Below are 115,343 nucleotides of genomic sequence, written 5' to 3'. Positions count from 1 at the left end.
GGGTACCGCGCTGTGGCTTATGTGCGCAAGGGCAAGGTACAGCTGCTGTCGCGCAATAACCTGTCGTTTACAGAGAAATTCGCGCCTGTTACTGCATCCCTCAAATCTTTTCCCGGCGACGTAGTGCTGGATGGTGAAATTGTAGCAGTGAACAATACCGGTAATCCTGATTTCCAGGCTTTGCAGGGCTACCTGAAACATGGTGCAAAGGCGCATTTGCTGTACCAGGTGTTTGATGTGCTTTGGTACAACGGCAGGGATTATACACAGCTGCCTTTGCTCGAACGAAAGGAAATATTGCGATCCCTGTTGCCGGAAGAAGATGCGGTAATTCGTTTCAGCGATCATATAACGGGTGAGGGTAAAGCCTTTTTTAAAGCAGCATTGGAGAAAGGACTGGAAGGTGTGATGGCCAAAGATGGCAATAGTACTTATGATATCGGTGCGCGCAGCAGTAGCTGGCTGAAGGTAAAGAATGAACAATTTACAGAAGCCATCATTTGCGGGTTTACCAAACCCCGCAATAGCCGCAAACATTTTGGTGCAGTGGTGCTGGGAAAATATGCAGGCAACAAGCTGGTGTACATAGGTCACAGCGGATCGGGTATCAATGATAAAGACCTTGCTTACCTGTACCAGTTGTTTCAGCCATTGATTACAAACAAACCTCCTTTAGCAAAGGTACCTAAAACCAATATGCCGGTTACCTGGCTTAAGCCCAAACTGGTATGCGAAGTAAAATACACGGAGTGGACAGCTGATAAAAGTCTGCGCCACCCCATTTTTATGGGCCTGCGTGAAGACAAGACTGCCCGCACTGAAAAAAACGAAAAACTATTACATGTGAAAACAAAGAAAACCACCAACGCTGCTGCACCAACGGCAGCAGCGAAGAAGTCTGCCTCTGTTAAAAGCAGCAGCACCAAAGCAGCGCCTGTAACACGTACTGCATCCCGAAAGGCGGCTGCTATGCCGCAGATGATTGCAGCCAGCAACAAGGAAACAGTGCTGAAAGTAAACAAACATGAGCTGGCAGTAAAACACCTGGATAAATTGTACTGGCCGAAAGATGGCATTACCAAGCGGGACATGCTGAACTACTATGGCGCTGTGATGCCTTATATGCTGCCTTACATGAAAAACAGGCCGCAATCGCTGAACCGTACACCGGATGGCATTGAAGGCCCCAGCTTTTACCAGAAAGATGTAACGGGCAAGGTGCCTGACTGGATTACTACATTCCCTTATGTGAGTGAATCGGATGGCCTGGAAAAACAGTTCCTGGTATGTACCGATGAAGCCAGCCTGTTGTACATTGCCACCCTGGGCTGTATTGAAATGAATCCATGGCACAGCCGTGTGCAAAAGCCGGATAACCCCGACTGGTGCGTGATTGACCTTGACCCGGATGACAACAATACGTATGACCAGGTGGTTGCTGCGGCACTGGCGGTAAAGGCGGTGCTGGATGATTTTAATATCACGGCTTATCCCAAAACATCCGGTGCATCGGGTATGCATATTTATATTCCGCTGGGTGCAAGGTATAGTTATGATCAATCCAGGATGCTGGCACAATTGATTGTTACACTAACGCATGACCGCATACCGGATTTTACGAGCCTCGAAAGAAGTCCGGCCAAACGCAAGGGCAAACTCTATCTCGATTACCTGCAGAACCGCACCATTCAAACTATTGCAGCGCCTTACTCCCTGCGGCCCAAACCGGGCGCTACGGTGAGTACACCGCTTGACTGGCTGGAAGTGAAGAAGGGACTACTGCCTTCAAAATTTACGATACGCAATACGCTTGCGCGCATTAATAGTGTAGGCGATTTGTTTAAACCTGTGCTGGGCAAAGGCATACAACTGGCGAAGTTGCTGCAGCAGATGAAAGCGGCATCGTGAGCCGTGAGTGGGAAAACATCGGCAATCGAGACATCGACACGTTGCGATGAACGCTTAGCAAGTATTTAAGTGGGATCACCGGAGCGAAGATGAGGTGAGGATGCTTTTGTTCTTATACGGTTATATCTAAAGTCGCATCTGCTGTTTCATTTGCAACCGATTGCAGAGTTTCTTTTCTGAAAGGTGCGTGACCGCTGGCTCCTTTAAATAGTAAGTAAGCGCCGCACAATAACTCTGCATAGCCACGCTGATTGTCTTTGCGCAGGTTACGAACGCCCGCTGCAATTAAGATAAAGCCCGCCATTGCTGCAATCAACTGTTCGGTCTTTGACAGGCGGGGATGCGCTTGTTCATTGATGATATTGGTAAAGTTGCCCATGTTTTTTTACAATAACCAACACAAGAAGTATGCAAGCTGATCATTTGAGCTACCTGTGTAACGCCCGCCTGGCTATTGGGGAAAAACTTACTGTGAACTGGTGAAAAGAAGCACATAAAATCCTTTGCTGTATTGGTTTTCGGTAGTTGCAGAAAGCCCAGGCAAAAGCCGGACAAAAAGCCTGTTGAGGGGCTGCAACCGGAAGATTTACCGGATAGTTCCAATGAAAATGAAGGGAAAACGGGAAGTGGTCTGCGGCAGGATTCCAACTAAAAATAAAAAATGTTGAAGAGGCTGAAATGCCCGCCACACGCGGCTTTTACGAAGTAATGTGTAAAAGCCGCCTTGTTTGGTAGGGTATTAACAAACACTTGTTTGTTTATTTCTTTTTCAGTCATATTTTGCCTTGGGCATCATGAGGTGTGAAACCTGAAATCCTTTGCCAGCAAGGGCTCTGCATTTCTTTAACAGGTTTGGAATAATAAAATCCATCAAAACTTGTCTTGTACTGCCTGTTGCAGCGGTGTACTTTTGTGTCATGATGATTGATTAACGGATCACTTCACACGAATCAGTCACAAAGATTGCCACTCCATCTGAAATATATTTTTCGACAACATTGTATCATCAGGCATTTAAAAAATATATCAAGATATGAAATCAATTCGTACAGCAGCAGCAAAAATCATGGGTATCGCTTTCGCAACAGTAGTACTGGTATGTGGCGCAACAGCAAGCAAAGCGAACGGTAAAGAGAAAAAAGTGGAAGAAGCACGCAGCGAAAACCAGGTTTCTATTGAATACGCTAACAGCGTTGACAACAGCGTAACTTTCCGCGTAGCTTTCGAAAACCCTACAGCGCAGAAATTCACTTTGATCGTAAAAGACGACGCAGGTGACATTATCTACAAAGGTCAATTCGCAGACGCTCATTTCAACAAAACAGTGAAACTGATGAAAGAAGACAGCGAAATTCACCCACGCTTTATCATCCGTACAGGTAACCAGGAAATCGAAAAAGCTTTCGTTGTTAACAGCAACACTAAAGTGGTAGAAGACGTAGTGGTAACCAAATTATAATAATTTTTTAGGTTAAACGATTTGAGTTAAAAAGACCATGGCTTTTGTCATGGTCTTTTTTTTGTGGCTATATATCAGCTGAAGCAACAGCGGCTGCAGATTGTTTTTCAATATGCCCGGCATCGGCAGCATGCCGCTGTTGTGCTTTGGCAAGCAGGGATGAGATAGGGCAGTTGCCCGATAATGCCCGGTAAAGCAGGTAACCGCCTGCCAGCAACGTAAGCTTGGGCGTGTGTTTGTACACCACGCTTAGCAAAAAGGTGCCGGCAATGCCGGAAATTATCCGCGAAGGATTGCTCACATTCAGCTGGCTCAATGTTTCGTACAACCGGTTTGAACCGGGTTGCGGTGCTGTGAAGATATTTTCAGCCATAGGTCATCATTTTATCTTAGATGGTTCAAAAAGCCTGCAATAATTCATTACGGCAGAAAATATCCCAGGACTTTCTGCATTCTGCCTTCCGGGCTAAAAAATGTCTACAAACGGGGAAAGGGCAGTGGTATTCATTCTACACAACTGCTGCAAAAATGGTCATTAAGCAAACGTTAACGATTGCAGGGCATATGGTGCTGTATTTGAATGGTGTACTAATATTTACCTCATTTAAAACGCTAGCCTATGCAAAGCAAGGCCAATATAAAGGGGCATCCGCTGCATCCCATACTCATTGTGTTCCCGGTCGCTTTTTTCACCGGTACTTTGTTTTTCGATTGCTGGGGCGCGTTCAGTGATCACGCGCCTTATTTTGATACCGCCTATCATTTGCAGGTATTGGGCATATTCACTGCGCTGGTAGCTGCAGTGCCCGGTTTTATTGATTACCTGCGCGTGGTACCGCCGGAGAGTTCTGCCAAAAAAAGGGCTACCAGTCATGGTTTGCTGAATATTGGTATGACGATAATGTTTTCCATTGCCTGTATCTACCGCCAATCACTCAATGCCCATATCACTGTTTTGCTGCTGCTTGAAACAGCAGGCTTTGCATGCATGGCCATTGCCGGCTGGATGGGCGGCACCCTGGTATACCGCAACCAGATTGCTGTACATAACCTGTATGCAGAAGCCGGGAAATGGAAAGAGGAATTGATTGATACACCCGGCAAAAGCTTTGTGGTAGCGGCTTCGGGCGAGTTAAAGGTGAACCAGCTGAAACTGGTAATCATTAACGGCAAACGCATTGCCATTGGTAAAACTGCAGAAGGATATGTTGCTTTTGATGATCATTGCTCACACAAAGGCGGCTCACTGGCAGATGGTGCAATGATATGCGGTACGGTACAATGTCCATGGCATGGCTCACAGTTCAGTGTTACAACAGGTGCCGTGAAAGCCGGCCCGGCAAAAGAAGCAATACCGGTATATCCTGTATCAGAGCACGATGGAAAAGTATATGTGACACTGGAGTAACGATTACGACGTTACTATTGCTTGTTCTTTTTAGCAATAGGTTCGGCTTCCAGGTGTTCTTTTTTAAACCGTTTCATTTTAGACTGCGTGTTTAATGCGGCATCTTCAATAGTATGGCTGCAATTGAGATTGACTTCTTTTTTGGCCATTTTAGTGAGTTGCACGTAAAATGTTTTCAGCATATTCAATTCTTCTTCCGTAAGGTCTTCCACATCAATCAAACGGTTGCTGGCAGCGGCATTGGCTGCTATCAGCTCGTTTAATTTCAGATGGATGGCAAGGGTGTCTTTGTTCTGTGTTTGCTGGATAACAAATACCATCAAAAAAGTAATGATGGTAGTGCCTGTATTGATCACCAGTTGCCAGGTATCTGAAAAATGAAAGATGGGGCCTGTTATAACCCATACTACGATCATTAAACAGGCTACAATAAAGGCGGTGGAACTGCCTGTAACCTTCGTGGCTTTGCCGGAGAATTTGTCGAATAATTTTTTGGAGCGCATATGGATTTGTCATTATAGGTTTACGGTGCAATGGTTGCCGCTGTTGAAGCAAACTGTTGCACTGCTAAAATAAATTCAAACATCATTCCGCTAAATGCAGTGCGCATAAAATGATTTGCGGAGGTATTTCTGCCACGGAGAAAAATGCAGGGACGGGCACCGGTAATGGCTGGTAATTAATTAAAAGACTGTTTACTATGTTAACTGTTGAAATTAAACCGGATACAGGTGATTGAACAGGCAGTGCGCGAAATAGCGCAAAATTTCGTAAATTCATTTGAAAACCCTATTGTTCATTAATTATTAGCCGGATATAACATGAAAAACTTCACTGTACAAGTTGAATACGATGGACATAACTATGAATGTTATGTGCAGAAGCTGAAAGATAAAGAAGACAATGTTTACATCGTTAACTTTTTTGCCAATACATTAATCAAACAATATCAAAGCAAACGCATTGTATTGTGTGCACAACGCCTCAACCTGGGCAATGCTGTAGAGCATCCCGTAGCCGCTGCCAACAACCTGCCTGCGTTTGAAGCCAATTTGTGGCGCGCTATCTGGTTAAATGATAAATAAACTTTAGTTGGTGTGGTGATGTGTGGCCTGGTTATGCTGCTCTATCAGCCCGCCAACTTCCTGTATCTTGCATTCATAAGCCGCTAAATAACTCAGGTACTCAGACAATTGGGCATCTGTGATATGGAAGCGGCTTTCTTTTTTCTCGAGGTTTACCACCGAGTGGTCGGGGAAGGTAATGCGGTAATTACCGGCGCCCCCGGGCATTACTGATAACAGGAATCCTCTGAAGTCGATTGTGAAAGACTGGGTGTCTTCTTGCTGGGATGCATGCATGCTGACGCGTTTTTCAGGTGAAAAATGATTCATTTTTTAAGGAGGGAGCATTGCAGCTGATGGAGTTAGTTCGTAGGGCCGGAGTGGTGTTTCATCTTAGCAGGTAACAGCGGGATTAACATGATTAAAGCTAGTACAATTGCGCCAAAATACCAATTAAATCTACCGCTGTTTGCGGCCATTCTACCGTGTACAACCCAGTTAATATCACAGGTGCCCGGTCTGCCTCTTATTTGAAATGCTGTCACCCGCTTAAGGGTAGATGCGTGTTGCTCCCAATCTGCTGCAGGTAACTGTTACCGTTGGTACTGTGTTGCATCTGGCACAGTTTTTTTCCGGTTTATATAAAATGAGAACACCCGATGCACATTAACCTGGAAAAATTGTACGACCGCGCCTACGACTGGATGATTACTGTTGGTCCGCGTATTATTATTGCCGTTTTGATATTTGCGCTGGGACAGTGGCTGATACGACTGCTCAAACGCAAATCGGGCAATTACATGCACCGCAGAAACATTGATGCCTCATTGCAAATGTTCTTCCGCAGCCTGTTTTACGTAACCCTGCAGGTATTGCTTATTCTGTTGGTGATGCAGATTATGGGCCTGCAGCTCACCATATTCGCCTCTATCATTGCTGCTTTTGGTGTGGCAGCCGGACTGGCCCTTTCAGGCACGCTGCAGAACTTCACCAGCGGGGTATTGATATTGCTGCTGAAGCCTTACCGTGTAGGCGACAACATTATTGCGCAGGGGCAGGAGGGCACCATTACCGCTATTGAAATTTTTTATACCGTGATGACGGCCTACGACAACCGCATTATCATTATACCCAACAGCAAACTCTCCAACGAACTCATCATTAACCTCAGCGAAGAAGGCAAACGCCGCATGGATATCGAAATAAAACTGCCGTTCCCGAGCGATTACAGCACAGCAGAAAAAATTATCCGCGAAACGGCAGCCAACAGCAAGGCAGTAATGAAAGAATCGGAAGTGCGGGTAGGTGTATCGCTGATAGAGCCTGATGGCTACCGGGTTATTGTAAATGCATGGGCCAGGGCACACGGTTTTATGGATGACAAACTGTTGTTTCAGCAGCAATTGGTAGATGATTTAAAAAACGGCGGGGTAAAACTGCCGGGAATGTAAAGCGAGCGTTATGAAAAATATATTTACCAAACAGGCATTTGGCAAGGGATGGAAGCTGCTCACGGCCTCCTTTTCGGGCTTTTCAAAAGACAATGGGTTTAAACTGAGCGCATCCCTGGCGTATTCTACCATATTTTCCCTGGGGCCGCTATTGTTGCTCATGATGTCGCTGGCGAGTATTTTCTTTGGCCAGGATGCCATTGAGGGCCGGGTATTCCAGCAATTGAACGACCTGATTGGTGCAGGAGCAGCCAAACAGGTGCAGGATATCATCCGCAACATACAATTTTCAGGTAAAACCCATATGGCACTGATAACCAGCATTATAATATTGATAGTGGGTGCTACCAGCCTGTTTATAGAAATACAGGATTCACTCAACATCATCTGGCGGGTGCGCGCCAAACCCAAGAAAGGCTGGCTTAAGTTCCTGCAAAACCGGTTGTTATCATCGTCAATGATTATTTCCCTGGGCTTCCTGCTTGTTGCATCTTTAATTGTAAATGGATTGGTGGATGCATTGAGTGCCATACTATCCCGCTATATTTCGGATGTGGCTGTGGTACTTATGAGCATCATTAATATGCTGATCACCTTTATCGTGATAGCCTTGCTGTTTGGCATTATGTTTAAATTTTTACCTGATGTAAAAATCAAATGGCGCGATGTGCGTACCGGCGCCCTGGTTACAGCCGTTTTCTTTATGCTGGGCCGTTACCTGATTGGCCTGTACATTTCTACCACAGGTACCGGCTCTACCTACGGCGCAGCCGGATCGATCATCATTCTGCTGGTATGGATTTATTATACCGCCGTTATTTTTTACCTCGGCGCCGAATTTACGCAGGTATACAGCGAAACATACGGCACCCGTATTCAGCCGGCAGACTATGCTGTGCATGTAGAACAACACGAAATTGAGCACGATGTAAATACCCTGCCGTTACAGCACCCGGAGCTGAAGGAACAGAAATAATGGAGTTTAACAAATTGATTGTTAATTTGTTGTGTGGTTTAATTGCTTTTCAGCGACCGGTACGACCGGTTTATTTTTGTAGCAGTGCAGGAGGGCAGTAAAAGCTGCTGTTACCTGTAATAAACTGCGGGGCAGCCAAAATATGTGCGCATTTAAAAGATTTACTTCATCATATATGCTGTAACCTGTAATTTTACCGCCCAACAGTTTTAAACGTATTATGCCGCAGTATCCAAACCGACAGTTTTTAGACTTTGAGCAGCCGATCAAAACTTTGTACGAAGAAATTGATAAACTTAAGCAGACGGCAGAGAAAAGCAAGATCGACATGTCTGACAGTATACGCAAACTGGAAGACGCGATTGATGATAAAAGAAAGGATATTACCAGCCATCTTACGCCCTGGCAGCGTGTACAGTTAAGCCGTCACCCCGACAGGCCTTATACCCTGAAGTATATTGAGAAAATGACCACCGCTTTTATGGAGCTGTATGGCGACCGTAATGTAAAAGACGACAAAGCGATGGTGGGTGGTTTTGCACAGCTGGATGGCGAAACCGTGATGTTTATCGGGCAGCAGAAAGGATCGAACACCAAGATGCGCCAGCTGCGCAATTTTGGTATGCCTAACCCCGAAGGTTACCGCAAAGCGCTTCGCCTGATGAAACTGGCGGAGAAATTCAATAAGCCGATTGTTACTTTAATAGATACACCCGGTGCGTTCCCTGGCCTGGAAGCCGAAGAGCGCGGACAGGGTGAAGCCATTGCACGCAATATTTACGAGATGATGCGCCTGAAAGTGCCTGTTATCTGCGTAATTATCGGTGAAGGTGCCAGTGGCGGTGCCTTGGGTATTGGTGTGGGCGACAAAATCCTGATGATGGAAAACGCCTGGTACACGGTGATTTCTCCTGAAAACTGCAGCACCATTCTGTGGCGCAGCTGGGAGAAAAAAGAAGTGGCAGCCGAACAGCTGAAACTCACTGCCACCAATATGAAAAATTTCGGATTGGTTGATGAAATTGTTCCTGAACCAGCCGGCGGTGCACACTGGGATTATGCAGGTGCAGCTGAATTAATGAAGATATCCATTCTCAGGGCTTTGGCCGAAGTCAAGCAGGTGGCGCCTGATACGCGCATCAGCAACAGGATTAACAAATTCTGTAAAATGGGCTTCTGGGATGAACTGTAAACCGTATCAAAGTTCAATAGTTCAAAAGTTCAAGACGTTCAAAAGCTCAATTGTTCAATCTGAACAGATGGGTCTGTCTGAAACCATTAACCTATGGAGCAATTGAACCCCGGTGAATGCCGGGATTAATTCATTAACATAGCTGCCGGCAACACAGTTGCCTTGTCAACTGAAACCGGCTTCTGCATTATAACCAAAATATGTCTTTGCGTCAACAACTGAAAGGTACCGGTGTGGCACTGGTGACACCTTTTACCAACGATTTCCAGGTAGATTATGATGCGCTGGGAAAAGTAATTGATCATGTAATTGATGGCGGTGTGGAATACGTAGTTACACTGGGCACTACCGGTGAAACACCAACGCTGAACAAAGAAGAAAAAATAAAGATCGTTCTCTATACCTACGATAAAGTAAACAACCGCGTTCCTGTGGTGGTAGGCATAGGCGGCAACAATACTGCTGAAATTATCAGCGACCTGCAAACCTATCCGCTTGATAAGGCCATCGCTGTATTAAGCGCTGCCCCATATTACAGCAAACCTTCGCAGGAGGGTATTTACCAGCATTACAAAGCACTGGCAGCTGTATCGCCCAAGCCTGTATTGCTGTACAATGTACCGGGCCGTACAGGCCGTAATATGACTGCGGATACTACTGTTCGCCTCGCTAAAGATGTGCCCAATATTGCCGGTATTAAAGAAGCAAGCGGCGATATGATGCAGGCTATGCAGATACTGCGCGATGCACCGGAAGACTTCCTGGTGGTAAGCGGTGACGATTCACTCGGTGTACCCCAGATTGCCTGCGGTATGGATGGTGTAATCAGCGTAATTGCCAACACACTGCCCAAACAGTATTCAGAACTCGTACGCCTGAGCCTGAAAAATGATTTCAATGCTGCCAATGCCATCAACAAAAAACTCTTAAACGTATACGACCTGTTGTTTGCAGAAAACAATCCCGCCGGTGTTAAAGCCTATATGGCACACCAGGGCCTGCTGCAAAACAAGCTTCGTTTGCCCGTAACGCCGGTAAGCGATGCGCTCTACGACAAAATAGGCAAGAGCCTGGAGAAGTTGTAAGAGAAATCGTCAGTCGTGGGTGATCTTAGCGAGTATCAATTCCGAGAATCGAGACATCGACAGTCGAGACTATCTTAGCGAGTGCCAGATCGAGAATCGAGATATCGACACGTCGAGACTATCTTAGCGAATTTTAATAGTGCTACTTCCGCCGCAGGAGGTAGCGCTAAACAAACTAGTAGCTATCAGCTTGAAGCTTGCAGCTGAAAAAAAGAGCGTGATGCTCTTTTTTTATTTATGGCAGCTAACTGCTAATTGCTAACAGCTAAAGGCTGCATCCTTAGCGAGTACGAATTTCGAGAATCGAGACATCGACAGTCGAGACTATCTTAGCGAGTGCCAGATCGAGAATCGAGACATCGACACGTCGAGACTATCTTAGCGAATTTTAATAGTGCTACTTCTGCCGCAGGAGGTAGCGCTAAACAAACTAGTAGCTATCAGCTTGAAGCTTGCAGCTGAAAAAAGAGCGTGATGCTCTTTTTTTATTTATGGCAGCTAACTGCTAATTGCTAACAGCTAAAGGCTGCATCTCTATACATGCCGCGAAGCGGCTCACTTCCATACATAACATTCACATAATATGCGTGCCGCTTCATTTATCAAACAATTACTGCAATTTAGTGCCGTTAACAAAAGAGTACATCCTGTTAACCGGCAACACAGTCTATCCAAGATTATTTATACAACCCTAACGCTCCTGGACAAGTAACACGGAAAAATAAAGGCGGCCGCAAGGCCGCCTGCCGTATTTTAATAATTTGCAGTATGATTAAACAAACACTCTTTGCTTTTTCACTGGTATGCAGCACGGCTGCCATGGCACAACCCGCACTTGATGTACAGGGGCATCGCGGCGGGCGCGGACTAATGCCTGAAAACACCATCCCTGCCATGTTACACGCTGTTGACCTGGGTGTGCGCACGCTGGAACTGGATTGCGGTATCAGTGCCGATAACCAGGTAGTGGTATCACACGATCCGTACATGAATGGTGTTATTATGCTGAAACCCGATGGTTCGCATATTGAAAAAACAGAAGAAAAACAATACGCGCTGTACAAAATGCCGTACGACAGTATCCGCCGTTTTACAGAAGGTACTTTGTTTTACCCGCAGTTTCCGCAGCAGCAAAAACTGGCTACCTATAAACCTACGCTGGCCGCGCTGATCGATTCAGTAGAAGCCTATGTGCGCCTGCATCATTTGAAGCCGGTGTATTATAACATTGAAACCAAAAGCCAGCCCGCAGGTGATGGTGTTTATCATCCTGCACCCGATGTGTTTGTACAGCTGCTGATGCAGGTGATCAAACAAAAAGGCATTACACCAAGGGTAACCATACAATCGTTCGACCCCAGAACATTGCAGGTGCTGCATAAGACCGATCCCGGTGTGGTTACTGCATTGCTGGTAGAAAACAAGGATGGTTTTGAAGCCAATATTACCCGGCTGGGTTTTACACCGGTGATTTATAGTCCGGCCTATAAACTGGTAGATGCAACACTGGTAAAACAGGCACACGACAGCAAGGTAAAGGTATTGCCCTGGACAGTGAATGAAGAAGCCGATATGAAAGCCATGAGCGCGTTGGGTGTGGATGGTATTATATCTGACTATCCCGACAGGCTGGTAAAGCTGTTTGGCAGCTACCAGTAGCCTGGCGCTGATACCATGCAATATGATTTGTGAACCATACTCCATACAGGGTATGGTTTTTTTGACCTATTTTCAATCCATGAAAAAGATACTTGCAGTCTTGTTCTTATGCAGTGCCTGTGCACCTGTTTGGGCACAGTTTTCCATTCGCTTTGTGGTGAACTCCATCGCCACCAAAAAACAGGATGATATTTATGTTACCGGCAGTTTCAACAACTGGACACCCGATGATACCAAGTATAAACTGAAGCCCTTTGGTCCTACGAGACGCGTAATTGTGCTGAAAGACATGCAGCCCGGCAAGTATGAATTTAAATTCACCCGCGGCGGACTGGATAAAGTAGAAACCACGGCAAAAGGAGAAGACATCGACAACCGCGTGGTGGAAGTGGCCGGTGCTGATGTATCGGTTGATGTGCAGATACCCGGCTGGAAAGATGATTATCCCGATAAGCCCAAACCCTTTACCGCAACCGCACAGGTGCATTGGCTTGATTCTGCATTTGCCATACCGCAACTGAACCGTACCAGGCGTATATGGGTGTACCTGCCCAAATCATATAATGTAACCAAAGGCAAATCATACCCCGTATTGTACATGCAGGATGGTGAAAACCTGTTTAATGAACAAACCGCTGCAAACGGCGAATGGGGGGTAGATGAGTGCCTGGATTCGTTGCAGAAAATAACCGGCAAAGAATGTATTGTGGTAGGCATAGCCGGTGGTGCTGAAAAACGCATCAACGAATACAACCCTTACGACAATGCGCAATATGGCAAAGGTGAAGGCAAACAATATGCAGAGTTTTTGGCCAGAACCCTGAAACCCTTTGTAGACATGCATTACCGCACCGTAAAAGATCCTGCACATACCTGGGTGGCCGGCAGCAGCATGGGCGGTGTAATCAGTCTGTATGCAGTAATGAAATACCCTGATGTGTTTGGTGTGGCCGGTATATTGTCGCCGGCATTGGATACTGCCGTTGGCCTGGGTGCAGATGCACAGCAAACCAACTGGACATCTATGCCGCGTTTTTATTTCTACACCGGCGGTAAGGAAGGCAATGCCTCTGTATCTGCCATGGACAGGCTGATGGATGTTATTCAAAAGAAAAACCGCTACGACACACGACGCAGCTTTTACCCGCTGGGTGAACACAATGAAGCGGCATGGCGCAAAGAGTTTCCTGCATTCTATCGCTGGCTGGTACAGTAAAATGATGGCGGTACAAATCCCATACACAATGTTTAGAAAGTTCCTGCTTTTACTTTTGCCTGCTGCCTGTTGCTGCAAACCGGTGCTGTCACAAACAGACAGTGCTTTTGCGCGCAGCGTAGTTGATACGCTCACCGGCACCTATTTCTGGGGGCGCGGTTATACCAATAATGGTATGCAGAAAGCAGCCGCTTACCTGGAGCAGCAATTCCGCAACATGCAATTGCAGCCATTAAACGGCAAAGCATTTACGCAGCCCTTCAGCTACCCGGTAAACACTTTTCCCGGCGCTATGGAGGTAAGCATCAATGGCAAAAAACTGCAGCCCGGTGTGGATTATATTGTAGCGCCGCAAAGCAGGGGCGTAAAGGGCAATGGCAGCCTGGTGCCTGCAGATACCAACCAGTTTGTAAACCCTGCACACCGCATTATGGTGATGAAAGAAGACAAACTCACCTGGAGTGCAGAACAGGAGCAGGCCGATTTTACCCTTATCCAGCTGGATAAAAAAAGGTTCCCCGAAACACCGCAGACCATTACCGCTGATATTGACAACAAAATGGTGCATTCCTTTGCTACAGCTAACATAGCCGGTGTAGTAAAGGGTACCCTGTATCCCGATTCCGTTATTTTTATTACCGCCCATTACGATCATCTCGGCGGTATGGGTAAGGATACCTATTTCCCGGGTGCCAATGATAACGCCAGCGGCATCTCCCTGCTGCTTACGCTGGCGCGTTATTATGCGCAGCATCCGCAACACTGCAGCATCGGGTTTATTTGTTTCGCAGGGGAGGAGGCAGGTTTGGTAGGCTCCAAATACTTCAGTGAACACCCGCTGGTGCCCTTAAAACAAATCCGTTTCCTGCTCAACCTCGACCTGGAGGGAACAGGCACAGAAGGCATTACAGTGGTGAATGCAACCGAATACCCGGCTGCGTTTGCACAGCTGCAGGCCATCAACAATAAAGCCGGTTACCTGCCCGGTATAAAAGCAAGGGGCAAGGCTGCGAATAGTGATCATTACTGGTTTTCAGAACAGGGCGTGCCTGCCTTTTTCCTGTATACGATGGGAGGCATCAAAGCTTATCATGATGTGTTTGATCGCGGCGCTACCTTGCCACTGGATCATATCAATGGTCTTTCAGGATTGCTGAAGGAGTTTGTAAAGCGCCTGGCACAGTGAATGATGAATCTTAGCAAGTCCGATCGTCAGTCGTGAGTGAAAAAGGCATCGAGAATCGACAGTCGACAGTCGGGATGATCGTAGCGAAATTTTCAAACCACAGAACAATAAAACCATCAAGCCATCGAACCATCCTACAAGATCCGGTAACTCACCCCTTCAAGGGCCAGCTGGGTATTGGGAAAGATGCTTTGGGCCTCGGTAAGGAAAGGTTCCAGGGCTTCGTATTTGCTGCTGAAATGGCCAATGAGCAGTTGTTTGATGCCGGCCAGCCGGGCAATGGTGGCAGCTTGTTTGGATGTAGAATGAAAGCGGTTGGCTGCCCGTTCAATAAGGTTGTCGAGATAGGTGGCTTCATGATAAGCCATGGTAACGCCTTTTATTTTCGCAGCTACTTCGGGATTGAAAATCGTATCTGCACAATAGGCATAACTGCGGCCCGGTGTATTCGGGATGGTTACCCATTCGTTTTTTACCGTTTCACCATTGCGGGGTTCATAATCATCGCCGTTCTTCAGGCGTTCATAAAAATAACCGGGGATATTGTAGGCAAGGGCCTGTTCCTTATTGATCTTGCGTGGTTTCCTGTTCTCGCGGATAATAAAGCCCCAGCATTCAATGCGATGGTAAACAGCAAAACATTCAATCGAAAATTTATCTTCTGCCACCAGCACGCCTTCCTGCTGCAGGGCGTGAAAGTGCAGCGGAAAGGGCAGCACAATAGCTGCCACATCAAGCTGTGCCTGCAGTATACCCTGAAGTGGTGCAGGCGCATAAATATGCAGCGGATGTTCGCGGCCTAAAAGCCCCATGCTGGTAATTAAACCAATCAACCCGAAATAATGATCGCCATGCAGGTGCGAAATAAGAATGTAATTAATGCGGCTTCTGCGCACCTTGTACCGGCTTAACTGCATTTGTGTGGCCTCGCCGCAGTCCAGCAAAAACAACTGCTCGTTCAGGGTAACAACCTGTGCCGTGGGGTGCCGGTCGTAAGCCGGTATCGCCGAATTATTTCCCAGTATGGTTACGCCAAACAGCATGCTGAACAATTGAAATAAATGTAAGAATAATAACGGCAGGGCCCTTGCCATACCTGCTGCAAACACCTGCCCGCCGTTTGTAATTACAGCAATATTAAATGAAAAATTGATGCCGATAGTTTTACTACACAAGCAATACTAAATTTGTTGGATTTCCCGTTATATTTGCCTGTTATCGCAACACATGGCAAATAAACTAAAAACGAAAACGCCGCCTCCCCCTAATCCCGATGAACTGAAACCGGAAAAAGAGGTGGAGGTGACGGTGAAAGAGATTGTGAAAGACGAACGCACCTACAAAATTGCAGGTGCCGTTAGTTTGCTTTTTGCTGTATTTCTTTTTATCGCATTCAGCTCGTACCTGTTTACCTGGCAGGAAGACCAGGATAAGGTGTTTCAATTCGGTGCAAAAATCTTCAGCACTTCCGATATCAGGGTAAGCAACTTGCTGGGGGTGCTGGGTGCTTATACGGCACATATTTTTATTTACAAGGGATTTGGTTTGTCTTCCTTCCTGTTCTGTACTTTCTTTTTTGTGCTGGGCGTAAACCTGCTCTTCGGACGTAAGGTATTCAGTCTGGCCAAAAACCTCAAATATCTGCTGGTTGGTTTGCTGGTGCTCAGTGTAGCATTGGCATTTTTTACCAGTGGCAATGCTTTTCCCTGGGGCGGTGCCATGGGCGAACTGCTGGATGCATGGGTAGAGAAATGGATCGGTAAAACCGGTACCGGCTTCCTGCTTATCTTCTCTGTGTTTGCTTATGTCATCTGGCGCTTCAATCCAACCTTCCGTTTGCCTGAGCGCAAACCCAAACCGGTGAAGCAGGCAACAGAACCTGCAGGGCCAGTAATTGCACCGCTGGGTGTTGTACCCGCAGAAGCAGGGGAACCAACGGAAACAAACACAGCCATTGCAGCAGAGAACAAACCTGCTGTTCCCAATAAACTGAAGAAAGATGGAAAGAACGTGGTAGTAATACCGCCTTCACAACCGGTAGCTGCGCAAGACCCGTTAACGCAGTTTGATGTGGTGGAAAGAGAACTGCCTGCTGAACCTGTTGAACATCTTACCCTGCAGATCAATAACGAAGCAGAAGCCGAAGAAGCGGAATACGAAGAAGAGGCGTATGATGAACCCGTAGACGAAGAGGCAATTGAAGAAGAAGCATACGATGAAGAAGCCGGAGAGGAATATGAAGAGGAAGAAGCCGAAGAACCGGAGCCTGAGCCGGAACCCAAACCGCGTTCTAAAAAGCCCACACCCGAAGAAATTGCAGCAGCAACAGAACTGGTAATAAAAGAGGTGCCTGAAGAAGAACCCGAAGAGGAAGCACCTGTTGCAGTGAAACCCATGGCCAACTATGAGCCTACGCTTGACCTGCGGGATTACAAACATCCATCACTGGATTTGCTGGAAACACATGGCAGCGATAAAATTGTACACGACCCTGCAGAGCTGGAGGCCAATAAAAACCAGATCATCTCTACGCTCAAGAACTACGATATCGCCATCCAGCGCATCAGCGCAACAGTTGGTCCTACGGTTACCCTGTACGAGATTGTGCCTGCACCCGGTGTGCGCATCAGCCGTATCAAAAACCTGGAAGATGATATTGCATTAAGCCTTGCAGCACTTGGCATTCGTATCATTGCGCCGATACCCGGTAAAGGTACCATCGGTATTGAAGTACCGAATGTGCGCAAAAGCGTGGTAAGCATGAAAACCCTGCTGGCGTCTGACAAGTTCCAAAACACGGCGTTTTCATTACCGGTGGCTATTGGCAAACGCATCGATAACGAAAACTTTATTGTTGACCTTGCCAGCATGCCGCACTTGCTCATGGCGGGTGCTACCGGCCAGGGTAAATCAGTTGGTATTAATACACTGCTGGTATCATTACTGTACAAAAAACATCCTTCACAGCTGAAGTTTGTACTGGTAGATCCCAAGAAAGTAGAGTTAAGCCTGTACCGTGTAATTGAAAAACACTTCCTCGCCAAATTGCCCGGTGAAGAAGAATCCATCATTACCGATACCAAGAAAGTTATCTATACGCTCAATGCACTTTGTATTGAAATGGACAACCGTTACGATCTGCTGAAAGAAGCCGGTTGCCGCAATATCAAAGAGTACAATGAGAAATTCATTAAACGCAAACTCAACCCGCAAAAAGGGCATCAATACCTGCCGTTTATTGTACTGGTGGTAGATGAGTTTGCCGATTTGATTATGACCGCAGGCAAAGAAGTGGAAATGCCGATTGCGCGCCTCGCGCAGCTGGCGCGTGCGGTAGGTATTCACCTGATTATTGCTACACAGCGTCCATCGGTGAACATTATTACCGGTACCATCAAAGCCAACTTCCCTGCGCGTATTGCGTTTAAGGTATCCTCTAAAATAGACAGCCGCACCATTCTCGATGCAGGTGGTGCAGAGCAGCTCATTGGCAAGGGTGATATGCTTATCAGCTACAATGGTGAAATTACGCGCCTGCAATGTGCTTTTGTTGATACCCCCGAAGTGGAAAGCGTGGTGGAATTTATCGGCGACCAGCGCGGTTACCCGCAAGCCTTCCTGCTGCCGGAGTATGTGGATGAAAAGGAAATGGACCGCGGCGATTTTGATGCCAGCGACCGCGACCCGCTGTTTGAGGATGCTGCACGCTTGATTGTACAGAACCAGATGGGCAGTACCTCGTTAATACAACGCAGGATGAAGCTGGGCTATAACCGTGCAGGCCGTTTGATGGATCAGCTGGAAGCAGCCGGTATTGTAGGGCCTAACCAGGGCAGCAAGGCACGCGAAGTGATGGTTAAAACCGACAGCGACCTGGAAGAAATACTCGCAACATTGTTGTAACAACATAAACACGCCTGCCGTGCAATGCTGCAGGTAAGTTAATTGTATCACATTTACCGCCGGAGAACCCGTTTCTACCGGCGGTGTTTTTTTGCTGCAAACACCGGAAATGCTTGCAGGGAAAGGGTTTTGGCCATTGTTGATATAAAGTAATGCATTGCCAATGAACGGGATAAATGTTAAAAGCTTTAACTGTTATTTCGGGTTGGCATGCGCTTTGACTATCTTTGCGCATCAGAAAAACAATACAGATGAAAAAGTTGTACGTTTTATTGTTATTGGTAGCAGGCTCAGTAGGATTGGTACAGGCGCAGAACGACCCCAATGCAAAAAAAATTCTGGATGGTGTAAGTGCCAAACTCAAAACCTTTAAAGGTGTAACAGCCAATTTTACCTACATCACCAAAGACAAAAAGAACGCGAAGAAAAATGCAGTAAACGGTAACATCAGCATTAAAGGACAGAAATATTACATCAAACAGGGTGCGACAGAAATTTTCTGCAACGGCGCCCAGACCTGGAACTTTAATGGTGAAAATGAAGTAACCGTTACGCCAGTTGATAATGATTCAAAATCATTAAGTCCTAACAAAATACTGTCCGATGCCTTTTACGATAAAGATTACAGCTACAAACTGGTTTCTGCTGCAGGCACCTATAATGAAATCCTGCTGACACCGGTGGATAAACGTAAAAATTTCAAACAGGTAACCGTATACGTTGACAAAGTCAAAAGCATGATCACCAAAGCGGCGGTACTAGACAAAAGCGACAATACCATCGAATTTGTACTGTCTAATGTAAACACCAATGCAGCGCTGGCAGACAACAAGTTTGAATTTGACCCTAAAAAGCACCCTGGTGTTGAAGTGATCCAGTAGTATTGAATAGTAAATAATATTAATATGAACCGGGCGGCATAACCGCCCGGTTTTTTATTTCCTGTAACTGCCGTTGGGCCACTGTGAAATTTTCGCAATTCGTGCTTTCTGCCCTGCGCACATTGGATATTTTGGTGCATTTTTGCAATGGATGAAGAAGATTATTATCACGATCGATGGCTTTTCGTCATGCGGCAAAAGCACACTGGCCCGTCAGCTGGCGCAGAAACTGAACTATGTGTTTATTGACAGTGGTGCCATGTACCGTGCCGTTACCCTGTACTTTTTGCGCAACCACATTAACTGGGAAAAAAAGAAAGACGTAGAAAAGGCATTGAGTGAAATTAATCTCAGCTTCCAGTACAACGACCAAACCGGCAGAAGCGATATTTACCTGAACGATGAAAACGTGGAATTGCTGGTACGTGATATGCTGGTGAGTGAAAATGTAAGTGCTGTATCCACCATCCGCGAAGTGCGCGAATTTGCCGTAGCGCAGCAGCAGCAGATGGGTAAAAAGAAAGGTATTGTAATGGATGGCCGCGATATTGGCACCACCGTATTCCCGAAGGCTGAACTCAAAATATTTGTAACCGCCGACCCGGCAGTACGGGTAGAGCGCAGGTTTAAAGAGCTCTTCGAAAAGAATCCCCAGATCACCATTGAGGAAGTAAAGAACAACCTGGAAATGCGTGATTATATCGATAGCAACCGCGAGGTTAGTCCCCTGCGCCAGGCAGCCGATGCAATTGTACTCGACAACAGCAACCTTACCCGCGATGAGCAGCTGCACAAAGCCCTGCACTGGGCAAAAGAAAAGCTGCAGCAGGTGCAGCATGTGTAGGGATCAGCGTAAGTCATGATTGATCTTAGCGAGTACTAATTCCGAGAGTCGACACATCGACACTATCTTAGCGAGTATTATACTTTTTTGCCGGAGGCGATTTACACTAAACAAGCTTGCAGCTATGCGCTTGCAGCTAAAAGCTACTATCAGCTACCAACAACAAGGCCGCAAAGGGTAACTTCATTGTCCCTTGCGGCCTTTGTATTTTTTGCGTTTAGTACGGTTTTACTCTCCTGTTTTTAAACTCCTGGCAGGGTTGGCCAGGGCAGCTTTTACCGACTGGAATCCGATAGTAGCAATGGCGATAAACACCGCAATAGCACCTGATATAAGAAACACCACCCAGCTGATATTGGTTTGGTAAGCAAAGTGGTGCAGCCAGTTGTGCATAATGTACCAGGCCACCGGCGTGGCAATAACAATGGCCAGTAACACCAGTTGTATAAAGTCTTTCACCAGCAACTGCACAATCATGGTTACTGTTGCGCCCAGTACTTTTCTCACGCCTATTTCGCGTGTGCGTACCTGGGCAGTGTAGGCTGCCAGGCCAAACAATCCCAAACAGGAAATTAGAATGGCAATGCCTGCAAAAACCTGGAACAGCGAGCCTGTACGTTGTTCGTTGCTGTATAACTTATTGAACGTTTCGTCAAGAAACGCATATTGAAACGGGTATTTCGCATTGTATTGTTTCCATTGCTGTTCCACCGCGGCAATGGCTGCCGTAGCGCCGGTACCATTGGTTTTAACATACAGGAAGGAAGCGGATGAGGGCGAATAGAAAAAGATGGAAGGTTCAATCTTCTCTTTCAGCGAAGCGAAATGAAAGTCCTTCACCACACCAATGATTGTACCCTCGGTTTTCCATAGCCTGAACCGCTTGCCGATAGGGCTTTTGATGCCCGCATTGCGTACAGCCGTTTCATTCAGGATAAAATGGGTAGAATCTCCCGGAGTGCCGCTGAAATTTTTACCTTCCAGCAGCTGCATATTAAAGAACGGGATAAAGTTATGATCTATCGCCAGCGGGTACATCATCATGGTTTCTGTGGGGCCTTTACCATCCCAGGCATTGTCGCCGGTTTGATTATTCAGATCCACCACATTGTCCATGGCGCGCGTAACATCCAGTACGCCGGGTTGTTTCAGTAAATCGGCTTTAACCGCATCATAATGCTGGTTCATGCCGCGCATATAAAGGGCAAACACATTGGTCTTGTCAAAACCAAGCTGTTTGTTGTGAATATAAGCCAGCTGCTTGCTGATGATAAAAGTACCTGTAATCAATATCACCGAAACGGCAAACTGTGTTACCACCAGTATTTTGCGGAACAATACATCGCCGATGCGGGCAGATATTTTTCCTTTCAATGCCTTCAGCGGTTCAAAGGAAGAGAGCAGTATGGCAGGGTAAATGCTGGATGCCGCAACAGTGCCGCAAACAGTGCAGCCTATTACCAGCCACATATGGTAGTTGTTGAAATGCATGGCCAGTGTTTGCCCGCTGATATAGTTAAAGCCCGGCAGCAGCAGGTACATCAGTACAACGGCAAACACGGTGGCAAACAAAAACAGCAGCGTAGTTTCTGCCACAAACTGGATAAACAGTTGCATACGTGCAGCGCCTACAATTTTACGCATGCTTACTTCACGCGCACGCAGCATAGAGCGCGCGGTAGACAGGTTTACGTAATTGATGCAGGCAATAACCAGTATCAGCAAGGCAATAATGCCGAACAGGCGCACGGTGTCAATACCACCGTCTGAGCCGTCTGCACGGTACAGGTGCAGTTTGGAGATCGGGTTCAGCAGGTATTCTATGTCGGTATCGTCTGCCTTGTTGCGCAGGTGAATATTGCGCAGCTGGGTAGATAGCTTACCGAGGTTCACGTTATCGCGCAGCAACAGGAATGTGGTATAGTTAAACTGGATAAAGTCGTTGTAAATGGTTCTGCCTTCTTTGTTGTTGGCATAACCCAGCTGCGCGCGTAACGACATAGGCAGCAGCAGATCATTCTTGATGGTGGAATTTTCCGGGTAATCCATCATCACACCGGTTACGGTAAAAGGGGTTTGGTTCGGGTCGTCTGCCTTAATTACCTTGCCAATAGGGTCTTCATCCCCGAAATATTTCTTCGCCGTACCGGCGCTCATCACTATTGAATGCGGATCTGCAAACACAGTTGACTGCTGTCCCTTCAGCAGTTTAAAATCAAATACGGTAAAGTAGGAGGGATCGGTAAACGAGCAATTGGTTGCCTGGAAAACTTTGTCTTTATACGTAAACTGCGAATACCAGCCATTACCGGTAAGGCGAACCATATCTTTCACCTCGGGCAATTCCTTTTTGGCCATCTCTGCAATAGGTGCGGTTGTAACGGTCCATATCTGCCTGCTGGTACCGGTGCCCACCATGTTCTGCAGACTGTATATATTGGATGCCTTTGCATGAAAACGATCATAGCTCATTTCGTTTTGCACCCACAGCAGTATCAGCATGCCTACGGCCAGCCCCACCGTTAAACCGGAAATATTGAGTAACGAGTAAAACCTGTTTTTAAGCAGGCTGCGCCAGGCTGTTTTGAGATAGTTTCTGAACATAAGCTTAGTTTTAACCCATAGGGGTCGTGAAAACCAGGGCCAATGTTGTACCGATCTTTCAAGTTGCTGAAAATGAATGCATAATGAGGTGATGGCCAGTCTCCGCTTGTACGCTTTTGATACAGCGACTGTCCTCTTTTTCTAGTTGCCATAGGCGGTAATCAGCGCATCAACCTGGTTTTCGGTGTTATAGTACCCCGCCAGCTTGCGGATTACTTCTTCCACCAGGGCATCAGGGCAACTGGCACCGCTGGTAATCAGTATCCTTGCCGGGTCGGTTGCAGGCAAAAAGTTAGATTGCAATGAGGTTTCCTTGGTGCGCCAGTTACAATTGCGTATTTCGTTGCGGCTGATGATTTTATCTGCACTGTCAATAAAATACGTAGGCAGTTGCTGTTCGCACAGCTCTACCAGGTGCGAAGTGTTGGATGAGTTGTAGCCACCTACCACAATGGCAATATCTGCGGGTGTCTGCAGCATGCCGGTTACGGCTGTCTGGTTATCGTTGGTGGCATAACACAGCGTGTCGCGGGTGTCGGCAAAGCGCTCGCCGATATTTTGATCGTTCAGTTGAAACTGCTGCTGCATTACCTGTTTCAGGTATTCGGCAATAGCCTGGGTATCGGTAGCCAGCTGGGTGGTTTGGTTTACCACGCCAATACGCTGCAGGTCGCGCGTAATGTCGAATCCTTCGCTGTAATGGCCTTTGAACTCATTGTAAAAGTCTGCCGCGGGTTTTTCGCCGGTAATGTACTGTGCAAGCGAAATGGTTTCTGCCATATCATTCACCACCACCGTAGGCGTGTGGGAAGAGGCGTGTGAAAAAGTAGCGCGTGTTTCTTCGTGCTTGGGCTTACCATGCACCACAATACTGTAACCCTTTTGCGCAATCTGTTCACTGCGGTTCCATACTTTTTCTACAAAGGGACAGGTGGTATTGTAGCGCTCTGTATGAATGCCTTTATCGTTCAATAATTTTTCTATCTGGAGGGTAGTACCAAAGGCCGGGATAATCACCACATCCTCAGCCGTGAGCGATTCAAACGGGATGAGCTGTTTGCCGTAGGTATCCTGTAAAAACTGTACGCCGCGTTGTTCCAGGTCGGCGTTTACCTGTGGGTTGTGGATCATTTCACTCAACAGGAAAATCCGTTTGCCGGGATTCTCTTCAATGGTACGGAAAGCGATTTCAATGGCGTTTTCCACGCCATAACAGAAACCGAAATGGCGGGCGAGATAAATATGCAGGTGGCCAAAATCGAGCAGGGTGGGAGTGAAATCCTTTTTCAGCTTGTCATCCAGCTTGCGTTTTTGTTTAATGGCACTGATTAAGCCGCTGCGGTATATATTCGGAACATTGAACTGCTTCATAAAACGATTCTCCGGGTCTTAAGAAAGTGCAAAGGTAGGAATTAGCTGCAAGCTTCGAGCTACGAGCTGCAAGCTTTAAAACAGCTGCAAGCTTTAAAACAGCTGCAAGCTACAAGCTGCTAGCTGATAGCCTGTTCAGACGCTAGCCTGAGGCAGTACCATTTCCACCGGTCGCTTCGCTAAGATAGTCTCGACTGGAAAGCAGCTGCAAGCTTCAGGCTACGAGCTGCAAGCTTGTTTGTGCTAAATCGCCTCCGGCGATAAGTATACTGGTTATTTTAATACTCGCCAAGATAGTCTCGACTGTCGATTCTCGATTCTTGACGGCTTTCCTCACTTCCCCGGCCCCGTACACCAGTACACCACACCATCCGTCGTCTCGTACACTACCTCTGTATGTTTGCTTTGCCTGATGTATTGCTCGCTCAGCAGGTCCTGGTCATCTACATTGCGAAACCATACCACGTAATGTTCAGGGTTCGTAACGTAATCATTGATATCGCCGGGCGAATTGGTGTGCGGCAGGGAAATGCCTGTTACACCGGTTACAAAATACAGGGCGTCGCTGGCATTGGAGAAGATGGAATAATTGGGCTTAAACAATTCATGGTGCTGTTTCAGGTATTGGCAAAACGGACTTAACCGCCAGCTGTCATCAGTGTAACCGGCAATGCCGAAGTCCCGCACTTCATTGTACATGTAACGGGAAAAAGCATATTCCCCTGCCCAGAAAAACAAACCTCCTGCGGTTAAGGCAACACCCAGCCGCACGCGTACCGTACGGTTCAGGCGCTTAAACACAACCGGTACCCAGCTGGTGAAGGTCCACAGCAGCGGGATATACAGGGGAGATAATAACCGGCTGTTAATGGTTTCGTAGCGGGAAATAGTGGCAGAGAGCAGCATAAAAGCCGCATAGCCGAAAAAGAAAACAGTGGCAATGTTTTCGTAACTGCGCACATTTTTATTGCGCAGCCACCGGTAGCCGATCAAACAGGCGCTGCCTGCTACCAGTGCGCCGCCGATAAGACTGGCAATGCCGTAATGATTGCGCATAAAAGGGAGCCAGTCGCACATAACCGTGCTGAAATAATGCAGGTTGGCGCTGAAAGGCGTAATGCCTTTTTCACGCGGTCCGGTTAATGTATGCGAATAGCCAAAATTGACGTACAGGTTAATCACCAGCAGCGAAATTGCCGTAAAGCCGAACAGGATAATATGCGCTGCTTTTTTCTTCCAGGGCAGGGTATTGTCCATCAGCAGTATGAGGCCGCCGGTGCCGATGAGCGTAACCCCTGCGTAACGGGTAATACAGGCAGTGCTGGCGCAGAAGCCAACGGCCAGCAGGGAGGGGATGCTGTGCGTGTTGCAATACCGGCGCAGCAGTGCCATAAAAACGATGCTGAGAAAAATAAACAGGGTTTCACTCCATAGCATATAATATACTTCCAGCAGTGCGGGGCTGATGGTAATGCAGCCGAGAATGAAAATCTTGTACCAGCGGTTGTTGTACTTCCAGCGTTGCATCATGCAGCCGCAGAGGTAAATAAGCATACCGAACAGGGCGCCGTTAATATAAGGGCCTGCAGGCAGCGGGTCAACGCCGGTAATGCGGTAAACGGTACCCAGGAACAGCGGGTATAGAACGGGAAAATCAATCAGCGGCATGTGATTGTAATCGCGGATGCCGGTATGCGCGTAAATGCTGCGGGCTGTACTGGTGTACACAACCGAATCGGGCGAAATGCCAATGCCGCCATAGTGTGCAAACAGCTGAACCAGCATAAACCCCGCCAGTGCAAAAAAAAGCGCGTCATAATTAAGGCGCGGTGAAATAAAGGAAAGGTGTGTTCTCATGCAGTTGCAGGGTTGTTCATGCTGCGAAAATAAGGATGCGTTAAATATGTCGGTTTAAAATCTTACTTTCATGCCTTGCTAATCCAAAACTTTCGTTGCTGCCATACCTGCTGAAAAAATCAGCTCGTAGTGATTTGCCCTATGGCAAGCAGGCAGTTCCGGGTGCGGTTTAGCGGCATAAACGCGATAAACACTACGTTATATGGGGGATTTCCAAATCAAAAAACAATCCAAAAAGTATGATGCCATTATTGTTGGCTCAGGTGCCGGCGGCGGCATGGCAGCATACACACTAGCAAACGCAGGACTGAAAGTTTGCCTGATTGAGGCAGGACCAATGTTCGACCCGCAAAAAAATGTTACCCAGCTCAAAAACCCGTGGGATTCACCCAGGCGCGGTGCCAGCACCAGGTTCAGGCCATTTGGTGATTTTGACGCCTGTTACTGGGGTTGGGAAGTAGACGGTGAACCGTATACCCATGCACCCGGAACAGAATGGGATTGGTTTCGCGCCCGTATGATAGGCGGCCGTACCAACCACTGGGGTCGTATTTCATTGCGTTTTGGACCGCGTGACTTCAAAAGAAGAAGTATTGACGGTTTGGGCGATGACTGGCCGATTGGTTACGAAGATGTAAAACCTTATTACGACAAGGTTGACCAGCTGATTGGTGTGTTTGGCACCAACGAGGGATTGGAAAACGATCCTGACGGTCATTTTCTTCCTCCGCCAAAACCCCGCCTGCACGAACTGATGATCAAGAAGGCAGGCACGGCTTCAGGCATCCCGGTTATTCCTTCCCGCTTATCTATTCTTACCAAGAAAATCAACAACGAACGCGGCCAGTGTTTCTTCTGCTCACAATGCGGACGCAGCTGCCAGGTGTACGCTGACTTTTCTTCTTCTTCCGTCCTGGTAAAACCCGCTATTGCTACAGGTAATGTAGACGTGGTGGTGAATGCCATGGCACGTGAAGTATTAACCAATAATGATGGCCTGGCTACCGGTGTATCGTATGTAGATAAAACCGACATGAACGAGTACCAGGTGTACGGCCGCACGGTAATACTGGCTGCCAGCGCCTGCGAAAGCGCACGTTTGCTGCTCAACTCCAAATCACAGCGCTTCCCCAACGGTTTGGCCAACTCAAGCAACGTGGTAGGTAAATACCTGCACGATAGCACAGGCGCCGATATGGGTGGTGTAATTCCCGCACTGTTCGACCGCAAACGCTACAACGAAGATGGCGTTGGTGGTATGCACGTGTATACGCCATGGTGGCTGGATAACAAAAAGCTCGATTTTCCGCGTGGTTACCATATTGAATACGGCGGTGGTTTTGGTATGCCGCTGTACGGCTTTAGCTGGGGCATTGAAAACCTCAATGGCAAGCATGCAGTAAAAGGGCAGGCAAAACCTGCCGGTGGTTACGGTAAATCACTGAAAGAAGACTACCGTTATTTCTACGGCGCACACGTAGGTATGGCGGGCAGGGGCGAAGCCATTGCGTTTGAAAGCAACTATTGCGAAATTGATCCGGATGTGGTTGACCAGTTTGGTATCCCTGTTCTGCGTTTTAACGTAAAATGGAGCGACCATGAAATTAAACAGGCCAAACACATGAAAGAAACCTTTGCGGAAATACTGCACAACATGGGCGCTATTTCTGTATGGGGCAACGACGATGGTCCTGAAAACAACTATGGTTTGCACACGCCTGGTAAAATCATCCATGAAGCCGGTACGGTACGTATGGGTAGTGATCCTAAAAAATCAGCACTCAACAAATTCAGCCAGGCACATGATGTGAAGAACCTGTTTTGTGTAGATGGCGGACAGTTTGTATCGCAGGCCGATAAGAACATTACCTGGACTATCCTGGCATTGTCTATGCGCGCGAGCGAATACATCATTGATGAAATGAAGAAACAAAACCTTTAATTTTCTTACGCTGCTAAATCGTTTATACAATGGACAGAAGAAAATCCCTCAAAGCATTGATGGTAGGCACCGTGTCTGCCGGCGCGCTGCTGGAGGCTTGTAAAACCAGCGATAAAAAAGGTGCGGAAGCCAAAGCCGCGGCCGACCTTAGTGCAGGCAACCTCGACCGCATGAAGGAAGAAGTAGCACATTACAAGCAAATCACAGCGAATAAATTTTTCACCGAGCATGAGATGGCCACCATCACCATACTGGGTGACATCATTATCCCGCGCGATGAAATCAGCGGCTCTGCCTCTGACGCCAAAGTGCCCGACTTTATCGAGTTTATCGTAAAGGAAAAAGAAGAGCACCAGGTACCCATGCGTGGTGGCCTGCGCTGGCTTGACCTGCAATGCCTGAACCGGTATGAAAAAACATTCCGCGAATGCAGCCAGCAGCAGCAGATTGCCATGGTAGATGAAATCGCTTATCCCGAAAAAGCCAAACCCGAGCTCAAAGCCGGTGTTGCTTTTTTCAGCTTGATGCGCAACCTCACTGCCTCGGGTTTTTACACTTCAGAAATCGGCGTAAAAGACATCGGCTACATGGGTAACAAACCCAACCAGTGGAACGGTGTTCCCGACGATGTGCTGAAGCAATACAACCTGGCTTATACCGAAAAGGAACTGAAGGAGTGTATCAGCTTTACTGCATAAAAAAGGCCCGGTTAACCGGGCCTTTTTTATGCAGTAGGTTCAATTGTTCAATGGTTTGATAGTTCAATTGTTCAATCTGTTCTTTGTGCTCGCTACGATCATCTCGACTGTCGATTCTCGATTCTCGAATTTGGTACTCGCTAAGATAGTCTCGACGTGTCGATTCTCGATTCTCGATTTTCGATGGCTCTCACGGCATCAGCACATTAGGTATTACATGCACCACGCCGTTTGTGCAAAGAATGTTGCCGGGGTTAATATAATTGTATCCCTTGTTGGCAATTCCTTTTACGTAACCCACAGGGAATGCAGCCACGGTATTGATGTGGTTGCTGGGGGCAGCGGCAAGGGTGGTATGTTCGTCAAAGAAACCAAGATCGCTGCCAAAGAAGCGGCTGCCCAGCACATGGTATTTCAGAATGTTGGTGAGCGTGGCCACCTGGTTGGCATCGGTAATGGCGTTGATATTGGCAGCAGAGTTATAGGGCGCGGGCATTTTGGCAAATGCCGTGTTGGTGGGTGCAAATACGGTATAATCACCATTGCCTGTAAATACACCCGCCAGGTTGGTTTTAACCAGTGCTGCGACCAGGGTGCTGAGATTGGGATTGCTGATTGCAGCCTCCGCAATATTGGTTACCGGGAAGGCCAGCACACTGCTGATAACGTGTATCACCCCGTTTTTTGCATACACATCGGGCACCAGCACCAGGCTTTTACCGTTGATGCCGATTAAACCCAGGTCTTTTGAAAAGTACACCGTGTTGTCGTTAGATGCACCTTTGGGTTTGAGTGTTGCTGCCTGGCTTCTTCCGGGTGTGATATCTTTATATCCCACTTCTGTTCCCAACACATGATACAACAACAGGGCTTTTAAAACAGCCAGCTGGTTGGCATCGGTAATTTTAGAGATGGAACTGGCCTTGTTAAACGGCGCAGGCAGTAAAGCAAAAGCAAGATCGGTAGGGGCAAACACCGTTAAAGTGGCTTTGCCATTATCAATCGCAGTATTTAAACCGGTAACATTTAAAGCGGCCGTCAATGCGCTGAACAAAGAAATATGACTGGCAATGTAGTAGATAGTGGCGCTGCTGCGGGCGTTCTTGCTGATATCGGCAGACTGTGCAAGCTGCTCATTAATAGATATGGCCTGGGACTGGGCGTTGGCGGGCAGTTGATTCTGGTACGTTAATCCTTCGCTGCGAACCTGGGCTTCGAGTACTTCATCATTTGCAACCGGTACCACGGGTGTTTGGTCGGCTGCTTCCTTACGACAGGATGTTACGGCGAATACTATACCTGCACACAATAGTATTACAACCATATATCCCTGGTGCAATAACTTTTTCATACAACAATCGTATTGTTAACTATTTGGTAAAACTGGCAGTATTTGTTTTTGTTTACAGGGTGCATAAGTTTTTTCAACAGAACAAATGCACGTTTCAAACAGGCACATTATTTTAAGCAAAAGCGAACCCTGCCGGCGTTTTCCGGTTATTATGCTGGTGCATTTACCGCTAATGAACAATGCAATCATTGCAGGTATTACAGGCACCGGTATTATACAAAGCGAAACAGGTTGCAGCATTTGTTGTTCATATCGTAACGGTTACGCCTGTTACTTGCTGACTGGTAATATATTTGATCATAATTTGTAATAAATCGCAGTATGGAACAAAGAACGCTTGGTAAATCGGGCATCAGCATTGCCCCACTGGTGTTTGGCGGAAATGTATTTGGCTGGACAGCGGATGAAAACACTTCTTTTCACCTGCTCGATCACTTTACAGGTGCAGGTTTCAATTTTATTGATACAGCAGACGTATACGCACGCTGGGTACCGGGTAACAAGGGCGGGGAATCCGAAACTGTTATCGGCAAATGGCTTAAACAGTCTGGTAAACGCAACCAGGTAATTATCGCTACCAAGGTAGGCAAGGGCGCACCGGATGGTAAAACATTGTTGTCGCGCAAGTATATACTGCAAACCGTGGAAGAATCACTGCAGCGTTTGCAAACGGACTATATTGATGTGTATTTTTCGCACGATGATGATACGGTTACACCACTCGAAGAAACCCTCGGCGCTTACGATGAATTGATTAAAGCAGGTAAGGTAAGAAGCATCGGTGCTTCCAACTATTCAGCTGCGCGCCTGCAGCAGGCGCTGAACATCAGCGCAGCAAACAACCTGCCGCGTTACGAAACATTACAGCCGCTGTATAACCTGTACGAACGGGAAGTATTTGAAAAAGACCTGGAAGCAGTGTGCCTGAAGGAACAGGTGGGTGTGGTGAGCTTTTTTTCACTGGCCAGCGGCTTTTTAACCGGTAAGTACCGTTCTGAGGCTGACCTGGGTAAAAGTGCGCGCGGAGGTGGTATTAAAAAGTACCTGAATGCACGCGGACTGGGTATTCTTGAGGCACTGGATGAAGTGGCTGCCGATTACAGGGAAACACCTACACAAGTGGCCCTGGCCTGGTTAATGGCCCGCAAAAGCGTAACAGCACCTATTGCAAGTGCTACCAGTGTTACCCAGCTGGAAGACCTGGTAAAAGCCGCTTCACTGAAGCTGAGTGATGCAGCCATTGAAACACTGAACCAGGCAAGTGCCTGGCAATAATGTGAAAAGGATACATATAAATATCTTCTAAACTTTAGTACTTTAGCTAACCCAATCAAACACATGGGTTGCTCTTTATTGAGGAACATAAAACTACACTATGCGTAAATCTCATTTTATACCAGCTGCATTGCTGGTTATGCTCACCGCCTGTAATTCAGGTGCAGACAACAAAACTGCGGGCGATTCAACTGCAACTGACACATCGATGAAGATGTCTGATTCAAGCATGCACCACATGGATTCTTCATCTGCTGTTGCACCGGTTCCTGCTATCCCTGCAGGCGCCAAAGTGTTCTTTAAAAACCTGAAAGATGGCCAGTCAGTAACCTCTCCCGTTAAAGTGGAGTTTGGTGTTGACGGTATCAAACTTGATTCTGCCGGCAAACTGAAAGATGGCAGCGGTCACCACCACCTGCTGATTGATGCGGGCGATTCACTGGCACTGGGCACCGTGGTTCCAAAAGATTCTACCCACCTGCATTTCGGTAATGCACAAACACAAACCGAAGTGAAACTGGCCCCGGGTAAACACAAACTTACCCTGCAGTATGCTGACGGCATCCACCGTTCTTATGGCGGACAGCTGGCTAAAAGCATCACGGTTGACGTGAAAAAATAAGTACAGCCCAACGCTGAAAAATACAGGAGAAGACCGGTTATGTGCCGGTCTTTTTTTGTAATATCGGTCTGCAGAAAAATAATCATCACTTATCCCTTTCGCAGTACAAAACCTTCATATGATACCAGCCGCCTATACTGATTTTTACCGTCGCGTAGTGGGCAAGTTTGTTTCCCTTACCGATGAGGAGTGGGCAGTGTTTACCGGTTTTCTTACCCTGAAAGAACTGGGTAAAAAAGAGCTGTTCACCGCAGAAGGCAAGGTGTGTACGGAAGTGGCTTTTATTGTATCGGGTTCATTCCGCCTGTACTTTATAAAAGACGGCATTGAATACTCCAATTATTTCTGTTTTGAAGGTGACTTGATCAGTTCCTTTAAAAGTTATCTTACGCAAACACCCGGTCACTTTACCATCGATGCCATGGAGCCTTCGGTATTGCTGTGTTATACCTACCAGGGCATGCAGCAGATGCTGGCGCACCCGCTGATTGGTTATAAAATGGAACGTTACGGCAGGCTGGTGAGCGAGTACCTCAACTGCTGTTATGAAGACCGGCTGGAAGGTTTTGTAACCCAAACACCGGAAGAGCGCTATTGCAGCCTGCTGCAATCCGGTTACGATATTATGCAGCGTATTCCCCAGCATTATGTGGCCAATTTTCTTGGCATTACACCCGTTTCACTTTCCCGCATCCGCAAAAGACTGATGGAAAGCCGCAGTGCTTTATAAAAATGGCGGCATGCCGGTTTCTTATCTTTTGTTAACGGTTTGAGCGGGCAGGCACTGCTAGCTTTGTGTTACAAAATCAAAACAACATGCATACTATTTTAGGCGCAGGCGGGGCAGTAAGCAACGTATTACAACAACAACTGGAAGCAAACCATTTGCCCGTACGTTTAATCAGCCGTAAACCCATTACCAGTACCGGCAATACCACCTGGGTAAAAGCCGATCTGTTACAATACCATGAACTGGCAGCCGCTGCCGAAGGTTCAACCGTTATTTACCTGTGCGCAGGCTTACAATACAACATCAAGGTGTGGCGCGAGCAATGGCCGGTGATTATGCGCAATGTGATTAACCTGGCCAAAGCCAATAAAGCCAGGCTTATTTTCTTTGACAATGTTTACATGTACGGACTGGTAAACGGTGTTATGACAGAAGAAACACCTTATCACCCCGTAAGCGCCAAAGGCGAAGTGCGTGCAGGCATTGCCGACATGCTGATGCGCGAAGTAAAAAACGGTGAACTCAATGCCAGCATATTGCGCGGCGCAGATTTTTACGGTGCAGGTGATAAAAGCTTTTTCGACCTGATGGTGCTCAGGAAATATGCTGCAGGCAAATCAGCACAATGGCTGGGTAAAACCAATGTGAAACACAACTTCACTTATATACCCGATGCAGGCAGGGCAATGTACCTGCTGGGACAAACACCCGCCACAGACAACCAGGTATGGCATGCGCCTACGGCTGCACCTTTAACCGGTAAGGAGTTGATGGAAATGGCTGCGAAAACCTATGGTGTTAAGCCGGGCTATTCTACTATTCCCAAGTTTATGCTGCGTATTCTTGGATTGTTTAACAGCGATATCAAAGAAATGCCCGAGATGCAGTACCAGTATGTATACGATTACCAGTTTGGCTCTAAGAAATTTGAAGACTATTTCCAGATTAAGCCCACATCATACGAAGCAGGTATGGCAGAACTGAAGAAGACAATGTTTAAACCAAGGTGATCAATCGTACGTTGAAATACATCGACAATCGACAGTCGAGACGATCTGGGCGAGTTCCGTTTAACCATCAAGCCATCAATCCATTCAACCATCCAAAAAGTTAACTTTCGGAACGGAATATAAATCGCAACTTTGCGGCCTGAAAAAATCTGGTACCCAATGGATGGCAGTAACGGCTTTACGATTTTATTTTCATTCAACGACGAACGGAAAGAATTTCCTTTTATTAACGGCAGCGACCGTTTTCAGGCGTATGTTACCAGGAAAGACATGGATGTGCCGGTGTATTTTGTTACGAGGCTGCATCGTTACGACGTGTACGAAGTAACGGCGCTGATTGCGAGTTACCAGCTTACCCGCGCAGAGACTAAACCGGGCGTGCATAACTGGATGGAAATCCGCACGCGGCAGAGCAATGCATTTATGGAAGCCATTGGGCAGGCCATTGACGCTCAGGAGAAGGCAGGCGTTAAAATGGTGTATTAAAGGCAAACCCCGGTCACACAGGTCAACGTGCGGCCGGGGTTTTGTATGTTTAGTAACCCAGGGTAAAACGTTTGCGGATGAATTGTTTTTTCTCCAGTTCGTCTGCCAGCGCTACGGCCAGGTCTTCTACCGAAATTTCACTTTTGCCGGCTGCATCAAATACCGGTTCATCGGTGCCCAGGCGAAACTGCGCGGTGCGCGTGCCGGGATGCAGCATAATAGCCGGGCTAAGGAACGTCCAGTCCAACCCGTTTTCTTTTTTCAATTCTTCATAATAATCACGTGCTGCGGCAGCGCCGGTTTTCCATTGTGCGGGAAACTCAGGTGTATCCACCAATTGCACACCGGGTTTAATGTACAGGCTGCCTGCGCCGCCAATGACCAGCAAACGGGGCACACCGGCATCTTTTGCCGCCTGCTGAATACTGCGCGAGCCTGCCAAAAAATCGTTGTACAGGTTCTCATCTGTAATGCCTGCGCTAAAAGCACTTAATACGGCATCATGGCCGCTCAGCAGGGGCGTAAGCGCACCGGTATTGTTTACGTCGGCTGCTATTACTTTTAAATTCGGGTTTTCTGTGGTTATTTTAGCGGGGTTGCGTACAATCGCCGTTACCTGGTGACCGCGGTTCAGCAATTCTGACAAAAGTGGTGTGCCTGTGAAACCTGAGGCGCCGATCAATGCAATTTTCATATTCGATGGTTTTATTTGTAATAAAGTTTGTTACAGTTATAGGTAAAAAATTAGTCAAACCGATCTGCAAACTGCTGCAAGGTGGTTTGGCCCAGCTGTTTTTCCAGCGCCCGCTCAGCCTCTTCGTATAAATTATCCAGGTGCTGGCTTACCTGCCTGCCCACTGCACAATCGGGGTTCGGTGTGTTTTTAGCATTACCCAGCAGCGCGTTGTTTTGTTTAACAGCCTGGTATACCTGCGATAATAAAATGGTTTTTGCGGGTTTAGCCAGCCTGCTGCCGCCGTTTTTCCCTTCCTTGCTTTCTATTAACCCAAACTCCCGCAGGTTCAACAACTCTTTGCGTACCAGCACAGGGTTAATATTGATGCTGCCTGCCAGGAATTCTGATGAAATCCATTCCTCGTGCAGCTTCGACAGCAATACCAGTATGTGCATAGAGATCGCAAACCGGCCGTTGTTCATTCTGTAATTTTATTTGTTACAGTACAAAGGTAATAAAAATGGTTTGATGGAAGCATTGTTTGATTGTTTTGAGACATTTTTTAATTTAAACAGGCAGGATCCGTGCAATAGCCGCCTGCCTGGTAGTGGCTTGTATAAATTGGTAAAATGAACGGGCGGCGGGGATATTTTCAGCATGGTTATGGCTGGATAGCTTTTGTTGAACGCAGGGCTTTTATTTTACCTGGAATGCTAATCAACTTGGGAATTAATGCTATTTTATTTAGTATTTTTATGCTAAATGAAAAGCCTGTGAGTGACCGGATAATGGAAAAGCTCAGCATACTGTCTGATGCTGCCAAATACGATGTTTCGTGCGCTTCGAGCGGGAGCAAGAGAGAAAACCACAATAAAGGATTGGGTAATGCCAGCAATGGTATTTGTCATGCCTACACAGAAGATGGCCGTTGCGTATCGCTGCTGAAAATACTGTTGACCAATTTCTGCATTTACAACTGCGCCTATTGCGTAAGCCGCAGCAGCAATGATATTCAGCGTGCGGCGTTTACCGTGCAGGAAGTGGTTGACCTCACCATTAATTTTTACCGCCGCAATTATATTGAAGGATTGTTTTTAAGCTCCGGCATTTTTAAAAATGCAGACTATACCATGGAGCGGCTGGTGCTGGTGGCGCGCAAGCTGCGTACGGAACACAAGTTCAACGGCTATATCCATCTTAAAGCCATTCCCGGCGCCAGTGAAGCCCTGCTGCAGGAAGCGGGTTTGTATGCAGACAGGCTGAGTATAAACGTGGAAATGCCTACGGAGCAAAGTTTACAATTGCTGGCGCCTGATAAAAAACGCAACGATATGCTGCAGCCCATGCAGTACCTGCAGCAGCAGATCAACGGTTATGCGACAGAGAAAAAACGCATCGCCAAAACGCCTTTGTTTGCGCCTGCCGGTCAAAGCACGCAAATGGTGATTGGCGCTACACCTGAAAACGACTGGCAAATACTGGGCATGGCGCATTTGTTTTACCGTAAGCTGCAGCTGAAACGCGTGTACTATTCCGGTTACGTTCCTGTCAGCCATGATAACCGGTTGCCGGCCATTGGTACGCCTGTGCCTATGGTCAGGGAAAACCGGCTGTACCAGGCTGACTGGCTGATGCGGTATTACGGATTTGACGTGCGCGAAATTGTGAATGAAACCTACCCGCACCTGGATATGGAGATAGACCCTAAACTCAGCTGGGCGCTGCGCAACCTGGAGCAGTTCCCGGTAGATGTAAACAAGGCCGATGTATCACTGATTATGCGGGTGCCGGGTATCGGGATACAATCTGCCCAACGTATTGCAGCAGCCAGGCAACACAGCCGCGTGAATGCAGATTTGCTGCAAAAGCTGGGCATTGCTTACAACAAGGCCAAATACTTTCTTGCATTGCCATCGGGCCATATGCCGCGGCATGATTACACGGCTGCGCAGTTGCGGGAACAGCTTGTACGCATGCAGCAAAGTAAGTATCAAGCCAATTTTTCACCACAACTACAATTGTTTTAACATGGTAATGGTATTATACGATGGCAGTTTTGAAGGGTGGCTTACTGCTGTATTTGAAATATATGAATACAAGCTGGCGGATGTGCAGTTTGCACAGGAGCATGCCTGCAATCTATCTATGTTTCACAGCAGGCATACAGTGCAAACCAATGCAGCAAAGGCACGCAGGGTATGGCAGTCGCTGGTGCAGCGCAATTCCATTGATGCAGCCAATGCGGTGTATCATACTTTCCTGAGCGAGCAGCAGGGGATAGATGCGGTGTTGCTGCGGTATATGCAGCATGCGTTTAAACAGCAGAAACCGGTAGAAACGGATTACAGTCACCCTTCGGTGATCACGGTGATTCAAACAGACCGCAAGGTGCGCCGTGAAAAGCACCGCATGGAGGCGTTCATCCGTTTTCAGCTCACCGGCGATGGTTTGTATTATGCCATTGCTGAGCCCGACTACAATGTGCTGCCATTGATCAGCCGGCATTTTGAGCAGCGTTATGCCGATCAGCGCTGGGTGATTTATGACGGCAGGAGAAAGTATGGCATTTACTACGATCTTAAACAGGTAAGCACAGTGCAGATGCAGTTCTCACAACAGGTTCAGGCATCTGCAATACAACAGGCTTATGATGAAAATGAACAATTGTACCAGCAGTTGTGGCAGCGTTATTTCAGCAGTGTTAATATCAAGGCGCGTAAGAATACGCGTTTACACCTGCAGCACATGCCGCGGCGGTACTGGCGTTATTTGCCGGAGAAAATGCCAGAGGGCCGGTGAATGGTGAGGGGATCACTTGTGAATAGTGTCCATAGGACCTCCTTTGGAGAATAGGCAATTAGTGAATGCGGGCTTTATGCATCCGTCGGGAATGAACATTAAACTTGAAACCTTAAACCTTAAACCGGCTTTCATTTGCATTTCAGCATCCAGGTTTCGCGTATTTTTTGCGGGGCACCTTCTTCCTGGGTGGGATAGGCGTGCGTGTGCAGGAGGTGCAGGGAGCTGAGTTTTTCGGGAGCAGCGGAGAGCCGTTTGGCGATGGAGAAACCACATTCGTTGAAGAAGACTTCTGCTGCTTCGAAACTGTCGAACTTCTTTTCTTCTACTTTGTGGGCGGCAAGAAATTGTGCGGTAGCATCATCAGGTTCAGGTGCGCCGCCTTTCTTTTTGATATAAATATCGCCTGTTATCCAGTAACCGCCGCGTTCCATCAGTGCATTGTGCACAATTACACACAGCTTGCGTTTTTCCAGTTCGTTAAGGTATACCAGCAAACCCTCGTTGAGTATAACAACCGGGCCTTCGGGCAGCAAGGCCAGTTGCTGCAGCATGGCATTGGCATCGAGGGCATTGATGGCAGCCACTACCAGGTTATCGCGCGAAAGATCGCGGGTGGCCTTGATTTCGTCAACAATGCGCCGCTTGGAATAAATGATTTCGGGCAGGTCTGAATCGATGTAAAATACAGACGGGTCTTCCGTCATAGCCAACCCGCGGAAGGAGTAACCGGCGCCTATTTCAAAAATGTTTTTGATACCCGATTCCATGAGCAGCTGGTCTACTGTCCAGTAACGGTTTTCAAAATGCACCAGTCGTTTCAGGAATATGGGTGTAGCTGCTTTCTGTGCCATCTGTTCATAACCCAGTTTGCCCCATATAAGCTCGGCAGCTTCACGGGCATAAGGTATATGCGTTAAACCTTTGGCCAGTAACAGGCCGGTGGCGCTTGGGCTGATAGTGCTGTAATCGCGGATGGAGGAGCGCATGGTAACCAGATTGATGGGGCAAACAATGGCAATGCTTTAACATATGCGTATATGAAACTACAAAATTAAACCCTGAAAACACAGTCTTTTGTGGAAATGATTGCGCAGCGAACAGTGTTTCTACTGAACAGAATGCGCATTACAAACGGTAAAACAGGGATGGCATAGTTTTTTTGAAGGATAGGGTAATTAAATCCATTTGTATGAGAAGCATATTATATCTGTTAGCCGTAATACTGATTATAGGATGGTTGCTGGGCTTTTTCGTATACAGCGCAACCGGTTTAATACACATTCTGCTGGTGCTTGCCGTTATATCCCTGTTACTGGGCTTAATACGCGGCGGAACCAATGTGTAGCCTTCAACCGGAGGCATGGCAGCAGTCATACATAACCATACATCAGTTAAGGCCCTGCAGTAAACATTGAACACACAACATATTCACCATTCTGGTGCCCAGGCGTACCCGGATGGTGAATATTTTTTTATACGGGATACTGTTTTTTGCAGCAGGGAAATAAAAAGATAGTTTTGCCGCTTCTAATAAGCGTGTATGAAAGGGAATTACAGCCAGCTGAGGGCCATGTTAGCTATTACGAAAGGCAGTGTCAGGTCTATTTTTCGCAGTCCTTCAGCGGTTTTCTTCAGTCTGGGTTTTCCGCTGGTATTTATACTGGTATTCGGTTTTCTCGGTAAAGGCGGGGGCGTTTCGCTGGATATTGCATTTGCCAGGCAAACCGACACCACCAACGAAATATACCAGAAAATCAAGTACCAGTCGGGTTTCAGGGTAAAGGAGGCATCCGGGGAAATTATCCGGGAAGATCTTGAAAAAGGCCGTTTAACTGCTGTGCTTAACATCCAGAAGGGCGGTGCAGCCCATGCCGCTTACACGGTACATCTGACTACTTCAGAGGCCGTGAACCCCAGGAACATACAGATACTGCAGTCTATCCTCAAGGGTATTGTGGAAGAACTGGATCAACAGCGCTTTCCCGATGCACCTACAGTTGCGCAAATTGATGCCCATGTGCAACAGATCCCCGGCCGCGTATACCGCTCCATTGATTTTATTTTACCCGGACAGCTGGGCTTTTCGTTGCTCAGTGCGTCTATATTCGGCGTGGCGTTCCTGTTTTTCAACCTGCGCCAGCAACTGGTGCTGAAACGCTTTTTTGCAACGCCCATTACACGCCCGTACATTATCATGGGGGAAGCGTTGAGCAGGGTATTGTTCCAACTGCTTACTGCGGTGATTATCGTGGGCATCGGCACTTTGTTTTTTCATTTCACCCTGGTGAATGGTTTTATCACTTTTATTGAAATCATGCTGCTGAGTTTTATTGCACTCATCGTATTTATGGGCGGCGGTTTTATTGTAAGCAGTGTAGCCAAAAATGAAAGTGTGATACCCCTGTTTGCCAACATACTTACGCTGCCGCAGTTTTTGCTGGCAGGCACTTTTTTCCCGATAGAAAGTTTTCCCGGCTGGCTGCAGCCTTTGTGCAGGGCATTGCCGTTAACGCATTTCAATATTGCTATGCGCAACATTGCTTTTGAAGGCGCAAGCCTGGTCAGCTGCTGGCAGAATATCGGGGTGTTGCTGATTTGGGGAGTGGTGGTATATGGGGTGGCGATTAAGGTGTTTAAGTGGGAGTAGTGGGTGGAGGAACTGGTGAATGAACTTAGTGTTTTTCCGTGAGACGTCAGTCGTGAGTGATTTAGCGAATAGCAAATTCGGAATCGAGACATCACAGTAGAGGCTATAAACTTCAAACGTCAAACTTCAAACATTAAACTTCAAACGTCAAACCCTTAAACTATTAAACTATCGAACAATTGAACTATTTGATTAAACATATACAAGCTTACAGCTTGAGCTAAAAACTTTTTCTTATGCGTTTTGTAAAATTGGCGCTTATCAGCCTGGTGGTTTTGTTTGTGTTGACAACCTGTATAGGGCTGCTGTTTTCTTCCAAGGTGGTGGTGACAAGGTTAATTACCCTGAAGCAACCGCCGGCCAAAGTAATGGCTGCAGCGGGGGATATTAGCCAGTGGGGTAACTGGATGGAAGGGGTGAAGGAGAATGGTCTTACCGTAACAAAGGGGGATGGAAAAACGGTGCAGTCTGTTGCTGCAATTGGTACAACTACCATCACGGTTACTGCGGCAGATGCACAGCAGTTTTTAACTACCTGGAGAAGCGCACGCGGTTACGAACAACACAGTGGCTTTGTGCTGTCGCCCGATGCAGCAGGCACTTCTACTACGGTTACCTGGTTTTTTGAACAGGATTTGAAATGGTATCCATGGGAGCGGTTTGGCTCTATGATGAATGATAAGATATTGGGTCCAACGATGGAGAAAGGATTGGAGGGGTTGAAGAAATTCGTCTCTAACTAAAAAGTCCCGCCCAGGCGGGATTTTTTAATTAGAGAATCTGAGAATTTGAAAATGTGCAATTTGCCGGAAGCAGCATTTTTTATGGTTGGATGGTTTTATGGCCGGAGTTTTTTCAAGGCATTCTATAACGCCTTTTTTGATTGATATTGCCTGGTTTTCACTTCTTAATAAAAGCTTAAAGTACAATAAAGTAGGCCGGGCGTTGCTGAATAATTAACTGATTATTAATATTATATTATTTTTATTCACTATATTTTGTGTAATACAGCCACTTAAGCGGGGTACAAAATGTCAGGTATTTTGGCATAACCGCGGGTAATTCATCAAACGTTTCTTATATTGAATTATGAACATTCTGGTAACGGGCGCAAATGGGTTTTTAGGCCAGCATCTGACGTTATTTCTGGCGGCGAAAGGGCTCCGGGTTTGGGCTACAGGCCGTAACGAATGCCGCATTCCGGGCAAACAGGTTTTTGAATATATCTCCGCTGATTTAACGGGCAGGGATGCGGTTAATGAGCTGATAAAAACCGTGCGTCCGCAGTGTGTAATTCATACGGCTGCCATGAGCAAACCCGATGAATGCCTGCTGCGTCCGGAAACCTGTTTGCAGCACAATGTAGAGGCAACGCATTACCTGCTGGAAGCATCTGTGGAGTTATCGAAGAACGTTCACTTTATCTATGTATCGACCGACTTTATTTTTGGTGAAGGTGGTCCGCATACAGAAGATACCCGCCCTGAACCGCTGAATTTTTACGGCCGCACCAAGTGGATGGCTGAGCAGCTGGTAGAACAGAGCGGTTTGCCTTTCTGCATTGTTCGCCCGGCGTTTATTTACGGCGAATTGTGGGAGGGCATGCGCCCCAGTTTTATTCAATGGGTGCAGCAGAGTTTGGCAAAAGGCCAGTCCATTAAAGTAGTGGGCGACCAATACCGCACACCCACGTACGTGCTTGATTTGTGTGCCGGTATTTACGCCATTGCCACGCAGTTGAAGACAGGTCCTTTTCACCTGGCAGGCGACGAAGTAGTAACGCCTTACCAACTGGCTGTTACCACTGCCGAAGTGCTGGGACTTGACAAGGCACTGATTGAGGAAGTGAGCGCGCAGACCTTCAAAGAACCGGTACAGCGCGCAAAAAGTTCCGGGTTAAAAATCGACAAAGCCCGGCAGGAGCTGGGTTATAGCCCGGTTACCTGCAAAGAAGGCATCGCACGCAGCTTTAACTATTTCTGATATGGAGCAGCAAACACCTTTACAGAAGTATTTTGCGCAACGGGTTAAAAACGTGTTCAACCACCTGCACGATTTTGACCTGAATGGTGATGATACGTCGCTGCACGACTTCAGGGTGGAGATGAAAAAGCTGCGGGCCGTAGTAAAATTCCTGCAACAGGTATATCCCAAACAAAAACTCAAACGCCCGGCTCATTTGCTTCGCGCAGTATTCCAGGAGGCCGGTGAAATACGCGAGTACCAGCTATTACAGCAATGGCTCGAAAAACATCGTTTAAAGGCCATACAGGAGCATTATTTTCCTGCCCTGCGGCTGGAACAGATGATGATGGCATTCCGGCTGCGGAGTGATCATTACCAGGCCGATTTCAAGGAAATTATTGAACACAGTGCACCGTTTGTAGCCAGTACAAATGAAATTCTGGCAGAACAATATTTTGTAGACCTGAACGCACACCTGCAGGAAATGACCAACGGCGACCTGCCTGCCACTGAATGGCATGAACTGCGCAAGCGCATTAAACAATGGCTGTATGCCATTAACTGGATACGTCCGGAAGAAGCAGCTGAAAAAGAACCTTCCCTTTCGTACTACAACAAACTGCAGGAGCAGATAGGCCAGTGGCACGATCTTGAAATGATACGCGACAGTTTTGCACAAAAACAGATTTATTTGTCGCAGGATATTGATGTGCAGAAAGATTTCAATATTGCCGCCGAAAAACTCAACCACTCCATGCGCTACCGCGAGCGCCAGATAGAAGAAATGCTCTCCCGCCAGGCGGCGTGAAGCCGTGAATCAATTCGGGAATCGACAGTCGACACAGCGAGATCATCTTAGCGGGTATTCAATAACTTCTACTTATTGCCGAGGCGATTTACTGCAAGCAAGTTTGCAGCTGTTCCCTGTCGTGCATGATCGTAGCGTATTAAAACTGTTTGCCTTTGCGGCCTTGCTCCCTTGCGATCTTTGCGTGAAATGTGGTATACACTCAACGTCGTTGACGGTTTAACTAAACAAGTTATCAGCTTAAAGCTTATTACTGGCTTTGAATAAAATAAACGTCCCGATTGCGAAAAAAGCCGTAATTTTTATTGGCTAAAAACTAACTATATTATGAGGAAACTTTTACCAAAACTGTTGGCTCCTCTCACCTTAACTTTTGGCCTGTGTGCTTCTGTGGCCAATGCACAAACCGTGGCTTACGCGGTAACTTCAGACAGTCTTATCGGTTTAAACTGGAACGTGTTCCGTGCTGTTGACCTGGGCAGTGGTGCAGGCGGCGATGCATTGGGCCGTGCGCCGGTAACCGACAAGGTGATGAATACAACCGGGGTAAGCAAAGTGGCTGCCTGTGCGTATGACCGCACATCGGGCAAGCTGTATTTTGTGGTGCTGCCCATGAATGATTTATACGTGGTAACGCCCAATGGCCGTAATATCCCCGAGAAAATAGGTACGTTGCCACTGCCTGCGCCTGCCACACCGGGCTCTGAAGAAAACAATATTACGCGCATGGCAATAGGTGTGGATGGCCGTGGCTATGCCCTGAGCAATAACGGCAACCACCTGTTTGCGTTTACGGCAGGCAAGCATCCGGTGATTACTGAACTGGGGGCTTTGAAAGACGCTGCTTCCAACGGTGCACAGTCTGTGCACACGCCGCTGAACAGCTGGGGCGGCGATATGGTGGCTGATGTGAATGGTTTCCTGTACCTCATTGATATGTACAACAAGCTGTTTAAGATAGATGTAAACAAACTGGAAGCTACGCTGCAGGGCACTATACAAGGTTTGCCGCAGGGCTTTTACACCAATGGTGCTGCCGTTGATGATAACGATAAACTGGTACTAAGCTCGGTTACTTACGATAAGGGCTACTACCTGCTGGATATGTCTTCGCTGAAAGCCACGCCTGCTGCAGGTTCTAAAGGGGTGTACGGCGCATCTGACTTAACGAGCAGCAACCTGCTGTATGAAAACCGGAATAAAGACGTGGCCGTAAAAACCATACAACCGGCGCAGGACGTCAATCCCAATATCAGCGTATGGCCTAATCCCGTTACCAACGGGCAGTTCAGCGTGATCTTTAAGAATGTACCCAAAGGCGCCTATACGGTGCAGCTGATGGATATCAAGGGTAACCTGTTCAGTTCTTATGTAACAAAAGTAGATGTAGCCGGACAGAATATTGTATACCGTTATGGCAGCGATGTGTTAAACGGTATGTACTTCGTGAAGATTATCAGTGCCGATGGTAAAACGCACAGCACACACAAGATCATTGTTGCGGCACAATAATAAATAGCAAACCTGCCCGTTAGCTGTAATCCATACCTGTCCATAAATAAAGCTATCCGCTAAAAGCTAACCGCTATCCGCTCTGCTCTATCTTTGTAGAAAAGAAGGTTTATGGAAACATTGCCTGTTGATATTATTTCCAGGAAAGACGAGATTACGGCTGCGTTTTTCGAGCTGGTGGAAACGCATCTGGCTGAACTGAAGCAGCGCAAGGTGATACGCCGTTTTGCTGCGCATGATTTTGCTGCACAATTGTTTATACACCCCAGGCATTTAAGCAATACTATTAAGCTAACCACCGGTCAGTCACCCTGCACCATTATGGAAGAACGGGTTACTTCTGAAGCGCAGCAAATGCTGGCAGATACGAGCTTGTCTGTCGCGGAAGTGGGCGAGCGGTTCGGGTACGTGGAATCGTCCAGTTTTATCAAGTTTTTTAAGGGCATGACCGGTACTACGCCCTTGCAATACCGCAAAAAAATAAAAGAGCCTTCCTGAGAATCTGAAGCTTGAACTATTTTCCCTGCACCGGTGCGCAGTAGTTTTGTGTGATAAAACAAGAAAAATCATATATAAGATGACACAAACCAGGAAAATAGCCCTTATCACCGGCGGTAGCCGCGGACTGGGTAAAAACATGGCGCTCAGTATTGCCAAGCGTGGTACCGATGTGCTGTTCACCTACAACAGCAAAAAAGACGAAGCCGATGCAGTGGTAAAACAGCTGGAAGCAGCAGGCATAAAAGCGGCAGCGCTGCAACTCAATGTGGCTGACATTAAAAGCTTTGACAATTTCTTCATGCAGGTACGCAGCACGTTACAATCCGTTTTCGGTGCAGATAAAATCACCTACCTTGTTAACAATGCAGGCGTTGGTTTTCATGAGCCTTTCGCAACAACTACAGAAGAGCAGTTCGATAATATGCTCAACATCCATTTTAAAGCTGTTTTCTTTCTCTCGCAAAAAGCATTGCCACTGCTGGAAGATGGCGGTGGCATTGTAAATGTATCTACCGGTCTGGCGCGTTTCTGCATACCCGGCTCCAGCACCTATGCTGCTATGAAGGGCGCAGTAGAAGTACTGAGCCGTTACATGGCCAAAGAGCTGGGAGCAAGGGGCATTCGTGTAAATGTGATTGCACCCGGTGCTATTGCAACTGATTTCAGCGGTGGTCTGGTGCGCGACAATCCTGAAGTAAATGCCGGTATCGCCGCACAAACCGCACTGGGCAGGGTAGGCCGCCCGGATGATATCGGTAGCGTAGTCGCCTTCCTTTGCAGTGATGATGCCAAATGGGTGAATGCACAAAGACTGGAAGCTTCAGGCGGGATGTTCTTGTAATAAAGGGATTACTTTTCAACCATTGCCCGGGCCAGGCTATATCATCACAATACATTCCGTTCAAAGGCCTTGTTGCCAAACAGGTAAGGCATCAGGAAGCTGGCGCTGCTGCCGATGATAATGATCATGCCGATGAGCAGTTGCCTGAATTCAATGGTGAGTTCGTGGATGGGAGAGCGTACCACACCGGTGGATTGCCAGATGCAGAACAGGGTAAGCGCTGCAAACAATAGCATGTAAACCGCGTTGCCTGCGCGGCCCAGGGCCTGCTGCAGGGCATAGTAAACAAGTCCGGCTATTACCAGTAGTATATGGCAGCCAATGATGATAGAGGGTACATTGATAATAGCCGATAAGGTAAAGCCGGTGTTGAAGCGGTAAATAAAGCCATACAATAAACACGTAAGTGTGGCTGCAATGCCGCAGAAAAGGCCGGTAAGCACGGCTTTGGAAAAACGCGTTTGCTGGTATTCGTATATGTGCATGGTAAATGAATTGACGGGTGAATAGTTATTGTTGTTTTACAGAACGGCGTACCAGCCTGCGCCCGCGTACCATCCACCTGCGTGTGATGCGTGGTGATTCAAAGTGTGCGCTCTGGTAACGGCTGTCGCCATAATATTTTAAGATATCTGCCGAAGTAATATAACCGGTGTACTGCATGCTGTCTGCATCTTTCACCACAGCCAGTTTGCTGATGCCAAACCTGCCCATCAGCTCTGCTGCGGTAGCCGCATTATCATTCAGCAGAACAGCAGGTGCATTGTGCACAGTGCTGCCCGGCGCTGCATGGTACAACTGTTGTACGCTTGCGCCCTGTAATACGTCAGGCTCATACGCATCGGGTGTTTTAACACCGCGGCGGATGATCTTTTCTGTCATAATGCTGCCTTTCATCAAAAAGAAAGAAACGGCATATGCTGCTGCACAGGCGCCCAGTAATGGCAGCAGCCCATTGCTTTGCCCGGTGGTTTCCAGCGCAAACACAATAGACGTAAGCACTGCGCGTGAAGCGCCGGCAAACATAGCTGCCATGCCGATAAGTGCGGCAGTAGGGATGTTGATGCCTGCATCAGGAAACAGGTGCTGGCCCAGTATGCCCAGTGCAGCGCCCAGTGCGCCGCCAATGGTGAACAGTGGTGCCAGTGTACCGCCCGATGTGCCGCTGCCGAGTGCAATAACCCAGCTGATGAATTTGAGCACGCACAGGGATAAGATCAGTTGCAAAGGCGCATTGCCTTCCAGCAAATGGCTGATATTGCTGTAGCCCACACCCATGGTATACGGTGCAAAGTAACCCACTACACCAACGGCCACTGCACCTATGGCTGGCCACCACATAAAATGGATGGGCAGTTTTTCAAACAGGTCTTCTACACCATACACCGCTTTGGTGATAAAGGCTGCAGCCACACCAATAAGCAAACCGCCGGCTACATAGGCGATCAATGCACTGCCGGAAGCCACAGGTATGGCAGGCATTTCAAACACCGGGTGACTTTCAAACAACAAGAGGTGCATGCCTGCGCCGGTTACACAAGCCAGTGTTACCGGTATAATGGAGCGCGGAGAAAATTCAAATAACAATAATTCAATGGCGAGCAATACAGCCGCAAGCGGGCTTCCGAATATGGCCGACATGCCTGCGCAGGAACCTGCTGCCAGCATGATCTTTCTTTCTGCCGCAGATATATGCATCAGTTGACCGGCTACAGAACCCAGCGCACCACCCGTGGCAATAATGGGGCCTTCTGCACCAAATGGTCCGCCCGTGCCTATAGAAACCGCTGCAGACAAGGGTTTCAGGAAGGTCATTCCCCAGGGTATCTTGCTGTTGTCAATCATGATCTTTTCCATGGCCTCGGGTATACCATGACCGCGTATGGCTTTGGAGCCGTAACGTGCCATCAGTCCTACGATAAGGCTGCCTGTAATAGGCACACCTATTACCAGTAATCCCAACCGGTTACCTGCAGGTGAAGCGGGCGCAAAGGAAAAACGGTGGTAAAAAGCGAGTTGGGTAATAAAGTCAATCAGGTAAACCAATCCGCGTGCAACAAAGCCAATGATCACTGCATTTAAAATGGCTTGCAGGCACAGGTAAACCACGCGTTTGTTTACAGGCGCAGTGCCTGCTGTGCTGCCCGGGCGTACAGGCATGCCGGTAAGGGAAGGGGAGATGGGTATAAATTCCTGTTCGGTATTCATGATACTGCCTTTGATGCTATTAAAGTATTGCTTATTTAATATTATACGTGCAAAATTAGTTATAAAATGAATTTAAAACATGGTTTGTGCAATATTTTAGAATAATGTTGCATTTTGGTAAAAAGCCTTATTATTGACGCATGCAAAATGGTAGCTGTAATTTGAATGATTGTTTCCTGTGCAGGCATTGTATGCCTGAGTGGAAGGCATTGATAGCGATAGAAAAGCAGAATGTTTTTGTTAAAAAAGGACAAACAATTTTCTCAGAAGGTGACCAGGTAACCGGTATTTACTTTGTTTACAGCGGCGCGGTAAAAGTGCACCAGTCATGGGGTTCAGAGAAAGAGCTGATTGTACGTTTTGCTGCAAAAGGCGATTTGTTGGGGCATCGCGGACTGGTAAAACAACATACCTACCCGGTATCTGCCACTGCGCTGGACGATACGCTGCTTTGTTATATTACACAGGAGTTGCTGGAAGCCACCTTTAAAACCAATCCCGCCTTTACCTATGTATTGATGCAGCAGTACGCGATGGAATTGCAGCAGGCAGAGCAGCGCATGCGAAACCTGGCATTGATGGAGGTAAAGGGGCGTGTGGCTGAAACGCTGCTCACCATAGAATCGGTGTTTGGAAAAGACAAAGAGAAATACATAAGCATTCCTGTAACCCGCCAGGATATTGCATCACATGCGGGTACTACCTATGAAACCGTTTTTAAACTCTTCAACGAATTAACTGCACAGAAGATCATTGCCACCGAAGGCAAACGTATTAAGATCAGTAAACCGGGTAAGCTAAAAGAACTCGTGGGGAATGGTTAAGTGATGTCGTTTGGTTAGCGCCGCTTTGTGAACTTTGTGGTTTTCCCTTGCGTTTCTTTGCGGTAAAAAATATCAATCATGCTTAACTAAACTGTATTGACTGGTGAATGGCTGGATGCTCCATCGCCGGAATGATTGCTTTATTCCGTACAACAGGTGTCCGCTTTCGTACGTTCCGGGTACAGGGATTTCTGGTTATATAATTGATTGTTAATTAATTGTATCACTGGCATAGGGTCTGATTTACCAGCCTAAACGTTTGCACATGTTCTTCAATTTTTTCAAAACAGCCTGGCGGAATCTGGTAAAGAACAAATTTTACAGCACCATCAATATTGCTGGCCTGGCCATTGGGCTGGCGGTAGGGATCATGATTTTGCTGTGGGTGCAGGATGAGTTTTCGTACGACCGCTTTCATGCAAATGCAGGTCATATGTACAAACTCAATGCACATCTTGGTGAAGGTGCGGCAGAACAGGTATGGAGCCCGCCTGCTCCGATGAGTGTGTTTGCAAAGCAAATACCTGAAGTGGAAAAAGTAGTGAGAGTAATGGGGCGCGACGAGCAGCTGGTGATTAACTGCAATGGCAAAAAGTTTGTTGAGAAGAATGCCGCCTTTGCTGACAGTAATTTCTTCCGTTTTTTTAGTTTCAGGTTACTGAAAGGCAATATTGCTGTTCCTTTTTCTGATATCAATTCAGTGATACTTTCCCAAACAGAAGCAAGGAAGCTTTTTGGTACTGAAGATGCTACCGGCAAAACGCTGCAGATAAGCAAAGAGAATTTTGTAGTATCTGGTATTATGGCTGATTTTCCGGCCAGCTCTTCCATGCATTACAGCATATTGTTTCCTATGACTTATTACGGCCGCCAGTTTACTGCCAGCGGCGGCAACATGAACTGGAAAACCATTGACGAGGATTTGGGTGATTATGGTTTTGAAGTTTACCTGCAGTTAAAACCCAATACCAATACTGCAGCAGTGGGTGATAAGCTGAGCAAAATTTTCTGGCAACACCGCAATGAAACCTTTGGTACACGTTTTACCTTACAGCCTTTCACTTCCATACACCTGGTGGCCAGTGACGGCAGTACCGGTGCATTGCAGATAACGCGCATATTTTTAATTGTGGCTATCCTGATACTGGTGATTGCCTGTATCAACTATGTAAACCTTTCTACTGCGCGTTCCATGCTTCGTGCAAAAGAAGTAAGCATGCGCAAGATTATTGGTGCAGCGCGCAAGCAATTGTTTTTGCAGTTTATTGTAGAATCTGCGCTGCTGTTTATGCTGGCATCGCTGCTTGCGTTTGGCATCATTTACCTGCTGATGCCTTTTTACAATGATCTTTCCGGCAAGCAGCTGCACTTCAGCTTGTCTGACAGCGGTATATGGCTTGTTGTTGGCTGCGCCATTACCGGCACGCTGATGTTGTCTTCTGTGTATCCTGCCTTGCTGCTGTCGTCATTTAAACCCATGCAGGCAATGCGCGGGAAAATTATTGCCGGCATTGGTAATGTGGCATTCAGGAAAACGCTGGTGGTTACGCAGTTTGTTTTTTCAGTGGGGTTAATCATCTCTACTATTGTAATCGGCGGCCAGTTAAAATACATCCGGGATAAAGATCTCGGGTTTGATAAAGAGCAGGTGTTTTCTTTCTTCCTGGATGATAAAATGTATATGCATTCAGAAGCTATACGTGAACAGCTGGCGAAGAACGCAGAAGTACTGTCGGTAGCGGGGTCGGACAATACGATGTCGAATACGCAGGGCATGACAACCGGCGATACAGATTGGGAAGGCAAGAACCCCAATACTTCGATGCTGGTGCATGTGAACCGCATTGATGAACATTTTATACCCTTGCTCAAACTCAAACTTGCTGCAGGGCATAATTTTGCAGGCGATAAAGCCGATTCGATGCATTTTATTGTGAACGAAGCGGCGGTGCGGCAAATGGGATTGAAAGACCCGATAGGCAAACGCTTTCAGCTGTGGCAGACAAAAGGTATTATTGTTGGTGTAACCAAAGACTTCAATTATAGTTCCCTGAAGAAACAGGTAGAGCCGGTGGTGTTTACCTACAAAACCAGGCTGGTTGCGGTGAATGTTAAAACGACTGCCAAAGGCGCAGCAGCCGCTGTTGATGCAGCGCGCAGTATATGGAACAGCTATGGCTCTGAATACCCGTTTAACTATACATTCCTGGATGCTGATTTTGATGCGATGTACAGAACCGATCAGCGCACCGGCAAGCTGTTTAACCTGTTTGCCCTGGTAGCAGTAGTGATTTCGTGTTTGGGTTTGTTTGGCCTGGCTACCTATACTGCGCAGGTTAAAACAAAAGAAATGGGTATCCGCAAAACACTGGGCGCAACTGTTGTGCAGTTAACCACATTACTGGCAAAAGACTTTGTGCAGCTGGTACTGCTTGCCTTTGTTATCGCATCTCCGCTTGCATGGGTGGGCATGCATTACTGGTTGCAGAATTACTCTTACCGCATTGGTATTGGCTGGTGGATATTTGCGCTGGCCGGGTTTATGATGATTGCTATTGCATTAATTACGGTGGGGTACCAGGCTATCCGCACGGCGAGTGCAAACCCGGTTAAAAGTCTGAAGGCAGAGTAAGGTTGCTGCATGCTGATACAAATGAGAAAGGAAGCGCTGTACAGTGCTTCCTTTCTGTTTTAAGAGTACCGGTTTGGCTAGTATTTATTGCGATATGCCCAGTTGTATGCGGGCGCTGTAGATGCTGGTATACAGCTCATCTACCGGTACGGCTTTGCGCGAATCTTTATTAATGTCTTTCCCTTCTTTTGACCATAGGAAAGGGTAGAAGCTGTATGCCTGGTTGCCGTCGAGCGCTGCAACTTCTGTCTTCCAGCTTTTCCAGCGCAGTGTTTTATAAAATGCTCCAAGATCTCCTTTAAAGCAGAACTGCAGAAAGTCAGAGTAGCCCATGTCTAAAGAATCCCAGGTAAGTGTATCTGGTGACAGGTAATAAACATTGCCGGCGTCTTTACCCAGTGCGCCGCCATTGATGGCAAAGAAACCGCCGGCTGCATCGTCGGCAATTAAGAGAAATGCAGGGCGGTCACCAATTGCTTTTATTGATTTGCCTACATTCCAGTCAGGGAGGCTTCTGTTCAGCTTTGTGCTGCCTGAGCCGAGAATGCGTATCCATCCATTGTCAATCAGCAGACCACCTGTAGCATAAATAATAGCGCCCATGGGCGAACGTGTGGTAACCTGTGTTTTGTATAAGGCATCACGTCCTTTGGCTGCATCAGCTTGCAATATTTCTACTTTGTTGGTGGCTGCATCTATCCATTGTTTTACCAATGGCCAGGCAGGATCGGTGATGTTGATTAAATCAGTAACGGGGCGCATGTTGTTTTGAGCCGTTGCAAAATATGCACTGCTTAAGCAAAACAGGGATAGTATCAGTTGTTTCATGTTTACGGAATGTGGGCTAAATATAAAACAAATAGGAAAGCAATAAAATTATCCGCCGGTAAAGCGCCTTCCTGCTGCCGGCAACTGATGAACACGCTGAACTGTGCGGTTTATACATTCCCGGGGCATGCATTTTGTTTATAGCTGTAATTTATTGATTTTTATTTCTGATAAACAACAGTGATGATTCCGTTCTGCGCAAACCATGTTGCAACAAGGGTTTTGTTGCATTCATTTTTTTCATTATTTATTTTTTTTATTGAATTATTCATTTAATTTGTGGACAAGGAACCGCACATCCTTACAAACTAACTGTACACTTACACTTTACAACATTCCGATTGCGAGGTCTATTTTAATAATCCGGAAAGTATGCCCGTACTTTTCAAGGGACTGGTATGCTAGTAAATGTAAAGGCGTTATGAGAAAAATGGATATTGAACTGGTTGGCAACATGCAGCTGGATGATGTTTCTGCTTTTGATGAACTGTACTGGAAATATCATCAGCCTGTTTACCGTAATGTTATCAAGCTGATTAAAGAACCCGAGGTGGCGGAAGACATCCTGCAGGAGGTTTTTATCCGTCTTTGGGAAAACAGGGCCAAACTGGATCCAACGCAATCTGTAGCCGGCTGGCTGTTTGTTATCAGCTTCAACTTGTCTGTCAACTACACACGCAAGCGCATGCGCGAGCAGGCATTACACAAATCCATGTTCAGCAGTGCGCAGGAACAGGCAGCTGATTTTCAGCTGTACGAGCGCCAGCACAAACTCCTGGAAACCGCTATAGCGCAGCTTTCCCCGCAAAAAAAGAAAATTGTTACACTCTGTAAGCTCGAGGGCAAAACCTATGAGGAGGCTGCCAATGAGCTCAATATATCCCGCCATACCGTGAAGGAATACCTGTCTTCTGCCATGGTTAATCTCAACGACTATATTAAATCGCATGCCAGGGAAAAAGACTGCATGCTGCTATTGCTCGCATTTATGGCAATACAATAGCGTAATGTATTAATATAAATTATATATTAATTTTTCTTGAAAATATTGTTAATCATACCCCCCTGCTTTTATCAACCGGGAGTATTTAATGTAAAAACTGCCCTTGAATAATAGAAAGGAATTTCTACAACAATTACTGGGTAAGAACACATGGACAAACACCGAACAGGAATGGCTGCGCGATTATCTGGACAACAACAATCTTTTTGAGCTGGAAGAAGTGTTGCGGCAGATGTACGATGAAGATGTTGTTGCAGATAGCAGTGCAGCAGATGAAGAGCGGTCGAGGCGCATGCTGGGCCGCATACATCAGCGGTTGTACAAGTCGAAGGTGAAATCCATGTTCCATATGCGCTGGCTGCGTTTGGCAGCCGCTGCTGCCGTATTTATCATAGCTGTAACAACAGCGGTAAAATGGATAGCAAAGCGCAGCAATGCCGACACTGCCAGGTGGCAGCAGGTAGTTACTGCTTCGCGTGAACGCAAGGTGGTGCACTTGCCCGATGGATCGGTAGTAACCATGGAAGCGGGCAGCAGCCTGCGTTTCAGGGAAGGAACAAACGATACGGAACGTGTTGTATATATGAAAGGGGAGGCCTTTTTTGACGTAAAAAAAAATCCTGAACGTCCCTTCATAGTGTATTCGCCTTTGCTGAAAACAGTTGTAATGGGTACTTCCTTTGAAGTAACCGACGATTCGGCAAATGCAAAAGTAGTAGTAGTTACAGGTGCGGTGCGGGTTGAACCCACAGGTTTTCATGCGCAGGGCGTAGTGTTGCATCATGAAGAAGCAACAGTGTATGGCGCATCAGATTTTACGCTGAAAAAAATGCCCGAACCGGCAGAAGCCAGGTTTAATAAGCAGCGCAGCGAAGGCAGGTTTGTTTACAACGGCACTGCCATGAGCACGGTTGTAGCTGATGTTGAACGGTATTATAAAGTCAATATCCGTATCAGCGATAAAATGAAGAATTGTTTGTATTACGGCACATTTGACATACATGACCGTATTGGCAAAGTGCTGAAGATAATTGCCTTGTCGATGAAAGCGAACCTGAGCGAAAAGGATTTGAACAAGACGTATATATTATCCGGCGGTAATTGTAACTAATCAACCCCAAACCCTGCTGCCAACATATAAGTGATCGCGTGTTTGCACATGTGGTAAGCCGTTCTGTGCTTACCTGCTGTTTTCCATTTGAAAAAGAAAAGGCAACGTATTTCCTGGTGCATTTACCGGGATGGTAGTCTGTTGCTCAAAATGAACGTATCAACCAAAACCAATTATGCAAAAAAAGAAAGGCGACTTTGTGTTTAATCCTCCCTCTACATGGCTGAGTTTACTGTTGCTGTTACTTTTCTCCATTTCAAGTGGTGTGCAGGCGCGTGGCCATCATCCGAACATACAGGCTGCGCTTGACAAGAAAATCTCCATTGAATTTAAGAATGTAGCGTTGAAAGAGGCGCTGCTGAAACTGGAACAGCTGTCTGCCGTGTCTTTCTCTTATGTAGAGAACAGCACTATTTCGGCAGCCAAGGTAAATATTGGTTTTAAAAACGAAAAGATTGCAGACGTACTCACGAAAGTACTGGCTCCTTTTTCTTTCAGTTATACTGTGGTAGACGACCATATTGTAATATGGAGCAATGCCGATAAACAGGGCAAACAGAAAGGCAATGCAGCTGCGGCCGACAACAATCAGTTTGAATCTAACCAGCCGATACACCTGAAAGGAGTGGTCACCAGCGAAAAGCAGGTGCCGCTTCCGGGTGTTTCGGTGATGATCAAAGGCAGGGCCAAAGGCACTGTTACCGGCGATAAGGGACAATTTGAACTGAGCGATGCCGGTGATTCGGCGGTACTGGTATTTTCCATTACCGGGTATAAACAACAGGAAGTACCTGTAACAGCAGCAAAAGACGGCTTCCTGGCTGTAGTGTTAAAAGAAGACGCAGGCAACCTGCAGGATGTGGTGGTGACTGGTTTCCAGAACATCGACAAGAAGAAGTTTGCAGGTGCTGCCGTTCGTTTAAAAGCTGAAGATATTAAGCAGGATGGTATGATTGATGTGAGCAGGATGCTGGAGGGCCGTGCCGCAGGTGTTTCGGTTCAGAATGTATCAGGCACCTTCGGTACTGCTCCTAAAGTGCGTGTGCGTGGCGCAACATCAATCAACGGTGATAATAAACCGCTGTGGGTAGTAGATGGTGTGGTGCTGGAAGATATCATCAATATTTCTAACGATCAGCTCTCCAGTGGTGACCCTACTACTTTGCTGGGTTCTGCTGTTGCAGGTTTGAATGCCAACGATATTGAGAGCTTCGACATTCTTAAAGATGCCTCTGCCACTGCATTGTACGGTGCAAGGGCGATGAACGGCGTAGTAGTGATCACTACCAAAAAAGGCCGTGCAGGCAGCAAGCCGGCAGTTAGCTATACGGGTAACTTCAGCACACAGCTGAAACCTACCTACGGCAATTTCGATATTATGAACTCGGCAGAACAGATGTCTGTACTGGCCGAACTGGAAAGAAAGGGGATGCTTACTTCAGATATTCTTTCGCGCGGAGACATTGGTGTGTATGGCAAAATGTACAGCCTGCTCGATGGCGACAACAATGGCAACTTTGGTTTACAGAATACACCCGAAGCAAGGCGCAAATTTTTATTGCGTTATGCAAAAGCCAATACAGACTGGTTTTCGTTGCTGTTCCGCAACAACCTGATGCAGGAACATTCACTGAGCATTTCATCGGGTACAGACAAATACCAGAGTTATTTTTCAACCAGCTTTTATGGCGACAATGGCTGGACGATTGCGGATGACGTAAAGCGTTATACCCTCAACTTCAAGAACAACTATAAACTAAGCGATAAGTTCTCTGCCGGTTTTACCACCGTTGGTTCCGTAAGGCAACAGCGCGCTCCCGGCGCACTCAGCAGAAGCAGCAACCCGGTGGAAGGGCAGTTTGACAGGGATTTCGACATTAACCCTTTCAGCTACTCACTCAATACCAGCCGCACGATGACTGCTTACGATACCACCGGCAAGCTGGAATATTTTACCAGGAACTTTGCGCCTTTCAACATCATCAACGAGCTGCAGAATAATTACATGAAGCTAAATGTAATGGATGTGCGCCTGCAGGGAGATATGAGCTGGAAGTTTGCCCGCAACCTGAAGTATGAGTTTGTAGGTTCACTGCGTTATGTAAAATCAAGCAACGAACACGAGGTAACGGAGAATTCCAATATGGCGAATGCCTACAGGGCTGCAGGCAGTTCAACCATTAGGCAGGCAAACAAATTCCTGTACAGCGACCCTGATAACCCCAATGCAGAACCTGTTGTGGTATTGCCTTACGGCGGCTTTTACAATCGCACAGAGAACTCCCTCGCCAACTATGATTTCAGGAACAGTGTAAGCTTTACCAAAAACTTCGGTCTGCACTATGTAAACATACTCGCCGGTCAGCAGGTGAAATACGCCGACAGGCAGGAGGCTTCCAACACCGGTTATGGCTACCAGTACGAAAATGGTGGTGTGCCGTTCCTGGACTACCATATCCTCAAATCTACCATTGAACAAAACTTCCCTTACTATGGCATGCGCAAAGATTACGACCGCTTTGTGGCATTCTATTCATCGGGCAGTTATGCATTCGACAATAAATACAACGTTACCGGTACGGTTCGCTACGATGGATCCAACAAACTGGGGCAGTCGTCTAAAGCACGCTGGCTGCCAACCTGGAGTGTGGCCGGTTCATGGAACGTGGAAAGGGAACATTTTCTGCAGGATGCAAAATGGCTGGACTTCCTTACCCTGCGCGCAAGCTATGGCTTAACAGCGAGCATGGGCCCTGCCACCAACTCAACCGTTGTATTGCAGAACGTGAGCACCAACAGGCCTCACCTCAGCGAAACAGAATCTGTAATACAGCTGGCGCATTTGCAGAACGATGATCTTACCTGGGAAAAACTGTATACAACAAACATTGGTGCGGATGCCGGTTTCTTCAACAGGCGCCTGACCATTTCGGCAGATGCCTATACAAGAAAAAGCTTTGACCTTATCAGCATCATCAAAACATCGGGTGTGGGTGGTGAAGTGTATAAAGCAGCCAACTATGCAGATATGACTTCGAAAGGTATCGAGATCACCATCGGTGGTGAGCCTGTTCGCTCCAAAGATTTTAACTGGAGAACCAATGTTACGTTTGGTTACAATACCAACAAAATTACCAATGCGAAGAATGATCCCATCATCTTCGACCTGGTGCAGGCAGAAGGCGGCAACAAGGAAAATTATCCTGTACGCAGCCTCTTCTCCCTGCAGTACAAAGGGCTTGATCCCAAAAACGGTTACCCGCAGTTTGTAAATGAAAGAGGAGAGGTGAACCCGAATGTAAACCTGCAGGATGATTCAACACAATACCTGAAATATGAAGGTGCAGTTGATCCGCCGGTAACAGGCGGTTTGAACAACACATTCCGTTACAGGAATCTTTCACTGAATGTATTTGTGAGCTACCAGTTCGGCAATAAAATACGCATGGCGCCTGCATTCAAAACCGGTTACTCAGACCTGGATGCAATGCCGAAAGAATTTTACGACCGCTGGGTAATGCCGGGCGACGAGCAGCACACCAATATCCCGTCTATACTGGATGCTTATGAGCAAACATTGCTGGGTGGTGCTTATCCTTACAACAACTACAACTATTCTTCTGCACGCGTGGTAAAAGGCGACCTGGTACGTTTAAAATCCGTATCACTCACTTACCAGTTACCGGCAACAGCGGTACGCCGTATCGGGTTCACCGGTTTGTCTGTATCGCTGAGCGCGCTGAATATGTGGCTGATCTATTCCGACAAAAAACTGCACGGACAAGACCCTGAGTTTTTTAACGCAGGCGGTGTGGCGCAGCCAATTCAAAAGCAATTCACCCTTTCTTTAAAAGCAGGTTTGTAAACAACGAAGAATGAAAAAGACGACCAATATTATCCTTTTACTTGCTGCGCTGGGATCTGCCGGTTGCAAAAAGTTCCTGGACAAAACGCCTGACAGCACACGCACTGACCTGAGCACACCGCAGAAGGTGTCTCAGCTGCTGGGAACGGCTTATCCGCAGGCCAACTACATTGTATTCTGTGAAGCGATGACCGATAACGTAGAAGATAAGGGGCTGGGCGTGCAGGACAGGCCCAACAGTGACCCGTATGCTTTCCAGGACGTACAATCCAACCAGCAAGATTCTCCCGAGTTTTACTGGGATGCCTGTTATGCAGCCATTGCTGCAGCCAACCAGGCGCTGCAGGTATGCAATACCGCGCCAGACAGCGCAAATTACCGCGCCCAGAAAGGAGAAGCATTGTTGTGCAGGGCTTACGCGCATTTCATGCTCGTGAACTTCTTCTCCAAATCATACGATGCGGCTACTGCTTCAACTGATATGGGTATACCCTATGTAACAGAACCCGAAACAGTAGTGTATAAAAAATATGACCGTAAAACTGTGGCCTATGTGTATGATATGATTGAGAAGGATATGCTGGAAGGCCTGCCGCTGCTGAATGATGCAGCCTACAGCGTGCCACGTTATCATTTCAACCGTGCTGCAGCCAATGCCTTTGCTACGAGGTTTTACCTGTTCAAAAAAGCGTATGATAAAGTGGTGAGTTATGCCAACAACGTATTCCCCGATAATAGCATCGGTAATAACATGCGCCCGTGGAATACAACTTACTACACGCAAACACCGGCAGAATTATTTAATACCTATTCCAATTCAACAGAAGCAGCCAACCTGCTGCTGGTTGAAACGCCTTCCGTATATGGCCGGTATGTAGCCAGCTACCGGTATGGTTTAACCTATAACCTGGTGAGCCAGGTAGTATGGTCGCAAAATGTAACAGGTGCACAATGGTGTTACCCTGTGTACTCACGCGGAGAGCGAAACTACTTTGTACCCAAGCTTACCGAGCATTTTGTAAAGAGTTCTGTAAATGCCACTATCGGTATGCCATATGTAATGGTGCCGTTGTTAACCACAGAAGAGGTGCTGTTTAACCGTGCAGAAGCGAATACATACCTGAATAACACAGCTGCAGCTATTGCCGACCTGAACCTGTTTGCCAGCAAACGCATACACCTGTATGATGCTACGCAGAACAACATTACTGCCGACAAGCTGGAGAACTATTATTACACCAGGAACCTGCAGCAGGCGCTGGTATTGGCTATCCTGGATTTTAAACGGGCGGAGTTTTTACAGGAGGGGCTGCGCTGGTTCGATATTATGCGCTACAAGGGAGATGTAATTCACTACACCTCAACAGGGCAGCTGCTGGAACTGAAGCCGGATGATCCGCATCGTATTTTCCAGTTGCCCGATGCAGTTAAAACATCAGGCATACCCCAAAACCCGAGATAAATTATTTCAGCATACTAATACTTAAGAAATTATATGAAGCTCCTGCAAACAATTTTGCTGTTCGCGCTGCTTGGTTTTTCCCTGGCTTCCTGCTCAAAAAAAGATGATTTGAGCGGCGCGGATAATATACCCGGTCTGGGTGGCGATACCTGGGCCAAAAGCGCCATAGATCAATGGATACTTGATACGCTTACCAGCACCTACAATATTGGTGTAAAATATAAGTGGGACCAGTTTGAGTTTGAGCTTGACAAAACGCTGGTACCTCCCATGGAAAGCAAGGTGCAGCCCGTGCTCAGCGGCATTAAACAGGTTTGGATAGACAACTATGTGATTGAAGCAGGAATGGTATTCTTTAAAAAATATTGTCCCAAAACATTTGTACTGTCTGGCGGCGCCAGCTGGAACAGCAATGGTACCATCACACTCGGTACGGCAGAAGGCGGCCACAAAGTAGTGATCTATAATCTCAATGAATACAGAACGAAAGGGATGCCCGGTTTTGTGCTGGGTGATTCATCGGTTCCCATACAGATGTACCATGTAATTGAACACGAGTTTGGTCATATACTTCACCAGACGGTATTGTATCCGCAGGAGTTTAAACAGATCACGGCCGGCAAGTATACCTCCAACTGGAACAACGTATCTGACATGGAAGCCTGGCAGGAAGGTTTTGTTACACCCTATGCCATGTCTGCCTTTGATGAAGATTTTGTAGAGATGATCTCTACCATGCTTACACTGGGCAAAGCAGGTTTCGATAACATTGTTAACAGCATACCACCCGGCACATCTGTTAATGGCACCACGCAGGAGCAGGCGGTGTCTGCATTGCGCCAGAAAGAAGCCATTGTGGTGAACTACTATAAAAAAGTGTGGAATGTAGACTTCTACAGCCTGCAAACCAGGACAAGACAGTCTATCGAAAAACAGATTTATTAGCGGTTGTTTAAAAAGATTTGAATGAAAAAAATTATCCTATACCTGGCCGTTGCGGCAATAGCGGTGGTTTCCTGTAAAAAAGATGATGACCATCCGTTTTCCGCATCGCCTGATCAGCGGCTGAACGATACACTGGCCAAGTACCAGCATTTGTTAACACAGTCGGCCTATGGCTGGAAAGGTTTTATCCTGCCGGCTGACCTTAGTAACGGCATCTTCAGCTTTTACTTCAAGTTTACTGATTCGAACAGGGTGCAGATGTTCTCTGATTTCGACAGTGCTTCTGATGTAACCATGATGGAAAGCAGCTACCGTTTAAAAGCGTTGCAGCAGCCATCGCTGATATTCGATACGTATTCTTATGTGCATGTGCTGAGCGACCCCAACCCCGGTACCAGCGGCAATGGTGGGGCTTATGGCGAAGGGCTTGGTTCTGACTTTGAATTTGCAATTGACGGCGTGTTTGGTGATACCCTCAAGCTTACCGGGCGCCTGCACAACAGCAAGGCCTTTTTGCTGAAAGCAACAAAGGAAGAGGCGGATGCCTATTATAACCAGCAGCATGGCAACAAAGCGATATTGAACTACGGCAAAATGCTCACGTATTTCAAACGGCTGAACTATAACAGCAAAGCGTATGATATTGCGATTGACCGGCTGGCGCGCAGCGTTCATTTTACCTGGATAGACAAAAGCGGCGGCAAGCAGGAAGCGGTAAGCGGCTTTTACTACACAATCAATGGCATTGCCCTGTATCCTGCGTTTACGGATGGTACGGATAAAATTACCGGCTTTGATAACATACAGTGGGATAAAACCAACCGCTCTTTCTCCTGCTCCATCAACAGTTCGTCTGCAGCCATCACGGAAATTGCAACACCCGTATGGGTTGATACCAGTGCACCGCGTGCCTGGTGGAACAGCGGCGTGTGGGCAAGCGTGTATGGTTTCCATATCAACGGCGTGGATGATGCACTTGGTGTAACCACTATACCCGGTTATTCTTTCCTGGAATATTATGTGCAGCCCAATGGCCCTGATTACGATGCTATGGTGGCTTTTTACGACAATGCCAACGGTCTGTTCGGCAATGCCATTAAGCCGCCGGTGTTTTCGCCTGACGGACGTATTGTGTTCACCAATCTTGGTACACTTACGGCGCCGGCGCCCAGTACAGGTGCTTCCAATATCATGAAAAGGGTTATTACGCAATTAACCATAGCGCGTGGCTATTACCTGGTTGCAAAAAGTGATGGAACGTATGATATGGTAAGCGCAGCCGATGGAAGGGCCTGGCTTACCTGGCAGAAATAATGTTGTGCACGTGTATAAATGAGGTGAACATGAAAAAATGGGCGATCACTTTAACAGGCAGTTTGCTGTGCAGTTGTTTGCTGGCGCAGCAGAAACCGCAATATACCCAGTATGTGCTGAACCAGTATATCATCAACCCTGCACTCACAGGCATTGAAAATTATACAGACCTGCGTGTAAGTCACCGCAGGCAATGGAACGGGCTGAATGGTGCGCCTGTAACAACCTATTTTACTGTGCATGGCGCATTGAACAAGAAAGATTACCGCACCACTGCCACCTCATTCGAGATGCCGGGTGAAAACCCGCGTGGATCTGCTTACTGGGAAAACTATACGGCAGCAGAGCCGCACCATGGCATTGGCATGCAGGTGATCAATGATAAGGCAGGGCCCATTAAAACATTCACCGCACGCGCTACTTATGCCTATCACCTGGGTATTAGCCCAAGCACAAGTATTGCAGCAGGTATGGGTATTGGTGTGGAGAATACGTCGCTGGATGCGGCCAGCATTAATTTTGGTGACCTGGTAGCTGACCCTGCGGTAAATGGCAAGGGATACATTAATGCATGGCATCCTGACATCAGTGCGGGTGTTTACCTGTATGCTGCTGATTATTTTATTGGTCTTTCCGCACAGCAGATTGTGCCGCAGAAAATAAGCTACAGCGGTAATAAGGCAACGGTAATAAAAGATGCACTGGTACCGCATTTGTTTGCCACAGCGGGTTACCGTTTTTTGTTGAGCGATGATATTAACTGCACGCCATCGGTTATGCTGAAATATGTGCAGCCTTTGCCTGTGCAGTTTGAGGCCAATATAAAGCTGCAATACAGGAGTGCAGCGTGGGTAGGAGCCAGCATACGCCAGCGCACAGGCTTTGCGGCCATGCTGGGTGTGAATTTGTCTAACACGGTAAACCTGGGTTATTCGTACGATTATACCACTTCGCTGCTGGGAACGGTAAGCAATGGCACGCACGAACTGATGCTGGGTTTCTTATTGGGCAACCGGTACGACGATGGTTGTCCTAAAAATGTATGGTAATAAAAAGATGATGATAGCGGTATAGTTTCTCATGTATTCCCATTTAGTTAATACCAAGGTTTTGTTTCTACATGACCTTGTTCTTTAAAAAGTAAACAACAAAACAATCATAAAACTGCAATCAAATGAAAAAAGTACTGTTTGGAATGATCGCTGTGTGCGCATTAAGCTTTGTCGCTTGTAAAAAAGGTGATGCCGGTCCTGCTGGTCCTGCCGGTGCAAATGGCGCTGCCGGCCCTGCCGGCTCTAACGGAGCAGCTGGTCCAGCCGGTCCCGCAGGCCCTGCCGGTGCAGTAGGTACAGCCAATGTTATCTACTCAGATTGGCTGGATGTGGTGTTTGATTCTACCGCGAATGGGTATGTTGCAGGCATCACTGCTCCCAAGCTGACGGCTGATATTGTTAATTCAGGTGAGGTAAAGGTATTTTTCAACCTGGGATCTACTGCAGATGCCTATGTAAGCCCGCTGCCTTACGTGGAAACATTTAATGGTATGGCCTTGTCTGTACGCGCTAATTTTTACGTAGGCGGAATTGACCTCATCTCTGCCGATGTAGATCCTTCAACCTTTGTAGATGCCAATGGTGACAAGAATTTCCAGTATAGGTATGTATTGATTCCCGGCGGTGTTGCTGCCGGCAGGGCAACAGGTGTAAACTGGAATGATTATAGCCAGGTTGCCAAATTCATGAGGTGGGAAGACTGGTCTACCATCAACAAAAGACACTAGCCGCAGCTGCCTGTACTGCAGCTGTTACAGCCGCAGCACAGCAGGACTTAGCGGACAATTCAGCACCCCGGCTTAGCCGGGGTTGTTTTTTATAGCTTAGTCCTGTACATGTAATACAATCTTCCCCTGTTTGCCGGGCTGGTAACCCAGCTCAAAAGCCTGCCTGGCCTGCTCAATGGGAACCACAGTGGCAATAACAGGTTTTACGATACCCTGGTCAATCAGTTTACCTATTTCAATCAACTGCAGGCGTTGTGCAGTAACAATAAAGAACACGCCTTTCACACCGGGCAAAGCATCCGGCTGTTCTATCGGTTCGCCTGCAACAGACACCAGTATGCCGCCGCGCTTCAGCACCTTCCATGATTGTTGCCGGGTACCGCCGCCAATGGTGTCGAGCACCAGGTCCGCATCTTTCACCAATGCTTCAAAACGTTGCGTTTTATAATCAATCACTTCATGTGCGCCCAGGCTTTTTACCAGCGTGGTGCTGGATGAAGAAGCGGTGGCAATTACATGTGCGCCTTTCCACCGGGCCAGCTGCACTGCAAACAATCCCACGCCGCCTGCTGCACCGTGGATCAATACTTTCTGACCTGCTGCAAGATTACCATGATCGAACAACGCCTGCCATGCTGTAAGTGCGGAAAGCGGTACAGATGCAGCTTCCACTGCATCGAGCGTTTTGGGTTTGGGCGCCAGTACGCCGGCTTCCACAGCAATATATTCTGCTGCCGTGCCATTGCGGAAAAAAGAGGTAAGGGCATATACTTCATCACCAACGGCTACGCCATTTACGCCGGGCGAAAGCTTTTCTACCACGCCGCACAATTCATGGCCTGGTATAGAGGGCAGGCGGCTGTTGCCTTTTTGATCGGTATAGGTAGGCTCCCAATCCAGTTCATTGCGTGTTGTGCCCGATGCAAGTACTCTTACAAGTGCATCGCCGGGTAATAAAACAGGATCCGGTGTTTCTTCAAATACCACTTGTTCTGGTCCGCCGGCTGCATGTAAAAGAATAGCTTTCATGATCGTTTATTTTTGAAGCGCATTTATAACCAAAGCTATAAAGCAAACGCAACGGGGCAAAGGGGCGGGTGGCGCAATTTGATGTATAATTTATCGGGGGAAGAGAGCGGCATTTTTATTGTTCAAGCGTGCGGTATTTGTTAACGAGTTCAACTACATTGGTTACCCCCATTTTTTCGAAAATGCGGCTTTTGTAGGTGCTGACAGTATTGGCCTGCAGGCTGAGCTTGGCGGCAATTTCTGAAAGGCTATCGCCCTGCACCAGCAATTGGGCTACTTCCGTTTCACGGACTGAAAGATTACTGATGCTGCCATAGGTACCTGCACTTTTTTTATTCAGCTGTGTTAACAGGTGTTGCTTTACCTGGTCGCTGATATACACTTCCCCGGCCATTACGGTGTGATAGGCCCTGAGAATTTCGCGCAGTGCAACAGTTTTCATCACATAACCGTTGGCGCCTGCCTGCAGGTACATGGGCGCATATATTTCTTCCTGGTAGGCAGAATAGACAATGATTTTTGCATCGGGCTGTTTCAGCCTGATCACATCAATCATACTGATGCGTTCGCCACCCGGCATGCTGATGTCAAGGAAAATTAACTGCACCGCCTGGCGGGCCAGGATGGCAATCACCCCATCGAAGCTGTCGGTTTCCGAAATGGTAACACCCGTTACGCTTTTTTGCAGGTAAATCTGGAGGCCATGCCTGATCAGCGAATGATCATCGGCCAGCAGGATATGGATTGAATCGGAGGGCTGCATGAACGGCAAAGTAAAGGCAATTTAATGAACGAACATTGATTTCGTTGCCCGGACAATAAAAGACTGTTATATGTAACGGTGCGGGGTATTAAAAACGCAACCGTGCTGCGGTGTGCCTGGTGCCGGCACAACGCTTTTCTGTAAAGGATTTCAGGGAAACAACCGGTTAAAAAACACTGTTTCCGGGTAATATAAACACCGTATTCAATTTTGCTGCTCCCCGGTGATTCCTGCCTGAATGCAGCTGGTGAACTGCTATATGCGTTTTGAACGGGCGGTGAGATGATCGAGCAGTTTTTTCTGCTGTTTGATGGTTTTGTTTACCGCACGGATACCCCTGTAATATTTAATCAGCAACAAGGCCGCAATAATCAGGAAAGCTGCGATACTTAAAGAGGTGATCATTTTGAGGATTTAGGCGCGCAATTTAGAGCTATAAGCTTTTAGTGCTTGTAGTGATACATCTACAAATGCGTGGTGTTTTTACGGGAAAAACCGGGAGGCATGCTAATGTTCACCAGTATGATGCGCTTTTCCTTCTTCCGTGCTGCTGAGAAAGTCTTCGACAAGTGCTGCCGTTAGTAGAGCCGCCGCCATGCAGCAATACCAGGGGCGCTCCTTCGCCGTGTATTTCGTAATAAAGATGTAAGCCGTTTACATCCACATAACCGCTGGTGCTGTCTGTTTTCATGGAAGCTGTTTGCATATTCGTTGTTTGATTGGATGAGGAAGTATGTTGTCTTGCATGTGCTGTGTTAATGAGCACAAGGATGATGGGCAAAAGCAGCAGTTTTGGTTTCATCTATTGCGGTTGTAGTAATTAGCTGTGTGCGTTTACCAGCAGATTGTTGAGTTTGTGCAGCATTTGAATCCAGCCGGGATGTGCGCCGGTTTGTTTGGCAAGGGCTTCACTTACGGTCTGGTGCAGCAGCAGCATGGTTTTACTGCCACGGTCTTCAAAGCTGAGTGTAACAGTGGTGTCGCGCGGCCAGTTGGCGTGCGGGGTGCCGGGCTGCCCGTCTACAATATTGCCGTGTTCATCGGCCAGTGATAAAGTAAACACCAGCCTGGAAGGGGCTGCTATTTCCAGGTACACGCCTTTGGCCCAGCAGTCACCTGCCACGGGGTGGTTAATACATACCAGGAAACTGCCGCCAACACGTACATCCATGTGTTTGATGCGTGCGGTGCAATTGTCCGGCGCATACCAGGCTGCCAGGTGTTCGGGATTAGTCCATGCTTCAAACACCAGTTCACGCGGGGCGTCGAACAAATGGGCAATGTGTACTTCGTTGTCTTTACTTGTTGTCATGCTTTTTATTTTGCATTTGATGAAGGTATTTGTCTAATGATTTAAAGCGCTGGTGCCAGTGTTTCTTATACTGTTCAACCCAGCCTGCCACCTCGGTCAGCGGTTCCAGCCTGGCTTCACAAAATCGTTCCCTGCCTTCCTGCCGTATTACCAGCAGGCCGCATTCTTCCAGAATTTTAATGTGCTTGGTAACGGCCTGGCGGGTCATGTCGAATGTGCCGGCAAGGTCGTTGTGGTTCAGGGCTTCCTGGGCCAGTCGTTCAATAATGGCTCGCCTGGTGGGGTCGGCTATTGCCTGGAAAACATCTCTGCGCATGGTATAAAATTCGTTTATGCAACTGTTCGGTTGCTAAATTAATGCAACTATTTGGTTGCACAAAGAGAAATTTCAAAATTTGAAGATGTAGAATAGAAGTGGGGCATGTTCTTCCTCTTTTCGTAAAACGATTTCCTTTTTGAGGCTGTGTGCAAAAGGCTTTACATGGAGATTTGCAGTGATGCGGCTATGTACTGTATCGGTATTGTTAACCTTAGTCCGGCCATGTTGCGGGATGTAAAAGAAATCAGCTATGTGCAGTTACCAGAAATTGTATTATCACGAAAACATCGGTTACGTATTCCGCTGTGTGCATTGCAAATGCCTGCAACTGGCTTTTGGCAATGTATTGCTCACTTTTGAAGAAAGCATGCTGGGTGATTTTATGCAGGTGCTGGATATGCACGAACAGAGTTACCGCAACATGCCTGATGAAGGCGTGCGCCAGATACGTATTCCGCTGCCTTTTGAAGGCATGGCCCTGCTGCTGAGCAAAAGCGAACTGCGGCAGCTGATACATATGACCGACGGCGCAGATACCGAACTGCGCGTACTTGCGCTGATGGAGACCTTTGGAGACCTGAAAATCTGAAAATGTGCCATTGCTTTTTCATGTTTCCATTGCCACATTTATACATTCTTTCCGGTTTCCGGCGAAAAGCCTTTACCTTGCAGCACACAAAAACAATCAGTTGAGAAATAGCGGGGCAGCAATATGCAGGCGCAGCAGGAGTAATGTGCAAAATAAACTAAGGAAATTTCCATAAATTAGTTATATTTTGAGTAGTATCCGGTTGTTTGCTGCAGGAAGCACAACAGCGTAACCTCTATTTTAAACAAAAAACAATTATGGGCAGATCGCAGGAATCTTTCAACAAAAGCGAAAACGAAAAAAAACGTCAAAAAAAGAAACAAGAGAAAATCGAAAAAAGAGAAGAACGGAAAGCCAATGGTGGGAAAGGTAAAAGTTTGGAAGACATGATGGCTTATATTGATGAAAACGGTAATATCACTGATACGCCGCCAGATCCGAACAGGAAAATCGATATCAAGGCAGAAGATATCCAGATTGGCGTGCCGAAACAGGATGCCGCAGCGGCAGCAGCCGATAACCTGAGAAGGGGCGTGGTTACTTTTTTCAACGAAGCCAAAGGGTTTGGTTTTATCCGTGATCAGAAAACAGGGGAAAGCATTTTTGTGCATGTTAACGCCCTGAACGACCGGATTAAAGAGAACAACATCGTGGTCTTTGAAGTGCAGCGGAATGCCAAAGGACTAAATGCGGTGGATGTTCGTTTGGACAAATAATTCTCCGGGCAGCGGGTTGCCTGCCACATTGTAGCCCACTTACTTGCCCACTCATTGCCATCCCTGGCAACACATTGTTTAACAGACTGCGTACTGCGCAGTCTCCACACAGTGCATCACTACAGCATGCATAACGGAAACCTGCTGGTAAAGCAAACGGTTGGTGTTTGCGGGGTACCGTATTGCCCTGTTTTCAGCAGCTGCAGGTTGATAATAAATAATTAATATTCCATACACAGCTTACGGATACCTTTGGGGCAAAAACGTTTTTGTAAAAAGAAAACGCGGGTGTGCCCGTTACAATTGTATGAAGAAGTTGATCGCCTTTTTTAGCCTGTGCCTGCTGGGTGGCAATGCTTTCAGCCAGGTTGAGCATGTTGTAGTCATCACCATTGATGGTTTCCGGCCCGATTTTTACCTCGATTCGTCCTGGAAAGCCACACAGCTGCGCCAGCTGATGAATGAAGGGGTGCATGCAAACGGTGTTAACAGCGTGTTTCCTTCTATGACTTACCCTTCACACACTGCAATTGTTACCGGTGTGTGGCCGGTAAAACACGGGGTTTATTACAACAACCCGTTTGAACCCAACGGTTCTACCGGTAAAAACTACTGGAACGACAGCTCGATAAAAGTGCCTACGGTGTGGAGTGCAGCACAGGCTAAAGGCCTTAAAGTCGCTTCCCTGCTTTGGCCGGTATCTGCCGGTGCACCAGTTATGTACAATATTCCTGACATTGGCAGCATGGGTGAAAAAGTGCGCGAACAGTACTCAACACCTGCCGGGTTTATAGAGGAGCTGAAAGCAAATGTATTTAATGGTGCCTCCCGCCTGGAATATGGCAAAGACCACAATATTGCCAGCATTGCGGCTTATGTAATTAAGAAGGATCAGCCCAATTTGATGACCATTCATTTCTTTTCGGTTGACCATTTTGAACATGAGCAGGGCCGCCAGGGGGCATTGGTGCAGGCTGCTATCCGCGATGCCGACAGCAGCGTAGGCATTATTGCCGATGCGCTGAAACAAGCCGGCATATGGGATAAAACGGTGCTGATTGTTACCGGCGATCATGGTTTTATGGATGTATCCACTGTTGTTAATCCCAATGTGTGGCTCACCAAGGCAGGGCTGATTACCGATATCAAAAAGGACGAATGGAAAGCGCAGTTTTACTCCGTAGGCGGTTCCAGCTATTTGTATCTGAAAGATAAAAACGATACCCAAACGCTGGCGCAGGTAGAAAACATCCTGGCGAATCTTACACCGGAGGAGAAAAAATACATCCGCATCATCAGTCGCAAACAGCTGGATAAGGTAGGTGGCAACCCTGAGGTGGCGCTTGCCCTGAGCGGCGAAAACGGGGCTGCCTTTGGCCCGGCAATGAGCGGGGATGCCATTAAGCCCGGTCATGGCGGCGCACATGGTTATTATCCTGATTTCCGCGAAATACGCACCGGGTTTGTAGCGTATGGTCCGGGTGTAAAAAAAGGCGCCGCTATTCCTGAAATGAACGTACGCGACGTGGCGGCTGTTATTGCGCATTTCCTGCACCTGAACCTGCCTGGTGCAGATGGCAAGGTGCCTGCGCAGCTGCTGGCTAAATAATAAAACAGGATCTTATTGATAGCAATGCCGCCCCGGCTCAGCCGGGGCGGCATTTTTTTGTCATCTGCCGTTTACATAAATGCCTTGCAACTGCCTGTTAAAGCGGCTACATTTATGGGGTAAAAGCTATCAGATGGAAATAACTTATCGTTCAGATGCCTTACCTCCCGTTGAGCAGATTATTGCACTGTACAACAGCGCCAGGCTGCCGAGGCCGGTTAATAACCCGGAACGCATGCAGCAGATGTTTGCACATTCGGATATCGTGATTACTGCCTGGCATGATGATGTGCTGGTGGGTGTTTCGCGCGCCATCACCGATTGGGTGTGGTGTTGTTACCTCGCCGATCTGGCGGTGCACGAACAATACCAGAAGGCAGGTATCGGTAAGCAACTCATCCGGCTTACGCGTGAAAAAGCCAGCGCACAATCCATGCTGCTGTTGCTTTCTGTGCCCGATGCCATGGATTATTACCCCAGGGCCGGTTTTAAGAAAATAGAGAACGGTTTTATGATGGGCCGTTCTGTGTAGCAAAAAAGTTAACCGGCATGTCCAATCCATACCTGTGTATTTGTTACAGTAGTACAGGGTTGATAATTCATCACACAAAATCTACAAACAATGGAAGAGTTTATCCTCATCTTCAGGCATGAAGACGGCAAGAAAGTAGCTTCACCGGAACAGATAGAAGTATGGATGAAGCAAACCATGGATTGGATAGGCGGCATTGCAGCTCAGAACAAATTTGTTGGCGGTAATGGTTTGGTATTCGACGACAGCAGGGTGGTACACCACAACAGTATTGTTACCAATGGCCCTTTCGGTGAAATTAAAGAAACCATTGGCGGATACGTAATCGTAAAGGCTGATTCAGTAGAAGAAGCAGTGGCGTTTGCCAAGGGCTCACCGGTATTGCAGGGCGAGGGCAATACGGTGGAAGTAAGAAAATTCGCCAAACGCGACGGCGTTCATTAAAACAATAAAGTCCCGCAGGTGCAATACTTGCGGGACTTTTATCTATGCAGCAACAGGAGCTTATACCACACTTGTTCAGAACAGAGTACCGTAAAATTGTTGCAGTACTCTGCAAACGTTTTGGCCTGCAGCAGCTGGAAATGGCGGAAGATATTGCCAGCGATACTTTTCTTACCGCAGCACAATTGTGGCCGCTGGATGGTTTGCCTGCCAACCCTGTGGCGTGGCTGTACCAGGTTGCGCGGAACAAAACCATCAATTACCTGCAACGCGAACGTTTGTTTAAAAACAAGATTGCAACGGTTATCAGGAAAAGCAGCGAAACAAGTGAAACAATAGACCTGTCTGCAGAAAATATTATCGATAGCCAGTTGCAAATGATGTTCGCCATATGTCATCCCGCAATTTCAGCAGAAGCGCAGGTGGGCTTGTCACTGCGCATTCTCTGCGGTTTTGGTATTGATGAAATTGCAGATGCTTTTTTGTGTGCAAAAGATATCATCAATAAACGCCTGTTTCGTGCAAAGGAAAAACTGCGTGAAGAAGGCATTCGCATTGAAATGCCGGGCATGCTGCAAATGGATGCGCGTTTGTCTGCCGTGCTCACCACTATTTACTTATTATTTAATGAAGGCTATTATTCTGTAAGCACCAATCATACCATACGCAGGGAGCTTTGTTTTGAAGCCATGCGTTTGTGTAATATGCTGGTGGAAAATACGGCCACCAACAAGCCGCAGGTAAATGCGTTACTGTCGCTGATGTGTTTTCATGCCTCGCGTTTTGATGCGCGTGTGGGCAAGAATGGGGAGATGGTTCTGTATGAAGAACAGGATACCGGGTTATGGAATACGGAGCTGATCAGCAGGGGCAGTTATTTTATGCATTGTGCGGCGAATGGGGCAGCGCTGTCTACCTATCATCTTGAAGCAGCGATTGCATTTTGGAGCACGCGCAGGGCGGATACACCGGAGAAATGGGAGCAGGTGCTGCAATTGTACAACCGTTTGCTGCAACTGCAATATTCCCCCATTGCTGCGCTTAACAGAACCTATGCACTGGCCAAGGTACAGGGTAAGCAAACCGCTATTGCCGAAGCGGAAAAACTGCAGCTTACCGGTAACCAGTTTTACTTTGCACTGCTGGGTGAACTGTATACCGGCATTGATAACAGCAAGGCAAAAGAACATTTTGCACAGGCCATTGCACTGGCAAAGAACCCTGCTGATAAAGAGCAGCTGCGAAAGAAGATGGAGAGGGTGTAATAGTTCAATTGTTTAATAGTTCAATGGTTCAATGGTTGGCGAAGGTTAAGGTGGTCTTTGCCAGGTAAGCGCCTTTTTCAGCAATGCCGGCATTTTCTGCGCTCCTTTTTTATACGATACAAAAGGCCACCCGTGGATGGCCTTTTTATTTTCAACTGTGTGCGTGGCATGCATTTTATGCAGGGACTTCGCTGCCGCTTTTTACAGCGGCTTTGATTTTGGCGGTGATGGTTTCTGCGGCGCGGAGAGCCAGTGCTGCAATAGTAAGCGTGGGATTTGAAGTGGCTGTGCTGGGGAAGGCGCCTGAACCTACAAGGTACAGGTTGCTGTGATCCCAGGATTGCAGGTCTTTGTTCACCACTGATTTTTGGGGATCGCTGCCCATGCGGTGTGTACCAATGCTGTGACCCGCACCGCGGAACTCAATGGTTATCTCCTGCGAACTGCCTGTAGGTTTAAACTTCATGGTGCCGGGGCCTCCCTGCAATACCGTTTTGTTGTCGATGTTAGCCTTGCCCAGCAGCTGATTGGCTACTGCCTGTGCATAAACATAACCATCTAATGTGTATTGGGGCAGTTTGTACGAAACTGTTGGTCTTGGTATGCCCATGGCATCTACTTCGCTGCTCAGCTGCACGCGGCTTTCCATGGTTTCATCGCCTGAAATGGTTTCCAGTTCAAGGGCAAAACGTACCTGTGATTGTACGGTTTCCTTAAGTTTGGCTACCAGGTCGGGGCCGTATGTTTGTGCAATACTGAAGCTCCTGGCTGCGCCGATGAGGTCGCCCACATTGTAGCCTGGTCCGCCGTAGGGCCATGACCAGCCATCGTTACCTATTTCGATACGGAAAGCAGCTGTTTTGGGGCGTTGTTTGGGATCGTTTCTAAATGATTCAATGCCCGAGGTAGACATTGGCCCGCGGTAGGGGAATACCGGCTCATAACCACTGCCGCTCATTTTTTTCACGTTGCCCCATACCACCAGGCAAATATGGTCCATCAGGTGACGGCCCACCATATCACTGCTGTTGGCCACGGTTTTATTGTTTTTCCAGGGCGAGTTCAGCAGTAATTTGGCTGTTTCTACCGCATGTGCAGCAATTACATATTGTTTGGCTGAGAACAGGATTCCGTTGCCGGCGCCACTATTGGGATCCCAGCTTTTACAGAAGATGCCGCTGATCTGGTCATCCGCGCCTACCTTCAATTCAACCGCTACGAAACGCGGGGCGAAAGTGACATATTTGCTCAATGCGGGATCACTGGTTATTTTGCTTACGTGTACACCCGCGTCGTACTTGGCGTTGATGGGGCATATGGGTACACAGCTGCTGTTGCCCATACAGGCCGGGCGACCGTCGTATACTTTGGTGTTGCGGCCCTGCGGTGTGCCTACAACGTTCAGGGCATTGCCGTCAATGGTTTGTCCCTGTAACCTGGTTTTAAGCACGTTGTCGAGGTAGCTTTGCGGTACCGGCGTCATGGGGTAGCTTTCGCTGTGTTTGGCGCCCATGGCATTGTCTACAGTAGGGTCACCTGCAACACCTATTTCTTTTTCCGCCTGCGTGTAATATTTTTCGAGATCGCTGTAACCAATGGGCCAGTCGTAACCGCCCGGTACCGGTGGTTTGTATACGCTCATTACTTTAAAATCGTCGGGAACAAAACGCAAACACGTGCCCAGCCAGTGTTTGGTGGTGCCGCCTGCCACGCGTTCGTAGGTGCTGCCATAGGCGTAGGCTGCTTTTTGCTGCATGTAATTGCCTTCCTGGTCTTTCCAGTCAACCCCATTGGTGTTGTTGGAATTTACACCGGGTGAAGTGGGGCGGGGAGCGTATATTTTTGAATCGGCCCAGGAAACATTCGGGTCTTTCGGCTGTGGCCAGGGGGCACTGGGATCTTTAATGGGAGCGGAGAAATATTTATCCAGGGCATCCTGCTTTACAGGATATTGCTGCGCTACATTTGGTATCACGTCACCCGCTTCCACTACCAGTACATACAGTCCGTTTTTGGCAAACTGGTAAGCCATCTGGGCTCCTGCGACGCCGGAACCCACAATTACTACATCATAGTTTAAAAAGGCCATAGTGCGGTGTTTTTAGATTAATAGAATTTGTTGTACAAACCGGTGTACTGGCCGTCATCAGTGGGTTTCATTTCCCAGTAAAACGGGGTTATTTCCGGCGCCCAGGCCATCGGATGGCAAAGGGTTACTTTCCATACCAGTGCTTCCTTATACTGGTTACTGGCAGGTGTGCCATACCAGGGAACAGGAACAGGCGCTCCCTTACCAAACCCATCCAGTGTTCTGTTCCAGTTGGTGGTGCTGTTGTACCAGATAAGGATTATGTCGCTGCAGATGCTGTAGCTTTTTACCAGCTGCGCAAGATGGGCAGGTGTGGGGTTTGTATTCCAATCGTTGATCAACTGCAGTAAGGTGTCGTTACCATTATTTTGGTTGTTGGGTCTTTCCAGCAACCGGTTAAAATACACTACCGCCAGTGGGTATACATTGGGCTGCGTGATGTCGAGGGGTAAACCGGTAAGGCCCTGGGAAATCTGTATAAAGGCGGCCATTTTCCTACTATCTACCGCATCTTCAGGTTTGTCAGGACGTTGTCCTTCCGGGCAACCTGTATCAATCCAGTTTTTAAAAGTCTGTATCCATCCGTCGGGCCATTTGCCTGGCACTTCGGGCATAATGTGTACCTGCGGCAGTTTGCTCCAGCCCACCATGGCCATGTTGGGATCGTCGTTTGGCTGTAAGGCGAGATAAATGCTGTTGGCCCATTTCTTTACTTCTTCGTAATTGTGCAGGTTAAAATAATTACCCATCATCACCATATCATACTGGCTGAACATGGGGCGTATGTTCTGGTAGTAAGTGGGGTTACTGATGGCGTTGTTATTTGTTGCATAAGAATTGATCATACAACTGTTTTTAATAGATTATTTGTTGGGGTTAAGGTAGATGCCCAGCGAATCTTTCCCGTCTGGTGAAGTCACTGCCTGCTTCAGCAGAATAATGCTCCACATGAAGTTGGTCTGTACGCGCTGGTTGGGTGTGCCCTGCCTGAAAATGTTGTTGTCTGGTTGTACATCGCCTGCGCCAATGTACGAGCCGATGAGCATGGAGGCAGGTGAGGGATCCATATTGGCCGTAGGAAATGCCGCGGAGTGGTGACAGCTCATACAGTTACTGCGTACGCCAAGACCACGCGAGAATTTATCGTACAGCACAATGGGTGCAATAATGCTGGGCTCGAGGTAAGGGTTCTGTGATATAAATGGCTGTTTGTTTTTATCGATCATGTAATAACAGGGCATCATATCATAGTGTGTGAACGGCGGTTTCACGTTGGCGCTTGCAGGCGGTGTTTTGGAAGGATGCGGTGACCACCAGTAGGTTTGCCAGGTCCAGTTCTGGAAAAACTCGATAGAGGTTACGTGGCAACCGATCAGCAGTGCCAGATCACCTGTTTTCATACTGTCGGGCGAAACGCCGCCGATGGTGAAAATATTACCTGCTTTAATATAGCTGATGTCAGCAGGAGCAAGCGGCAGGTAGTAGAAATAATCGCGTCCTACAACTTCGTATTGTGTAAGTGTGGTATCGTGCAGGCTGCCGTCTTTGCGGGAATATTGCGTGGTAAAAGGTGTGCCTGGTGCAATGTTCTGGTTAGTGGGGTTAAACAGCACCCATTGTGTCCAGGTAGTGCTTACCGGGCGGTCGGGATCTGTTGTACCGGCAACCGTCATAGAAGGGCCTTTCCAGTAGGGAATAAGCACAGGTTTGTCTGGGCTGGCCACAATGAAGGTGGGTTTCAGCATCATCGATTTTTTCGCCTCAAAATCAGTAGGTATTGCTTTTACCTGATTTTTCTTCAGATCGGTGAGCGATTTCAGGTAATAGAACTGGTGCGCGTCTACATAGTCCAGGAACTCTTTGGAGTATTTGTTAAACGACATCACTTCACCGCTGTGTACATCGGCCGAGGCTTTACCTGCTGCGCTGGCTGCCTGGCGCGGGCCATGAAACCGGAGCGTGGTGCGGGCTGCGCGGGTTGCAGGCGGGTTAAATACTTCATACTCATCCCACCAGGTATTGAATACGGCCATGCTTACCTGCGGAATATGGTACTTGTCTGCCGTGTCTTTTACCGGGTATTTCTGTTCGGTAAGGGCTGTTAATCCGCCCCATAAATTCCATGCATGTGCTTCAATGGAAGCATCGTCAAATTTGTTAACCCAGCCTTGTATTTCACCGGGTTTTGCGAAGAGGGAAGAATCGATGGGCACATACGCCAATTCCTGTGGGCCTGTTCCAACTTTGGTGGAATCGTTTGTTTGCTGGGTTTGTGCGTCGTGTGAGCTGCATTTGCTCCAGATGAGCGAGTAGGCAAATGCAATAAGCAATAACATGGTTGCAGTTTTTTTCATAAGCTGTTGCCTGGTTGGGTTTGTGTTACGAATAATAAAAGCATTGATCGCATTGTTTGCTGCGTAACGGGAGAGGCGGCGTAAATGTAATGCGCGTTTTTATTTTGTTCGAATCACCATTGCCTATAGTGCATCAATGGTCCGTTGGTGCCTTGGTGTAATGGCTTGCAGTATTTCGGCTACATCATGAATTACTGTTGTATATTTTTCAGGCTGGTTAATAACAAAAGAGCTGAGTTTTTTGAGAGAATTTTTCTGCAGCCTGGTGCCGGCAAAGCTTACGAACTGTTTTTCGGCGCAGCTGAAATACCCTTTGTTAAAGGCAACGGTAATAAACCCGTGGTTGTACAGCTGGTGCAGCAAATGCGCGAGGTGGGACTTTTTATCAAAATCCCATTTTACCAGCACAAGGTTATCGGCTTGTGAAAAGCAGTTGAATATGGCAGATTTATTCTTGATCAGCCGCCGTTGCAACAACTGGTGGGCCAGCTCTTCGAGCCTTCCCTTGCCTGTCCAGCATAACCGTGAAACAGTTTCTGAAAGCCTGCGGGGCTTGCGCGGTGCTAAGGCGAAAAGATGTTGCAGCTGCTGCAGTTCGTTGAGCTTTTTAAACGCATTGAACTGAAATCCCAGCAGGGTACAGCTGGCTTTGCTGCTTTGCGCAATGGCTTCGAGCATGCCTGCTGCGTTCTGTGGGTGTTGTTTTAAGAAATCTACCACTACTGAAAAAACAAGATCGGTAACTAGTATTTCCGTGCGGGTTTTGCGGTCATTCTCTGTAATGGCCGCCAGCTGGTGGTTTATTTCTGCGAGCATGCCCGAAGAGATAAAGCCCATTTCTGTATCCGGGTGATGGCAATGCTGCAGCAGGTGTAACATTTTGTCCATGTAGACAAATACCTGGCAACCTGCTTGTGTATAATGGTAGGAGCGTGCAATGGATGGGTAAAAGCCGTCTGTTGGATGATCAGGCAAAGCGGGTATTGTAGATAACATATTGGTGTAATTCGGCGGACGTTAAAGTAGACATTTGCCGTAACACCACCCTGTTCAGGTTGCTGAACGCATGATTATTTTGTTTAATGGATGTAGGGTATTGCAAAAAAAGATTATTTGTTGTATAATCTGGGGGTGATGGCTGAATGGTTTTAACCATTCAACCATCCAGCTTTAGCCGTTGTACGCTTTTTCCAGTGCGGCGATATCGATCTTTTTCATCTGCATCATGGCGTTCATGGCGCGGCCTGCTTTTTCTTTTTCGTTGCTCATCAACAGTTTGGGCAGTATATCGGGCACCACCTGCCATGACAGGCCAAATTTGTCTTTCAGCCATCCGCATTGCTGCGATTTGGGGTCTCCGCCTTCTGTGAGCTTGTTCCAGAAATAATCTGTTTCTTCCTGGTCTTTACAGTGTATGATGAAGGAAACTGCTTCCGTGAATTTAAACAGCGGGCCGCCATTGAGACCGGTGAAAGTTTGCCCTGCCAGTTCAAATTCAACCGTCATCACAGTTCCTTCGGGCATATGGTGTATTTCGAAGCCTTCTTTGCCGTAGCGGGTGAGGCGGTTTATTTTCCCATCTTTAAAAATGGAAACATAAAAATTGGCTGCTTCTTCTGCCTGGTTGCTGAACCATAAGTTAGGCGTAATTTTTTGCATTGTGGCCATCGTAATCGTTTTTAGATGTTAAGTAGGTGTTTACAGCGGTTAACAATGTAAGCGGTACTCCGCGTGCATTGTTGACAACCTGCTGCAAATTACACGAATGCATTGGCTGTGGTGAAGGGTAAACATGCCAAAACAGGGGCGTTGAAGGGCCAATTTGCCGGGTGGCGGGCAGCAGCAGACAACATAGTGTAGAAAAAAGAGCTGCGTACAGGTGTTATTGTAATAACAAATGGGGAGGCTGTTGGTTGAAGAGTGTATGCGAATAAAAATCCGCTATCGGCGGCACGCAGGTTGTTTTGAACTACTATGAATTCACTTTTTCAGTGCTTTCAATTCAGCCATAAAAGTATCGGCGTCTTTTTTATTACGAATAGCCATCGATAAACTATCGCTGCTTGTATTAGTAATTTTATAAGAAGACTGGCGACCAGGTTTTGACTGAGCGGACAGCTTTTTAATTTCGTCTATCTTACCCTGGATTTTTGAGTTCATGTTCAAATATACTTAATTTTTTAAAGCTAACATGTAATACCGGTACAGGTCGTGCCGGATTCGTTGATAGTCAAACGCTTCTGGCCTTGGTTTGAATAATGGGATGCCTTCTGCGCTGCGTTCTATGTCCAGTTGATTGCGCAACAATTTTACATACCAGTCTACACCAATCGAAACAAAGAAATCCTGCATTGTTGTTCTGTTTGTAATAAACATGCTATGATAAAGTGTTGCACGAGTATCATCTGAACCGTCAAAGCCGATGTGCATATCAGGGAACTCTGTTAAAAAAGTTAATGCAAATAATATGGCTGTGGAAAAAACAAGACTTGAATCTTTATGTCTTAGTCTAACTGTGTCATCAATTCTATCTGTACTTACGGGTGGCCCCATTGAAAGGTTATATACATTGGGCAAAAGTGGATCAGGATGTGGTTTAATAATAACGCGCAACAGTACTTCGTTGCCGCTCATCTGTAGTGCATAAAACTCGCCGAGGCTTATCCGGTCACCAATTGTACCTGATATAAGTCTGTATGTGTTGTTTAAATCAATATTAATCATTGCCAATGAAATTCATAGATTCCTGCAAAGAAAATTGTATGTTTTTAAATTATAACTGATGAAACTGTTTGTTTTGTTCATCCCTGCAAATGCTTGTGTTGTGTAAAGAACAAGGCCCGGCTAAATGCCGGGCCTTGATGTATGATAGGTTAACAGCTTGTCTTATCAAAGCTGCCAGTGTTGTTACTTTTTCAAATTCAGCAACAGTGTATCCAGTTTTTCCAGCGTGGCCGTCATGCCCTGTTCCATGCCCATTGCAATAACCTGCTCCAGGTCTGAAATTGATGTGTAGGTAACAACGGTTTCTACCAATGCGTTTTCTCCCTTGTCGGTAAAGGTTACCACCCATTGTGCACGGGGCAGGTCTGGGTTGATTTCACCTGCTTCGTTGCTGAAGGCATCAGAGGAAGTGTAATAATCAATCGGCTTGATTTTAATGTATTCTGTATAGCCCCAGTATTCCGTTCCGTTGGGTTCAACCATCGCATAATGCCAGTGGCCACCTTCACGGAAGTCCATTGATTTTGTCTTTGTGGTTAAAGGGGCAGGGGCAAACCACTGGTCGAGCAATTCGCTTTTGGTGTAGCAATCCCAAACCAGCTGGCGGCCTGCTAAAAATTCACGTCTTACGGTCAATGTGTTTTTTTCCTTATCTGCGATAAAATCAAATTGCAGGTTGCTGTTCATTATTTCTTTTTTTTGATTGTTGCTAAAAGCTGATCGAGTTTTTCAAAGCGGCTTTCCCAGATTTTCCTGAACTGTTCCAGCCATTTGTCTATCTCTTTCATTTTGTCAATTTCAAGTTGATAGTAAATCTCCCTGCCTTCATATTCCTGTTTCACCAGTTCGCATTCAGTCAATATTTTCATGTGTTTCGAAATGGCCTGCCGTGTCATATCAAAATGATCGGCAATTGCGCTGGGGGTCATGGCCTGTATGGCTATTAAGGCGATGATCGCTCTTCGTGTAGGGTCGGCAATGGCCTGGAAAATATCTCTTCTCACGGAAGTTTTTTTAGCTGTTGGTACGGTTGTCTGGTCGTTTATTCATATGAACTAATGCAGGCCTGGGAGATTGCTGTGCAACGGCAGGTTTACCGGCCAATCAACGGCAGGTACTTGCTCCTGTCTTCAATCATTGCCCAGCCGATAATTGCGATTAAAGCAAATACAATGGGTAAACCCGATGGCGCAGCGGTAATGTTGGTAAGCAGGATGCCGGTTAATACAGGCAGAAGAATAAGAGCGCCCAGTGCCCTTGTTCTGGGTATAATGAATAACAAACCGCCAATCAGTTCTGCGGCGCCAACCAGTGGCAAAAGCCAGCTTATTTCGGTAAATGCCATACCCATTTTAGCCATTTTTTCGGGCATCTCCTTTGGCATGGGCATGTAGTGGAAGAACTTGTCCAAACCTGCGTTTACAAACATCAGGCCGGCCAGCAGGCATACAACAAAGAGAATTTTACTTTTCATAAGTAGTTGTTTTTAGATAATAAACCAATCGGTTGCAAATATATGCGCAACTGTTCGGTTTCGCAAATGAATTTTAAAAAACATTCCGGGTGCGTGCAATTGTGCAGGGGCTTTTCTGCCGGTGCTGAACTGCGTCAGGCTGAAAGCATATTTTGTACAATGGCCAGCAATTCGGCCTGGAAGCTTACACCCTTATCTTCATTGTACCATTGCTGCAGTGCAATTTTCTTTTCTTCATTGGGTGCATGTGCGTCTGTCAGCTTCCTGTACAGTAACTGGCAGGTGGCAGGGCGCGGTCCCCATATAGCAAGGTCTTTGTTATGGCGGTCTGCAATAATCAGCCTGGGAATCGATTTGGTTCCGTTGGTAAGATAGTGCTCAATTAAAAAAGGTGGTGTGTCTCTTAAGTGGTAATCAGTTGTAATCAGCGGTTGCGCTGCCGTAAGGCGGTGTATAAAGGGAATGGTGTGCGCCGCATCGCCGCACCAGGGCTCAGTAATGATGGTCCATAATTGTTCTTCCTGTATATTGTTTATTGCTGTTGCCAGGTTGGTATTCAATACACCGTGTTTTAACCAGCGCTGCTGGCGTGTCCAGTTTAACCTGGTGTAATTTATATACTCAGGTTTATCGTATGGTGCAGGTGGCGCGGTGTTGTTCAATATATCCCGGAACGTTTGCTGGTAGGTATCGAAATTCATATGCGTTTTGTTTACAGTTCCTGTGCCGGGTGATGCAAGCTGAATGCACATTTTAGCAGCAGGAAGTTGACAATGCCGGATGCGTGCTGTACTTTGTAAGCCATTAGCCGGAACAATATAAAAAACATTGTTTGCCCGGCAAACATTCCGCTCGTCTATTGCTGCCGCCGGTGCCGTTAGTAACGGTTACGCAGGTAAGTTGTGCCGGTTAAGCCCCATTTCCTCATTGCATCCAATTATACCATTTATATGAAGTATCATATAATTACCAACCGGCGCATCCTGGTTGAAAACGGTATTGAAAAAATCGATACCACCAATGATGGCCTGCCCACAGATACCCTTCGTTTTGCCACATTCGACAGCACCAGTACCGATCCGCAGGCGTATACGTTAATTCCCGACAAGGCACCATCACAACCGGGCGCGGCAGTAAACAACGTAAACCAGTACGATGTACAGTATTACTTTAACGACAATGAACCGGTGAAGGTGGGGTCGGAAAAATTTTTTCTTGACCTGTACCATGAAATGGCTTCGCCGGATGGCGGTGATGTGCTGGTGATGTATCATGGGTTTAACTGCGACTGGAAATGCGCGATCGACAACCTGCGCAATCTTGAAAAATGTTTTGTTGGTGCAGGCAGTCCCATCAAACACCTGGTCATATTTTCCTGGCCCTCACGCGGGTCGGTAATGCGGTACAAATCGGATGTGCTGGATGCCATTACTTCGGGTGTGGCCATCGGCCGTTGTTTCCAGTTGCTGTGCGAGTTTTTCTATGAAGCATTTAACGGTTTAACTGCCAGGCTGCCGAAGCCGTGCAATAATAAAATTCACCTGCTCTGTCATTCCATGGGCAACCGCGTGCTTGAAAACATGCTGGCGAAGCTGATTTCAGACGGGAATAAATTCAGTTCCATTTTTGAAGAGATTATACTGGCTTCGCCTGATGTGGACAATATCTGTTTTGAAGACCCGCAGCCTTTTTCCAGGCTCAACAGCCTGGGCAGGCGCATTCATGTGTATTACAACCGCAACGACCTGGCGCTTACCGTGTCGCGCAAATACGAAAACCCGCTGAAACGACTTGGTACAGACGGCCCTTCCTCATTGAATAATTTACCCAGCCATATTTATATCATCGATTGTACGGAAGTGGCCTGCCAGACAGACCCATCGGTTAACAATACCCTTGTGCAGCACTGGTATTACGACCGCGTTCCCAAAGTATACAACGATATACTCAGCGTGCTGAAAGGAACGAATGACGAGGCCATACAGGCCAACCGCGTAAAGGTGAGCGATATCAAATACCGGTTAACCTGACAAACCGGTATGAGCTGCGGCCGGTGAGCGCATTGCCAGGCAAAATATACGAATACGAAAAGGCTGCATTCACAAAGGCTTTGAAAGCCTGGGGATAAATGTGCTGACTATCGGTAAATTCGACGAAATAACGCTTGTTTTTAGCGCAAATTCCGGCATCAGCCGGCAACCCGGCAATACCGGGCCGCGTAACCCGGAAATAGAATAGTTTTAGCGGGATAAATTTGATATTTTAGGGTAAGAATCGGGGCTTGCAATTTTTCCTGCTGTTGGAAATCTTTTCTTTGCAAGACTGTCTGTTTCGACGAAAGGTTATGCAGTAGTTTTACTGCACCTAACAGGCCGTCTTAACAGGCCGGAAATTACACGTAGCTTGCCCCTTTATGGCAGCCATCCTGCAAGGATACGGATGCCTGAAAACTGGCAATGATACCAACAATGATGAAGTTCCTGCAATTAGCTGCTGTGTTTTTCTTTTTGGTCATATCTGTACAAGCCCAGGATATCACCAGGAGGCAGGCTGATTCTTTGACCAGCTCCCTCACCGGCCAGGTGGCCGATACCGACCGTTTGAATACCCTGCTCAGGCTTGCCTCGTTTCATGTTCACCAGCGGCACCTGTCAGATACCACCATCAATGCCGTTAATGCTTATATAACCGAAGCGCAGCAGCTTAATAAAAAACTGAAATATCCTTTCTTTAACGAGAATATCCAACTCATCCGCTCCGGTTTGTACAAGGCACAAGGCAATACTGCTGCAGGTAAAACTCTGCTTGCCCGGCTGATTAATCAATTGCAGGATGGCGGTGACAAAGCCCTGCTTGGTAAAGCTTATTTCGACATGTCGGAGTATTACAGCGGTGATTTTTTGTATGAAACCATGCGTACCCGCATTGAATACCTGCAACTGGCCATTGCCGCTTTCCAGGAAACAACCCATTGGGTAGAGCTGGCCCGCTGTTACCGTTTTCTGGCCGACCTGCACCAGATGACAAACGATAATGCCGCCGCATTTGCTGAAGTAAGAACTGCGCTGAAATACTATGGGCAGGCGGGGTATACAGAAAACCAGGGCGCCTTATCGCTGCTGGGCCGTATTTATTACGAACAGGGCGATTACAAACAGGCACTCAATTACGAACTGATGGCCCTGAAAATAGCTACCGGCAGCAGCGACGACAATGTGCGGCTGATTTGCCAGATCAACAACAACATCGGGTACACTTATTTAAAACTGAACGAAAACCAGAAAGCTTTGCAGTTTTTTTTGCAGGCACTGAGAATAGCTGAGCAGGAAAAAGACAACGCTACCGTATACCTGCTTGCCGCAAACGTGGCAGATACCTACCTCATCCTCAACGAGCCTGAGCAGGCAGTAAATTTCTTTCACCAGATTACCCGGAAATTCGAAATGCCTTCGAGCCAGAAATATGAAAGCGGCGATTATGGCATCAGTCAAACCTACCTCAAAATTTACCTGGCACTGAAGCAATACGACAAAGCAAGGTATTACTGTGAACAACTCATCAAACAAACGCAGAACCCGAACATCAACCTGTTCTGGCTAAGCCGCTACTATGAACTGATTGCAAGGTTTTATATTGAAACAGCCGATTACGAAGCCGCGAAGCTGTACCTGCAGAAAGACAAAGACCTGGTAAGTTCAAGAAATGATTTGTCGGGCATGGCGCAGAATTACAAGCTGTGGTTTTCGCTTGATACGGCCAGCAACAAATACAAAGAGGCTATCAGCAACCTCATCAAATCAAACGAACTGAAAGATTCCATTCTGAACGAAACCAAGAGCAGGCAGGTAGCGCAGCTGGAAGTAGAGTTTGAAACAGAAAAGAAAGAAAATGAAATAGGCTTGCTGAACCAGAAAGCCATACTCGAAAACACCAAGCTGAAACAGGCCGATTTTGTTAAGAACGTTACCATTACCGGCGTTATACTGCTGCTGATTATCGCAGGTTTATTGTACAAGCAAAGCAACCTGCGCAAAAAAAGCAATGTGATTGTGACCCATAAAAACGAATTGCTGCAAAGCCTGCTTACAGAAAAGGAATGGCTGTTGAAAGAAGTACACCACCGCGTAAAAAACAACCTGCATACCGTTATCTGCCTGCTTGAATCGCAGGCCAGGTACCTCGAAGAAGATGCGCTGCGCGCTATCGAAAGCAGCCAGAACAGGATTTATGCCATGTCGCTCATTCACCAGAAACTGTACCAGTCAGACGATATTGGCACCATTGATTTAAAAAATTACCTGAACGAACTCACCAGTTATTTGTCAGACAGTTTTGGCTCACCCATGCACATCGGCATGTATTTGCAGGTAGATGAAGTGAAATTAAACCTGTCGCAGGCCATACCGCTCGGGCTTATCATTAATGAAGCGGTGACCAATGCGTTTAAGTATGCATTCCCCGATAAACGCCCCGGTAAAATTACGATCGACCTGAAGCAGGCAGACAACCATATCAAACTCCTGATCAGTGATAACGGCATTGGTATGCGCAACAGCAGCAACGGCAGCCTGCCCAAATCACTGGGGCTCGATTTAATGCGCGGCCTTACCATGGAATTGCAGGGCCGTATTTTCTTTGAGAACGACAATGGCACGCGGGTAAAGGTGATTTTTCCCATAGAGGCGCTCAGCGTTGCTGTTGACACAACAGACACTCATGTGTTTCACCGCGCAAATATGCTTGATATATGAAGACCAAAATATTGATAGTGGAAGATCAGTTTATTGAAGCCAATAACCTGAAAATGATTCTGACCAATGCCGGTTACGAAGTGTGCGGCATTGCACCTTCGGTTGAAGAAGCAATGGGGTTGATAGAGCTGGAAAAGCCGGATATGGTATTGCTGGATATTCATTTGCGCGGCCCTAAAACAGGCATTGATCTTGCGCGCACACTGATGAACCGCAATATTGCTTTTGTTTATCTTTCTGCCAATTCAAACAAGCAAACGCTGGATGCAGCCAAAATAACCAATCCCTATGGTTTCCTGGTAAAGCCTTTCAGGGAGCGCGACGTACTGGTAATGCTGGAAGTGGCCCTGTACCGCTATCATGCAGAACAAAAAAGCATACAGCATTTAAAGAAACCGGTACTGCCTTCAGGCACAGAACAAACCGGGTTTAAAGATATGATCGGGCAAAGCAGGGCTTTTATGGCCGTAATGGACCAGGTGAAAGTGGTGGCCCGTTCAGAGACTTCTGTGCTGATACTGGGCGAAAGCGGCACAGGCAAAGAGCTGGTGGCGAAAGCTACACACCAGTTGTCTGACAGGCGCAACAAACCCTTTGTTGTGCTCAACTGTGCTGCATTGCCGGCCGAGCTGATTGAATCGGAATTGTTTGGGCATGAAAGAGGTTCTTTTACGGGCGCATACGACAAAAGAGTGGGCAAGTTTGAGCTGGCAAATGGCGGCACTGTATTTCTCGATGAAATAGGAGAGCTGCCGCTTGATTTGCAAAGCAAGTTCCTGCGTGTGCTGCAGGAGCGTGAAGTGGAATCAATCGGTGGTAAAAGAAAATCGGTAGATGTGCGGGTGATCGCTGCTACCAACCGCGACCTGGAAAGGGAAATGGCCAACGGCCGCTTCCGCATGGATTTATATTACCGGTTGAATGTATTTCCTGTGCTGCTGCCCCCGCTTCGCGAAAGGCAGGAAGATATTGCCTTGCTGGCCAACTACTTTGTTGATGTGTTTGCCAGGCGCATGAACAAGAATGTAAAGGGCATTGCAGCGCCTGCTTTAAAATCAATGCTGGCTTATGCCTGGCCCGGCAATATCCGCGAACTCGAAAACATTATGGAGCGCAGTGTGCTGCTGGCCAACGCACCGATGATTACCCATGTATCACTGCCAACAGATAACAACAAGGACAGTCAGGCTGCACCAGGTGATCAACGCATTAAAACCATTACCGAAAACGAAAGAGACCATATACTGGCTGCGCTGGAAAAATGCGGCTGGAAATTATACGGCACAGACGGTGCTGCAAAAATGCTTGATATAAATCCCTCCACCCTGCTGTCGCGTATGAAGAAACTCGGGATAACCAAGAAGGTGGCAACAAAGGATTTTTAAGTTGAGTTCTGTTTTGCCAGCCGGGTATTAGTTGGTACGATTGCCGTTCCTGTATTCCCTGGGTGAAAGCCCTGTTTTGGTTTTGAACATTTTAGTGAAATGGGAGGGGTGCTCAAAGCCAAGCCCATAGGCAATTTCGCTGATGGATTGGTTGGTGCCCCACAGCAGTGACTTTGCTTTTTCTGTTAACTGCAGGTGCAGGTGTTCCTGCGTTGTTTTACCCGTGTACCTGCTCAATAAATCAGACAGGTATTTGGGCGATATATTAAGCTGCGAGGCAAAATATTTTACATCAGGCAACCCTGTTGCAATCAGTGTATCTTGGGCAAAGCAGGCATGCAGCAAGCGTTCAAAACGCTGCACAATATCGTTGCCGGATTTTGCCCTTGTTAAAAACTGGCGGTCGTAAAACCGGTTGCAATAGTTCAACAGCAATTCAATATTGCTTACAACCAGGCCTTGCGTATGCTTGTCGATGTTCTGTGTATATTCCCGTTTTATTTTATTCACGCAATCCTGCAGCAATTGTTTCTCCTCATCCGAAACATGCAGCGCCTCGCTGGTATCGTATAAAAAAAACGAATACCGGTGTATTGTTTGCCCGAGTGTTGTGGCATTAATCAGGTCTGGATGAAAAAACAGCGCCCAGCCTTCTTCCAGCTGCACTTCGGGGTCTGAGCTGATGACCTGCCCGGGCGCTGTAAACAACAGGGAGCCTTCTTCAAAATCGTACTGCTGCCTGCCATAATGCAATTTGCCTGTAAAACGTTTGCAGGAAATAATATACAGCGACATCCGGAGCGATACATTTTCTGCAAACAGATTGTGCCGGATGGTGCTGAGGTCAATAACCGAAACAAGCGGGTGCTGTGGTTTGCCGCAATCGTAATAACGGTGCAGCTGGTTGATGGAACTGATTTGGATAAGCTTGTTTTCCATGTATCAAAAATACAAAATACCCTAACCGGTTATTGTTGTTATTGTGCGTTGTTGCCAAAGAACAGGTTGTCGAAATAGGCGAGAAACGCTTCCTGGCCCATATGCTGCCTGCTTTCATATAATTGCCTGCCATCATTGCCTGCTATATATCTTAACTGCTTTTTACCATCGGTGGCGGCTTCAAATATAACCTCCGCAATGTTTTCCGGCGGGGTCAGGTTTTCTGGCAGTAACAGGTTGCTCATTACCTTATCTGCCTGGTCAAGTATGGTTTGATAAGCTTCGGTGTTATGCTTTCCATACAACATGGAGCGCCCTGTATAATCTGTTCTGATACCGCCCGGCAGGATATTCTTGATGCCGATATTGAATTTCGATAACTCAAAATACATACTCTCGCTAAAGCCCTCAATTCCCCATTTGGTAGCGTGGTACAGGGAGCTGAAAGGGAAGGCCGTTATACCGCCCATGGAAGAAGTAGTGATAAAAAGTCCTGTTCCCCGCTGCCTGAAATACGGGATAAAAGCCTGCGTTATCCTGATAACGCCCAGCAGGTTTGTATTGATAAGACCGGTGAGCTGTTCAGCTGAATAACTTTCCAGCGGACCATACATGCCATGTCCTGCGTTGTTAAACACCACATCAACGGTGGTGAGTTTCGTTGCAACGCTTACGCAGTCGGCAATCTGCTGCGGCTTTGTAACATCCAGCGGTAAAAGTGTAACGTTATCCAGTAAAGCCAGTTCCTGTTCTTTTTCGGGAGCACGCATGGTCGCAATCACCTGCCAGCCCTTGCGCTGGAACAATTTCGCGGTTGCCTTTCCCAAACCTGAGGATGCACCTGTAATAAAAATCGTCTTTGCCATTGTTGTCTTTTTTATTCAATGCAAAGTTGGATTGGCCAGGTTGGCAAGAATTATACTTATTTCCGCATTACTTATACTTTTGGCGGTTATTGGTTAAATAAACGCGATAAGACTGATAATCAATTGCTTTCAAGCATTTTTGTTTTTCCGTAAGCTTCACAACATAAATTTGGCGCAGCGCACAACTACGGGGGGCAATAATGTGTTTATTCTGTTACCATAAACTTACCAAAATGGAAAAAGAATCAAGCGATATCAGTAAATGCCCGTTTCATAATGGCAGTTTAAAGCAGAATGTGGGTGGTGGTGGTACCCGTAACCGCGACTGGTGGCCCAACCAGTTAAAGCTGAATATTCTGCGCCAGCACTCGTCTTTATCCAACCCCATGGGTGATGATTTCAACTATACGGCAGCTTTCAAAAGCCTTGACCTGGAAGCGGTGAAAAAAGACCTGCATGCGTTGATGACCGATTCGCAGGACTGGTGGCCGGCTGATTTCGGGCATTATGGTCCCCTGTTTATCCGCATGGCCTGGCACAGCGCGGGTACATACCGCGTAGGCGATGGCCGCGGCGGCGCAGGTGCAGGGCAGCAACGGTTTGCCCCGCTTAACAGCTGGCCCGATAATGTGAGCCTTGATAAGGCCCGCAGGCTGCTGTGGCCTATCAAACAAAAATATGGACGTAATATTTCATGGGCAGATTTGTTGATTCTTGCCGGTAATACCGCCCTCGAATCTATGGGCTTTAAAACATTCGGTTTTGCCGGCGGACGTGAAGATGTATGGGAGCCGCAGGAAGATGTGTACTGGGGGGCTGAAACCACCTGGCTGGGCGGCGATCTGCGTTATGCGCATGGTTCCCCGGGCGTGGTGGAAGATCATGGCGTGCTGGTATCAGATGATGATGAACCGGCTATCCATTCGCGTAACCTTGAAAACCCGCTTGCTGCCGTGCAGATGGGTTTGATCTATGTGAATCCCGAAGGCCCGGATGGCAACCCCGATCCGCTTGCTGCTGCCATAGATATACGTGATACATTTGGCCGCATGGCTATGAACGATGAAGAAACAGTAGCCCTCATTGCAGGCGGGCACAGTTTTGGTAAAACCCATGGTGCTGCACCTGCAACGCATGTGGGCAAAGAACCTGAAGCGGCAGATATGGAAATGCAGGGCCTCGGCTGGCGCAACGACTACCGTTCGGGCAGGGGCGCTGATACCATCACCAGCGGGCTGGAAGTTACATGGACAACAACGCCCACCAAATGGAGCAATAACTTTTTTGAAAACCTGTTTGGCTTTGAATGGGAGTTAACAAAAAGCCCGGCAGGCGCACAGCAGTGGGTGGCAAAAAATGCGCCGGGTATTATTCCCGATGCATACGATCCTGCCAGGAAACATGCACCCACCATGTTAACCACTGATATCTCTTTGCGGGTAGACCCTGTGTATGAAAAGATCTCCCGCCATTTTCTCGAAAACCCTGATGCTTTTGCAGATGCCTTTGCACGCGCATGGTATAAATTAACGCATCGCGATATGGGCCCCCTGGCGCGCTATTTAGGCCCTGATGTACCAAAAGAAGAATTGCTTTGGCAAGACCCCATTCCTGCCGTTAACCATGCCCTGGTTGATGAAAACGATATCGCAGCACTAAAGGACAAAATACTGGCATCAGGATTAAGCGTGTCTCAACTGGTGTCCACCGCATGGGCTTCTGCTTCTACCTTCCGCGGTTCTGATAAACGCGGAGGCGCCAATGGTGCGCGTATCCGCCTGGCGCCGCAGAAAGACTGGGAGGTGAACAACCCCGCACAATTGCAGCAGGTATTGAACACGCTCGAAGGCGTTCAGCAGGCATTCAACGGTACACTGCAGGGGGGTAAGAAAGTATCGCTGGCAGATGTGATTGTACTGGCCGGCTGTGCAGGTGTTGAAAAAGCAGCGAAAGATGCCGGGCATAACATCACTGTGCCTTTCACGCCCGGCCGTATGGATGCTTCACAGGAACAAACCGATGTGGCATCATTTGGTTACCTGCAGCGTGCAGCCGATGGTTTTCGCAATTACCGTAAACCAACACCCGGTGTATCTACCGAGGCATTGTTGATAGACAAAGCGCAATTGCTCACGTTAACTGCGCCTGAATTAACCGTGCTGGTAGGCGGTCTGCGCGTATTGAATACCAATTATGATGGTTCTGCACACGGTGTGTTTACAGAACGCCCCGGCCAGCTTACCAACGATTTCTTTGTAAACCTGCTTACCATGAATATTGTATGGCAGGCAACAGGTGAAGACAAAGAATTGTATGAAGGTAAAGACCGCGCTACAGGCAATGTAAAATGGACAGGCACACGTGCAGATCTTGTATTCGGCGCAAACGCAGAACTGAGGGCTGTTGCAGAAGTATACGGCAGTGCAGATGCGCAGGAGAAGTTTGTAAAAGATTTCGTTGCGGCATGGAATAAAGTAATGAACCTCGACAGGTTTTAATTAAATAAAAAGCCAACGGCCCGCTGCGTAAATGTAGCGGGCCGTTGTCATTTGTTCGCGTAGGGCAATGTTGTGTTTAATCTTTTAGTGCAGCGTTCAATAACCGGTTTGCCGGTGCCGTATTCGTGAATGGTAAGTTGAACACAGTTTGGCGAGATACTCACACAACTGTTTTGTGCAAACAGCTGCGTAAATGAGAGCGCCAATAAGGTAAAGCCGCAAACTTCGTGGAAAGTAACGGGAATAACCTATGAGATAGGGTGGGTGTTAGTGACGGAGTTTTTCCAGTTCTTCTATCATAGCTTTCCGCGTTTTATACTGTAGACTAAGCTGGTCAACCAATTGCTTCACCATATCTTTTCCTCCTTCCAGAGCCTGCAGCTTTTTTAGCACATTCCTGATAATAACATAATGGTTACGCCCGGCATTCTGCGCAGCATAGCCTATCAGTGCTACTTTGTAAATAGCTAATATTTCCCTGGGAAACCTGGCAGATAGCCGTTCGGAGTAATTGTCAACAAATCCCAGCCGTGGATTCTTTTGAAGCAAATCAAGCAACCTGTCCAGGTAGCCTTCCTCTATATAAATGGCAGGAAGCGTTTTTGAGTGTGCCTGAAATGTTTCATCTGTATTTTGCAGCTCTTCAATAATGCCTTCTGAAATTTCAGGCCATTCATTGGTTGAGTAGGTGCTTTTAATGATTCTGTAATATTTCATATCACCACCTGAGAACAACTCTTTGGCAATAGTTCTCACGGCAGGAATGTCGTTAAGCTCTTGTGATAGCTGAAGCAAAATCTCTTTATAAGTAGCAACAGTTCCCGGGTGCTTCTTTTTTTGGGCTATTATAATTCCTTCGTCAATAAGTCTCTTTACTGTAGCATAGTCTTTTTCCTGCAATAGTTCTTTAATCAAATCAAGCCGCAATGTTGAATAATGCAGATTGTCCAGTCGTAAGGCATTGGCTACGGTAGTATCCCCCATTTTTTGCAGCAGGCTTATTTTGTATTCAAGCAACTGTACTGTCTCGGAATCACCTGAATCGTCGTTTTTTCTTTTAGATAATCCCGATAATTTCTTATCGAAGAGTTGTAATAAATGCAGTTGTCTTTGTTTGTCGTACGCGGCATTTATAAGGAGATTTAGCCAATCGTCGTCAAAACCAACTAATTCATATTTTTTATTTCTGGCTTCGGTTTCAGCTTCCCTGAATATGTGGTCTTTGAGATCATATGAAATATCAGTTTCACAAAGTTTAAAAAGTAAGGCAAAGCCCTCTCTGATACAATCACCGGCTCCTCCGCTGCTGTCATCCATACTGGTCATCATATCTTGCACATTCGAGATTACTGCAAATGCAATATCGGCTGTTACAGAAAAAAGTCCTTTGTGGAAGGCTTTTTTAGCGTTATCCAACAACCCGTATACAGGTTGAATGGCCCTGGCTGCATTTCGATAATCAATAAACCCATATTTGTCTTTAGCCGTTGCAGCCGCTTTCCTAATTATTTGTGCATAGGTAGATGTACCGGCATAACTCAGCCTGTCTGAAAAATGAACTGTGAGCATATTTCTGAAATCTGCATGTTTTTTTGCGTAATCAATAACAAGTTGGCGAAGCTCTTTTTCAGGAGCGTCATTCACCATGTCACTGATCGTAGTCTTTGCTGCTGCTTTTTCAGATATCTTTTTTTTGTCCATAGGGGTGTTTAATTCATTAATTCATGAAAGCGCACGAAACATTTAGCTGTTCTAACCTGCACTTTGTTATCAGGTTCAAAACTCTATATCAAACCCAAAGACTAAAGTAAAAACCTCCTGCATAAAATTTTTAAAAGCAACAGGTTTCATTATATTCCAGGGATCATTAATCCTGCCTTGAATTTGATCTATATGTAAGAAGGTAATTAAATGCAGTTTCGCGTAAGATTTCCCGCCCTTTAATGGCTCTTTGAACATTGAATCAGTCAGAGGGAAACAAAGCTCGGTTGGATTAGGCGTATGGCTAATCGGGATGCCTATAAAAGTACCTTCCGCCTGGCAAACTTCTTCAATAGAAATCACTATTACTGGATGTATTAACTTTTGATCATCCGGGAATGCGAAATCAACATGATATACGTTCCTTGCTTGTATTGCCATCGAGTGAACGGAGAATGTTTTTGTTGGTAGACTTTAGAATTGCCCTGGTCTCATCGCTTATAGTTTTATTGCCTGTATCCTTATTCAGCTGCTTCCTGAGCGTACGCTCGATGGAATGAGCTAATTGCAAATTATTTTCTATCATATGAATCAGGCTTAAGCGAATTTTCCTGGATCCTGTTCCAATAGAAAGATCATTGAAGTCCGAATGTAAACTGTAAAGACTGTCAATGATACGTGTAAAAGCTTCATGAATAGGCTGATTCACTGTTGCGAGGTGTTTCTCTTTTAATTGGGTAGAAATCGCAGACAGAGAAAGGTGAAGTTCTTTTTGGCTTTGTAATGCCCTGGACTGAAGCAGCGAAGTTTTAGGATAGTACAAGGTTCGTACGAAACGCATAACAATATGCTCAGTTTTTTTAGACTTTACAGTTGCCTGCGACAGTCTTTTAGACTGATTATTAATTGTATCAGCAATATGGAAGGAATTATGAAGATCTAAAGTAACCATGAGATTCCGGTTTTATATGCTCATTTTACAACGCACATATGTCGTTCCAAATTATGGAACACAGTAAAACTAGCAAAACATTTGGTAAACTGTAAACCTCTATATCAATAAATACCCTTAAAAGTTCATTTTGCTGCTGGTCAAATCACTTTTAGCACCCTGGAGAGGCTTAAATTGTCAATAAAAAAGCCCCGCACGCATGCAGGGCTTTGTGTCCCGGATTGGATTCGAACCAATGACCTACTGCTTAGAAGGCAGTTGCTCTATCCAGCTGAGCTACCGAGACCTGAATTTTCAGGCCTTGTATAATTTTGACCGGCCGCAAAAGTAATTTTTAATTAGTTTGCAACCAAACAGTTTTGCAAATATGCAGGTAAAAATTGAAGAAAGCTGGAAGGAAGTACTGCACCAGGAATTCCACAAGCCGTATTTTGAACAGCTAACCGCCTTTCTGAAGACTGAAAAAATGCAGGGGAAGGTCATTTATCCGCCCGGCAACCTCATTTTCAATGCATTTGAAAAAACACCATTCGGCAAGGTGAAGGTCGTTTTGCTGGGCCAGGATCCTTACCACGGGGCCGGACAGGCTATGGGGCTCAGCTTTTCGGTGCCTGCCGGTATTACACCGCCGCCTTCACTCGTGAATATTTACAAGGAGTTACACAAAGACATCGGCATGCCGATCCCCAAAACCGGCGATCTCACCAAATGGGCCAAACAGGGCGTGCTGCTGCTCAACGCTTCGCTTACCGTTCGCGCCAACGAACCCAACAGCCATAGCAAAATAGGGTGGACGCAGTTTACCGACGCTGTTATCCGCCATATTTCAGAGGAGAAAAAAGGCGTGGTGTTTTTGCTCTGGGGCAGGTTTGCACAGGATAAACAGGTGTTGATCGATCAAACCAAACACCATGTGCTCAAAGCTGCCCATCCTTCGCCTTTTAGTGCAGATAAGGGTTTTTTCGGCTGTAAACATTTCAGCTTAACCAACGAGTTGCTGGCCAAACAGGGCCAGGATCCCATAGACTGGTCCATATAAGCGCAGGTATTATCCTAATTTTGATTTAACCATTACGAAGATTCATGAAACTGTTGAAAGAGGTATTTGGACGTATATGGGCATTGTGGGGCGCACTCACGTTTATTGCTACCATGCTCATTGCAATATTATTTTACCTGGCTTGCTTCCTGCTGCCCGAACCGCGCGCTGCCCGCTGGCACCGCGCTGTATCGCGTGTATGGATGACGGTATACCTGAACCTTATTCTGTGCCCGCTGAAAGTAAAAGGCGCTGCCAATTTTAAAAAGAACCAGCCCTATGTGGTGATCTGTAACCACAACAGCCTGATGGATGTGCCGGTAACCACGCCCTTTATGCCGCACGCGAATAAAACCATCGCCAAAAAAGAATTTGCACGCGTGCCCATATTCGGCTGGATTTATGCGCTGGGCAGTGTGCTGGTTGACAGGGATAGCGATGAAAGCCGCCGCAAAAGCGTAGAGAAAATGCGCAAGGTGCTTGCACTTGGCCTGGACATGGTGATTTACCCCGAAGGCACCCGCAACAGAACCGGCAACCCGCTGAAACCTTTCTACGACGGTGCTTTCAGGCTGGCTGCAGATACGGGAACACCCATTATGCCCGCCCTCATTTTTCATACACAGAAAGTATTGCCTGTACACAAGCCCTTTTTTATGTGGCCGCATAAACTGGAAATGCATTTCCTGCCACCCGTAAAAGCAGACGGCAGATCTGCCAAAGACCTGAAGCAGCAACTGTTTGAAGAAATGTGGAATTACTACGATGCCAACAATAAATAATGCCATTGTAAATGCCGGTGTCCTCACCGGCATTTACAATGGGCTGCGTTGCTGTTCCGGCACAGTTAACAATCGTACACACAGGTAAATGATTTTTTTTATTGCGCGGCGCACATAACAATCCAGCTGATGAGTTGCCGGATAAAGTGAATAAAAGCCCTTTCTGTTAAAACGGTTGGTGCGGCCGGTATTGGCTGAACAATTCTGCAGATCAGCCGTTTATCAAAACAATGAAACACCGCAAACGGGTTTATGAGCCTATTGAAAACTATGGCATAATCGGCAACATGCGTACGGTTGCACTGGTATCGCTGTCAGGGTCTGTTGATTTTATGTCGTTCCCGCAATTCGATTCCCCGGCTGTATTTGCGGCGCTCCTTGATGCTGAAAAAGGTGGTTATTTCTCTATTGAGCCGCAGTTAAAAGAGTATCATACCAAACAGCTGTATATTCCCGGCACTGCCATATTGCTTACCCGCTTTTTTGCTGCTGATGGCATTTCTGAAATCACCGATTATATGCCGGTATTGCAGCCCAACGGCCGCTGTGCCATTGTACGTAAGGTAACAGCCGTACGTGGCGCCATCAGTTTTCACATGCATTGTTGCCCGCGTTTCAATTATGCCACTACCGCACATACTGCAAAGAAAGCAGACCACAGCATTGTGTTTGCAGCAGAAGAAAAAAAGAACCCCATTAGCCTGCGTTTATTAAGCGATGTGTCGTTTGGTGTACGCAACACGAATGGGTATGCGGCTTTCACTTTGCAGCAATCACAGGAAGCCTGGTTTGTGCTGGAGCTGGTGGAAGATGATGCAGCAGTGCCGCGGGTAGATATTGAATTTTACAAGCAACATACTTACCGCGAAACCATTGCTTACTGGCGCGGCTGGCTCAGCAAGTCTACTTATGAAGGGCAATGGTCAGATTTGATTTTCCGCTCTGCCATCACGCTTAAATTGCTTACCTCAAGCGTGTACGGCTCCGTTGTGGCTGCACCTACTTTCAGCTTGCCCGAAGTAATAGGCGGTAACCGCAACTGGGATTACCGCTACACGTGGACGCGTGATGCGGCCTTTACCATGTATGCTTTTCTGCGGCTGGGTTTTATAGAAGAAGCCACGGCATTTATTAACTGGATAGAAGAACAATGCCTGCAACACGATGCATTACGACTGATCTACGGGGTAGACGGGCACGTTGACCTGGAAGAAAAAGAGCTTACACATCTCGAAGGATACAAAGGCTCAAAACCTGTGCGTATAGGCAATGCAGCGAATGAACAATTGCAGCTGGATATTTTCGGCGAGCTGCTCGATACGATTTATATCTACGAAAAAGAAAACCGCGGCTCCATCACTTTTGCCCTGTGGACGCAGATCACCAAACAGGTGCAGTATGTTATCAAACACTGGAAACAGGCCGATCATGGCATATGGGAAATCCGCAGCGAGAAAAAAGTGTTCCTGCATACACAGCTCATGTGCTGGGTGGCGGTAGACAGGGCTATGAAACTCGCCAACCTGCGTTCGTTTCCTTACCCGCTGGCGGAGTGGCAAAAGCACCGCGATGAAATGTACCAAAGCATTTACCATAATTTCTGGAATGAAAAGAAACAGGCATGGGTGCAGCACACAAACAGCGATGCCGTAGATGCCAGTGTATTGCTTATGTTGCTGATGCGTTTTGTATCGCCACAGGATAAACGCTGGATTGCTACCATGAAAGTGATTGACCGGGAGTTACGGCTTGATGTGCTGATTTACCGCTACCGCAACAATCCCGGTAATGTAGACGGGCTGGATGGCGAAGAGGGCACGTTTAACATGTGCTCGTTCTGGTATATCGAATGCCTGTCAAAATGTGGTTATGTAGATACGGCGATCGAGAATTTTGAGAAGATGCAGGGATATGCCAATCACCTCGGTTTGTTCAGTGAGCAGCTCAGTAAAGGGTGAACACCTGGGCAATTTTCCGCAGGCATTCACCCATCTCGCGTTAATCAGTGCGGCATTGGAATTAAACCGCAAAGCTACCCGCTATAAAAAAGGTAAGGTGCACTAATCCTTGATTTGTATTTGTGCAGGGCGCTTGCTCAGCGAAGTAACCTGCCAGGTTTTGCTGAGATCGTATTTCTTCTTTTTACCGCCGCCGCCAATTGTGCCCAGCCCGCTGCCGATAGAAATACCAACACCACCGCCGCTGCCAAAACTGCCCATACCCAGTCCGCCGCCGATAGATACACCACCACCGCCGCCGCCGCTGCGTCCGCCGGCTTCAGGTGGTAAGCCGTCAATCAAAAAACCGACGGCAATGTTTTTGCCCAATGCATGTTTATCACCATAAATGGCGTTCAGCGGCACTTTGGCTTCATACACCAGTTCGCCGGCAGCGTTAAAGTTGAGGTTCACTTCTACACCGGCGTCATTGCTTTTGCCGTAATCGTAATAGTTGATCTCGTCGTTTTTATTAAAGCCGCTCAATGAATAATCTTTCAAATCATCCAGCTGGGTGGTTTGGTTGGTAATGGCCGGCCTGTTTAAAATACCTTTGCCGCGATGACTGCTCATTCCGGTGGGGAAGCCAATGCTGGCTGCATTCAGGTCGGTCATCTCGGCGTTTGTGTTAATCACCACCGTCATACCGCCCTGCAGTATTTTTTGTTGCGTCAGCTGCTCTTTTGTGCTGAGCAATATGTATAAGCTGGTACTGTCGTTGGTAATGCTGTAAGCAAATTTCTCCTTGCGTGCAAAATAGGTAAGCGGCTTGTGCCAGTCTCCGTCGTCCCCGTCAATCAATATCGGCTGCTGCTGCCAGCTGCCGGTGGTTACCTCTGCTGTGGTTTGCTGTGTGGCCTTGGGGCTGCCGCAGCTCATTGCCGCCGTAGCGGCTGCCGCCAGTAACAAGATGGTATAGGGTGCTTTTACCGTGCGCATATCATTCGTTGTTTTGTTCTTATATGCAGCTGCTTTCTGTAAGGAGCTGCCTTGCAAAAATAACAATAGTTGGCAAGCCAACTGCTTATTTAACACACCCTTAAACCCGCGCGGCTTAGTCTTTTACACGCGTCTTTGCAGGCTTGCAGGTGTTCTTAACGGGCTGTGTTATCCTGTTTGTTCAATGGCTGGGTAAGCATTTTTACACGCATCATGGTGGCGATAGATAAGGCGCGCTGCTGCATGCGTGCTGCATTGTCGCCTTCAAACAAAGCGGCAATGGTTTGGGTGAAATATTGCAGCCAAAGGTCAAAATGGGTATGTTGCAAAGGTGACTGGCCGTTTAACAGCCAATGTACCTGCATGGGGTTGCCGTGGTAATCGCCTGCGGCAAACAGTACATCATTCCAGAAACCGGTTACTTTCTCCACGTGTTCCGGCACATCAATCCTGGCCACATCAGTAAACAGGAAGGCCACACGTTCGTCTGCCAGCATCTTTTGATAAAACTCAGTCACTATCCGGTGTATATCCGCACGGGTTTCAATATCTCGCTTCATGCGGCAAAATTACAGTAATTCTGCCGGGCTTAAAAAAGACTGGTTTGCGTAACTGCAGGTGTTGCCATGTGCCGTTCAGGCGCGCCATTGCCGCCGATGGTGTATACGGGAGTTTCTTCGTAGCGGGATGCTACCGTGATATGTGTATTGCCTGCATGCGCAGTAAACAGCGCATGCACCAGTTGCGGGTGGTTGTTTTCTTTGGAAAGATGCGCCAGCAGCAGGTGGCTCATAAACCGGGGCCTGTGCTGTATAAATACTTCCAGCGCCTGTGCATTGGAAAGATGTCCCTGCCCGCCACGGATGCGGTTTTTCAGGAAAATGGGATACCGCCCTTCATCCAGCATGCGGGTATCGTAATTGGCCTCCAGGAAGGCGGCATGGCATTGCCTGAAGTGTTGCACCAGGTTATTGCAGGGTGTACCAATATCGGTAAACACGCCTACGGTAATATCGTTGCAGGTAATGGTGAAGCTATGCGGTTCAATGGCATCGTGCTGCTTGGTAAATGCTTTTACCGATAGCGCGCCGATTTGTACAGGCATTGTGTCGCTGAAAGCAATTACCTGGTCACGGTCGAGTATTAGTCCGCCATGCTGCAGCGTGCTGGCGGTAATGTATACCGGCAGGCTGTATTTCCTGGCCAGCACAGGAATGCCTTTAATGTGGTCGCTGTGCTCGTGCGACACAAAGATGGCTTTCACCCGTTGCATCGACAGCCCCAGCCGTTTCATCCTTTTCTCCGTTTCCCTGCACGAAATACCTGCGTCTACCAGGATGGCCTCGTCGTTATTGCCAACATAATAACAATTGCCATTGCTCCCCGAATTCAGTGATGTAATAAATAACGACATAACAATTGCAAAGAAAGCAAAAAAGCGCGAATCGTGAAAGGAAGAAGAGCTGCAAGCTTAAGCTACAAGCTGCAAGCTTCAAGCTACGAGCTGCAAGCTTCAAGCTACGAGCTGCAAGCTTCAAGCTACGAGCTGCAAGCTTGTTAGCGTAAGTCGCCTCCGGCGAAAGTTAATACGCGCTGCGATCACTCACAACTCACAAATAATTTGCTAAGGTCATCACGACTGTCGATGTCTCGATTCTCGAAATTAATACGCGCTGCGATCACTCACAACTCACAAATAATTTGCTAAGGTCATCACGACTGTCGATGTCTCGATTCTCGAAATTAATACTCGCTGCGATCACTCACGACTGACGACTGACGATTCACGACTGCCGCTTCACGTCTCAGCAACCCCACTGAAACCACCGCACACACCACCGGCAATACCAGCGCAGGCAGCAGGTTGCTTTGCTGTTCACCGGTCGAAAACAATTGCAGTAGCAGGGAGATGAAAGAAAGTCCAAGCCCTGCGCCCATGAAATAAGCCGTAGTGGAAACGCCTGCTGCAATACCCTGTTTGTGGGCAGGTATGTGTTGCAACGACAATACGGTTACGCCCGGGTATACGATAGACATGCCCGATCCTGTTACACACAGCAGCGACAGCAGTACGGCGGCCAGCGGGTAGGGTATAAACATTGCCACGCCCAGTAACAGGCAGCCGGTAAGCATCAGGCACATGCCCGTGATGGCTGTTTTTACCGGCTTCAGTCTGGCGAAAAGCACCGGCACAATAAACCGCGTTACCAGTGTGCTGAAAAAGCTGAAAGGGAACAGCAGCATACCGGCTTTTGCTGCGCTGAGGTGCAGGTTCTGCTGCAGAAAGACAGAAAGTAAAAACAGGTACCCGATAAAAATACCACCCAGCAGCAGGGTGCAGCTGTTGCCTGCAATAGTGCTGCGGTCGCTGAACAGCTGTACATCAATCAGGGGGTTGGTGCTGCGCCGTTCCCTTTTGCTGAAAAGATACAGGCATGCCAGCATAATAACCACGCTGCCAATGGTGAGCAGGTAATGTTCTGGTAGCTGTGCAAGGGTATGAATGCAGTAGGAGAGCAGTAGTATCACTACCGTAAGTAGTATGCCCCGGAAACCGCTGCCTGATGCAGACCGGGCTGCAGCCGGCGCATCTTTGCCAATGCAGCGCCAGGCCAGCACCAGTACGGCAAGTATTACCGGCACATTGATAAAGAAGGTCCATTGCCAGCCCCAGTAAGTAGCAATAATGCCGCCCAGTGCCAGTCCGCTGCCCGAGCCGACTGCTGCAAAGGCGCTGAAAGTGCTCAGGGCGCGGCTTCTTTCTTCCGGATCAGGGAACGTGTTGGTAACAATAGATAATGCAGCGGGAACAGCCAGCGCTGCGGCCTGCCCCTGTAATGCGCGGCATGCCATCAGCCATTCAAAACCGTTGGCAAACCCTGCCGCTGCCGAAGCCGCAAGAAACAAAAAAGAGCCGAGCAGGAAGATGTTTTTCCTGCCCCTGGTATCTGCCAGGCGCCCGCCTGTAATCAGGAAGCCGCCATAAAATAGTACATAAACAGTCTGCAGCCATTGTACCGTGGCGCTGTCCTGGTGAAACTGGTTTTGCAGCACAGGCAGTACCATGTTGAGTACGGCAATATCCAGTGCTTCAAAAAAAATAGCGGTACAGGCTACCCAAAGTATCAATTGTTTATTCATAACACAGCGCTTTATCGCCGTAAAGTTGGGAAGGGCAGTTGTTTATTCCATCATTTAATTATTTTTTGGAATAAAAAACCATTTTTATCAGGAAAAGCTAAACTTTGTGCTGATTTACCTGCTTTAAATAATCAAAACCGGCACAGATGTACGTCTTTAAGCTCGACGATAAGGATTTATCTATTCTGCGCCTGCTGCAGCAGGATGCAAAAATAACCGTGCGTGAAATTGCCGCCCGGCTGCATTTAACCACCACGCCTGTGCACGAACGTATCAGGCGCATGGAAGAACAGGGGGTTATCAAACAATATGTGGCGCTGGTAGATCATACAAAAGTAAACAAGGGGCTCATTGTGTTTTGCCATGTATCACTAAAGGAACATACCAAGCAGGCAGGTGGTTTGTTTCTTGACACCATTAATGGCTTTGCGCAAATCACCGAATGTTACAACATCTCGGGCAGCTTCGATTTTATGCTGAAGATTGTGGTGGCAGATATGGAAGAATATCACCAGTTTTATGTAGACCAGCTGGGCGAAACGCCGGGCATCAGTCATATGCAGAGTTCTTTTGTAATGGGCATCATGAAGTACACCATGCAGCTGGTTTAGCTTTTTTTAATTCCCCGGTCACCGCCATTGTATTATATTTGGTTACTCCTCCTGTTTAAATAATTCAACGATAGCCGGCGCTGGCCGGGATGTACTGCTGCTTTTATGCAGGTAACAGCCTGCACCGGATTGATATACATAGCTAAGTTTTTGTTAAACACCATCGCTGTTTTTTATCTGACACCAAATTTGCTGGTACTGCCCATAAAAAAAATATGCGGCCGAACCGGGTTGTTTGGTTAATTGCGCACTCTATCATTACAGCACAAACACTATGAACTCATTGCCGCAAGAAATATCCGCGCAACGCGTAAAAAAAATGCTGGAGCAGTATGCCCCGGATTTTGTTGCGGAACAAGATATTGCCGAACTGCTGCACACCGAATCGCCCGATGTGCTGCAGGAGTGCATGGACTTGCTGGAGCCTGGTGCTGATGCAACCTTGTTTATACCCGCCATTTCCCGCTTCCGGAGCGATGCGCTCTGGCTTACATTAGATCCCGCTGTTCCGCGAAAAGATATACCAGCCCGCCGCCCGCGTACAATGGCTTTGCTGCGCATGGCTGCCGTACTGGGTGGTACGGTGTTACTAACCGCCGCCGTATGGCGCGCATTGTATCCTTCATTCAAGCGGCAATTGCTTACTGCCAAAGGTGCAGCTGCCGTAACCAAAGGTGTTGTACCCGGCACTAATAAAGCTACCCTGCTGCTGAGCGATGGTTCTGCTGTACTGCTCAGCGATGCAGGAACAGGTATGGTGGCCCAGCAGGGCAATGTGCAAATATTGCAGCATACCAGGGGCAGCATCAGCTGCATTACCACAGTGGGTAAGCCACAGGCTGGTTACAATACACTGGTTACACCCAGGGGAGGCCAATACAATATTATACTGCCGGATGGTACTGCCGTTTGGCTGAATGCAGGTTCATCCCTGCGTTACCCGGTGCAGTTTACCGGTAATGAACGCCGGGTATATGTTACAGGTGAAGCCTACTTTGAAGTAGCACCTGATAAAAACCGGCCCTTCCGTGTGCACGTACAGTCTGCAGCAGCAACCGGTAAAACGGAAGTGATTGAAGTGCTCGGAACCCGTTTTAATGTGAAGGCGTACAACGATCACATCAAAACCACGCTGCTGGACGGCGCCATAAAAATAACCGGCGATAACAACACGGTATTACTGCGGCCCGGCCAGTCGCTAACCCAAACGGCCGGCAACAACGCAGCCCCGGTAAAACAGGCCGATACAGAAGAAGCCATTGCCTGGAAAAATGGTTATTTTCTTTTTAAACATACACCGGTGAAAAATGTTATGGAACAAGTGGCTGCATGGTACAATGTGAACGTGAATTATACAGGCGCAGCCGATTTTGAATGCAATGCCAGGGCCATCAACAGGTCGGTGCCGCTCACTGAATTGCTTCACCTGCTTGAATTAACCGGTAAGGTACGCTTTAAGGTACAGGATCACAGTGTTACCGTAATCGCATTATAGCATTACATCTTGTAATGTCATCGTTGTTTTCTCATGTTATATCAGGGGAATGTGTCTACATTCCTCATTTTTTTGCAGCAATTCCAGGTGCATTCAACCAGGCCGACCTGCCAACAAACATATCAGCGTTGTTACTGTTATCTTTCTACCATGAAAGCAGTTGTTATTACCCAGCCCGGTGAACCGGAAGTATTGCAGTGGACAGAACAGCCTACACCAGTGCCTGCACATGATGAAGTGCTGGTGCAGGTGCTGGCAGCCGGTATTAACCGCCCCGATATTATGCAGCGCCAAGGCAAGTACCCGCCGCCGCCCGGTGTGCCGCAACACATACCCGGACTGGAAATAGCCGGTATTGTTACCCAATGCGGCGAAGCTGTAACGCGCTGGGCACCGGGCGATAAAGTCTGCGCACTGGTGGGCGGCGGCGGTTATGCTGAATATTGCACTGTACCTGCCGCACAGTGTTTGCCCATGCCTGTTGCACTGAGTTATGCGGCAGCGGCATCGTTACCCGAAACAGTATACACGGTATGGAGCAATCTTTTTCAGCGCGGGCAATTGCAGCAGGGCGAACGGGTGCTGATTCATGGCGGCAGCAGCGGTATTGGCGTTACTGCCATACAGCTGGCCAAAGCTTTTGGTGCAACCGTATTTGCAACAGCTGGCTCTGCTGAAAAATGCCGCGCCTGTGAAGATCTTGGTGCCACCACCTGCATCAATTACCGCACGGCAGACTTTGAAGCCGTACTGCAATCACAAGGTGTACACGTAATTCTCGACATGATAGGAGGGGACTATATTCCAAAGAACCTGCGGCTGCTGGTGCCTGATGGCCGTTTGGTTTTCATCAACACCATGAAAGGCAGCAAGGCCGAGATAGACATGCATTACATCATGCGGCAACGCATTACCATCACAGGCAGCACACTGCGTAACCGGGAGGCGGCATTTAAAGCTGCATTAACCAAAGCTGTAGAACAAAAAGTATGGCCACTGATTGATTCAGGAAAGTTTCAGCCGGTAGTATACAAAACATTCCTCTTCACAGAAGCCGCAGCAGCACACCGTTTGCTCGAAAGCAGCGAACACATCGGGAAGCTAGTGCTGGTGCGTGAATCGTGAGACGTCAGTCGTGAGTGAGAAGGCATCGAGAGCCGAGAATCGACAGTCGGGATGATTTTAGCGAGTGTTATCGTGAGACGTCAGTCGTCAGTCGTGAGTGATTGTAGTGGGTAGTATAACTATTGCTGAAGGCGATTTACACTAAACAAGCTTACAGCTCGTAGCTTGAAGCCGTTGAAGTCTTTGTGCGCTCTGTGTAAAATCTTTGTGCCCTTTGTGGTTAAAAGTATCCCCGCTCATTCGCCACAGGCGAAGCTATCCGCTAAATGCTTACAGCTGCTATTTAATGGAAATTCTTCTTCGTATTGCAGATATTGTTATAAATTCCAGTCTGAGAAACATTCACGTATGCAAATTGATCACTACCTTAAATCCGGCATCGTGGAGGCCTATGTTAACGGTTCTGCCACGCCCGAACAAGCTGCTGAATTTGAGCAGTTGCTACCCGAACATGCACAGTTGCAACAGGCACTGGAGCAATGTATGGCCCGCTTTGGAAAATTAGCATGGGCCGATGAACACCGGCTGGTACATAAGCCGGGTATGTTCAATAAAACAGCGCCGCTTCCCGGCACCTATCATGCAGTGACGGAAGATGAAGCAGACACAGGCAGCAGGGAAGACAGTGATTTTGTAGCTGCCACAGTATCATCTCCCACCATACGGGTACACAAATACTGGCGCGGCGTATTTATCGCGGTATTCTTTTTGTCTAAATTGTTTCTTGGCCTGTTTATCTATTACCTCGTACAATACCAGAGCGCGGTGAAGGAAATTAAACGGCTTGAGCAACAGGTGAGCACACAAGCAGCGCCTGTAGCCAGGTAACAAGGTTGTGTGCATATAACTGTTAACACCGTACCGTATTTTGAAACCACGACAACACCTGAAATCAAACAACATCCAGGCATATGTGCTGGGGTTGCTTTCTGTTGAAGAAGCGGAAGAAATGGATATTATGCTGTCGCTGCATCCGCAACTGCAACAGAAAGTAAATGAATACCGGCACCTGCTGTACAGTAGCGGGGACAACGGGCCGGTACCGCCTGCACATACTACCTGGGAGCAGATAGAAGCAATCATCAGGCGCCTGCCTGGCAATAATGTTGAACCGGAAATAACTTTTTCTCAAAAAGTCAAAGCTGCGTCCGGCGGGCGTTTGCTGCGTGTACGGGAGAATACGGCAGCTATTTTTATACAACGCAAATGGGTAACCCGGCTACTGTTGTATATGGCTGTAGCGTTGTTGTTACTAAGCGGTATACTGCTGTTGCAACACCATTACACGCAAAAGATACAGCGCATAAAAGCTTTGCAGGAGCAAATACACCAATCGCAATAGATGGCATAACCTGTTGAATGGAATGAATAATTCCAAATACAATGAATTTTAATTTGTAATACGCAGACTTATTCATTAAATTTGGATACCATCAAAAGAAGTCCGCTTAAGCTGTGCTCGTAAGCATAGTGCAGGTTCAATATCCTCGTCAAGCCGGGCAAGTTGCTAACACCACCTGTTTATAATCAACTATAAACACAACGTGTGCTGCATGCCTTGTCTGTATCTCCTATGATTATCGATTTTCCGTAACAGTTATTCACCTTATTCACATACTTGGTTATGCCTTGTATGGCGCAGATGTGTTATGCATTTCCGCCGATACAGGAACTTCAATGGCGCAGCATGCAGGATGAAGAAAAACACATACTCCGGCAACAGACCGATGCAGATACGCGGGAACATATTGCCTATTTAAAGGTGCTGTTCCTCAATATTGCAGCAGGTGATGCTGTTGCATACAAGGAGCTGTTCGATTTGTACAAGCAACGCATATTTACCGCAGCTTATAAAATGACGCGCTCGCAAAGCCTGTCTGAAGAAGTGTTGCAGGATGTGTTCCTGAACATCTGGGCCTGCCGCACTTCGCTGGTGCATGTAGAGCGGCCGGGCGCTTACCTGTACCGCATTATTTTTACTTCGGTGGTGCGTTATCTTAAAAAACGCGGTAACGAGGCAAGACTGGCAGAGCTGGCATTGCTTAAAACCAAGAAGCATGTAAACGAAACAGAAGAGCGCATGGCCGGCTGGCAAACAGAAAAGCTGATACAAAAAGCCATTGCCACACTGCCGCCGCAAAAGAAGCTGGTGTATAAAATGCGGCAGGAACAGGGATTGCAATATGCTGAAATTGCCCGCCAGCTCAAAATTGCCTCAGGTACGGTACAGAATCATTTTCATGAAGCCATTCGCCTTATCCGGCTTTACATCAGCAAACACAGCGTAATGCTTGTGGCTGCAGCCATGCTTTGCAGCGTGCTCTGTTGTTAAACACTTTATCCAAAAAAATATTTTTACTTCCACTGTGTGATTTTGTTCGTGCCACACTCTTTATTGTGTATTGCCAACTAAGCCTGTGTACAGCAGTGGCGCAAATGGTTAATGCGTTCGGCTTTTTTTTCCATGGCAATACCATCATCATTGAATTATTCAAAACGGGGGATAATAGCTAACCTGGAAGATGCCTTAAATCTGCTTAATGGAAAATGTATAACGTATTTTCTCATGTAGGATTTAAATCAATTGAAGGAAGTGTTTCCACACTTCCTTTTTTTATTGAAAGCAGTTGGTTTTTAAATCATCAGCGAAATACAGTACCGGCAATAGAAATGTCTGTTATACACAAAAAAAATCTCCACTGTAGAAACAATGGAGATGCGATTCCCTTTTCTTAAGTCCTGGTGTTCAGAAAGTTTTTGCCCATGGCACAAACCTGCTTTCGCAGGGAGCGGTCAAATAATGTTATAAGTTGCGTGCAAAATATTTATAGGAATAAAATGGTGTTTTGTGTATTGTGAAGTGGTTGGTCAGCTGGTGATATCCTTTTGGTAAATCGTTCCTTTCTTACATAAATTTCATTCAAATTCCTTTTATTCTGGTAATCATTTCAGTAAATATTTTTCACGATCACTTGGGATATTTTTTATATAATATTAATTTAATATCTGTTAAGCAACAATGTCTTTATGGGATGTTCTTTCAACCTACACTTTCCAGTTGCTGGTGCTTTAATACTTTCTGAAATTCGGTTGGGGCAGAATGAAAATACTTTTTAAATGCCCTGGTAAAATTGCCGCTTTCGCCGTAACCCAGCTGAAGGGCTATATCGCCAATGCTTTCAGTGTGTTTCTGCAGTAATGCTTTGGCCTTGCTCATGCACTGGTTTTGTACATAACGGCTAATAGGGATATTGTATTTGTGCTTGAAATTTTTCTTCAGCGTGTTCTGGTTAATGTGAAAACGTTTGCTGAGACTGCTGATGTGGCAATGCTGCACATGCGGCTCTTCAGCAATATATTCGTGTATTTCGCTAATAATTTTATCATACTGTAAGGGGTTACTTACAGCCTGGCCGCTGGTAGTTTTAGCTGTGTCTTTTTCATAATAATACAGCAGTTTGTAAATGGCACTGTTAATGGCCAGGTCAAACGATGCCCCGTCTACTTCACTGTAGCGTATTTCGCGGAATAAAGTCTGGATGTTTTTGTTCATGCGTTCGCGGATAAGCGGCTGCCCGGCATTGCTGGCAGATTCAACCTTATCAACCAATGCCTGCAGGTGCGGGTATTTGCGTGCAATGGTTTTAAGGTAAAACGGACTTAATTCAATCTGCATCAGTTCGTATTCACCGGGTTCAAACGCGGCTTCAATGTTGCCTGTTGGCAGGTAAAACATATCATACCTTGTTTTTTCCAGTACTATTTTACCGAAGCCGTTTAATACAACGGGGAAGCTGCCCTGCAGGGTGTAATGCAGTGCAATAACGGGTTTGTCGCTGTGAGGATACAACGTAACCGGTTTGTCGATAAAAAAGCGGTAAACAAAAACACTGAATTGAGGCGTTTTCAATTCCTGTTGCAGGATAGCGCCAAAGTCGTACAGCTTGTAAGTAGCCTCAGCCCATGGGGCTACATGTTTTTTCAGGTGTACGGGTAACGATGCGGTGGTGCCGGCATCTGTTGCTTGCAGGGGATCAATAAGGATTTTCATAGATGATCAATGGTTTTTCAATGGATGCTTTTTGTTATAATCGAAGTTTGGTTCGCATTTTTCAAACACCCGGATACAACACCGCGTATAAAACCTGCTTTTACTGCATAGCCTATCACAACAGGCATGCCCGTGTAATGCATATGCATTCAGTAAAGCGTATACGTTTTAAACAATACAGGTGCAGGTTCCCGGTACGGATACCTTGCTTAGAAAAAGGAATGGAAGTATTATATGGATGACACTGGGGATATTAGCAAAACATGACGCCGCCTGTATTTCAGCGATAAGGTCCACAAAATGGAATCTGGAAAAATTCTGTTTAAGAGATCTTATAAGCAGTCATGCATTTTCTAAACCATTTGAAAATTAATAAAAAAATTAAATATGAAAGTGATTTTTTAACAATCTTTTTTTCAAATGGAAGGGAGAAATTTTACCAGGTTAGGTAAATCGATTTTTCTGCGGATATGCAACTACATACCCGCAGAAAAATGTTTAAACATTAAGCTTCGTCAACGTTTTCTTCAAGCCACTCATCGTAATCTTCATACCAGTTTACCATCTCTTCCATAAATGAAATAAGCTTTTCCTTGTCACCACCAAAATGTTCTGAAATGTTATCATACTCGGCAACAATATCAAATGTCTCCGTATCATCATTCCATCTTGCCAGGAACTTGGGTGCCTGTGTGTGCAACACATATTCACCGTCTTCATCATCCATGAAATTATCACAAACCAGATAACGCGGAATTGCAGTCATATATTCAGTTTTAAATGAAACAGCAAGGTACGCATTTGCACTTCATTGAACCTGCTTCCCGCATTTTTTTGCTGTTACTTCCTGTAAAAAAACAACATGGCTTGCCCGTTGCTTTTACGTAAATTCATACAATGCCAACACAATCAACTGCTTTAAAAAAAGTACTGAAGCCTTTGCATATTTGGGCCATTGCGGTAGGACTGGTTATTTCAGGTGAATACTTTGGCTGGAACTATGGCTGGGGTGCTGCCGGCACCATGGGCTTTTTACTGGTTACCCTGGTGGTTACGGTGTTGTATGTAACATTTATTTTCAGTTTTACAGAGCTAACCACCTGCATACCGCATGCAGGCGGTCCATTTGCATATGCCTATCGTGCACTGGGTGCAACCGGTGCATTGCTGGCAGGTTATGCCACATTGATAGAATTTTTGTTTGCAGCGCCTGCCATTGCTTTTGCATTGGGCAGTTATGTGCATTTCCTGTATCCTTCAATGGGGGTAAAAGCAGTGGCGGTGGGTTGTTATGTGCTGTTTACTTTCATTAACCTGCTGGGCATAAAAGAATCCGCACGTTTTTCGCTGCTGGTTACCTTGCTGGCGGTAGGTGAGTTGCTCATCTATTGCGGCATTGTGGCACCTTCATTCAGTGCTGCCAATTTTATGCATCATGCCATGCCGCAGCATTGGGGCGGTTTGTTTGCAGCAGTGCCGTTTGCCATATGGTTGTATGTATGTATTGAAGGCGTGGCCATGGTGGCAGAAGAAGTAAGGGATATTAAAAAAGATATTCCCAAAGGATATATCTCGGGCATTGTAACCCTGATGCTGCTTGCATTTGCCGTAATGATACTTACCGGTGGCATTACCAACTGGGAGCGGCTCAGCAATATTGACTACCCGCTGCCCGAATCAATCGGCATAGTGCTGGGCAGGCAAAGCAGCGTTACACAATTGTTTGCAGGTATTGGTTTGTTCGGGCTGATTGCATCGTTTCACAGTATCATTATCAGTTATTCACGGCAGGTGTTTGCGCTGGCCCGCAGCAGTTACCTGCCTGTTGTGCTGTCGCGCGTAAACAAGCGGTTTCAGACACCGCACTGGGCATTGCTTGCAGGCGGATTTATAGGTCTGCTGGCGATGTTGTATGCCGATACCAGCAAGCTGGTGATTGTATCTACCCTGGGTGCAGTAGTGATGTACGTGATTAGTATGATCAGTCTTTTTGTGTTGCGGCGCAGGGAACCACAACTGCAACGGCCGTTCAAAGCGCCGCTGTACCCGTATTTCCCGGCGATAGCGCTGGTATTATCGCTCGTTGCATTGGGTACCATTGTATATTATTATACTTTACTCAGCGCCTGGTTCTTTGGCGGCATGCTGCTGGTAACCGTATTGTTTTATGCAACAGGCAGGCATCGCCGCAATGCAGCTGCCGATACATCGTTTACTGTTTTACTAACTGAATAACCGCATGTTCAAATATTCTATAGGCCATACCACATATAGCTTTGCAGATCTGAAAACATTGCTGGCCAGGGCATCGCCCCTGCGCTCCGGGGATGTGCTGGCAGGTGTGGCAGCAGCAAGTTACGAAGAGCGGGTAGCAGCACAACTGGCATTGGCAGATGTACCATTGACGCGTTTTTTACACGATACCGTTATCCCTTATGAAAAGGATGAAATAACCCGGCTGATTATTGATACGCATGATGCAGCCGCATTTGCACCCATCCGCAGTTTTACGGCAGGTGAACTGCGCGACTGGCTGCTGAGCGACCAGGCAGATACCGTTACATTGCAACAGCTCTCACGCGGACTTACTCCCGAAATGGTGGCAGCTGCCAGCAAGTTGATGCGTAACCAGGATTTGATTAGTGTAGCACAGAAATGCAGCGTGGTAACACGTTTTCGCAATACCATCGGCTTGCCCGGGCGTTTGTCGGTGCGGCTGCAACCCAATCATCCCACCGATGATTTGCGTGGTGTAGCGGCTTCAATTATTGATGGCTTATTGTACGGCAGCGGTGATGCAGTAATTGGCATTAATCCCGCTACTGACAACCCGCAAACCACAGCCAGGCTGTTGCATATGATGGATGAGTTGCGCAACCGTTTTGCCATTCCCACGCAAACCTGTGTACTGAGCCATGTAACCACTACGCTGGGTTTAATAGAACAAAAGGCCCCGGTTGACCTGGTGTTTCAATCCATAGGCGGAACAGAACAAACCAACCGCAGCTTCGGGGTAAGTTTGTCGGTGCTGAAAGAAGCGCATGAAGCAGGCTTGTCATTGCAGCGTGGCACAGCAGGTAACCAGCTGATGTATTTTGAAACAGGACAAGGCAGTTCGCTTTCGGCAAATGCGCATGCAGGGGTTGACCAGCAAACCTGTGAAGCACGTGCTTATGCAGTAGCACGGCATTTTGATCCGTTACTGGTGAATACGGTGGTGGGTTTCATTGGCCCCGAGTATTTGTTCGATGGCAAGCAGATTACCCGCGCTGCGCTGGAAGATCATTGCTGCGGAAAATTACTGGGTCTGCCCATGGGCGTGGATATCTGTTATACCAATCATGCATCGGCCGACCAGGATGATATGGACAACCTGCTAACCCTGCTGGGTGTGGCGGGCTGCAATTATATTATGGGCGTGCCGGGGGCAGATGACGTGATGCTGAATTACCAGAGTACATCTTTTCACGATGCATTATACATACGCAGGTTGCTGTCACTAAAACCGGCGCCCGAATTTGAGCAATGGTTACAGCAACAGGGTATTACCGATGAACGCGGGCATTTATTGCCGGTTACAGCAGCGCACCGGCTGCTGGGACAATTTGACAATTTGAAGATGTGACAATTTATCTGAACGACTACTGCGGAGTAATGGCGGCCTTGCAGCTGTGCGGAATTGAGTAGCCGGTTTTGCAGGATTTCGGCCGCTTATTCTCCTGCTAAGCGAGGTGCGGCGCGTTTTTTTTTTACTATAGTAGCGTTGCCATGCCCGCAGTTGTTAAAACAAACCTGAAAAACGCACATACACGCAGAAGGATAATTTATCAACTGTTGTTTCCAGGGCTATGCAAAGTGATAACTGATTGATTTTACCCATAATTGTGAAGGTTTTTGACAATATAATTTACTAATTTCCGTTTAATAATTCCCGATGACCCAACCGCTTAATACAACCCTTTTTACGGCCGTAATAGCCGATCCCTGGTCTTCACTGTGTGCCTACACGCCGGCGCGCATTGCACTGGGCCGTACAGGGGCAGCATTGCCGCTCAAGGCATCACTCCGGTTTAGTCTGGCCCATGCCCATGCAAGGGATGCAGTATATACACCATTACAAAAAGAACTGATTACCCAGCAATTAAATAATGCCGGCATTGCCGTGTTTTCGATGCACAGCGAGGCGGCAGACCGCGACCAGTACCTGCAGCGGCCTGATATGGGCCGGCGTTTGGAACCGGGCGCTGCACAGCATTTGCCGGCATCCGGCGTTTGTGAAGATGCACTGGCCATTGTTATTGCCGATGGTTTATCGGCTACTGCAGTAAATACACAGGCTGTCGCACTGGTGCAGTTGCTGATGCGAGAACTGGCTGCAATTAAAATACCGGTGCTGCCTGTCATCCTGGTGCAGCAGGGCAGGGTGGCTATCGGCGATGCCATCGGCAGCCAGTTACAGGCAGCCTGCACATTGGTATTAATAGGCGAGCGACCGGGTTTAAGCGCTGCCAGCAGCATGGGGGCTTATTTAACCTTCGGGCCAAAAGTGGGACTAACCGATGATGCACGCAATTGTGTATCCAACATTCATCCCGGCGGGTTAAGTCTGCAGGATGCGGCTGCCAAAATTATGTACCTGCTGCGCGAAGCCTACCGCCGCGGTTTATCGGGCGTATTACTGAAAGAAGAAAGCACCGCCGCTGCACAGCAGTTACCGGGCGATCCGGCGGCTTAAATGCCTGCAAAAACGGATATTTTAATGTTGGCTTAACTGGTTATTAAGGTAATACTGTGTGCGATTGGGTAAATTTACCTTGCCTGTTGTGTGTAAAGCACCAACCGGTTTTGAGGAGCAATCAACAACGTCTTTCTGATTATTTTTTGTATAGATTTCCATTGAAGCCCTGGTATTCTTGCCGGGGCTTTTTTATGCCTGCCCCAATAGCGCTACTTTTGCGGCAAAAAGGCAAGTATGGCACAGGCATTTTTATTCGATTTGAACGGAACAGTGATCGACGATATGCATTACCACGCCAGGGCATGGTACGAGATTCTCAACAATGATTTAAACGCCGGTTTAAACTGGGACCAGGTAAAAGCCCAGATGTACGGTAAAAATGAAGAGCTGCTGATCCGTATTTTTGGCAATGGCCATTTTACACGTGAGCAGCTCGACCGTCTTTCGGTTGAAAAGGAAAAACGTTACCAGCAGGCTTATCTCCCCGAAATGGCGCTGATTCCCGGCCTGCAGCAGTTTTTTGAGCAGGCAGTACTACACCAGGTACCCATGGCCATCGGCTCGGCGGCTATTCCTTTTAATATTGATTTTGTATTGGATAACCTGCACATCCGCCATTTCTTCCAGGCGGTGGTAAGTGCAGATGATGTGGCCATCAGCAAACCGCATCCTGAAACCTTTTTAAAAGCTGCACAGCTGCTGCATGCCAGCCCTGAAAACTGCGTGGTGTTTGAAGATGCACCCAAAGGCGTAGAAGCTGCATTGAATGCAGGGATGAAAGCTGTAGTGATTACCACCATGCACGGCAAAGAAGAATTTGCACAATACCCGAATGTGCTGTTTTATATCAGTGATTATACCGATCCGCAGCTGAAGCAGTTGCTGGGTTAGTGAGTAGTCAGTAGTGAGTGGTGAGAAGGGGATTACTGGTGAATAGTGAATAGTCAATAGGCAATGGACCGGAGCGGAATTTGTCACCGGCGGCCGTTGGCTGTGTCTTCACAGCCACGATACGCGGCGTAACGCTTGCCTGTACAGGATCCGCGCCGGTTGTGCACTCACTACTGACTACTCACCACTCACTTTGTATTTCTGTACGAGCCTGAAATAAGTTGACCAAAAAACCAGGTCAAACATGGCAAAAACACATTTAGTAACCCGACGCGTCTTCAGTGAAGAGGTACGTCGCAGTGCCGTAAAGGCAATTGAATC

Annotated in this window: 107 protein-coding genes and 1 tRNA gene (1 of these 108 running past the window's edge); 64 read left to right on the top strand and 44 right to left on the bottom strand. The window is 47.2% G+C overall.

The window, feature by feature from the left end; genetic code table 11:
* Positions 1-1,908 carry the 3' portion of a DNA ligase D gene (gene ligD / locus DXN05_RS20725; RefSeq protein ID WP_245975265.1) on the top strand. It extends 846 nt beyond the left edge of the window, so 1,908 of the gene's 2,754 nt are visible here — the last part of the coding sequence; its start codon lies off the left edge, out of view; the stop codon is at positions 1,906-1,908.
* Between the two features lie 112 nt (positions 1,909-2,020).
* On the opposite strand, the gene DXN05_RS20720 is transcribed toward ligD, so the two are convergent.
* The gene (locus tag DXN05_RS20720) at positions 2,021-2,287 is read right to left on the bottom strand and encodes a hypothetical protein (RefSeq protein WP_116849209.1); all 267 of its coding nucleotides are present in this window, start codon (positions 2,285-2,287) and stop codon (positions 2,021-2,023) included.
* Between the two features lie 654 nt (positions 2,288-2,941).
* On the opposite strand from DXN05_RS20720, the gene DXN05_RS20715 reads away from it, so the two are divergent.
* The gene (locus DXN05_RS20715; RefSeq protein ID WP_116849208.1) at positions 2,942-3,367 is read left to right on the top strand and encodes a hypothetical protein; all 426 of its coding nucleotides are present in this window, start codon (positions 2,942-2,944) and stop codon (positions 3,365-3,367) included.
* A gap of 67 nt (positions 3,368-3,434) precedes the next feature.
* On the opposite strand, the gene DXN05_RS20710 is transcribed toward DXN05_RS20715, so the two are convergent.
* Positions 3,435-3,740: a YgaP family membrane protein gene (locus DXN05_RS20710; protein WP_116849207.1), complete on the bottom strand. Its 306-nt coding sequence runs from the start codon at positions 3,738-3,740 to the stop codon at positions 3,435-3,437.
* 246 nt (positions 3,741-3,986) lie between these two features.
* Here DXN05_RS20710 and DXN05_RS20705 point away from each other — a divergent pair, with 246 nt between their 5' ends.
* The gene (locus tag DXN05_RS20705) at positions 3,987-4,775 is read left to right on the top strand and encodes a DUF2231 domain-containing protein (RefSeq protein ID WP_116849206.1); all 789 of its coding nucleotides are present in this window, start codon (positions 3,987-3,989) and stop codon (positions 4,773-4,775) included.
* 14 nt (positions 4,776-4,789) lie between these two features.
* Here DXN05_RS20705 and DXN05_RS20700 read toward each other — a convergent pair whose 3' ends face one another.
* Positions 4,790-5,278 (bottom strand): low affinity iron permease family protein, encoded by a 489-nt coding sequence (locus tag DXN05_RS20700; protein WP_116849205.1) that lies wholly within the window; start codon positions 5,276-5,278, stop codon positions 4,790-4,792.
* A 318-nt stretch (positions 5,279-5,596) separates the two neighbouring features.
* Between DXN05_RS20700 and DXN05_RS20695 the strand changes: the two genes are divergently transcribed.
* Positions 5,597-5,860 (top strand): hypothetical protein, encoded by a 264-nt coding sequence (locus DXN05_RS20695; RefSeq protein ID WP_116849204.1) that lies wholly within the window; start codon positions 5,597-5,599, stop codon positions 5,858-5,860.
* 3 nt (positions 5,861-5,863) lie between these two features.
* On the opposite strand, the gene DXN05_RS20690 is transcribed toward DXN05_RS20695, so the two are convergent.
* Positions 5,864-6,136 (bottom strand): hypothetical protein, encoded by a 273-nt coding sequence (locus tag DXN05_RS20690; RefSeq protein ID WP_147314015.1) that lies wholly within the window; start codon positions 6,134-6,136, stop codon positions 5,864-5,866.
* A 362-nt stretch (positions 6,137-6,498) separates the two neighbouring features.
* Between DXN05_RS20690 and DXN05_RS20685 the strand changes: the two genes are divergently transcribed.
* From DXN05_RS20685 to DXN05_RS20650, 7 genes are all read left to right on the top strand, one after another.
* On the top strand, positions 6,499-7,290 hold the full coding sequence (locus tag DXN05_RS20685) for a mechanosensitive ion channel family protein (protein ID WP_116849202.1): 792 nt from the start codon (positions 6,499-6,501) through the stop codon (positions 7,288-7,290).
* A gap of 10 nt (positions 7,291-7,300) precedes the next feature.
* A complete protein-coding gene (locus DXN05_RS20680; RefSeq protein ID WP_116849201.1) occupies positions 7,301-8,266 on the top strand; it encodes a YihY/virulence factor BrkB family protein in 966 nt (321 codons plus the stop codon).
* Between the two features lie 220 nt (positions 8,267-8,486).
* A complete protein-coding gene (locus tag DXN05_RS20670) occupies positions 8,487-9,458 on the top strand; it encodes an acetyl-CoA carboxylase carboxyltransferase subunit alpha (RefSeq protein ID WP_116849199.1) in 972 nt (323 codons plus the stop codon).
* Between the two features lie 200 nt (positions 9,459-9,658).
* Positions 9,659-10,543, top strand: a complete 885-nt coding sequence (gene dapA, locus DXN05_RS20665) for a 4-hydroxy-tetrahydrodipicolinate synthase (RefSeq protein ID WP_116849198.1) — start codon at positions 9,659-9,661, stop codon at positions 10,541-10,543.
* Between the two features lie 768 nt (positions 10,544-11,311).
* Positions 11,312-12,202, top strand: a complete 891-nt coding sequence (locus tag DXN05_RS20660; protein WP_116849197.1) for a glycerophosphodiester phosphodiesterase family protein — start codon at positions 11,312-11,314, stop codon at positions 12,200-12,202.
* Between the two features lie 79 nt (positions 12,203-12,281).
* Positions 12,282-13,418 carry an alpha/beta hydrolase-fold protein gene (locus tag DXN05_RS20655; RefSeq protein ID WP_158559373.1) on the top strand — a complete coding sequence of 379 codons (1,137 nt, stop codon included), beginning with the start codon at positions 12,282-12,284 and terminating at the stop codon, positions 13,416-13,418.
* Between the two features lie 28 nt (positions 13,419-13,446).
* The gene (locus DXN05_RS20650; protein WP_116849195.1) at positions 13,447-14,604 is read left to right on the top strand and encodes a M28 family metallopeptidase; all 1,158 of its coding nucleotides are present in this window, start codon (positions 13,447-13,449) and stop codon (positions 14,602-14,604) included.
* 134 nt (positions 14,605-14,738) lie between these two features.
* Here the strand turns inward: DXN05_RS20650 and DXN05_RS20645 are convergent, their stop codons facing one another.
* Positions 14,739-15,779, bottom strand: coding sequence for a ribonuclease Z (locus DXN05_RS20645; RefSeq protein WP_245975264.1), 1,041 nt, complete (start codon positions 15,777-15,779; stop codon positions 14,739-14,741).
* A 52-nt stretch (positions 15,780-15,831) separates the two neighbouring features.
* On the opposite strand from DXN05_RS20645, the gene DXN05_RS20640 reads away from it, so the two are divergent.
* From DXN05_RS20640 to cmk, 3 genes are all read left to right on the top strand, one after another.
* Positions 15,832-18,507 (top strand): FtsK/SpoIIIE family DNA translocase, encoded by a 2,676-nt coding sequence (locus tag DXN05_RS20640; RefSeq protein WP_116849194.1) that lies wholly within the window; start codon positions 15,832-15,834, stop codon positions 18,505-18,507.
* A gap of 251 nt (positions 18,508-18,758) precedes the next feature.
* Positions 18,759-19,388, top strand: coding sequence for a LolA family protein (locus DXN05_RS20635; RefSeq protein ID WP_116849193.1), 630 nt, complete (start codon positions 18,759-18,761; stop codon positions 19,386-19,388).
* A gap of 151 nt (positions 19,389-19,539) precedes the next feature.
* Positions 19,540-20,232, top strand: a complete 693-nt coding sequence (cmk, locus tag DXN05_RS20630) for a (d)CMP kinase (protein ID WP_116849192.1) — start codon at positions 19,540-19,542, stop codon at positions 20,230-20,232.
* Positions 20,233-20,460: 228 nt separating this feature from the next.
* On the opposite strand, the gene DXN05_RS20625 is transcribed toward cmk, so the two are convergent.
* The 3 genes from DXN05_RS20625 to DXN05_RS20615 form a co-directional block, all read right to left on the bottom strand.
* On the bottom strand, positions 20,461-22,836 hold the full coding sequence (locus DXN05_RS20625) for an ABC transporter permease (RefSeq protein WP_116849191.1): 2,376 nt from the start codon (positions 22,834-22,836) through the stop codon (positions 20,461-20,463).
* Between the two features lie 141 nt (positions 22,837-22,977).
* On the bottom strand, positions 22,978-24,207 hold the full coding sequence (locus DXN05_RS20620; protein WP_116849190.1) for a 4-hydroxy-3-methylbut-2-enyl diphosphate reductase: 1,230 nt from the start codon (positions 24,205-24,207) through the stop codon (positions 22,978-22,980).
* Between the two features lie 333 nt (positions 24,208-24,540).
* Entirely contained in the window at positions 24,541-26,064 is a 1,524-nt protein-coding gene (locus DXN05_RS20615) for a hypothetical protein (RefSeq protein ID WP_116849189.1), read from the bottom strand.
* A gap of 202 nt (positions 26,065-26,266) precedes the next feature.
* Between DXN05_RS20615 and DXN05_RS20610 the strand changes: the two genes are divergently transcribed.
* Both DXN05_RS20610 and DXN05_RS20605 read left to right on the top strand, forming a co-directional pair.
* Positions 26,267-28,006: a GMC family oxidoreductase gene (locus DXN05_RS20610; protein WP_116849188.1), complete on the top strand. Its 1,740-nt coding sequence runs from the start codon at positions 26,267-26,269 to the stop codon at positions 28,004-28,006.
* Positions 28,007-28,035: 29 nt separating this feature from the next.
* A complete protein-coding gene (locus DXN05_RS20605) occupies positions 28,036-28,704 on the top strand; it encodes a gluconate 2-dehydrogenase subunit 3 family protein (RefSeq protein WP_116849187.1) in 669 nt (222 codons plus the stop codon).
* Between the two features lie 190 nt (positions 28,705-28,894).
* Here the strand turns inward: DXN05_RS20605 and DXN05_RS20600 are convergent, their stop codons facing one another.
* On the bottom strand, positions 28,895-30,055 hold the full coding sequence (locus tag DXN05_RS20600) for a fasciclin domain-containing protein (RefSeq protein WP_116849186.1): 1,161 nt from the start codon (positions 30,053-30,055) through the stop codon (positions 28,895-28,897).
* Between the two features lie 321 nt (positions 30,056-30,376).
* Here DXN05_RS20600 and DXN05_RS20590 point away from each other — a divergent pair, with 321 nt between their 5' ends.
* The 5 genes from DXN05_RS20590 (at position 30,377) to DXN05_RS20570 (ending at position 34,178) form a co-directional block, all read left to right on the top strand.
* Positions 30,377-31,330: an aldo/keto reductase gene (locus DXN05_RS20590; RefSeq protein ID WP_116849184.1), complete on the top strand. Its 954-nt coding sequence runs from the start codon at positions 30,377-30,379 to the stop codon at positions 31,328-31,330.
* Positions 31,331-31,430: 100 nt separating this feature from the next.
* A complete protein-coding gene (locus tag DXN05_RS20585) occupies positions 31,431-31,952 on the top strand; it encodes a DUF4399 domain-containing protein (RefSeq protein WP_116849183.1) in 522 nt (173 codons plus the stop codon).
* A 118-nt stretch (positions 31,953-32,070) separates the two neighbouring features.
* Positions 32,071-32,682, top strand: coding sequence for a Crp/Fnr family transcriptional regulator (locus DXN05_RS20580; RefSeq protein WP_116849182.1), 612 nt, complete (start codon positions 32,071-32,073; stop codon positions 32,680-32,682).
* Between the two features lie 86 nt (positions 32,683-32,768).
* Positions 32,769-33,692, top strand: coding sequence for an NAD-dependent epimerase/dehydratase family protein (locus DXN05_RS20575; RefSeq protein ID WP_116849181.1), 924 nt, complete (start codon positions 32,769-32,771; stop codon positions 33,690-33,692).
* Between the two features lie 159 nt (positions 33,693-33,851).
* Positions 33,852-34,178, top strand: a complete 327-nt coding sequence (locus DXN05_RS20570) for a hypothetical protein (RefSeq protein WP_116849180.1) — start codon at positions 33,852-33,854, stop codon at positions 34,176-34,178.
* Between the two features lie 49 nt (positions 34,179-34,227).
* Here the strand turns inward: DXN05_RS20570 and DXN05_RS20565 are convergent, their stop codons facing one another.
* Positions 34,228-34,872, bottom strand: a complete 645-nt coding sequence (locus DXN05_RS20565) for an NAD(P)-dependent oxidoreductase (RefSeq protein ID WP_116849179.1) — start codon at positions 34,870-34,872, stop codon at positions 34,228-34,230.
* A 50-nt stretch (positions 34,873-34,922) separates the two neighbouring features.
* Complete coding sequence (locus DXN05_RS20560) at positions 34,923-35,336, bottom strand: Rrf2 family transcriptional regulator (RefSeq protein WP_116849178.1); 414 nt, start codon at positions 35,334-35,336, stop codon at positions 34,923-34,925.
* Between the two features lie 291 nt (positions 35,337-35,627).
* On the opposite strand from DXN05_RS20560, the gene DXN05_RS20555 reads away from it, so the two are divergent.
* Positions 35,628-36,881 carry a putative DNA modification/repair radical SAM protein gene (locus DXN05_RS20555; RefSeq protein ID WP_211330111.1) on the top strand — a complete coding sequence of 418 codons (1,254 nt, stop codon included), beginning with the start codon at positions 35,628-35,630 and terminating at the stop codon, positions 36,879-36,881.
* 1 nt (position 36,882) lies between these two features.
* The gene (locus tag DXN05_RS20550; protein ID WP_116849176.1) at positions 36,883-37,653 is read left to right on the top strand and encodes a TIGR03915 family putative DNA repair protein; all 771 of its coding nucleotides are present in this window, start codon (positions 36,883-36,885) and stop codon (positions 37,651-37,653) included.
* Positions 37,654-37,784: 131 nt separating this feature from the next.
* On the opposite strand, the gene DXN05_RS20545 is transcribed toward DXN05_RS20550, so the two are convergent.
* Positions 37,785-38,642, bottom strand: coding sequence for a class I SAM-dependent methyltransferase (locus tag DXN05_RS20545; protein WP_116849175.1), 858 nt, complete (start codon positions 38,640-38,642; stop codon positions 37,785-37,787).
* Positions 38,643-38,845: 203 nt separating this feature from the next.
* Between DXN05_RS20545 and DXN05_RS20540 the strand changes: the two genes are divergently transcribed.
* From DXN05_RS20540 to DXN05_RS20505, 8 genes are all read left to right on the top strand, one after another.
* Complete coding sequence (locus DXN05_RS20540) at positions 38,846-39,001, top strand: lmo0937 family membrane protein (RefSeq protein ID WP_116849174.1); 156 nt, start codon at positions 38,846-38,848, stop codon at positions 38,999-39,001.
* Positions 39,002-39,196: 195 nt separating this feature from the next.
* A complete protein-coding gene (locus DXN05_RS20535; protein WP_116849173.1) occupies positions 39,197-40,303 on the top strand; it encodes an ABC transporter permease in 1,107 nt (368 codons plus the stop codon).
* A 236-nt stretch (positions 40,304-40,539) separates the two neighbouring features.
* Positions 40,540-41,046 carry an SRPBCC family protein gene (locus DXN05_RS20530; protein ID WP_116849172.1) on the top strand — a complete coding sequence of 169 codons (507 nt, stop codon included), beginning with the start codon at positions 40,540-40,542 and terminating at the stop codon, positions 41,044-41,046.
* 346 nt (positions 41,047-41,392) lie between these two features.
* Positions 41,393-42,286 (top strand): SDR family oxidoreductase, encoded by an 894-nt coding sequence (locus tag DXN05_RS20525; protein ID WP_116849171.1) that lies wholly within the window; start codon positions 41,393-41,395, stop codon positions 42,284-42,286.
* A 1-nt stretch (position 42,287) separates the two neighbouring features.
* On the top strand, positions 42,288-43,076 hold the full coding sequence (locus tag DXN05_RS20520; RefSeq protein WP_116849170.1) for a CHAD domain-containing protein: 789 nt from the start codon (positions 42,288-42,290) through the stop codon (positions 43,074-43,076).
* 327 nt (positions 43,077-43,403) lie between these two features.
* The gene (locus DXN05_RS20515) at positions 43,404-44,588 is read left to right on the top strand and encodes a T9SS type A sorting domain-containing protein (protein WP_116849169.1); all 1,185 of its coding nucleotides are present in this window, start codon (positions 43,404-43,406) and stop codon (positions 44,586-44,588) included.
* A 111-nt stretch (positions 44,589-44,699) separates the two neighbouring features.
* The gene (locus DXN05_RS20510; protein ID WP_116849168.1) at positions 44,700-45,086 is read left to right on the top strand and encodes a helix-turn-helix domain-containing protein; all 387 of its coding nucleotides are present in this window, start codon (positions 44,700-44,702) and stop codon (positions 45,084-45,086) included.
* A 79-nt stretch (positions 45,087-45,165) separates the two neighbouring features.
* Positions 45,166-45,930 (top strand): SDR family NAD(P)-dependent oxidoreductase, encoded by a 765-nt coding sequence (locus tag DXN05_RS20505; RefSeq protein ID WP_116849167.1) that lies wholly within the window; start codon positions 45,166-45,168, stop codon positions 45,928-45,930.
* 44 nt (positions 45,931-45,974) lie between these two features.
* On the opposite strand, the gene DXN05_RS20500 is transcribed toward DXN05_RS20505, so the two are convergent.
* Both DXN05_RS20500 and DXN05_RS20495 read right to left on the bottom strand, forming a co-directional pair.
* On the bottom strand, positions 45,975-46,415 hold the full coding sequence (locus tag DXN05_RS20500; protein ID WP_116849166.1) for a hypothetical protein: 441 nt from the start codon (positions 46,413-46,415) through the stop codon (positions 45,975-45,977).
* A gap of 25 nt (positions 46,416-46,440) precedes the next feature.
* Positions 46,441-48,138 (bottom strand): chloride channel protein, encoded by a 1,698-nt coding sequence (locus DXN05_RS20495; RefSeq protein ID WP_116849165.1) that lies wholly within the window; start codon positions 48,136-48,138, stop codon positions 46,441-46,443.
* Positions 48,139-48,329: 191 nt separating this feature from the next.
* On the opposite strand from DXN05_RS20495, the gene DXN05_RS20490 reads away from it, so the two are divergent.
* Both DXN05_RS20490 and DXN05_RS20485 read left to right on the top strand, forming a co-directional pair.
* The gene (locus tag DXN05_RS20490) at positions 48,330-48,962 is read left to right on the top strand and encodes a Crp/Fnr family transcriptional regulator (RefSeq protein WP_245975263.1); all 633 of its coding nucleotides are present in this window, start codon (positions 48,330-48,332) and stop codon (positions 48,960-48,962) included.
* 265 nt (positions 48,963-49,227) lie between these two features.
* Positions 49,228-51,594, top strand: a complete 2,367-nt coding sequence (locus DXN05_RS20485; RefSeq protein ID WP_116849163.1) for an ABC transporter permease — start codon at positions 49,228-49,230, stop codon at positions 51,592-51,594.
* A gap of 84 nt (positions 51,595-51,678) precedes the next feature.
* Here DXN05_RS20485 and DXN05_RS20480 read toward each other — a convergent pair whose 3' ends face one another.
* The gene (locus DXN05_RS20480; protein WP_211330110.1) at positions 51,679-52,422 is read right to left on the bottom strand and encodes a DUF2625 domain-containing protein; all 744 of its coding nucleotides are present in this window, start codon (positions 52,420-52,422) and stop codon (positions 51,679-51,681) included.
* Between the two features lie 421 nt (positions 52,423-52,843).
* Between DXN05_RS20480 and DXN05_RS20475 the strand changes: the two genes are divergently transcribed.
* From DXN05_RS20475 to DXN05_RS20440, 8 genes are all read left to right on the top strand, one after another.
* Positions 52,844-53,425, top strand: coding sequence for an RNA polymerase sigma factor (locus tag DXN05_RS20475; protein WP_116849161.1), 582 nt, complete (start codon positions 52,844-52,846; stop codon positions 53,423-53,425).
* Positions 53,426-53,528: 103 nt separating this feature from the next.
* Positions 53,529-54,536: a FecR family protein gene (locus tag DXN05_RS20470; protein ID WP_116849160.1), complete on the top strand. Its 1,008-nt coding sequence runs from the start codon at positions 53,529-53,531 to the stop codon at positions 54,534-54,536.
* Between the two features lie 175 nt (positions 54,537-54,711).
* Positions 54,712-58,401: a SusC/RagA family TonB-linked outer membrane protein gene (locus DXN05_RS20465; protein ID WP_116849159.1), complete on the top strand. Its 3,690-nt coding sequence runs from the start codon at positions 54,712-54,714 to the stop codon at positions 58,399-58,401.
* Between the two features lie 10 nt (positions 58,402-58,411).
* A complete protein-coding gene (locus DXN05_RS20460; protein ID WP_116849158.1) occupies positions 58,412-59,863 on the top strand; it encodes a RagB/SusD family nutrient uptake outer membrane protein in 1,452 nt (483 codons plus the stop codon).
* Between the two features lie 33 nt (positions 59,864-59,896).
* The gene (locus DXN05_RS20455) at positions 59,897-60,808 is read left to right on the top strand and encodes a zinc-binding metallopeptidase (protein ID WP_116849157.1); all 912 of its coding nucleotides are present in this window, start codon (positions 59,897-59,899) and stop codon (positions 60,806-60,808) included.
* 21 nt (positions 60,809-60,829) lie between these two features.
* The gene (locus tag DXN05_RS20450) at positions 60,830-62,122 is read left to right on the top strand and encodes a DUF4302 domain-containing protein (RefSeq protein WP_116849156.1); all 1,293 of its coding nucleotides are present in this window, start codon (positions 60,830-60,832) and stop codon (positions 62,120-62,122) included.
* Between the two features lie 29 nt (positions 62,123-62,151).
* Positions 62,152-63,171: a PorP/SprF family type IX secretion system membrane protein gene (locus DXN05_RS20445; protein ID WP_116849155.1), complete on the top strand. Its 1,020-nt coding sequence runs from the start codon at positions 62,152-62,154 to the stop codon at positions 63,169-63,171.
* Between the two features lie 125 nt (positions 63,172-63,296).
* Complete coding sequence (locus DXN05_RS20440; RefSeq protein ID WP_116849154.1) at positions 63,297-63,902, top strand: collagen-like protein; 606 nt, start codon at positions 63,297-63,299, stop codon at positions 63,900-63,902.
* Positions 63,903-63,998: 96 nt separating this feature from the next.
* Here the strand turns inward: DXN05_RS20440 and DXN05_RS20435 are convergent, their stop codons facing one another.
* The 6 genes from DXN05_RS20435 to DXN05_RS20415 all read right to left on the bottom strand — a co-directional run bounded on the left by DXN05_RS20435 (position 63,999) and on the right by DXN05_RS20415 (position 67,322).
* A complete protein-coding gene (locus DXN05_RS20435; RefSeq protein ID WP_116849153.1) occupies positions 63,999-64,931 on the bottom strand; it encodes an NADP-dependent oxidoreductase in 933 nt (310 codons plus the stop codon).
* Positions 64,932-65,046: 115 nt separating this feature from the next.
* On the bottom strand, positions 65,047-65,694 hold the full coding sequence (locus DXN05_RS20430; protein WP_116849152.1) for a response regulator: 648 nt from the start codon (positions 65,692-65,694) through the stop codon (positions 65,047-65,049).
* 255 nt (positions 65,695-65,949) lie between these two features.
* Positions 65,950-66,099, bottom strand: a complete 150-nt coding sequence (locus tag DXN05_RS24770; RefSeq protein WP_158559371.1) for a hypothetical protein — start codon at positions 66,097-66,099, stop codon at positions 65,950-65,952.
* 109 nt (positions 66,100-66,208) lie between these two features.
* Complete coding sequence (locus DXN05_RS24980; protein WP_211330109.1) at positions 66,209-66,496, bottom strand: alpha/beta fold hydrolase; 288 nt, start codon at positions 66,494-66,496, stop codon at positions 66,209-66,211.
* An 18-nt stretch (positions 66,497-66,514) separates the two neighbouring features.
* Positions 66,515-67,006, bottom strand: coding sequence for an SRPBCC family protein (locus DXN05_RS20420; RefSeq protein WP_116849151.1), 492 nt, complete (start codon positions 67,004-67,006; stop codon positions 66,515-66,517).
* Positions 66,993-67,322 (bottom strand): ArsR/SmtB family transcription factor, encoded by a 330-nt coding sequence (locus DXN05_RS20415; RefSeq protein ID WP_116849150.1) that lies wholly within the window; start codon positions 67,320-67,322, stop codon positions 66,993-66,995. The genes DXN05_RS20420 and DXN05_RS20415 overlap by 14 nt, the downstream gene beginning before the upstream one ends.
* A gap of 253 nt (positions 67,323-67,575) precedes the next feature.
* Here DXN05_RS20415 and DXN05_RS20410 point away from each other — a divergent pair, with 253 nt between their 5' ends.
* The 6 genes from DXN05_RS20410 (at position 67,576) to DXN05_RS20385 (ending at position 72,480) form a co-directional block, all read left to right on the top strand.
* On the top strand, positions 67,576-67,914 hold the full coding sequence (locus tag DXN05_RS20410) for a DUF6686 family protein (protein ID WP_116849149.1): 339 nt from the start codon (positions 67,576-67,578) through the stop codon (positions 67,912-67,914).
* A gap of 257 nt (positions 67,915-68,171) precedes the next feature.
* Complete coding sequence (locus tag DXN05_RS20405) at positions 68,172-68,630, top strand: cold shock domain-containing protein (protein ID WP_116849266.1); 459 nt, start codon at positions 68,172-68,174, stop codon at positions 68,628-68,630.
* A gap of 307 nt (positions 68,631-68,937) precedes the next feature.
* Positions 68,938-70,239 carry an alkaline phosphatase family protein gene (locus DXN05_RS20400; protein ID WP_116849148.1) on the top strand — a complete coding sequence of 434 codons (1,302 nt, stop codon included), beginning with the start codon at positions 68,938-68,940 and terminating at the stop codon, positions 70,237-70,239.
* A 133-nt stretch (positions 70,240-70,372) separates the two neighbouring features.
* Positions 70,373-70,771: a GNAT family N-acetyltransferase gene (locus DXN05_RS20395; RefSeq protein WP_116849147.1), complete on the top strand. Its 399-nt coding sequence runs from the start codon at positions 70,373-70,375 to the stop codon at positions 70,769-70,771.
* A 90-nt stretch (positions 70,772-70,861) separates the two neighbouring features.
* Positions 70,862-71,215 carry a YciI family protein gene (locus DXN05_RS20390; protein ID WP_116849146.1) on the top strand — a complete coding sequence of 118 codons (354 nt, stop codon included), beginning with the start codon at positions 70,862-70,864 and terminating at the stop codon, positions 71,213-71,215.
* 44 nt (positions 71,216-71,259) lie between these two features.
* A complete protein-coding gene (locus tag DXN05_RS20385; RefSeq protein WP_116849145.1) occupies positions 71,260-72,480 on the top strand; it encodes an RNA polymerase sigma factor in 1,221 nt (406 codons plus the stop codon).
* Positions 72,481-72,655: 175 nt separating this feature from the next.
* Here the strand turns inward: DXN05_RS20385 and DXN05_RS20380 are convergent, their stop codons facing one another.
* The 11 genes from DXN05_RS20380 to DXN05_RS20325 all read right to left on the bottom strand — a co-directional run bounded on the left by DXN05_RS20380 (position 72,656) and on the right by DXN05_RS20325 (position 81,822).
* Positions 72,656-74,569: a GMC oxidoreductase gene (locus DXN05_RS20380; RefSeq protein ID WP_116849265.1), complete on the bottom strand. Its 1,914-nt coding sequence runs from the start codon at positions 74,567-74,569 to the stop codon at positions 72,656-72,658.
* A 17-nt stretch (positions 74,570-74,586) separates the two neighbouring features.
* Entirely contained in the window at positions 74,587-75,414 is an 828-nt protein-coding gene (locus DXN05_RS20375) for a hypothetical protein (protein ID WP_116849144.1), read from the bottom strand.
* Positions 75,415-75,432: 18 nt separating this feature from the next.
* On the bottom strand, positions 75,433-76,923 hold the full coding sequence (locus DXN05_RS20370; RefSeq protein WP_116849143.1) for a hypothetical protein: 1,491 nt from the start codon (positions 76,921-76,923) through the stop codon (positions 75,433-75,435).
* Positions 76,924-77,046: 123 nt separating this feature from the next.
* Positions 77,047-77,919: a hypothetical protein gene (locus tag DXN05_RS20365; RefSeq protein ID WP_147314014.1), complete on the bottom strand. Its 873-nt coding sequence runs from the start codon at positions 77,917-77,919 to the stop codon at positions 77,047-77,049.
* A 174-nt stretch (positions 77,920-78,093) separates the two neighbouring features.
* Entirely contained in the window at positions 78,094-78,591 is a 498-nt protein-coding gene (locus DXN05_RS20355; protein ID WP_116849140.1) for a VOC family protein, read from the bottom strand.
* Positions 78,592-78,903: 312 nt separating this feature from the next.
* On the bottom strand, positions 78,904-79,083 hold the full coding sequence (locus DXN05_RS20350; RefSeq protein ID WP_116849139.1) for a hypothetical protein: 180 nt from the start codon (positions 79,081-79,083) through the stop codon (positions 78,904-78,906).
* 12 nt (positions 79,084-79,095) lie between these two features.
* Positions 79,096-79,647, bottom strand: coding sequence for a DUF6934 family protein (locus tag DXN05_RS20345; RefSeq protein ID WP_116849138.1), 552 nt, complete (start codon positions 79,645-79,647; stop codon positions 79,096-79,098).
* Positions 79,648-79,830: 183 nt separating this feature from the next.
* The gene (locus DXN05_RS20340) at positions 79,831-80,334 is read right to left on the bottom strand and encodes an SRPBCC family protein (protein ID WP_116849137.1); all 504 of its coding nucleotides are present in this window, start codon (positions 80,332-80,334) and stop codon (positions 79,831-79,833) included.
* Positions 80,334-80,651, bottom strand: coding sequence for an ArsR/SmtB family transcription factor (locus tag DXN05_RS20335; RefSeq protein WP_116849136.1), 318 nt, complete (start codon positions 80,649-80,651; stop codon positions 80,334-80,336). Before DXN05_RS20335 ends, DXN05_RS20340 begins: the two co-directional genes overlap by 1 nt.
* A gap of 89 nt (positions 80,652-80,740) precedes the next feature.
* On the bottom strand, positions 80,741-81,121 hold the full coding sequence (locus tag DXN05_RS20330; protein WP_116849135.1) for a DoxX family protein: 381 nt from the start codon (positions 81,119-81,121) through the stop codon (positions 80,741-80,743).
* Between the two features lie 134 nt (positions 81,122-81,255).
* Entirely contained in the window at positions 81,256-81,822 is a 567-nt protein-coding gene (locus DXN05_RS20325; protein ID WP_116849264.1) for a thioredoxin family protein, read from the bottom strand.
* A gap of 249 nt (positions 81,823-82,071) precedes the next feature.
* On the opposite strand from DXN05_RS20325, the gene DXN05_RS20320 reads away from it, so the two are divergent.
* From DXN05_RS20320 to DXN05_RS20305, 3 genes are all read left to right on the top strand, one after another.
* Positions 82,072-83,151, top strand: a complete 1,080-nt coding sequence (locus tag DXN05_RS20320) for an alpha/beta hydrolase (protein ID WP_147314012.1) — start codon at positions 82,072-82,074, stop codon at positions 83,149-83,151.
* A gap of 426 nt (positions 83,152-83,577) precedes the next feature.
* Positions 83,578-85,872: a histidine kinase dimerization/phosphoacceptor domain -containing protein gene (locus tag DXN05_RS20310; RefSeq protein WP_116849132.1), complete on the top strand. Its 2,295-nt coding sequence runs from the start codon at positions 83,578-83,580 to the stop codon at positions 85,870-85,872.
* The gene (locus DXN05_RS20305) at positions 85,869-87,257 is read left to right on the top strand and encodes a sigma-54-dependent transcriptional regulator (RefSeq protein WP_116849131.1); all 1,389 of its coding nucleotides are present in this window, start codon (positions 85,869-85,871) and stop codon (positions 87,255-87,257) included. Before DXN05_RS20310 ends, DXN05_RS20305 begins: the two co-directional genes overlap by 4 nt.
* A gap of 27 nt (positions 87,258-87,284) precedes the next feature.
* Here DXN05_RS20305 and DXN05_RS20300 read toward each other — a convergent pair whose 3' ends face one another.
* The gene (locus DXN05_RS20300; RefSeq protein WP_116849130.1) at positions 87,285-88,196 is read right to left on the bottom strand and encodes a helix-turn-helix domain-containing protein; all 912 of its coding nucleotides are present in this window, start codon (positions 88,194-88,196) and stop codon (positions 87,285-87,287) included.
* Between the two features lie 38 nt (positions 88,197-88,234).
* Positions 88,235-89,062 carry an SDR family oxidoreductase gene (locus tag DXN05_RS20295; RefSeq protein WP_116849129.1) on the bottom strand — a complete coding sequence of 276 codons (828 nt, stop codon included), beginning with the start codon at positions 89,060-89,062 and terminating at the stop codon, positions 88,235-88,237.
* 233 nt (positions 89,063-89,295) lie between these two features.
* On the opposite strand from DXN05_RS20295, the gene katG reads away from it, so the two are divergent.
* Complete coding sequence (katG, locus tag DXN05_RS20290; RefSeq protein ID WP_116849128.1) at positions 89,296-91,560, top strand: catalase/peroxidase HPI; 2,265 nt, start codon at positions 89,296-89,298, stop codon at positions 91,558-91,560.
* 267 nt (positions 91,561-91,827) lie between these two features.
* Here katG and DXN05_RS20285 read toward each other — a convergent pair whose 3' ends face one another.
* The 4 genes from DXN05_RS20285 to DXN05_RS20270 form a co-directional block, all read right to left on the bottom strand.
* Positions 91,828-93,261 carry a hypothetical protein gene (locus tag DXN05_RS20285; RefSeq protein WP_116849127.1) on the bottom strand — a complete coding sequence of 478 codons (1,434 nt, stop codon included), beginning with the start codon at positions 93,259-93,261 and terminating at the stop codon, positions 91,828-91,830.
* A gap of 75 nt (positions 93,262-93,336) precedes the next feature.
* On the bottom strand, positions 93,337-93,702 hold the full coding sequence (locus DXN05_RS20280; protein ID WP_116849126.1) for a hypothetical protein: 366 nt from the start codon (positions 93,700-93,702) through the stop codon (positions 93,337-93,339).
* Positions 93,668-94,213, bottom strand: coding sequence for a hypothetical protein (locus DXN05_RS20275; RefSeq protein WP_116849125.1), 546 nt, complete (start codon positions 94,211-94,213; stop codon positions 93,668-93,670). The genes DXN05_RS20280 and DXN05_RS20275 overlap by 35 nt, the downstream gene beginning before the upstream one ends.
* Before the next feature lie 212 nt (positions 94,214-94,425).
* Positions 94,426-94,499 (bottom strand) — tRNA-Arg (locus DXN05_RS20270).
* 81 nt (positions 94,500-94,580) lie between these two features.
* Here DXN05_RS20270 and ung point away from each other — a divergent pair.
* From ung to DXN05_RS20255, 3 genes are all read left to right on the top strand, one after another.
* Complete coding sequence (gene ung / locus DXN05_RS20265) at positions 94,581-95,252, top strand: uracil-DNA glycosylase (protein ID WP_116849124.1); 672 nt, start codon at positions 94,581-94,583, stop codon at positions 95,250-95,252.
* A gap of 44 nt (positions 95,253-95,296) precedes the next feature.
* Positions 95,297-96,034 (top strand): lysophospholipid acyltransferase family protein, encoded by a 738-nt coding sequence (locus DXN05_RS20260; protein ID WP_116849123.1) that lies wholly within the window; start codon positions 95,297-95,299, stop codon positions 96,032-96,034.
* 230 nt (positions 96,035-96,264) lie between these two features.
* On the top strand, positions 96,265-97,992 hold the full coding sequence (locus DXN05_RS20255; RefSeq protein ID WP_245975262.1) for a glycoside hydrolase family 15 protein: 1,728 nt from the start codon (positions 96,265-96,267) through the stop codon (positions 97,990-97,992).
* Between the two features lie 102 nt (positions 97,993-98,094).
* Here the strand turns inward: DXN05_RS20255 and DXN05_RS20250 are convergent, their stop codons facing one another.
* The 4 genes from DXN05_RS20250 to DXN05_RS20235 form a co-directional block, all read right to left on the bottom strand.
* A complete protein-coding gene (locus DXN05_RS20250) occupies positions 98,095-98,970 on the bottom strand; it encodes a hypothetical protein (protein WP_147314011.1) in 876 nt (291 codons plus the stop codon).
* Positions 98,971-99,125: 155 nt separating this feature from the next.
* Positions 99,126-99,530 (bottom strand): group III truncated hemoglobin, encoded by a 405-nt coding sequence (locus DXN05_RS20245; protein ID WP_116849121.1) that lies wholly within the window; start codon positions 99,528-99,530, stop codon positions 99,126-99,128.
* 29 nt (positions 99,531-99,559) lie between these two features.
* The gene (locus DXN05_RS20240; protein ID WP_116849120.1) at positions 99,560-100,384 is read right to left on the bottom strand and encodes an MBL fold metallo-hydrolase; all 825 of its coding nucleotides are present in this window, start codon (positions 100,382-100,384) and stop codon (positions 99,560-99,562) included.
* A gap of 329 nt (positions 100,385-100,713) precedes the next feature.
* On the bottom strand, positions 100,714-102,111 hold the full coding sequence (locus DXN05_RS20235) for an MFS transporter (protein ID WP_116849119.1): 1,398 nt from the start codon (positions 102,109-102,111) through the stop codon (positions 100,714-100,716).
* Positions 102,112-102,257: 146 nt separating this feature from the next.
* Between DXN05_RS20235 and DXN05_RS20230 the strand changes: the two genes are divergently transcribed.
* From DXN05_RS20230 to DXN05_RS20205, 6 genes are all read left to right on the top strand, one after another.
* The gene (locus DXN05_RS20230; protein ID WP_116849118.1) at positions 102,258-102,722 is read left to right on the top strand and encodes an Lrp/AsnC family transcriptional regulator; all 465 of its coding nucleotides are present in this window, start codon (positions 102,258-102,260) and stop codon (positions 102,720-102,722) included.
* 283 nt (positions 102,723-103,005) lie between these two features.
* The gene (locus tag DXN05_RS20225; protein WP_158559369.1) at positions 103,006-104,217 is read left to right on the top strand and encodes a FecR family protein; all 1,212 of its coding nucleotides are present in this window, start codon (positions 103,006-103,008) and stop codon (positions 104,215-104,217) included.
* 150 nt (positions 104,218-104,367) lie between these two features.
* Positions 104,368-105,342 (top strand): NAD(P)H-quinone oxidoreductase, encoded by a 975-nt coding sequence (locus DXN05_RS20220; protein ID WP_116849116.1) that lies wholly within the window; start codon positions 104,368-104,370, stop codon positions 105,340-105,342.
* Between the two features lie 348 nt (positions 105,343-105,690).
* Entirely contained in the window at positions 105,691-106,170 is a 480-nt protein-coding gene (locus DXN05_RS20215; protein WP_116849115.1) for a hypothetical protein, read from the top strand.
* Between the two features lie 40 nt (positions 106,171-106,210).
* Entirely contained in the window at positions 106,211-106,684 is a 474-nt protein-coding gene (locus tag DXN05_RS20210; RefSeq protein ID WP_116849114.1) for a hypothetical protein, read from the top strand.
* A gap of 291 nt (positions 106,685-106,975) precedes the next feature.
* Positions 106,976-107,674, top strand: coding sequence for an RNA polymerase sigma factor (locus tag DXN05_RS20205; RefSeq protein ID WP_158559367.1), 699 nt, complete (start codon positions 106,976-106,978; stop codon positions 107,672-107,674).
* Positions 107,675-108,382: 708 nt separating this feature from the next.
* Here the strand turns inward: DXN05_RS20205 and DXN05_RS20200 are convergent.
* Together DXN05_RS20200 and DXN05_RS20195 are read right to left on the bottom strand one after the other, a co-directional pair.
* Positions 108,383-109,393 carry an AraC family transcriptional regulator gene (locus DXN05_RS20200; RefSeq protein ID WP_116849112.1) on the bottom strand — a complete coding sequence of 337 codons (1,011 nt, stop codon included), beginning with the start codon at positions 109,391-109,393 and terminating at the stop codon, positions 108,383-108,385.
* A 505-nt stretch (positions 109,394-109,898) separates the two neighbouring features.
* The gene (locus DXN05_RS20195) at positions 109,899-110,159 is read right to left on the bottom strand and encodes a hypothetical protein (RefSeq protein ID WP_116849111.1); all 261 of its coding nucleotides are present in this window, start codon (positions 110,157-110,159) and stop codon (positions 109,899-109,901) included.
* 131 nt (positions 110,160-110,290) lie between these two features.
* Between DXN05_RS20195 and eat the strand changes: the two genes are divergently transcribed.
* From eat to DXN05_RS20175, 4 genes are all read left to right on the top strand, one after another.
* Positions 110,291-111,628, top strand: coding sequence for an ethanolamine permease (eat, locus tag DXN05_RS20190; RefSeq protein WP_116849110.1), 1,338 nt, complete (start codon positions 110,291-110,293; stop codon positions 111,626-111,628).
* A gap of 4 nt (positions 111,629-111,632) precedes the next feature.
* Entirely contained in the window at positions 111,633-113,018 is a 1,386-nt protein-coding gene (locus tag DXN05_RS20185; protein ID WP_116849109.1) for an ethanolamine ammonia-lyase subunit EutB, read from the top strand.
* A gap of 309 nt (positions 113,019-113,327) precedes the next feature.
* The gene (gene eutC / locus DXN05_RS20180) at positions 113,328-114,128 is read left to right on the top strand and encodes an ethanolamine ammonia-lyase subunit EutC (RefSeq protein ID WP_116849108.1); all 801 of its coding nucleotides are present in this window, start codon (positions 113,328-113,330) and stop codon (positions 114,126-114,128) included.
* Between the two features lie 237 nt (positions 114,129-114,365).
* Complete coding sequence (locus DXN05_RS20175) at positions 114,366-115,022, top strand: HAD family hydrolase (protein ID WP_116849107.1); 657 nt, start codon at positions 114,366-114,368, stop codon at positions 115,020-115,022.
* Positions 115,023-115,343 lie beyond the last annotated feature (321 nt).

Origin of the sequence: Deminuibacter soli, from assembly GCF_003412455.1 — a bacterium.
GTDB classification, from domain to species: Bacteria; Bacteroidota; Bacteroidia; order Chitinophagales; family Chitinophagaceae; genus Deminuibacter; species Deminuibacter soli.
Note: the sequence above shows the minus strand (reverse complement) of the source record. Positions and strands in the feature narration are given on the sequence as shown.

Coding starts and splice junctions, on each gene's coding strand:
- DXN05_RS20285 (WP_116849127.1), bottom strand. CDS start 93,261: ATGGACAAAAAAAAGATATCTGAAAAAGCAGCAGCAAAGACTACGATC.
- ung (WP_116849124.1), top strand. CDS start 94,581: ATGCAGGTAAAAATTGAAGAAAGCTGGAAGGAAGTACTGCACCAGGAA.
- DXN05_RS20610 (WP_116849188.1), top strand. CDS start 26,267: ATGGGGGATTTCCAAATCAAAAAACAATCCAAAAAGTATGATGCCATT.
- DXN05_RS20515 (WP_116849169.1), top strand. CDS start 43,404: ATGAGGAAACTTTTACCAAAACTGTTGGCTCCTCTCACCTTAACTTTT.
- DXN05_RS20575 (WP_116849181.1), top strand. CDS start 32,769: ATGCATACTATTTTAGGCGCAGGCGGGGCAGTAAGCAACGTATTACAA.
- DXN05_RS20375 (WP_116849144.1), bottom strand. CDS start 75,414: ATGATCAATTCTTATGCAACAAATAACAACGCCATCAGTAACCCCACT.
- DXN05_RS20690 (WP_147314015.1), bottom strand. CDS start 6,136: ATGCATGCATCCCAGCAAGAAGACACCCAGTCTTTCACAATCGACTTC.
- DXN05_RS20625 (WP_116849191.1), bottom strand. CDS start 22,836: ATGTTCAGAAACTATCTCAAAACAGCCTGGCGCAGCCTGCTTAAAAAC.
- eat (WP_116849110.1), top strand. CDS start 110,291: ATGCCAACACAATCAACTGCTTTAAAAAAAGTACTGAAGCCTTTGCAT.
- DXN05_RS20705 (WP_116849206.1), top strand. CDS start 3,987: ATGCAAAGCAAGGCCAATATAAAGGGGCATCCGCTGCATCCCATACTC.
- DXN05_RS20185 (WP_116849109.1), top strand. CDS start 111,633: ATGTTCAAATATTCTATAGGCCATACCACATATAGCTTTGCAGATCTG.
- DXN05_RS20545 (WP_116849175.1), bottom strand. CDS start 38,642: ATGCGCTCCTCCATCCGCGATTACAGCACTATCAGCCCAAGCGCCACC.
- DXN05_RS20385 (WP_116849145.1), top strand. CDS start 71,260: ATGCAGCAACAGGAGCTTATACCACACTTGTTCAGAACAGAGTACCGT.
- DXN05_RS20490 (WP_245975263.1), top strand. CDS start 48,330: ATGCCTGAGTGGAAGGCATTGATAGCGATAGAAAAGCAGAATGTTTTT.
- DXN05_RS20195 (WP_116849111.1), bottom strand. CDS start 110,159: ATGACTGCAATTCCGCGTTATCTGGTTTGTGATAATTTCATGGATGAT.
- DXN05_RS20200 (WP_116849112.1), bottom strand. CDS start 109,393: ATGAAAATCCTTATTGATCCCCTGCAAGCAACAGATGCCGGCACCACC.
- DXN05_RS20260 (WP_116849123.1), top strand. CDS start 95,297: ATGAAACTGTTGAAAGAGGTATTTGGACGTATATGGGCATTGTGGGGC.
- DXN05_RS20635 (WP_116849193.1), top strand. CDS start 18,759: ATGAAAAAGTTGTACGTTTTATTGTTATTGGTAGCAGGCTCAGTAGGA.
- DXN05_RS20640 (WP_116849194.1), top strand. CDS start 15,832: ATGGCAAATAAACTAAAAACGAAAACGCCGCCTCCCCCTAATCCCGAT.
- DXN05_RS20650 (WP_116849195.1), top strand. CDS start 13,447: ATGTTTAGAAAGTTCCTGCTTTTACTTTTGCCTGCTGCCTGTTGCTGC.
- DXN05_RS20355 (WP_116849140.1), bottom strand. CDS start 78,591: ATGGCCACAATGCAAAAAATTACGCCTAACTTATGGTTCAGCAACCAG.
- DXN05_RS20695 (WP_116849204.1), top strand. CDS start 5,597: ATGAAAAACTTCACTGTACAAGTTGAATACGATGGACATAACTATGAA.
- DXN05_RS20605 (WP_116849187.1), top strand. CDS start 28,036: ATGGACAGAAGAAAATCCCTCAAAGCATTGATGGTAGGCACCGTGTCT.
- DXN05_RS20560 (WP_116849178.1), bottom strand. CDS start 35,336: ATGAACAACGGCCGGTTTGCGATCTCTATGCACATACTGGTATTGCTG.
- DXN05_RS20205 (WP_158559367.1), top strand. CDS start 106,976: ATGGCGCAGATGTGTTATGCATTTCCGCCGATACAGGAACTTCAATGG.
- eutC (WP_116849108.1), top strand. CDS start 113,328: ATGACCCAACCGCTTAATACAACCCTTTTTACGGCCGTAATAGCCGAT.
- DXN05_RS20395 (WP_116849147.1), top strand. CDS start 70,373: ATGGAAATAACTTATCGTTCAGATGCCTTACCTCCCGTTGAGCAGATT.
- DXN05_RS20550 (WP_116849176.1), top strand. CDS start 36,883: ATGGTAATGGTATTATACGATGGCAGTTTTGAAGGGTGGCTTACTGCT.
- DXN05_RS20670 (WP_116849199.1), top strand. CDS start 8,487: ATGCCGCAGTATCCAAACCGACAGTTTTTAGACTTTGAGCAGCCGATC.
- DXN05_RS20340 (WP_116849137.1), bottom strand. CDS start 80,334: ATGAACAGCAACCTGCAATTTGATTTTATCGCAGATAAGGAAAAAAAC.
- DXN05_RS20250 (WP_147314011.1), bottom strand. CDS start 98,970: ATGCGCACGGTAAAAGCACCCTATACCATCTTGTTACTGGCGGCAGCC.
- DXN05_RS20345 (WP_116849138.1), bottom strand. CDS start 79,647: ATGATTAATATTGATTTAAACAACACATACAGACTTATATCAGGTACA.
- DXN05_RS20460 (WP_116849158.1), top strand. CDS start 58,412: ATGAAAAAGACGACCAATATTATCCTTTTACTTGCTGCGCTGGGATCT.
- DXN05_RS20350 (WP_116849139.1), bottom strand. CDS start 79,083: ATGAACTCAAAAATCCAGGGTAAGATAGACGAAATTAAAAAGCTGTCC.
- DXN05_RS20720 (WP_116849209.1), bottom strand. CDS start 2,287: ATGGGCAACTTTACCAATATCATCAATGAACAAGCGCATCCCCGCCTG.
- DXN05_RS20685 (WP_116849202.1), top strand. CDS start 6,499: ATGCACATTAACCTGGAAAAATTGTACGACCGCGCCTACGACTGGATG.
- DXN05_RS20710 (WP_116849207.1), bottom strand. CDS start 3,740: ATGGCTGAAAATATCTTCACAGCACCGCAACCCGGTTCAAACCGGTTG.
- DXN05_RS20175 (WP_116849107.1), top strand. CDS start 114,366: ATGGCACAGGCATTTTTATTCGATTTGAACGGAACAGTGATCGACGAT.
- DXN05_RS20220 (WP_116849116.1), top strand. CDS start 104,368: ATGAAAGCAGTTGTTATTACCCAGCCCGGTGAACCGGAAGTATTGCAG.
- DXN05_RS20510 (WP_116849168.1), top strand. CDS start 44,700: ATGGAAACATTGCCTGTTGATATTATTTCCAGGAAAGACGAGATTACG.
- DXN05_RS20255 (WP_245975262.1), top strand. CDS start 96,265: ATGAAACACCGCAAACGGGTTTATGAGCCTATTGAAAACTATGGCATA.
- DXN05_RS20390 (WP_116849146.1), top strand. CDS start 70,862: ATGGAAGAGTTTATCCTCATCTTCAGGCATGAAGACGGCAAGAAAGTA.
- DXN05_RS20505 (WP_116849167.1), top strand. CDS start 45,166: ATGACACAAACCAGGAAAATAGCCCTTATCACCGGCGGTAGCCGCGGA.
- DXN05_RS20300 (WP_116849130.1), bottom strand. CDS start 88,196: ATGGAAAACAAGCTTATCCAAATCAGTTCCATCAACCAGCTGCACCGT.
- DXN05_RS20565 (WP_116849179.1), bottom strand. CDS start 34,872: ATGAAAATTGCATTGATCGGCGCCTCAGGTTTCACAGGCACACCACTT.
- DXN05_RS20435 (WP_116849153.1), bottom strand. CDS start 64,931: ATGAAAGCTATTCTTTTACATGCAGCCGGCGGACCAGAACAAGTGGTA.
- DXN05_RS20570 (WP_116849180.1), top strand. CDS start 33,852: ATGGATGGCAGTAACGGCTTTACGATTTTATTTTCATTCAACGACGAA.
- DXN05_RS20485 (WP_116849163.1), top strand. CDS start 49,228: ATGTTCTTCAATTTTTTCAAAACAGCCTGGCGGAATCTGGTAAAGAAC.
- DXN05_RS24770 (WP_158559371.1), bottom strand. CDS start 66,099: ATGATCACCTCTTTAAGTATCGCAGCTTTCCTGATTATTGCGGCCTTG.
- DXN05_RS20615 (WP_116849189.1), bottom strand. CDS start 26,064: ATGAGAACACACCTTTCCTTTATTTCACCGCGCCTTAATTATGACGCG.
- DXN05_RS20700 (WP_116849205.1), bottom strand. CDS start 5,278: ATGCGCTCCAAAAAATTATTCGACAAATTCTCCGGCAAAGCCACGAAG.
- DXN05_RS20480 (WP_211330110.1), bottom strand. CDS start 52,422: ATGAAACAACTGATACTATCCCTGTTTTGCTTAAGCAGTGCATATTTT.
- DXN05_RS20520 (WP_116849170.1), top strand. CDS start 42,288: ATGGAGCAGCAAACACCTTTACAGAAGTATTTTGCGCAACGGGTTAAA.
- DXN05_RS20715 (WP_116849208.1), top strand. CDS start 2,942: ATGAAATCAATTCGTACAGCAGCAGCAAAAATCATGGGTATCGCTTTC.
- DXN05_RS20620 (WP_116849190.1), bottom strand. CDS start 24,207: ATGAAGCAGTTCAATGTTCCGAATATATACCGCAGCGGCTTAATCAGT.
- DXN05_RS20410 (WP_116849149.1), top strand. CDS start 67,576: ATGTGCAGTTACCAGAAATTGTATTATCACGAAAACATCGGTTACGTA.
- DXN05_RS20590 (WP_116849184.1), top strand. CDS start 30,377: ATGGAACAAAGAACGCTTGGTAAATCGGGCATCAGCATTGCCCCACTG.
- DXN05_RS20655 (WP_158559373.1), top strand. CDS start 12,282: ATGAAAAAGATACTTGCAGTCTTGTTCTTATGCAGTGCCTGTGCACCT.
- DXN05_RS20275 (WP_116849125.1), bottom strand. CDS start 94,213: ATGGTTACTTTAGATCTTCATAATTCCTTCCATATTGCTGATACAATT.
- DXN05_RS20310 (WP_116849132.1), top strand. CDS start 83,578: ATGATACCAACAATGATGAAGTTCCTGCAATTAGCTGCTGTGTTTTTC.
- DXN05_RS20500 (WP_116849166.1), bottom strand. CDS start 46,415: ATGCACATATACGAATACCAGCAAACGCGTTTTTCCAAAGCCGTGCTT.
- DXN05_RS20330 (WP_116849135.1), bottom strand. CDS start 81,121: ATGAAAAGTAAAATTCTCTTTGTTGTATGCCTGCTGGCCGGCCTGATG.
- DXN05_RS20530 (WP_116849172.1), top strand. CDS start 40,540: ATGCGTTTTGTAAAATTGGCGCTTATCAGCCTGGTGGTTTTGTTTGTG.
- DXN05_RS20495 (WP_116849165.1), bottom strand. CDS start 48,138: ATGAATACCGAACAGGAATTTATACCCATCTCCCCTTCCCTTACCGGC.
- DXN05_RS20380 (WP_116849265.1), bottom strand. CDS start 74,569: ATGGCCTTTTTAAACTATGATGTAGTAATTGTGGGTTCCGGCGTCGCA.
- DXN05_RS20365 (WP_147314014.1), bottom strand. CDS start 77,919: ATGTTATCTACAATACCCGCTTTGCCTGATCATCCAACAGACGGCTTT.
- DXN05_RS20535 (WP_116849173.1), top strand. CDS start 39,197: ATGAAAGGGAATTACAGCCAGCTGAGGGCCATGTTAGCTATTACGAAA.
- DXN05_RS20450 (WP_116849156.1), top strand. CDS start 60,830: ATGAAAAAAATTATCCTATACCTGGCCGTTGCGGCAATAGCGGTGGTT.
- DXN05_RS20440 (WP_116849154.1), top strand. CDS start 63,297: ATGAAAAAAGTACTGTTTGGAATGATCGCTGTGTGCGCATTAAGCTTT.
- DXN05_RS20540 (WP_116849174.1), top strand. CDS start 38,846: ATGAGAAGCATATTATATCTGTTAGCCGTAATACTGATTATAGGATGG.
- DXN05_RS20305 (WP_116849131.1), top strand. CDS start 85,869: ATGAAGACCAAAATATTGATAGTGGAAGATCAGTTTATTGAAGCCAAT.
- dapA (WP_116849198.1), top strand. CDS start 9,659: ATGTCTTTGCGTCAACAACTGAAAGGTACCGGTGTGGCACTGGTGACA.
- DXN05_RS24980 (WP_211330109.1), bottom strand. CDS start 66,496: ATGAAACCAAAACTGCTGCTTTTGCCCATCATCCTTGTGCTCATTAAC.
- DXN05_RS20465 (WP_116849159.1), top strand. CDS start 54,712: ATGCAAAAAAAGAAAGGCGACTTTGTGTTTAATCCTCCCTCTACATGG.
- DXN05_RS20405 (WP_116849266.1), top strand. CDS start 68,172: ATGGGCAGATCGCAGGAATCTTTCAACAAAAGCGAAAACGAAAAAAAA.
- DXN05_RS20235 (WP_116849119.1), bottom strand. CDS start 102,111: ATGAATAAACAATTGATACTTTGGGTAGCCTGTACCGCTATTTTTTTT.
- DXN05_RS20230 (WP_116849118.1), top strand. CDS start 102,258: ATGTACGTCTTTAAGCTCGACGATAAGGATTTATCTATTCTGCGCCTG.
- DXN05_RS20475 (WP_116849161.1), top strand. CDS start 52,844: ATGAGAAAAATGGATATTGAACTGGTTGGCAACATGCAGCTGGATGAT.
- DXN05_RS20320 (WP_147314012.1), top strand. CDS start 82,072: ATGAAGTATCATATAATTACCAACCGGCGCATCCTGGTTGAAAACGGT.
- DXN05_RS20325 (WP_116849264.1), bottom strand. CDS start 81,822: ATGAATTTCGATACCTACCAGCAAACGTTCCGGGATATATTGAACAAC.
- DXN05_RS20240 (WP_116849120.1), bottom strand. CDS start 100,384: ATGTCGTTATTTATTACATCACTGAATTCGGGGAGCAATGGCAATTGT.
- DXN05_RS20245 (WP_116849121.1), bottom strand. CDS start 99,530: ATGAAGCGAGATATTGAAACCCGTGCGGATATACACCGGATAGTGACT.
- DXN05_RS20525 (WP_116849171.1), top strand. CDS start 41,393: ATGAACATTCTGGTAACGGGCGCAAATGGGTTTTTAGGCCAGCATCTG.
- DXN05_RS20215 (WP_116849115.1), top strand. CDS start 105,691: ATGCAAATTGATCACTACCTTAAATCCGGCATCGTGGAGGCCTATGTT.
- katG (WP_116849128.1), top strand. CDS start 89,296: ATGGAAAAAGAATCAAGCGATATCAGTAAATGCCCGTTTCATAATGGC.
- DXN05_RS20680 (WP_116849201.1), top strand. CDS start 7,301: ATGAAAAATATATTTACCAAACAGGCATTTGGCAAGGGATGGAAGCTG.
- cmk (WP_116849192.1), top strand. CDS start 19,540: ATGAAGAAGATTATTATCACGATCGATGGCTTTTCGTCATGCGGCAAA.
- DXN05_RS20660 (WP_116849197.1), top strand. CDS start 11,312: ATGATTAAACAAACACTCTTTGCTTTTTCACTGGTATGCAGCACGGCT.
- DXN05_RS20400 (WP_116849148.1), top strand. CDS start 68,938: ATGAAGAAGTTGATCGCCTTTTTTAGCCTGTGCCTGCTGGGTGGCAAT.
- DXN05_RS20580 (WP_116849182.1), top strand. CDS start 32,071: ATGATACCAGCCGCCTATACTGATTTTTACCGTCGCGTAGTGGGCAAG.
- DXN05_RS20600 (WP_116849186.1), bottom strand. CDS start 30,055: ATGAAAAAGTTATTGCACCAGGGATATATGGTTGTAATACTATTGTGT.
- DXN05_RS20585 (WP_116849183.1), top strand. CDS start 31,431: ATGCGTAAATCTCATTTTATACCAGCTGCATTGCTGGTTATGCTCACC.
- DXN05_RS20280 (WP_116849126.1), bottom strand. CDS start 93,702: ATGGCAATACAAGCAAGGAACGTATATCATGTTGATTTCGCATTCCCG.
- DXN05_RS20420 (WP_116849151.1), bottom strand. CDS start 67,006: ATGACAACAAGTAAAGACAACGAAGTACACATTGCCCATTTGTTCGAC.
- DXN05_RS20370 (WP_116849143.1), bottom strand. CDS start 76,923: ATGAAAAAAACTGCAACCATGTTATTGCTTATTGCATTTGCCTACTCG.
- DXN05_RS20445 (WP_116849155.1), top strand. CDS start 62,152: ATGAAAAAATGGGCGATCACTTTAACAGGCAGTTTGCTGTGCAGTTGT.
- DXN05_RS20415 (WP_116849150.1), bottom strand. CDS start 67,322: ATGCGCAGAGATGTTTTCCAGGCAATAGCCGACCCCACCAGGCGAGCC.
- DXN05_RS20295 (WP_116849129.1), bottom strand. CDS start 89,062: ATGGCAAAGACGATTTTTATTACAGGTGCATCCTCAGGTTTGGGAAAG.
- DXN05_RS20455 (WP_116849157.1), top strand. CDS start 59,897: ATGAAGCTCCTGCAAACAATTTTGCTGTTCGCGCTGCTTGGTTTTTCC.
- DXN05_RS20430 (WP_116849152.1), bottom strand. CDS start 65,694: ATGCAGCCCTCCGATTCAATCCATATCCTGCTGGCCGATGATCATTCG.